Origin of the sequence: Bacteroides sp. M10, from assembly GCF_014334015.1 — a bacterium.
Classification (GTDB): domain Bacteria; phylum Bacteroidota; class Bacteroidia; order Bacteroidales; family Bacteroidaceae; genus Bacteroides; species Bacteroides intestinigallinarum.
Map to the genome: position 1 here is coordinate 1,106,200 of NZ_CP060488.1, position 115,343 is coordinate 1,221,542.

At 42.9% G+C, this 115,343-nt stretch carries 73 protein-coding genes and 4 pseudogenes (2 of these 77 only partly in view); 40 read left to right on the top strand and 37 right to left on the bottom strand.

Features of this window, described 5'->3' with window-relative positions:
• From H8796_RS04255 to H8796_RS04290, 8 genes and pseudogenes are all read left to right on the top strand, one after another.
• Positions 1-736, top strand: partial view of a DUF6043 family protein gene (locus H8796_RS04255; RefSeq protein ID WP_117932945.1) — the 3' portion only. The gene continues 509 nt to the left of window position 1, outside the view; the window shows 736 of its 1,245 coding nt (coding positions 510-1,245); its start codon lies beyond the left edge, outside the window; its stop codon occupies positions 734-736.
• A gap of 179 nt (positions 737-915) precedes the next feature.
• The gene (locus tag H8796_RS04260) at positions 916-1,236 is read left to right on the top strand and encodes a DUF3853 family protein (RefSeq protein ID WP_004323931.1); all 321 of its coding nucleotides are present in this window, start codon (positions 916-918) and stop codon (positions 1,234-1,236) included.
• 1 nt (position 1,237) lies between these two features.
• A pseudogene (locus tag H8796_RS04265) lies at positions 1,238-2,623 on the top strand (VapE domain-containing protein).
• A gap of 136 nt (positions 2,624-2,759) precedes the next feature.
• Positions 2,760-3,107 (top strand): hypothetical protein, encoded by a 348-nt coding sequence (locus tag H8796_RS04270; protein ID WP_004323933.1) that lies wholly within the window; start codon positions 2,760-2,762, stop codon positions 3,105-3,107.
• Positions 3,108-3,157: 50 nt separating this feature from the next.
• Positions 3,158-3,685: pseudogene (locus H8796_RS04275) on the top strand (hypothetical protein).
• Positions 3,686-3,857: 172 nt separating this feature from the next.
• A complete protein-coding gene (locus H8796_RS04280; protein ID WP_004323935.1) occupies positions 3,858-4,232 on the top strand; it encodes a hypothetical protein in 375 nt (124 codons plus the stop codon).
• A gap of 15 nt (positions 4,233-4,247) precedes the next feature.
• A pseudogene (locus H8796_RS04285) lies at positions 4,248-5,438 on the top strand (relaxase/mobilization nuclease domain-containing protein).
• A gap of 24 nt (positions 5,439-5,462) precedes the next feature.
• Entirely contained in the window at positions 5,463-6,005 is a 543-nt protein-coding gene (locus H8796_RS04290; RefSeq protein ID WP_007219214.1) for a hypothetical protein, read from the top strand.
• Between the two features lie 183 nt (positions 6,006-6,188).
• Here the strand turns inward: H8796_RS04290 and H8796_RS04295 are convergent, their stop codons facing one another.
• From H8796_RS04295 to H8796_RS04355, 14 genes are all read right to left on the bottom strand, one after another.
• Entirely contained in the window at positions 6,189-6,773 is a 585-nt protein-coding gene (locus H8796_RS04295) for a hypothetical protein (RefSeq protein ID WP_004323938.1), read from the bottom strand.
• A gap of 3 nt (positions 6,774-6,776) precedes the next feature.
• Positions 6,777-8,945 (bottom strand): AAA family ATPase, encoded by a 2,169-nt coding sequence (locus H8796_RS04300; protein ID WP_004323939.1) that lies wholly within the window; start codon positions 8,943-8,945, stop codon positions 6,777-6,779.
• Positions 8,942-9,172 carry a hypothetical protein gene (locus H8796_RS04305; protein ID WP_225987840.1) on the bottom strand — a complete coding sequence of 77 codons (231 nt, stop codon included), beginning with the start codon at positions 9,170-9,172 and terminating at the stop codon, positions 8,942-8,944. Before H8796_RS04305 ends, H8796_RS04300 begins: the two co-directional genes overlap by 4 nt.
• Positions 9,173-9,176: 4 nt before the next feature.
• The gene (locus H8796_RS04310; protein ID WP_117932747.1) at positions 9,177-11,462 is read right to left on the bottom strand and encodes a DEAD/DEAH box helicase family protein; all 2,286 of its coding nucleotides are present in this window, start codon (positions 11,460-11,462) and stop codon (positions 9,177-9,179) included.
• Positions 11,456-12,427 carry a protein kinase family protein gene (locus tag H8796_RS04315; RefSeq protein WP_004323942.1) on the bottom strand — a complete coding sequence of 324 codons (972 nt, stop codon included), beginning with the start codon at positions 12,425-12,427 and terminating at the stop codon, positions 11,456-11,458. Before H8796_RS04315 ends, H8796_RS04310 begins: the two co-directional genes overlap by 7 nt.
• Before the next feature lie 8 nt (positions 12,428-12,435).
• Positions 12,436-13,521, bottom strand: a complete 1,086-nt coding sequence (locus H8796_RS04320) for a DUF262 domain-containing protein (protein ID WP_117932745.1) — start codon at positions 13,519-13,521, stop codon at positions 12,436-12,438.
• A gap of 13 nt (positions 13,522-13,534) precedes the next feature.
• Positions 13,535-14,641, bottom strand: a complete 1,107-nt coding sequence (locus H8796_RS04325) for a hypothetical protein (protein WP_025018537.1) — start codon at positions 14,639-14,641, stop codon at positions 13,535-13,537.
• Positions 14,638-17,451 (bottom strand): hypothetical protein, encoded by a 2,814-nt coding sequence (locus tag H8796_RS04330; protein ID WP_233530294.1) that lies wholly within the window; start codon positions 17,449-17,451, stop codon positions 14,638-14,640. Before H8796_RS04330 ends, H8796_RS04325 begins: the two co-directional genes overlap by 4 nt.
• 9 nt (positions 17,452-17,460) lie before the next feature.
• Positions 17,461-17,847: a hypothetical protein gene (locus tag H8796_RS25335; protein WP_233530295.1), complete on the bottom strand. Its 387-nt coding sequence runs from the start codon at positions 17,845-17,847 to the stop codon at positions 17,461-17,463.
• Positions 17,837-18,682 carry a DUF4007 family protein gene (locus tag H8796_RS04335; protein ID WP_007841917.1) on the bottom strand — a complete coding sequence of 282 codons (846 nt, stop codon included), beginning with the start codon at positions 18,680-18,682 and terminating at the stop codon, positions 17,837-17,839. The genes H8796_RS25335 and H8796_RS04335 overlap by 11 nt, the downstream gene beginning before the upstream one ends.
• A gap of 13 nt (positions 18,683-18,695) precedes the next feature.
• The gene (locus H8796_RS04340; RefSeq protein ID WP_007219209.1) at positions 18,696-19,703 is read right to left on the bottom strand and encodes a nucleotidyl transferase AbiEii/AbiGii toxin family protein; all 1,008 of its coding nucleotides are present in this window, start codon (positions 19,701-19,703) and stop codon (positions 18,696-18,698) included.
• The gene (locus H8796_RS04345) at positions 19,696-20,301 is read right to left on the bottom strand and encodes a DUF6088 family protein (RefSeq protein ID WP_004323950.1); all 606 of its coding nucleotides are present in this window, start codon (positions 20,299-20,301) and stop codon (positions 19,696-19,698) included. The genes H8796_RS04340 and H8796_RS04345 overlap by 8 nt, the downstream gene beginning before the upstream one ends.
• A 503-nt stretch (positions 20,302-20,804) precedes the next feature.
• Positions 20,805-21,581, bottom strand: coding sequence for a Cof-type HAD-IIB family hydrolase (locus H8796_RS04350; protein WP_117932943.1), 777 nt, complete (start codon positions 21,579-21,581; stop codon positions 20,805-20,807).
• 217 nt (positions 21,582-21,798) lie between these two features.
• Entirely contained in the window at positions 21,799-22,302 is a 504-nt protein-coding gene (locus H8796_RS04355; protein ID WP_117932743.1) for an RNA polymerase sigma factor, read from the bottom strand.
• 594 nt (positions 22,303-22,896) lie between these two features.
• Here H8796_RS04355 and H8796_RS04360 point away from each other — a divergent pair.
• The 8 genes from H8796_RS04360 (at position 22,897) to H8796_RS04395 (ending at position 34,588) form a co-directional block, all read left to right on the top strand.
• Positions 22,897-24,252: an SWIM zinc finger family protein gene (locus H8796_RS04360; protein WP_117932741.1), complete on the top strand. Its 1,356-nt coding sequence runs from the start codon at positions 22,897-22,899 to the stop codon at positions 24,250-24,252.
• Positions 24,240-27,098, top strand: a complete 2,859-nt coding sequence (locus H8796_RS04365) for a DUF6493 family protein (RefSeq protein WP_117932739.1) — start codon at positions 24,240-24,242, stop codon at positions 27,096-27,098. Before H8796_RS04360 ends, H8796_RS04365 begins: the two co-directional genes overlap by 13 nt.
• Positions 27,099-27,311: 213 nt before the next feature.
• Positions 27,312-28,085, top strand: a complete 774-nt coding sequence (locus tag H8796_RS04370; protein WP_117932737.1) for a M15 family metallopeptidase — start codon at positions 27,312-27,314, stop codon at positions 28,083-28,085.
• A gap of 69 nt (positions 28,086-28,154) precedes the next feature.
• Positions 28,155-29,345, top strand: a complete 1,191-nt coding sequence (locus H8796_RS04375; RefSeq protein ID WP_187343938.1) for an SAM-dependent methyltransferase — start codon at positions 28,155-28,157, stop codon at positions 29,343-29,345.
• Positions 29,346-29,393: 48 nt separating this feature from the next.
• Positions 29,394-30,047 carry a hypothetical protein gene (locus H8796_RS04380; RefSeq protein ID WP_117932735.1) on the top strand — a complete coding sequence of 218 codons (654 nt, stop codon included), beginning with the start codon at positions 29,394-29,396 and terminating at the stop codon, positions 30,045-30,047.
• Between the two features lie 20 nt (positions 30,048-30,067).
• Entirely contained in the window at positions 30,068-30,529 is a 462-nt protein-coding gene (locus H8796_RS04385; protein WP_117932734.1) for a hypothetical protein, read from the top strand.
• A 168-nt stretch (positions 30,530-30,697) separates the two neighbouring features.
• A complete protein-coding gene (locus tag H8796_RS04390; protein WP_117932733.1) occupies positions 30,698-33,508 on the top strand; it encodes a TonB-dependent receptor in 2,811 nt (936 codons plus the stop codon).
• 147 nt (positions 33,509-33,655) lie between these two features.
• Positions 33,656-34,588 (top strand): metallophosphoesterase, encoded by a 933-nt coding sequence (locus H8796_RS04395; protein ID WP_117932939.1) that lies wholly within the window; start codon positions 33,656-33,658, stop codon positions 34,586-34,588.
• Positions 34,589-34,762: 174 nt separating this feature from the next.
• Here the strand turns inward: H8796_RS04395 and H8796_RS04400 are convergent, their stop codons facing one another.
• Positions 34,763-36,613 carry a mechanosensitive ion channel family protein gene (locus H8796_RS04400; protein WP_117932731.1) on the bottom strand — a complete coding sequence of 617 codons (1,851 nt, stop codon included), beginning with the start codon at positions 36,611-36,613 and terminating at the stop codon, positions 34,763-34,765.
• Between the two features lie 127 nt (positions 36,614-36,740).
• Between H8796_RS04400 and H8796_RS04405 the strand changes: the two genes are divergently transcribed.
• Complete coding sequence (locus H8796_RS04405; protein WP_117932729.1) at positions 36,741-37,724, top strand: calcium/sodium antiporter; 984 nt, start codon at positions 36,741-36,743, stop codon at positions 37,722-37,724.
• Here H8796_RS04405 and H8796_RS04410 read toward each other — a convergent pair.
• Positions 37,721-39,718, bottom strand: a complete 1,998-nt coding sequence (locus H8796_RS04410; RefSeq protein ID WP_117932728.1) for a DUF2961 domain-containing protein — start codon at positions 39,716-39,718, stop codon at positions 37,721-37,723. The two genes, H8796_RS04405 and H8796_RS04410, sit on opposite strands and share 4 nt — an antisense overlap.
• Before the next feature lie 310 nt (positions 39,719-40,028).
• Between H8796_RS04410 and H8796_RS04415 the strand changes: the two genes are divergently transcribed.
• From H8796_RS04415 to H8796_RS04495, 17 genes are all read left to right on the top strand, one after another.
• The gene (locus H8796_RS04415; protein WP_187343939.1) at positions 40,029-41,006 is read left to right on the top strand and encodes a glycoside hydrolase family 5 protein; all 978 of its coding nucleotides are present in this window, start codon (positions 40,029-40,031) and stop codon (positions 41,004-41,006) included.
• Positions 41,007-41,126: 120 nt separating this feature from the next.
• Positions 41,127-44,378, top strand: a complete 3,252-nt coding sequence (locus H8796_RS04420) for a TonB-dependent receptor (RefSeq protein WP_117932724.1) — start codon at positions 41,127-41,129, stop codon at positions 44,376-44,378.
• A 12-nt stretch (positions 44,379-44,390) separates the two neighbouring features.
• On the top strand, positions 44,391-46,154 hold the full coding sequence (locus H8796_RS04425) for a RagB/SusD family nutrient uptake outer membrane protein (RefSeq protein WP_009001133.1): 1,764 nt from the start codon (positions 44,391-44,393) through the stop codon (positions 46,152-46,154).
• 29 nt (positions 46,155-46,183) lie between these two features.
• Positions 46,184-47,356 (top strand): glycan-binding surface protein, encoded by a 1,173-nt coding sequence (locus tag H8796_RS04430; protein WP_032854124.1) that lies wholly within the window; start codon positions 46,184-46,186, stop codon positions 47,354-47,356.
• Between the two features lie 59 nt (positions 47,357-47,415).
• Positions 47,416-48,501 carry a glycoside hydrolase family 5 protein gene (locus tag H8796_RS04435; protein WP_009001135.1) on the top strand — a complete coding sequence of 362 codons (1,086 nt, stop codon included), beginning with the start codon at positions 47,416-47,418 and terminating at the stop codon, positions 48,499-48,501.
• A 19-nt stretch (positions 48,502-48,520) separates the two neighbouring features.
• A complete protein-coding gene (locus H8796_RS04440; protein WP_117932722.1) occupies positions 48,521-51,082 on the top strand; it encodes a glycoside hydrolase family 2 TIM barrel-domain containing protein in 2,562 nt (853 codons plus the stop codon).
• A 19-nt stretch (positions 51,083-51,101) separates the two neighbouring features.
• Complete coding sequence (locus H8796_RS04445) at positions 51,102-52,142, top strand: glycoside hydrolase family 5 protein (protein ID WP_117932719.1); 1,041 nt, start codon at positions 51,102-51,104, stop codon at positions 52,140-52,142.
• 4 nt (positions 52,143-52,146) lie between these two features.
• Positions 52,147-53,508: a DUF4038 domain-containing protein gene (locus H8796_RS04450; protein ID WP_117932717.1), complete on the top strand. Its 1,362-nt coding sequence runs from the start codon at positions 52,147-52,149 to the stop codon at positions 53,506-53,508.
• Positions 53,509-53,535: 27 nt separating this feature from the next.
• Positions 53,536-54,705, top strand: a complete 1,170-nt coding sequence (locus tag H8796_RS04455) for a glycosidase (protein WP_117932715.1) — start codon at positions 53,536-53,538, stop codon at positions 54,703-54,705.
• A 10-nt stretch (positions 54,706-54,715) separates the two neighbouring features.
• Complete coding sequence (locus H8796_RS04460) at positions 54,716-56,110, top strand: MFS transporter (protein ID WP_117932713.1); 1,395 nt, start codon at positions 54,716-54,718, stop codon at positions 56,108-56,110.
• Positions 56,070-58,802 (top strand): alpha-L-rhamnosidase, encoded by a 2,733-nt coding sequence (locus H8796_RS04465; RefSeq protein ID WP_117932711.1) that lies wholly within the window; start codon positions 56,070-56,072, stop codon positions 58,800-58,802. Before H8796_RS04460 ends, H8796_RS04465 begins: the two co-directional genes overlap by 41 nt.
• A 2-nt stretch (positions 58,803-58,804) precedes the next feature.
• Complete coding sequence (locus H8796_RS04470; protein ID WP_009001142.1) at positions 58,805-59,584, top strand: DUF5040 domain-containing protein; 780 nt, start codon at positions 58,805-58,807, stop codon at positions 59,582-59,584.
• Positions 59,585-59,602: 18 nt separating this feature from the next.
• On the top strand, positions 59,603-61,522 hold the full coding sequence (locus H8796_RS04475; protein ID WP_117932937.1) for a sialate O-acetylesterase: 1,920 nt from the start codon (positions 59,603-59,605) through the stop codon (positions 61,520-61,522).
• Between the two features lie 178 nt (positions 61,523-61,700).
• A complete protein-coding gene (locus tag H8796_RS04480) occupies positions 61,701-62,837 on the top strand; it encodes a GNAT family N-acetyltransferase (protein ID WP_008646659.1) in 1,137 nt (378 codons plus the stop codon).
• A gap of 9 nt (positions 62,838-62,846) precedes the next feature.
• Entirely contained in the window at positions 62,847-64,724 is a 1,878-nt protein-coding gene (locus H8796_RS04485) for a DNA topoisomerase IV subunit B (protein WP_009001144.1), read from the top strand.
• On the top strand, positions 64,721-65,179 hold the full coding sequence (coaD, locus tag H8796_RS04490; RefSeq protein WP_032844330.1) for a pantetheine-phosphate adenylyltransferase: 459 nt from the start codon (positions 64,721-64,723) through the stop codon (positions 65,177-65,179). Before H8796_RS04485 ends, coaD begins: the two co-directional genes overlap by 4 nt.
• Positions 65,180-65,216: 37 nt before the next feature.
• Positions 65,217-66,794, top strand: a complete 1,578-nt coding sequence (locus H8796_RS04495) for a S41 family peptidase (RefSeq protein WP_117932935.1) — start codon at positions 65,217-65,219, stop codon at positions 66,792-66,794.
• Between the two features lie 155 nt (positions 66,795-66,949).
• Here H8796_RS04495 and H8796_RS04500 read toward each other — a convergent pair whose 3' ends face one another.
• From H8796_RS04500 to H8796_RS04520, 5 genes are all read right to left on the bottom strand, one after another.
• Positions 66,950-69,178 carry a glycoside hydrolase family 3 C-terminal domain-containing protein gene (locus tag H8796_RS04500; protein WP_117932933.1) on the bottom strand — a complete coding sequence of 743 codons (2,229 nt, stop codon included), beginning with the start codon at positions 69,176-69,178 and terminating at the stop codon, positions 66,950-66,952.
• Positions 69,179-69,193: 15 nt separating this feature from the next.
• Entirely contained in the window at positions 69,194-71,719 is a 2,526-nt protein-coding gene (locus H8796_RS04505; protein ID WP_117932709.1) for a glycoside hydrolase family 2 TIM barrel-domain containing protein, read from the bottom strand.
• 18 nt (positions 71,720-71,737) lie between these two features.
• Positions 71,738-74,602: an alpha-xylosidase BoGH31A gene (locus H8796_RS04510; RefSeq protein WP_187343940.1), complete on the bottom strand. Its 2,865-nt coding sequence runs from the start codon at positions 74,600-74,602 to the stop codon at positions 71,738-71,740.
• A gap of 143 nt (positions 74,603-74,745) precedes the next feature.
• The gene (locus tag H8796_RS04515; RefSeq protein WP_117932707.1) at positions 74,746-78,804 is read right to left on the bottom strand and encodes a hybrid sensor histidine kinase/response regulator transcription factor; all 4,059 of its coding nucleotides are present in this window, start codon (positions 78,802-78,804) and stop codon (positions 74,746-74,748) included.
• A gap of 253 nt (positions 78,805-79,057) precedes the next feature.
• Complete coding sequence (locus H8796_RS04520) at positions 79,058-80,539, bottom strand: cellulase family glycosylhydrolase (protein WP_117932705.1); 1,482 nt, start codon at positions 80,537-80,539, stop codon at positions 79,058-79,060.
• A 244-nt stretch (positions 80,540-80,783) separates the two neighbouring features.
• Here H8796_RS04520 and H8796_RS04525 point away from each other — a divergent pair, with 244 nt between their 5' ends.
• A complete protein-coding gene (locus H8796_RS04525) occupies positions 80,784-82,352 on the top strand; it encodes a glycoside hydrolase family 43 protein (protein WP_117932703.1) in 1,569 nt (522 codons plus the stop codon).
• 109 nt (positions 82,353-82,461) lie between these two features.
• Here the strand turns inward: H8796_RS04525 and H8796_RS04530 are convergent, their stop codons facing one another.
• Genes H8796_RS04530 through H8796_RS04545 form a run of 4 tightly spaced genes read right to left on the bottom strand, consistent with a single transcriptional unit; the run spans position 82,462 to position 92,050 of the window.
• On the bottom strand, positions 82,462-85,062 hold the full coding sequence (locus H8796_RS04530; protein WP_117932701.1) for a hypothetical protein: 2,601 nt from the start codon (positions 85,060-85,062) through the stop codon (positions 82,462-82,464).
• 21 nt (positions 85,063-85,083) lie between these two features.
• Positions 85,084-87,126, bottom strand: a complete 2,043-nt coding sequence (locus H8796_RS04535; protein ID WP_117932699.1) for a hypothetical protein — start codon at positions 87,124-87,126, stop codon at positions 85,084-85,086.
• A gap of 49 nt (positions 87,127-87,175) precedes the next feature.
• A complete protein-coding gene (locus H8796_RS04540) occupies positions 87,176-88,873 on the bottom strand; it encodes a RagB/SusD family nutrient uptake outer membrane protein (protein WP_255502156.1) in 1,698 nt (565 codons plus the stop codon).
• A 3-nt stretch (positions 88,874-88,876) separates the two neighbouring features.
• On the bottom strand, positions 88,877-92,050 hold the full coding sequence (locus H8796_RS04545; protein WP_117971356.1) for a TonB-dependent receptor: 3,174 nt from the start codon (positions 92,048-92,050) through the stop codon (positions 88,877-88,879).
• 434 nt (positions 92,051-92,484) lie between these two features.
• Here H8796_RS04545 and H8796_RS04550 point away from each other — a divergent pair, with 434 nt between their 5' ends.
• A complete protein-coding gene (locus H8796_RS04550; protein ID WP_255502157.1) occupies positions 92,485-94,518 on the top strand; it encodes a glycoside hydrolase family 3 N-terminal domain-containing protein in 2,034 nt (677 codons plus the stop codon).
• Here the strand turns inward: H8796_RS04550 and H8796_RS04555 are convergent.
• Both H8796_RS04555 and H8796_RS04560 read right to left on the bottom strand, forming a co-directional pair.
• Positions 94,507-95,124 carry an IS630 family transposase gene (locus H8796_RS04555; RefSeq protein WP_117938167.1) on the bottom strand — a complete coding sequence of 206 codons (618 nt, stop codon included), beginning with the start codon at positions 95,122-95,124 and terminating at the stop codon, positions 94,507-94,509. The two genes, H8796_RS04550 and H8796_RS04555, sit on opposite strands and share 12 nt — an antisense overlap.
• Positions 95,100-95,516: a helix-turn-helix domain-containing protein gene (locus tag H8796_RS04560; protein WP_117938168.1), complete on the bottom strand. Its 417-nt coding sequence runs from the start codon at positions 95,514-95,516 to the stop codon at positions 95,100-95,102. Before H8796_RS04560 ends, H8796_RS04555 begins: the two co-directional genes overlap by 25 nt.
• Before the next feature lie 74 nt (positions 95,517-95,590).
• Between H8796_RS04560 and H8796_RS04565 the strand changes: the two are divergent.
• Positions 95,591-95,950, top strand: a pseudogene (locus H8796_RS04565) (fibronectin type III-like domain-contianing protein); the annotation flags it as partial.
• A 184-nt stretch (positions 95,951-96,134) separates the two neighbouring features.
• Here H8796_RS04565 and H8796_RS04570 read toward each other — a convergent pair.
• Complete coding sequence (locus tag H8796_RS04570; RefSeq protein ID WP_074556556.1) at positions 96,135-96,479, bottom strand: hypothetical protein; 345 nt, start codon at positions 96,477-96,479, stop codon at positions 96,135-96,137.
• A gap of 762 nt (positions 96,480-97,241) precedes the next feature.
• On the opposite strand from H8796_RS04570, the gene H8796_RS04575 reads away from it, so the two are divergent.
• Positions 97,242-97,895, top strand: coding sequence for an HU family DNA-binding protein (locus H8796_RS04575; protein ID WP_117932691.1), 654 nt, complete (start codon positions 97,242-97,244; stop codon positions 97,893-97,895).
• 185 nt (positions 97,896-98,080) lie between these two features.
• Here the strand turns inward: H8796_RS04575 and rhuM are convergent, their stop codons facing one another.
• The 6 genes from rhuM to H8796_RS04605 all read right to left on the bottom strand — a co-directional run bounded on the left by rhuM (position 98,081) and on the right by H8796_RS04605 (position 107,615).
• On the bottom strand, positions 98,081-99,067 hold the full coding sequence (gene rhuM, locus H8796_RS04580; protein WP_117932690.1) for a RhuM family protein: 987 nt from the start codon (positions 99,065-99,067) through the stop codon (positions 98,081-98,083).
• A gap of 110 nt (positions 99,068-99,177) precedes the next feature.
• Positions 99,178-100,770, bottom strand: a complete 1,593-nt coding sequence (locus tag H8796_RS04585; RefSeq protein WP_187343941.1) for a glycoside hydrolase family 30 protein — start codon at positions 100,768-100,770, stop codon at positions 99,178-99,180.
• A gap of 84 nt (positions 100,771-100,854) precedes the next feature.
• Positions 100,855-101,853, bottom strand: coding sequence for a family 43 glycosylhydrolase (locus H8796_RS04590; RefSeq protein WP_117932688.1), 999 nt, complete (start codon positions 101,851-101,853; stop codon positions 100,855-100,857).
• A gap of 77 nt (positions 101,854-101,930) precedes the next feature.
• Positions 101,931-102,605, bottom strand: coding sequence for a DUF3823 domain-containing protein (locus H8796_RS04595; protein ID WP_117932686.1), 675 nt, complete (start codon positions 102,603-102,605; stop codon positions 101,931-101,933).
• 12 nt (positions 102,606-102,617) lie between these two features.
• The gene (locus H8796_RS04600; RefSeq protein WP_117932927.1) at positions 102,618-104,468 is read right to left on the bottom strand and encodes a RagB/SusD family nutrient uptake outer membrane protein; all 1,851 of its coding nucleotides are present in this window, start codon (positions 104,466-104,468) and stop codon (positions 102,618-102,620) included.
• 15 nt (positions 104,469-104,483) lie between these two features.
• Positions 104,484-107,615: a TonB-dependent receptor gene (locus tag H8796_RS04605; protein WP_117932684.1), complete on the bottom strand. Its 3,132-nt coding sequence runs from the start codon at positions 107,613-107,615 to the stop codon at positions 104,484-104,486.
• Between the two features lie 190 nt (positions 107,616-107,805).
• On the opposite strand from H8796_RS04605, the gene H8796_RS04610 reads away from it, so the two are divergent.
• Positions 107,806-111,924 carry a two-component regulator propeller domain-containing protein gene (locus H8796_RS04610; protein WP_117932682.1) on the top strand — a complete coding sequence of 1,373 codons (4,119 nt, stop codon included), beginning with the start codon at positions 107,806-107,808 and terminating at the stop codon, positions 111,922-111,924.
• Positions 111,925-112,041: 117 nt separating this feature from the next.
• Here the strand turns inward: H8796_RS04610 and H8796_RS04615 are convergent, their stop codons facing one another.
• The 3 genes from H8796_RS04615 to H8796_RS04625 all read right to left on the bottom strand — a co-directional run bounded on the left by H8796_RS04615 (position 112,042) and on the right by H8796_RS04625 (position 114,401).
• Complete coding sequence (locus H8796_RS04615) at positions 112,042-113,004, bottom strand: glycoside hydrolase family 18 protein (RefSeq protein WP_117932680.1); 963 nt, start codon at positions 113,002-113,004, stop codon at positions 112,042-112,044.
• Between the two features lie 201 nt (positions 113,005-113,205).
• Positions 113,206-113,694 carry a hypothetical protein gene (locus tag H8796_RS04620; protein ID WP_147340091.1) on the bottom strand — a complete coding sequence of 163 codons (489 nt, stop codon included), beginning with the start codon at positions 113,692-113,694 and terminating at the stop codon, positions 113,206-113,208.
• Positions 113,682-114,401, bottom strand: coding sequence for a hypothetical protein (locus tag H8796_RS04625; protein WP_117932676.1), 720 nt, complete (start codon positions 114,399-114,401; stop codon positions 113,682-113,684). Before H8796_RS04625 ends, H8796_RS04620 begins: the two co-directional genes overlap by 13 nt.
• Positions 114,402-114,853: 452 nt before the next feature.
• Here H8796_RS04625 and H8796_RS04630 point away from each other — a divergent pair, with 452 nt between their 5' ends.
• Positions 114,854-115,343 carry the 5' portion of an AraC family transcriptional regulator gene (locus H8796_RS04630; protein WP_004324016.1) on the top strand. It continues 380 nt past the right edge of the window, so only the first 490 of its 870 coding nucleotides appear in the window; the start codon lies at positions 114,854-114,856; the stop codon falls past the right edge of the window.

Sequence of the window (115,343 nt, forward strand, 5' to 3'; positions counted from 1 at the left end):
ACTGGAAAGAAAGATGGTGTACCAATCCCTGACGTACATCTTACGAATCATTATCCTTTCTCATGCTGTTTTTGTTGGTGGGCTAATGGCTAATCTGTATGATTATGTGATGGAAAAGAAAGAAACATTGGCTTATTGTATGTATTATTTCGTGGTATTTGACCATGGTCTTTCACGTATGGCCAAGTTACTTGACTGCCTGTTGAACAATGGTGAGGTTGATAATGGCGACATGATTTTGATTAAATCATGCGTTGCTGCTCTTGTAACTCAAAGCATCGAAATGGGGACTGAAAGCAAAGCCGGATGGGAAGATGCTGTGGAAACCTGTAATCCAGAAATATGGAAAGAAGTGATGTTTGCCTTGCGAAAAGTAAAAGGCAGACGGGGAAATCGAAAGGTAGTACAATCACTGGATGATATTCTTACAGGAGATAAGGTGCATATCAAGCAGGGAATCCGTCTTTTTCTTGAAGAGAACACTGAGGACATAAGCCTTGCCTACCTGTTGAAAGCATTGGTAAAAGCAGGAATGGTGAAAGCCTCTATAAGATACATGACATTCCATCGTGCCATAGAGCAGTTCTCCCAACGACATTACGGACACGATATACCACAGAAACGATATGGTGAAATCAAGGATATGACTTTGAACTCGCCTCAGAGAGGAAGCAGTTATACCAAGGCAAAACGAATAATAGACCGATGGTCGGAGTATTTTATCAATAACGGGTAGTTGGAAAATCCAGCTATCCGTATTTTGTCCGCAAACATCTGTTGAAATACGGTCGGTAAAATTAAAGTGTAAATAAACCGACCGATACGCAGAGTTTCATACACCACCTTTGCTTGTGAAATCGGTTTCACAGAGTTGAACCGAGGCTTAAATTATTCAATAATCAAACAAGTAAAGACATGGAAGAAAACTTCAATCTCAACCAGCTACTTCAGAAGCCCATCGCCATGATGACGGGCGAAGAACTTTGTTTTCTTATCACCAAGAGTGTGGAAGCCAGCGAAAAGCCCACTATCCAAACAGCATCCAAAGGCAATTACTATGGGATAGAGGGGATTGCCCGTATTTTCGGATGTAGTGTCCCCACTGCCAACCGCATCAAAAAGAGCGGCATCATAGACAAGGCTATCACACAGATAGGACGAAAGATTGTGGTGGACGCAGACCTTGCGCTGTCTTTGGCAAAGGAATCAGGTGGAATCCGTATTAAAGAGCAGTAGTATGGATGGAATTTGGAAACAGCAGCTGACAACAGACAGCTACGGGAATCCTGTCCGTTCCATCAGTAACCTTAGACTCATTTTTACATCGGACGAAAATTTGAGGTTGATAAAGTACGATACCTTTTGTCAAGACGATGTATGTTTCAGCCCTTTGTTCCGAAATGTTAATGGGAATAAGGTTGATGAGGAATCAGCAGGAAAGATACAAGACTATTTGGAAAGGACATATAGACTGCGTCTGACACAGAGTAAAGTCTTTGAGATACTGAAGACCACTTCTTCAGAACGAAGTTTTAATCCTGTACAGGAATTCATCACGCAAGAGACATGGGACAGACAGCCTCGTATAGCTACAACCATCATAGATTATCTCGGAGCTGAGAACAATCCGCTTGTCAGGGAACAGACAAAACTGTGGTTTGTGGCGGCTGTGGCACGTGTATTCTGTCCCGGTTGCAAGTTTGACAACGTACTGACCTTGCCCGGTCCGCAGGGTATCGGGAAAAGCACCTTTTTCAAGACCATCAGTGGAAAGTGGTTTAACGACTCGTTCTCTTTCGCCAGTGGCGATAAGGAGAAAGTAGAAACCATAACCAATGGCTGGATTATTGAAATCAGTGAGTTGAATGGTTTGAAACGGGCGAATGATGCAGAGGCAGCCAAGGCTTTTCTGAGCCGTTGCAGCGACTATATGCGTCCTGCCTACGGACATAAAGTGGTGGAGTTTATGCGACATAATGTCTTTGAGGCTACTACCAATGAGACAAACTTCCTGCAAGGAGACAATGGAAACCGCCGCTAGTGGATAATTCCAGTCAAAGGCAATGGTCATGTATCCGAATGGCTGGATACTCTACAATGCGCTGTTCCCCAACTTTGGGCAGAAGCATACGCCTATTATCGGCAAGGGATGAAACTTTACTTGACAACAGACATGGAATTTAAAGCCAACGAGATACAGGTGCAACATTCCAGCATCCTTGTTGACCCCATCATGGAAGATTTGGAGATGTTCTTGGAGCGTGAGGTACCCATGCAGTATGCAAGTTGGACCATTCCTACCCGACTGGCTTATCAAAAAGGGGCATACTCAGAGCCAAACTCAACAATGACTTCACTCAACATGGTTTGCGCCCGGCAGATTATCGAGGAAATGCCTAATGATTTGGTCAGACGCAATCCGTCCAAATACACTTCGCTATATATCAACCGCCTGATGTCAATGATTCCAAACTGGAAACGGAGCACTCAGGAGAAGGTCAAGGGCTTGCATCCTGCCTATTGCGACAAGACGGGGCGGACAAAACACCCGTGGGTGAGAGTGGGTACACCTAGTGAAAAAGCCTGTACCACATTACCAAGTGAACCGGATTTACCATTCTAAATTTCAAAATAAGGGAAAAGAAAAATATCATGTCCCTTTGTCCCTCTTTCCTTTGAAAAAGAATAAAAACAAAAAAACAGAGAAAAGAGAAAGTTACAGGATATGCTTTGGGACATGGGACAAAATAATTGAAAACATGAGAAAGGAAGAACTTATCAAACAACTGCAAGAATGTGCTCCGCTACTTGCAAATGCGGTCAGCCACATGGTAGAGTATATTCAAGACCGTTGCCCTGCGGCATATCCGAGCAAAGAACAGACCGAAGCTGTGAACGACTACCTGCACAGTGTACATGCTGATGGAGACGGTAGTATGTCAGAAAAGAATTGCGAACACCGCCGTATCGCCTCACAGAATATCACCATTGCCGCTATCCGCATATTGGACAGCCGACAACTTGACAGGCTGCAAAACGTGCTTGACCATATCGCATACGATAGGGAGTATTATATGCCGGAGAGAGGTTGCGGAATGCACCGTTGATTTTCTCTTTTGGCTGCACCATTTATAAAACACCTTCAAACAGACAGACGATGAAAACAAACTTGAATTATTGTATCGTGCTTTCGTCAGAGCAACTTTCGTATTTGGCAGGAAGCAAGTACGGCATTGACCGCATGAAGATTTTGCACCGACTTATTGAAGCGGCTGTATTGAAAGAAACAAAGTATGCCATCAAAGGTTTTTCCACGACCTTGCAAGTGGGGCAAGCCATCCTTTCTGAGGTGGATTTGTCCAGCAAGTTGGGCTATGACAAAAAGACCATATCCCGTGTGCTTGACAAGATGAACCAGTTGGGAATTGTCGCAACCACGCAGAGTAACCGAACAAGCGTCCACACGCTGAAATGTATATCAGCATGGATGCAAGAGGGCAACCGCATAGACAATCCTTTCTATGTCCGGCTGAAAGACTGACAAGATGAAAGAGAGAATGTGCCTGTTATACCAGAAGAAGGCGAACTGCTTTCCCTTTCTTCTTTCCCTTCTGTTTCAGTTCCTCCACAGCCTGCGGCAGAGGAAGAATCTGATGAGGGTATTCCGACAGATAATATGGCATAACCATATCGGGGAAGCTATGTGTCCGAAGTTGTTGTATATAGTATTGCAAGAAGTTCCTATGTCGCACAAATTCGCTCCGCTTATTCGTACCACATAGGCATATGCCGGCAGTCGCAAGCTCCCACCGTGCTGTCCCTTTTTAATTGATGTTTTACTCATAGCATAACAGAGTATGAAGAAAAAAAAGAATACAGACAAGAAAATCACAAGGCGCACCCTGCGGCTTGAAGCCAGAGTAACGGAACAAGAATACACCCAAGTGGCGGAACTTGCTAAGACCTGTGGTTTGTCTATGAGCGGTTATATACGGCGTACTGCTTTGGGGCAACACCCACGGCAACGGTTGACTAACCGTGAAGTGGAAGCTCTGTGCAGCCTGACGGATGCAAGGGGTGACCTTATCCGTATTGCGGCAGCTGTGAAATCCATTCAAGCGGATAAACGGGCAATCTATTTCAGCGATACCCGGTTTGTGGAGCAATGGATGAGAGCTGCTACTCAGCTTATCAATCGCTGGAGCCAGATAGAAAATTACCTTACTGAATAAATTCCCTCACCTATTATGATAGCAAAAGCCTCCACCATATCGCATGGCGCAAATGCCATAAGATATTCCGTCAACAAGGAGAAAGCAGATATAGTCAAAGCCAATCTCTTGCCCGATAATATCTCACCGGAAGCAATGTACGGACGGATGATGCTCGTACAGAGAAAGTTTGCCGAGAATATCAACAAGGGCAGACCGCTTGGCAGGAATGTAATAAGAATTGAGATTTCCCCATCCGAAGAAGAAAGCCGAGGATGGACAATGAATGATTGGGCAAGTTTGTCAAATGAGTTCATCCGTGTGTTTGATTCCATTGACCTCTCCGGCAAGACCAAACGGGCTTCCTCAAAGCAGACTAACCTCAAAGGTTCGCAATACATAGCCGCCCTGCATCGTGATTCCAAAAGTGGCATTCTCCATCTGCACATTGATGCCAACCGTGTGGACATGGAAGGCAGAATAAACGACAGCCATAAGATTGGTGAGAGGGCTGTCATGGCTGCGAATATCATCAACGAAAGACGCGGCTGGATGCAATCTGAAGAAATAGGCATACGGCATAGGCAAGAAATCTCAGTCTGTTGTATGGAGATACTTCGCAAGATGGACAAATTCAGTTGGAAACAGTATGAAGCAGAACTGACAAAACGGGGCTACAAAGTACATTTGCAAGAGAAAGAAAGTGGCGGTGTTTACGGTTATTCCATCAAACGCGGCAACTCCATTTATAAATCATCGGTGCTAGGTATAGGACGAAGCCTTACCCCATCAAAGATAGAGGCTACTTAGGCGAAACTCCATCCGCAGGAGAGGAAGTCCGAACCGACAAAACCTATTTCCCAACAAACACGGACAGCAGATATTACTCCTATTTCACAGCCTGTGATAAAGCACTACAATATAGCGACAGACGAATATCACAGTTACCATGTGGAGATACCCGAAGCGGCAGACAATATCATCCGACAGAATTGTTCTTTGGAGGAAGCACATCCATTAGCTAAACTGGAAGAAATACAGCACACGGCTCTTTTGCTCTTTGCAGGATATTTGGATGCTGCTACAAGTATGGCGACATCAAGTGGTGGTGGCTCTGATACAGGAGGTTGGGGAAGAGATAAGGACGAGGATGAACTTGAATGGGCGCGTCGTTGTGCAAGAATGGCAAACAGCATGTGTAAACGCAGAAAAGGACTTCACAGATAAATGAACCATTAAAAAGCAAGAATCATGGGAATTAGAAAATCAAACATCACTCCATCAATAAACGTTGATGATATGCTTAAGTCGGCTGAAATAAGCCATGAAATAGAGGCAGAGAAACAAGATGTCGACAAGCTACTTGTAGAAATACGTGAGGCGAAAGAGACTTTATTGAAAATCCAGCAAGACCTTCAGAATGTTATCAAAGCAGAGGATGATGTCACAGTGGCATTAAAGGCTGCTATTGATAGTTCCGACAATATCATCAACGGCATTTGCAATGCGATTGTAAAAGCAGAACGAAACACACAGTTCAAGGCTACTATAAAATCTGAGCATCTTGCTCAGCTTCAACAACTTTTAGATAAAGCTATCGAGACATGGAAGACCATGTTGGAAAATCATTGTTCCAAACAGGCAAAGATGCTAACTGAGCATGAGTTCAATATGCGCAAAATCCTCAGACGGAACGAGGGTATTTGGTTCTCTGACTTTTGGATGAAAGTCTTGGGGATATTTTTGTTCGTTTACACAGTGACATTAGTGCTGGTTGCATATTGTGTTACATGAAACATCATGTGCAATGTAACAGACTGCTACCTGAATGTGTCATGGATTATTTAGAGGATAGTTGACAGGTAATCCTGAGCCTTATCCTATGTGTACAGGCTGGGTATTGAACCCAGCCTGATATTATTTCATCAACACGGCATCATGATATAGTTCTGTTTTCGTTCTCTTTATTAGACTTTATTAATCAAGAGATTCTGGCAGTTCATCATCAAGGTCATTATCACTTTCTGTTGTTTTGGAAGCCACCAGCATATTGGTTATTTCCGTTAAGAACGCAACGTCACTAAAATAATAGTTTGGATCGTTGGCCAACTTGTCTTCAATGTAATCAAAGCCATAGTTGGCATACTCTTCCATTTTCTCCATCATCTTATCAACTACAGTTCTCAATGTAATTTCACCTTTGTCTAATGCAATGAAGTCAATATCAGTTCTTGCAATTAATGCAGCAAAAATATAGCGACGTATATTCCCATATGAGGTTCTGCCGATACGATTCTCAATATTTCCCCAATATTGGATAGCTTGACCGAATACTTTCTTCTTGTCTCTGTCTTCAATCAATGGCTTTGTCCTATTGTGATATAATCCGATAAAGAACGCGATAATGAAAATCTCATAACCTGCTCCAAAAATTTTACCACGAGCTTCCAAGAAGCTACTCACACCTTTTCCATAATCGCAGAATACATCTACGACAGTCGATTGGTAACGTCGTTCCCAAGAGGGATTACGTTTAGCCCATGATTCATATAATGATTCCATTGTCTATTTGATTTTATTGATTATCGTACGTATAGTCGCCATATTAGTCTGATCGAAGCCATCCACCTTTTTTATACGGTAAACTGAACAAGTCAGCTTGTTTATATCTTCTTCACGAACTTTACCACGAGTGATAAAATCCTTGGTCACAATTATGCACTGTTTGTCAATCTTATCAATGACGTTATAGAAATCACTTTCCTTTGAATCGCCAAATGACGATGTCGCTGCATCAAAAAACAAAGGATAATCCTCATCCCTCTTTTCTTGAGTAAAATCAGAAATAGCAAAGAGAACAGAGATATACATCACTGTTTTCTGAGAGCCAGAAGGATTGGTGATTTCTGTGCCATTGGAGCTATAGAGATGAATCTCTGTTGAATCGTTAGCAGTCTGCACTAAGCGCACTGTTCCATGGAAGTCATTTGCACTAAGTTTATCTAAATATTCATTAGCTCTTTTCTCCAACTCTGTGAGGAATCTTCGCAAATTATCCTTTTGTGCACGGAAAAAGGCCTTGTTTATTTCCTCTAGAACCTTGTGAACTTTCTTTAGAATTTTAACCTGAGAATTTGCAGGATTAAGATTATTCATCTGTTCCTTCAACTCGTCCATTTTTGATATATTGTTCTCCAATTCATCTTCCAACTGACTCAGTCTGACGGATGCTCGTTCTTTCTGTTCATACCAGCCCTTAATATCATTGAACTGACTCTCAAGGAGGCTCTCAGAAACATTACCAGCTTGAATAAGGATACGAGCCTTTTCGTCTTGCAAATCCTGAATATCCTCTTCAACGTCTTTCAACTCATTTTTTCGCAATGCGACAAGATTTAGCCAGTCGTCAATTTCTCCTGATATGCCGAAAATTTTAGATTCTTCGGGACCGCTGAGTGAAATACTGAGTGAATGTAATTCGGTAATATAGTCATTTTTAAATAAAGATTCTTCATCAATGGATTTTATTGCAGCGTCACGCTTACACTTGGCTTCAACATGCGCACGGTATTCTTCGAGACGATGAACCATAAAGTTATATGCATCAGATCCCTCAGAAGCTTCACGACCACATACTTTACAGATGTGGTCATTTATCATATCTTCCATAGTTTCTTGGTTAGGCAAATACCATGGGAGTTCTGTTGCACCATTTACCAATGCACCTTGAATTTCCTTGATAGTCTCAAGTTTTGCTTTGGCAGCGGCTTGTTGCTTGTCGAAATTCTTCTCTTGAACACGTCTTTCTTTACTAAGAGCAGCACACTTTTGTTTAAATTCCGTTAGGACATCTCCAAATGGTGCTAATATCCAATATTCGTCAAGAAGACAATGATTGTAGTCTTTCTTCTTGATTGTTGCCATGAGCTGAGTTTTCTTTGAAGTCTTAGTTTTAAGGCGTTCTTGGATATCACGATATTTTTCTGAAGTCTCTTGGTTTTGTTCAAGTTTGTTGAGATTAGATGAGAAAGTGGCGATTGCATCTTTCTTGTCCTTGATATCCTCTTTATTTTGTTGGATTTCGCCACTTAGACGCGTCATTTGCAATTCAAGAGATTTTGTCTCTTTTGAAATCTTGTCATCAGATTTCATCTCTTGTAACAAAGCCTTATTTGCCTTTTGCTCAAATGAGTCTGTATTAGCAACAAGCCCATCAAACTTATGAATATCAGAGAATTTGTCGACCAATGTCTTCAAGGAGGCTGCGTTATCGAATACGCTTAGATCAGATTCACCTTTGAACATACTAAATCTACGAATGAAAGAATCATAGCATCGTGTTATCAACTGCTTGCCATCCACAGACTCACGTTCAATTCCATTAGTCTCGTACCCATGATAAGAAGCATTACTTACACTATAGGTATCATGACCTGTCTTTACGATTGAAAAAGATTTTTCAACCATCTTCTCTCCATCATGGTCAAAAGTCATTGCCACATAAACCTCGTCATGTTCGCCAATTTCCAGCTTAGACTTTCTCATTTCCGAAACGTTGGAAAGGTTGGCACGCTCTGATGTTGTGTCAAATAGCCATTCCAAGGCCTCAAAAAAGGTGGTTTTACCATCTCCGTTGTCACCAAGAATTAGCGTGAGGCCATCAGAAAACTCAAAATGGTTATTCTCACCATAATAGCTTCTGAAGTTTTTGATATCGATTGATTTGATTCTCATACGTTACGTTTTAGATAATCGTTAATCTCTTTCCAAAGTTCTCTTTCTGTAGCTCCTTCATTTGTACGACTAATAATTTGTGCAACTGCACTGATAACACAATTGTCGGAGTCTATTGCTTGGTATATATTGCCAATGTCTTCCGCAGTGTAACCACCAAACTCCATCAGCTTATCATCAAGTAGTACAGCCTGAAGTATCTTTTCGTTGTTTGTCATTGATGCCATTTTGTTAGAATATTGACAGGTTATAATAATTTGTTATTTCTTCTAATTCAGTGTATGCAAAGGCTGGATTTTCGGATAATCTAGCAAAGTCTTTGACCCTTTGCAATTCTCCTTTTAGCAAGTTACGTTCCATGTTGTAATTTTCCTCTGTTGAATCAAATTCTGGTGCTACTACAAGGTCATGGATGATTGCGATATGCTTATCGGGATGTTTTCTCAATATACGACCACGACGCTGGATAAATTGTCTTGGATTTCCTGTACTTGCACAGAAAATTGCAAGTTCGCTTCTTGGAACATCAACACCTTCATCCAAACATTTCATGGACGTAAGCACTTCGATATCACCAGTAGAAAATTTACTCAGCACTTCGTCTCTGTTCTGAATACCAGATATGAACTTCTTTACCGTAGTTGTTGGACTAACTTCTTGAACAATTTGAGTGTATTTGTCAATCAACTTATCTACATCCATATCATCAGTTGGATTGTCGGTTGTAGCATATTGAGTGGAACTGTCAAGTTGCATACCCTCAGGAACATAAACAAGTGTATATTTGAGACTTCCGCGTTCTTCAAAGCGTTGCCTTACGATTTGTCGGAATACTTCTTCCTTATTCTGGGCTTTATGAATGATTCTCTTACGTTTGAGTAATAGGCGCATTAGAATATCATCCACACCAGAGAAAGAACCTTCATCTATATTATAGAACTTGGCAAGCTGCAAAGAAATCTTCTTGTATTCAGCCATTTCATCCTCATTCAAGCGTACAACATGTGGAAAGTATCTATATCGACAAAGAAATCCATTGTCGATAGCTTCCTTCATAGAATACTCAAATGTATATTGGGCATCGCACCCAAAGAATTGCATAACAGCCTTGTTTCCTTTATCGTCAAATTGACGTTCGGGGGTGGCAGATAAACCAATACGGCGTAGAATCTTCACCCTATCTAACTTTGACATGATATTTGGTGCACCAATATTGTGAGCTTCATCTGCAATTAATAACATCTGTCGCTGTATTTTCTTACTCAATGACATGAGCTGCTTAAATGTAGATTCTCTTGAGAAAGATGCATACGTGGTAATGATAATAAACGACAAAGATGATTCATCGCTCTCGGCAAGACTCTCTTTTAGTTTTATGTCATCAATCTCTGATCTCCATCCTTGGTTTTTAGAACTCACTTTGATAATGTGGCTAAAATTGAATCGTTTACATTCATCCTCCCACTGTTCAACAAGGGTAATCGTAGGCACAAGTATCAAAGCTTGATAGAACTTAAATTTATTGTAAATCTGCAATAAGCAGTTCAGTGAGGTCAAAGTCTTTCCTGTACCAGTAGCCATTGCAAATAATCCCTTTTGTGATGCCTTCCAGTTATTGAAAGCCTCTTTTTGATATGGCCTTGGTTCAGGAAATGGAAATTGAGGAGATAGTGGTACAGACCGCTCTTCTTTAATATTCTCTTTCCCTTTATTCAAGGTATCAACTATTACTGTGACTTTGGCTTTTGCACGTTCTAAAATCCTGCGGATTGAATCCGACGTGCTATTCTCTGTCCTACTATAAAGAATACGTTGTTCATCTTCTAGAAGCTCCTTTATATCCTTATGTTTATAGGTCTTTGTGATATGCGTGATAATTTGGTCAGCTTTAAGATACTTGACCGTATCATCTTCACCAGAGAATGTACGATTGAAATCGTTGACAATATCGTTAATACGGTTCTTGTCTCGCTCTCCATCCCAATCACAAAATGCATTGATGCTCTCAATGTTTTCTACAAGAGCCATTCTTGAGAAGTTACATGAACCATCAAATGCCACTTTACTAATACCGTCAGAGAACATAGCACATTTAGAGTGTGCTATACCATTACCAACCTTGGGTGTAATAATCTTTATTTCAATACGCTCATTTTTGATAAGCCAAGACAAGCACTCAAAAAAATGTTTATCACGCTTAGAAAGAGTATATGATATACAGTCTATTGCATTAAGGTCAAAGTACGGTGTGTTTACTTCCGATTCACCAACCACAATAGCATTGCGATCTTCTTCGGACAAAACATCGTTGATAATCAACCTCATTCTACCACCGTTATAAAGAAATGCGGCAAAACCATCAGCTAACACATTGATCGCTGATGATGAGAAGAATCCCAGTTTAATATCGAATGTTGTAGCGTTACACAATGCCTCAGAGAAGAAGCCTAGTGGCTCCCACTCTGTTCGCGACATGAAACGCCTACTGTCCGGCCATATTACATCAGTTTTCAACATACAAATTTATATTTCTGCATGATGCGACTTAACTCATTAATCACATAATCAATAGATATAGGTCGTTTCTTTTTAGAATGATTGAGCATATATTTCAATACACTATATATGTCATCATGCCCATCAAAGAAATCAGATCGGCGAATGTTTCCAATAGGTGCATTTCCTTGAAGTATATACCAAAAGACCTTTCCTAATTGAAAGACATCTGACTGGTGATCTATATTACAGTCAAATTTGTATTTATTATTATCTGACTGAAGATACTTATTCATAGCTTCTGGTGAAAGCCATCCTTTAGGACCAATAAAATCATTTTTCTTATCATATATGTTGTCTTTATCACGAAATGCTATAAGCCCAAGATCACCAATCTTCCATGTATCATCAAACATGAGTATATTATCAGGTTTTAGATCTCTATGATAATATCCTATATCTTTCAATTCTTTCAGACCATTAGCTATTTGTAGGCATAAATCTATTCTATTCCCAAATGGAATATCATTATTCTCTAAATAGTTTTTTAAATCTCCAGAAGCATAATCCATTGTGTAGAAAGGGAACAGATATGTAGGACCCTTGCCGCCTTCTTTTTTTACTTTGCAAGACAATTGACCAAAAGAAGCAATTGTAACTACATTATGAATATGGCGTTTTTTACATTCAATTAAAGCTTCAATCTCTCTATAGAAACGTTTATTGCCTTCAGATACTGAATTATTATTATCTCTTTTATTAGAGATCTTAATAACTCTATCAGGAACAGAACTACCATCGTCTATATAATTTTGTGCTTGATATAAAGCGAATACATAAGAATTGGCACCTTTGCTATTCTTGTATCCTGGGCTGATAGAATCAACAAAATAGTCAATACCATCAATCGTAATTGCATTATTAGTGATTTCTTCGTATATACGAATACAATTGCGATCATAGATAAATGGTGTATTTACTATCATAGTCATAATTACTTTATACAATTTACAAGTAAATACTTGTCGTATTTTTTAGTAGAAAGATTTTCCTCAAGTTCATTTTGGGCAAAATCCATTAACTGTATTTGTTCCTCGCTCGGTGTATTTGACTCATTTGCGAGCATACTCTCAAAGAATAGCAGCCTTTTCTCCCTAGCTCGCTTTGAATTAGATTGACTTACACAATTAATAGCATATTCTTTGAACAACTCGTAGTCGTCATTTGATGGATAAATAATACCATTATCACTTATATACAATAGAATTTTATATTGCTCTTTCAATACGATAATAGAATCATCGATATGTTTATCTATAAAACAAAATAGTGTATAAAAATCATTACGCTGTTTGTATCTTGTTTCGTTGATTGGCTTTATGTCTTGAATAGCATTTACCCTATCAATAATATTGCAAAAACGTGTGAATTTCAATTCTGATACATCTGATTTTATTTTGCTCTCAAACAATTCTTCTACAGCATTTCTTTTATCTGTAATACCTTTTATCAGATATGCTGCTAATTCTTCTACGAGACTTCGATCATTCATTCTCATTACAGTCTTATCAGTAAAAATATCCAAGTCTATTAAGGGTTGATATTCGGACATTCTATTGACAAGATGCATGAAATCTGTATCATGATAATACGCATGATTTACTTCAGAAGGATTTAACTGCACTCCTCTTTTATTAACTAAATAAAAGAACTCTTCCTTCGTTTCTGTACTACCATTGAACTCCTCCAACAGAACAACATTTATCCTATAGTTCATAAATGTGTTCTCATTGTAATCTTTATAGTAACGTTTCGAAGAATCACGAAATTCATTCTTTATAAACTTATATATTGTAATAGCACGTTGCTGACCATCAACCATTTCAAATGTATTATCCTTATTTTTCAGAATAAAGAAGTTGGGTAAAGGATAACCTTTGCGAATAGAGTCAATTAACAATTTCTGATCCTTTGAGGACCAAATAAAGTTTCGTTGGTAAGGAGGACGGAGGTTGATTTTTTGAGATTCTATTAAATTTATCAGTTCACCAATAGTCCACTCTAAATTAGAATACTTCATATTATTACATTTTTTATATAAAACAATTCGCACAAAAGTTATCTTCATCAACATCACCAATATTGTCTGCTAATCGGCATGAGCCTGCTTGACGCTTAGCCTCTTGTTTCTTGATAGCATCCAATTTAATTTGACGGATACGCTCTGGCTTGATAAGGTCTGCCAAACTCTCATTTTGATTCCAAGTATAACCACCTTTCTCAAAATCCATTGCTTTTTGATAGAGATCAGGATGTTGCTCGTAAAGCCATATCCATTCTATTTTTTGTTGGAAAAAGCAGAAATAGCAACCAGAACGACTACGATTGTACGTACCAATCTTTCCGTCAACTTCAAACTTAATGGGTTTGTAGTAATCAGGTATACCGACACCACTTTCTTCAAGGATTCGGAATATGTCATCCCTCACGAGAATATCGTCATTATCAACTAATGGGAAATCGTCAAGTTTACCTACAGGATAATCCGTAGTTTTGAGGAACTTAAATACAGCTTTATTAAATAGTTTTGTATCCAAATCTAGTAGCGAATTGGTCTTTTTACTATAATAGAAATCTTTTGTGAGAGGCTTCTCAATAATCTTCTTCGCTTCGCTCAAAGTTTCTTCATCACACAATGAAGTATATATTTCTAAGAGTTGAGCAATGTTATTGTTGCTAAGTACCTTGTTTACAACATCCACACTCCAAATATTCTTGCGAAAAGGGAATATAGCTTGAATGTTAGGTTTAGTGGAAACATACCCTTCCCGGTCTTCATCTCCACGAATACCAACATAGGAAATTGTAGGTGCATCTCCCACAAACTTCTCCATTTCGGCTAATTTCATTTTCTGAGTGCACCAACGAGCTTGAGGCGAAGGTAAGTAGTTACCAGACGCTTTTAAAAAATGTTCAAATGGTGTTGGCTCTGGACTACCAGCAGCGGCTCTCAACATCGTTATACCACCAAGGTATGTTTCAAGACGACTTATCAATAGTTCTGTCTCTGCCAGTTCACAGCCTGTATCAGTATTATAATACTCCAATTTCATTTGTGGATATTTGTTCTTGAGGTAAATGGCTAATGCTGCACTGTCTTTGCCTCCTGATATACCCAATATGTGTCGTACCATATTTATCGCAATTTTTCGTTCAACATTTTGAGCAATATACAAACATCTAGCTCATCGTTACCAGATAATAGTGTTTGTATCCTATTTTCAATTTCTGCAACTTCTGCAAGTTTTACTTTAGGAAGACGATAAGTCCTACTTGATTTGAAATCACCTTTGCTAGTCGCCAATTCAAAGTTAAATGCCACTTCGTCAGTTTCATTATTAACTTCATTGAACGCTGTATATCGTTCTAGTTCTCCAAACAAGTGTGTAAGATTCGATAAAAACAAAGCTTCTTCTTTATCTTCTATAGATTCTATTTTACGGTCGAATACCACCAAACCTATTTTCTCATAAAACTCACGCTTATTATCAGATGGAGCAAGGACTCTATCCAAAAATGATTTAGACTTAGTTGTTAACAATCCTTTGTTTATACTTGAATAACGCTGAACCAAAATCTCTTTATATTTTATATAGTCGTGAGGCAGTCCTAAATATCCTACCACAGCATCTTCAATACGATCTATAAACAAATCATAACAGATAACCAATTCGTGAACAGCGGTTTTGATAAGCTGCAAATACTGAGCAGCAAATTCTTCATTATGAAAATCATTGTAGCCCAAAGCTGCTGGTATATCTTCAAGAAATGCTTTGCATGGGTCTTTTGCTGTTGCTAAAACATCTCTAAATTTTGCGGTCACATCGTAATCAAATTTACGAGTAGTCTTGGCATATTTGTTCAAGCCGTTATAAAAGTTGAAGAATGGGCGGATTGTATCCATAAGAGAATTGGATGTTATGGTTTCTCCACGCTCTTTATTCAGGAATTCTCTGTATTTATTGAATAACTCCAATTTGATACCGTTAACATCAAAAGCTTTTATCGTAAAGTCATTCAAGCGTTTCTGCAATAGCTCAAACAATTCTTTATTAATATTCAGAACAAATGTTTCGCCATTATAAAGCGCAAACTCCTGTTGCCTTACAAATAAAAAGATGGGCAACCAGAAGTCTATGACACCTTGTTTCAATTTGTATGGACGCATTTTTAATGTCTTTACTAAATCTGACAGTTTAAAGGCTTTCTCTGTACTTTTTGCTAAAAAATCAGAGCAAACAGTCCATAGCGATTGAAGATTTGGAGTAATTGGCTCTCCTAAGATCCACAATCCATCTTCGTTTTGGCGATGGATTCCGGAACTCTTAAACAATGTATTGTATATAGTACGCTCAGGCGGATATTGGGTTGGAGAAAATCCAAAATCTTCTTCTTGCCAATGCTCAATCATTGCATCTAACAGGTTCACTCTTGCCAAAGAAATTGCCGAGCTTATTTTCTGCTTGTTAAATAATTCATTTCTGATGATAGGTGTTTCATTATATACTACATCGCAAACAGTAGACAGAAGTTTATTGAAATCTTTTCGACTCTTTATTATCTGTTGTTCTCCATTGAAAAACCATTCAACCTGACCATTGGGCATTTCAACGCAACTATTAATAGCTTCATTAAGTAATTGCGCCTCAAAGGACTGTTGCTTAAGTATCTCTCCTTTTGCGATTCGGTCTTCCAACACCACATTATCAAGGAGATATTGCAGCTTCTTTATTTCATATAGGTGTCTGACAATTTTTTCTGTATCATTAAAGTAGGCATAGACTATGGCTTTGCCTGAACTCGCAGACAACTTCAATATGCAATCTTTAATATCCTCTAAAGGGAAAATCAGGTTTATAAAGCCATCATCGTCACCTGTTGGTTCTACATCATATGGTTCATTAGAAACTACATACTGGAAATAACGAGGAGTTCCAGTCCTATAGTATGAGGCAGATGCTACGACAACGGTTTTCTTTACATAAGGAGCAATTTCTGCTGCGACCAACTTTGGTACAGGTACAATTGTAGCTGCCTTATATAGTTCATCTTCAATATTTATATCTGTACCCTCAAATAAAATGAATTGAGATTTATATGCAGCAAAACGAATAATCTTGTTCGCGGTCAATTTCTCAATAATACCTCTTGGATTCTTTATGCCCAATGCCTTTAAAGCGTAAGTCTCCAAGAATGCTAAATCAACGACCACACCATTATAGAACAAGTTAAGCAAACCGATAGACTTAACAATTTTAAGTGCATCATCGATGTTGTTCTTATTAATGATTCCGCTTTCTACTCGTTCTATGGCAACACGAATAGCACGCCAGTTGGTAGAGTCAAGATTTGTTTCCGCCAAAGCTGTGTAGAAGTTATATATGACATAATCATAGACAACAGCCAAGTTATAAGTCGTTGTGTCATTTGGGAGAAAACTGTTTATTGAGTTGGATGCAGTGTCATGCAAGAAAGAAAATAGTGTTCTCTCATTCTGCCCATACCGTTGAATAGCCAGTGTCAAGCATGAAGCAGCTACCGCATCCAATGGATATAGCATCTTAGACGTTCTGACTGTCAGCGACTCTGATATGATTTTATTTTTCTTTGCCAACGAAAATATTTCAAGGAAATTCTCTTTGGCATTATCTGTCATTGTCTTTGATTTGGTTAGACTTTCGGCTGCCAAAAACAATAGTTGTTCTACTGGCTCTGCGAAAACCAATTCTTTAAAACGCCCCTTTACCTTTAACCACTCATTTCTTTGAGTTTCTGTAAGTTTGTGAGCATAGGATCCAAAATTTTGGTGAAGTGTGGTAATAAGTATTACATTTCGAGATGAAACATTAACAAACTCTGCTAATGTCTGTAAAAAATATAGTTCTTTTTCTGGATTATTGTTGGCTGCATGTTCAAGTATCTTGCCAAATTCATCAATGAAAATAAACAAGAATTTATTCTAATCCTTTAATTTTATCAAATACCTTGTCAGTGTACTAAAAACGTTTTTGCTATCATCGGAAGGAGCAATTGACAGCTCCTTTGATAACAACGTCGAAAGAGATGAATAGTCTCCTACGATATTCATAAACTCAAAACTCTTGGCATCTGCAAAAACGCTTCTTTCCGATACCAATTTTGATTTATTGTTGAGTAGGTCTTGTTCTAAAGCCATTAGGAAACTAGATTTTCCTGTTCCGTATGTTCCAATTATCAAGAATGAGTGAATTCCTGATTGGAAGCTATCGACTATATTGCCATACACCTTTTGTGCATTGGGCGTAACGATGTAATTGAAATTATCGCTCACGCCTTGGCTTATGTTTATAGATAAATTAAATTTCATCGTTGTTATAATATCTATTCAGCACTTCAAGTATATTTAATTTCTGGAGAAATTGTACATTTCTAATTCCGCTATTATCTGTGTAGCTAATTTCTTTGGGGTATTGTTCACTTAGCGAGCGTACTACCATCAAGAAAGAAGAAGTGGGAATGCAGAATATCAATGATAGTTCTTGTAACTTATCAAAAGAAACTGTTTTGTCCTCTCCGGCTATATGAACCAATGCAAATAGAATAATCAAAGGATTAACTTGCTCTATAGAAATTTCATTGAATGAATACTTTCCTTCGTTCTCACGGAGAAGACCTAATTCTAACAAAATACTCGCATATTCTTCGTATCCTTTCGGACTTGTCGGTGCAAGATAGTTCTGCAAAAGCACTCTTATGTCCTTCTTTACAGTATTTTCATTAAACACGTTTTTTTGTTCAGGTACATTGCACTTTCTTTTGATAAATGAAAGAACTTGTTCTTTATCAAACTCTTTCTTCTCACGTTGCAAGTCAACAAAAAACAGACGATAAATACTTGAAACCGCTGTCACTACTAACATATAGTGAAGAATCCATAGGGTGGCGTTATCTTCGGCATAAGGATCTCTTCCATCTCTATCATCAAAGAGATAATGAGCAATCTCCGTTGCCTCGTCATCATTCAAAAGACCAAATGCCCTCAGCCAAAATCTAATTGATTGAACCATGTTTTTGCCGACACCGAGTTTTACGACAGCATCAGGGTCTGTAAATCTATTACGGTCAACCAAATAATCATATCCCTTCTTTAGCCACATAGACTTACAAGGAAATGATTCGTGACCAGAAAAACAATATCTCATTTTATCAATATTTTTAGTGTTTAGTATTATGAAATAGATTTTCTAATTCTCTCATTTTTTCTATCAATTCTTCGAACGATGGTTTCTCTCCATATATCATAGACGATTGCATGTCCTTGTAATCGTTGTACCAATCGTCCATAACATCATCGGGAGGTAGCAACCTTATGCGTTTGCGAATGTCGGGAGTATAATCCACCCCACTCATGCTTGTGAATAATTCACGATGATGGTGGATTGTATTCCAAAGTTCATCGTTGGCAATCGCCCGTGTCGCAATGTCAGTGCTCATCATTTGTGCCAAGTCATACAGATGGCGGGATTTGCGATTGGCTTCTCTTGAAGTTTGAGATGAAAAAAGTTCATGCAACAAAAATGCCTTTTCTAAGAATGTTTTCTCTGCCAAGGCTGTGGGTATCACAACCTGCTTAACTATCGTGCTAATAGGTAATGCGTCTTCTACAATGCTTGTTACCGTTGCTTCTGCTGTGGGTTCGAGCAAGGAACGAGCACCAACCTCCAGTTTTACCTCTGAATGCAAATAAGGTAAATCTTCATCGAAAAGAGACCTGTAACGAATGTGTATCACTCTTGGCTCCGGGTATGTCCCATCACCTTCACCGTCAGGGTCAGCTTCCACTAACAGCCATTTCTCCATACCTGTTTCAGTAACCGCCCTTTGTAATGACTGGCAAAGTTCGTCACGCACAAAGATGGAAGAAGCCTTACGTAGCCGTTTGATTTGCTTTTTCGTCAAATCTCCCTCAAATCCCCAAATGGACGGGTCAATGGCCAAGTCTATGTCTTCGGAAAAACGTCGTATCACTTTCCATACCTTACTAAGAGATGTTCCGCCCTTGAATACAAGATGGTCTGCTATAGGTAATGAGAATACCATTTGTAATACTGCCGTTACCCATAAGTCCTTTTCTACAGCTTGTACAGGCAAGCCTGTTTTATTGGCTGTTTGGGTAAACACCATTTGCTGTTGTTCCTTGGATAGTTGGAAATAATTATTCATACGCTTGTCTTGTAAAGGTTCTTATCCATGCTGGCATAAGTGCCTCATCTGCCAGCACGTTCTCTTTTTGCTCTTTCTGAAGCACATTCTTAATTTGCTTGGCTATATCGTCGGTTATATTATCTTTCCCTACTTCTTTTAGGGCAAACGTAACCAGCATTGCAAGTGAATTTGTGAATGAAAGATTCTTGGGAGTCGTGTATTTGAACTGTATCGAACGACCATTTCCAAGGCTTACCTTGCGTGGTGCACCGTCTGTCAGATAAACAATATTCATAGGCACTTGAGTAGATATACCCAATTTGTTCAGCGCATAAATACCAGTCGGCACAATACGTGCCTTATCCCTGCGGGCTATCATCTCAGCAATCTGTTCTATGGATGGCATCAATATGCCAAGTCCCAAGACCGTATCAATCTCAGGATATAAATATATACCTCTTGCCAAACGGATGATATCACCTTTTGCAGTCAGTCGTTCAAGACTTTTGCCAATAGCCTTTACTTCACCGTATGACGTAAAATCAGAAGGAAAGAAGATGCTTCCTCTTCCTTTGGCTTTAATAGCTGTCAAAATATTCTCTTCTATGCTTGCCATCACGTTCTGTTTGTCGCAAAATTATAAATTATTTGCGACAACTCCAAGGCTTGGGTAAAATATGAGGTATTAATTAACATTACATGCTGAGATGCTATAGTCAAATGGATTTGATGGCAACATTCACTCCCTAATTCTGCGTAAACAATGCGTAAACAAACGGTTTCAGTTAGGGGGATTTAGTGAGTTCCATAGGAAATAGAGAAATACGTAACTGGTTGAATTTCAATAAAAATTGCGATAACAAGCTATCGCAGAATATCATCTTATCGTTCTCATAATCTGGAGGTCCCTGGTTCAAGCCCAGGCTGGTCCACTGAAAAATTCCTGTAAGTGAAACACTTGCAGGAATTTTTCCTTTTTATAACCATCCTCCAACTAGAGTAAAAGATAACTAATTGTTCCCAAACAGGTAAAAACAACAGCAACGGACAAAGCAGGAATAGCGAAGAATAAGGAATAGGGAAACAAGCCTATAATATTAAGCTTCAGAGCACCTAATATTAAATAATTCCAAAGTGTTTCAACGCCTTACAAAGCCCGTCATTCTCCACCGTACCAGTAACAAAATTGGCTGAAGCTTTGACTATCTCCGATGCATTTCCCATCGCCACTCCGATTCCGGCAGCTTTCAACATAGGAATATCATTACCACCATCACCGCAAGCCATTATTTCCGTCATTCCGATCCCATAATAATCGGCAAATACCGAAAGGCCGGTTGCCTTACTTATTCCTGCCACATTCACGTCAGCAAATAAAGGATGCCAGCGCGACAAGGAAAGATTAGGCAGAAACGGCATCACCTTTTGTTCCTTCTCATCATCGATATAAAAACAAAGCTGACAGCACTCTTTCTTTTCAAACAGGTCTTCAATGTCCACAACGGCCGGGATAGGGTGTTCCACGATTTTAGCAATCTGTTCGACAGTCGGAGTCAGACGATTGACAAACACACCTTCATCCAATTCAATAGCGACTGCAAAATCAAAGGCCTTTGCTATTTCCATGGCCTTCTTAAAATCATCTTTCGGAATAAGGTGCTTTCTTATCACAGTGCCATCCCGCAAAACACAGTCGGCTCCATTCAATGCTATAATTCCGTCATACGGAACATCAGCTATTTCATGAAGGTCGCCTGCCGCTCTACCGGTAGCAATGGCTATTCGAATTCCACCGTCATGAATCTTCCTAAGGGCATCAACAGAGGATGGCAACACTTTATGAGTTTCAAAACTTACCAATGTTCCATCCACATCGAGCATGATTGCTTTTATCATAACATTTATATCTTTATTCATTCTTCGATAATTTAGAGAAGCAAATCGACTATTCTCGACTGATAAGTCAGAGCAGTCAATTAAACAGTGACAAAGTTACTGAAAAAATTCCCATAACAAATACAGACCTCCAACACCTAAAATAAAAAAGGCAAAAGGAAACGAGATCCTTTTGCCCTATACCTATTGATACCAACTGAAAATTGATAGTGAACACTTAGCGGAAGTCCTTCAATTCTTCCTGCAATTTCTGACGGGTAAAGAATATGCGGCTCTTTACAGTACCTAACGGAAGATTCAGCTTTTCTGCAATCTCACGGTACTTGAATCCTGAAACGTGCATCGCAAACGGAACTCTGTATTCTTTTGGCAAAGCATTGACTACACGGTGCATTTCTTTTAAATCGTAGGCTCTTTCCGTACTTTCAAAACCTGAATCTTGCGGCAGGTTTAAGTGATAGAGGTTTTCAGTCTGATCGACAAATGTCTGATCGCGCACTACTTTGCGGTAATTATTAATAAAGATGTTTCGCATTATAGTATACATCCATCCTTTGAAATTTGTGTCGGGGGTATATTTATCTTCGTTATCCAATGCTTTTAATGAGGTTTCCTGCAACAAATCGTTCGCTTCTTCACGGTCGGTTGTCAGTTTATATGCAAAACGGAGTAATTCATCCTGTACTCCTACCAGATCTTTTCTGAAGCTTAAACTTTTCATATTCGTTATTTTTAAATTGTGAGTATTCGTTATCATCATTTCGATGTTGCAAGTTTACGGGTTTTCAGCAAATGTGACAGGTGAAGAACAGACATTGTTTAGGGGAAAATCTATCCACTGATAGAATTTAGGTCATTTTTGATAGTATTCAGGTGGTTTTGAGACCGTCTTTATAGCGAAAATCCCATTTTGAAGTCACACCTGACTCAAAATGGGATAACACAAACAAAACAAACAATATTAGCGATTTTCACAAACAGCTGTCTTTTTCATCTTTAAAAATTCATAAGACTTAATTTAGATTATGTTGCTAAAACATTCTAATTATGGGAACAAAAGTATTGTTTTCCGGCAAAAAGGAACGTAGGATTTAAGAATAGTTATAAAGAATAATTGTTTTATATATAAAAAATTGTGTCTGACTATAAAGAATTATATTTAATATTTGCTGTCAGAAGAGGCATAAATGCTTTATTTGACGATATTTTATAATATCAGCATTGCAAAGCGATGTAAATTCTCCTACTTCTTTTTTTCACTAAGAATTAATTTCTATATTTGGAGAATATACAACCAAATTTAGATTTACTATCTATGACTGATACCATCTCTTACCAATATGCAGCTCCTTCCGCACTGCAACGGTCAGCCGATCAGGACGAACTGTTTCTTGCCAAATACAGCGAAATAGAAAAGAAAGAAGCACCCTGTTTCTTTTGGGGAAAGTTGACACAACCCTACATGACAGCACGCTGCCTCATCGCATTATCCAATGTTGTGCAGTCCAGTTTTAATCTGACACCGGCACAGCTTTCCATGCTGAAAGATCCGATTGTAACCGCAGGAAATGACCGCCTGCGCTTTGAAGGATTTTCTAATTGTGCAGGTGTATATGCCAGGGTCGACGTACTTCCTGACGGACACGACGGAGAATTTCTGGAAAACGGGACAACAAACGTAGATTTTAACCCCGGAATGATTTCCGCTTTAGGAGGAATAGGCAGACAGGAGAATGTGGTGATGTCGGTCGGCCCCAAAGAGGTGGGACTTTATCATAAAGGTGAGAAAGTGATAGAACGGAAAGTACCTCTTCCCGTAAAATGGATAAAAGGGTTGACTACGGTACAGATTTATCAATCCGTTGCGGAACAGCTCTACTCCTTCAATCGCATACAAACCTTACAACTCTTCCAGACTCTTCCGAAAAGTAGCGTGAAATGCGACTATTATTTAGTGATGCGCGGTCAAAAACCCGCCTTTTCACCGGTGAAAAGTATGAATGCCGTCTGCATTGGAGGAGTTCATCGCTTACGTCTGCTCGAGCCCTTGCTTCCATTTGCCGATGAGCTGAAAGTCTTTGCGCATCCCACCATGCAATCTACCATTTGGCAACTTTATTTCGGTCCGGTACGCTTCAGCCTTTCTCTTTCCCGCGAATGTTGGAGAGGATTTTCCGGAGAAGGCGCCGCACTGGAATCTCTGCTCGAAGATGTTCCCGAAAGATGGATAGAGGCAATGGACAAATACAGTTATGCCAACCAACAGTTCAACCCCACGCTTTTTGCCATAGAGGAACATATTGATCTGGATAAGGTAGATTCTCTCACGGCACGGCTCGCAGCCATGGGATTATTGGGATTCGATTTGGATGAAAACAGCTTCTTCTACCGTCGCCTGCCTTTCAAAACCGAACGTATTTTAAGTCTCAATCCTCGAATGATAGCTGCAGAAAAACTACTGGAAGAAGAAAAAGTAGAAATCATATCGAATGACGAGAAACGGACAGAAGCACGCGTGGCAGGAAGCGGAGGTGTCAGGCATACGGTCATTCTCGACAGAGAGAGTGAGAAGGAGCGTTGCACTTGCACCTGGCTCAGCAGCAATCAGGGAGAACGGGGAGCTTGCAAACATATTCTGGCAGTAAAGAAACTAGTACAATGGAAGAATTAAAAAAAGAACTGGAGAAATTATCCAAGGCTTATGTGGATACTCCGGAGAATGAAGAGAAGATATTAATCCCTTTTGTCAAAAGATTACTGGAGTTACCAATGAAAGAAAGGCGGAAACTGTTGCCGGTTATCCGGGATTTACAATGGATAAAAAGTAAGTTTGCCGGTTTCAGTAGTGAGACAACCTGCAGTGCGGCACGGGCACATTTTCTATCTGCTGTCCAGTTTGTCTGCGCCAACAAACGGGAGATGGATATGGCATATCATGTGAAGTTTGATATGCTTTGCAAACTACTCCCGCTCTACTACCCCACCTGGTTGACTGATTTTATCAATGATGACAAAACTTGGTTTAATTTCGATCTCAATTACGAACAGCTGATGCAGCTCATGGATATGGGATACCTCAAAGAAATCGCTCCAAGCCGCATTGCACATGTACTCCCCTGGATTACCCGTATCAGAAATAAAGAACCCAAAGGAAACGATACTTTCAACAGTGAGTTATTACTCAAGCGTGACATCACCCTGAAAGAACATATCTGGACGATTTTCGAATACGAATCGTCCACCGGCTATCAAGATGATTGCGCCAAAGAGGCTTATAAAAAAGGAGTTACCGCACGGGATGAAAGTATCAGTGCCGCTCTCTACCGCTTTTCGCTGGACGGCCATCTGGATAGAGAACGCCTATTAAAAGCCACACTCGCCACTTTCCACCGGAGTTTCAAGAAAGACATGGCAGGATGGTTTGCCGGATTCTTCGAAACCCTGCAACCAACTACCGGAGAACTGTTATCCTTGCAAGAAGAGATGATGCAAATATTCACCTCTTCCTATACCAAACCGGTGAACGTGATGTTGCAACAGTTGAAAAATATTGCATCCGAAGAAGGATTCCGTTATCAGGAATTTATCGAACGGGCAACCACCCTTTTCTTCTCCAGCCCCAAAAACTCGCTGCTTACCATTTACGCCCTCTTTGAAAAGATCGTCGCACAACATCCCGAGATGAAAGAGCCCTGCTGCATCATTCTCTGCCAACTCTTCTTGAAGAAAGACGAAAGCCTGCAAAAGAAAGCCGCTAATTTTATATCAAAGTATGGAGACGCCTCTTCATCCAATCTCCAGGAAACACTGCAATCTTATCAACCGGAGATGTTTCAAAGCGTGCATGCGATACTCTCGTCTTTTAAACCGCAGCCTGCAGAAGAAGCCCATGAACCCGATGTAAGTGTGGGAGAAACAGTACGCATTTGCAGGGAAGACAACCCTATTCCCTTCCCCGCCAACAAAGAAGATTTCCTGTTCCAGCTTAGTCGTTTGTTCGACATGGAGGAAAGTTGGGAGATAGAAACAACCATTGCCGCCATCATTGCTTTCCATCCCCAATTGGACAAAGAAGATCTCAACCGGATGGAACCGGTTTTCCAACGGGCTGCCACTATCGTTGCCAATGGTTGGGAGCCATACGAAGATCTTCTCGCTACCTTCCTACTGGAATATCAACGTTTATGGGCACAGAAAGATACCTCCAACACTGGATTTTTGAGAAATATGTTCACCCGATTGGAAGAAAGACTGAAAGGAGTAGATGAAAACAGAGGAGCTTATGACGAGCGCTCTTTCAAACGACTTGCCGACTGGAAACCCGGCTACAGCAACGCAACCTGTTTCACCCCCATCAAACAATTATGGCTGAATGTGATCCGTAAAATAAAAGGAGGCAATGCTTTCCCCCTACTTTCTACTCCCACCCATACCCCGGCATACGTACAAGCTACCGAACTGATACGCCGGCTTGCCGTATATCAGAAAGCAGGAGCGAAACTCTGTCCATGGGATTTCCAGCTAGCTATTGCCCGCTGCGCCATGGAAGACAAAGAAGAAGCCATCGCCACCGCCCGACAACTGTTGCAAGATGAATACCTGCATCTCTGCCTGTTCCTGTTGGATGAAAACACGCTACCCGAACCGCCCTACAATCATCCGACCGCCTGGGTGGCCGCCGGACTGGTAAAAGCACCGGAGACGGAATTCGAAGCATTCAAATCTTTCGCCTGTAACACATTACCGCACAACTATCTGACAGGAGACTACGAGTGGAAAGAGGTAAAACCCAAAGAGAAATCATACGAAACAGACAGGCGTCTGCTCCAACTCGAGTTCTACAAATGGCATACATATGCCGAATGCAACAGCCATCAGTTATGGCAGGAACATCTGATCATCAACAGTAAATATAACATGGATGATTCCCGTTATATGGAACCTCTGCTATGCTGTTTCCCCAACCGCCCGGAACCATTGATAGCCCAGATTATCACATGCTACATGGCTTTCGGCACTCCGCAGGAAGACAGCAAACGCACCCTCGCCTGTGCCTTGCGCATGCTGTTGTCTTTCCACTGCCCGCTCAAAGAGATGAGTTTGCTCCTACTAAGTGGTTCGCTGCTTTTTGTAGACAAAACAGTCCGTTCCTATGCAGCCGAATTATGGGTAGAAGGAGTATCCACAGGAAGAATAAACAATCACCGGGTAGGAGAAATCCTGGCCCGCCTCATCCAGATGGAACTTGCTCCGCTAAAACGCTTCACCACCCAAGTGTACGAAAGCATGTACAAACGAAGTACTTTCCACAACCACCAACTGGAAGCACTGCTCACAGTATTTATCGGCGGATTGCCCGACAAACCCGTCACCGGACTCAAACAACTGCTCGAACTTTATCTGGAGCTATTGACCATCAACCACAGCAAGGTTACAGACGAACACGTTTCACACTTGCTTGACGTATGGAAAGGAATACCCAATCTGAAGAAAGTGGTGGCTAATATCCAACGATAAGGAGAAGCGGTTAACACTACTTAATCTCTTACTTCGTGCCACTATATTGGCACAGTTGTGCCATCGAAGTGGCATCGTTGTGCCAATGTGCTGGCACGACTGTGCCAACGAGGTGGCACAACCTTGGCATTCGAATATCGGGATTTAGAGTATAGCCTATTGGAGCTAAAGCCTAAAAAAAGTATCTTTGGCACACTAAATACAAAAGGTTGAATGATTATTCTAAAATATAGTTTAGCTATTTTCTGTTTGTTGCTGACAGGATGCTCCTTCTTTTCCAGTCATAAGGAAAAGGAGAACACTCCCCTCATGGAATACGAACATACGACGGAGGATATACAACCACACGAAGAATGTTCCACCATCTCACCACCGGAGCGAAGCGAAATGGCTCTCTACATGGACTCATTAGGACTCGTCAATATAGCTGACCTGGATAGCAGTCTCGTTGTAAAACTGATGTATACGCAGGCTGATAATTTCACGGGCGAAGTGCTTTACAACAACTTAACGGAAGCCTACCTTCATCCGGATGCGGCATACGCTCTGATAGAAGCACAAAAAGCCTTAAAGAGACTACACCCGTCTTATAGTCTTATCATTTACGATGCGGCACGTCCCATGTCGGTACAGAAAAAGATGTGGAACGTAGTGAAAGGAACGTCCAAATATAAATATGTCTCCAACCCCAACCGTGGAGGCGGGTTACACAACTACGGACTGGCAGTAGACATCAGTATCCAAGACTCTCTGGGACAGCCCCTACCGATGGGAACCAAAGTAGACCACTTAGGCATGGAAGCACACATCACAGACGAGATCGGATTGGTACATAATGGAAAAATGAGTGAAACAGAGCGTCAGAACCGGTTACTGCTACGAAAAGTGATGAAAGAGGCCGGATTCCGTGCATTACCTAGCGAATGGTGGCATTTCAATTTTTGCAGCCGGGACGTAGCCAAACAGAAGTATAAGTTAATACCATAACCGACACTCGGCAACCCCCATAATCAGAGCTCGACGATTCATTGTAATATCCTATAACACAATAACACCATGATGCAAATTTCTCCTGAAACCCAACTTTTTATTCGTGAACATTCATCGGACGATGTACGTGCGCTGGCTTTACAAGCTAAAAAGTTCCCGGATATAGATATGCCAACTGCCATCACCCAAATTGCAGGAAGGAAGGTAGCGGCCGAAAAGATTCCCTCATGGTGGGAGATCGAAAAGATATGGTATCCGAAACATCTGTCGCTGGAACAATGCTCTTCAGAAATCACCGCCCGCTACAAGGCACGTCTTTTGCAAGGAGATTCTCTGACCGACCTCACCGGCGGATTCGGCATTGACTGTTCTTTTCTTGCCACCGGATTCAAGTCCGCCACTTACGTAGAACGTCAGGAGGAACTCTGCGAAATAGCAGCACATAACTTTCCCGTACTGAATCTAAACCATATAAACATAAGAAACGAAGACGGAGTAACCTACCTGCAAGCAATGTCCCCCGTAGACTGCCTCTTCCTCGACCCTGCGCGCCGCAATGAGCACGGCGGAAAAACGGTTGCCATCTCCGACTGCGAACCAAACGTAGCCGAACTGGAAGAGCTTTTACTTCAAAAGGCCAACCGGGTAATGATAAAACTCTCTCCCATGCTCGATCTTTCATTGGCACTGAAAGAACTGAAACAGACACAGGAAGTTCACATTCTGTCCGTCAACAACGAATGTAAGGAACTACTCATCCTACTCGGACAAACATCACCGACAGAAATCTCCATTCATTGCGTGAACCTCTCCACGAAAGGGACTCAAGAAGAACAACACTTTGTATTCACCCGCGAACAGGAGCAATGCAGCGAATGCACATATACGGATTCTTTAGAAACCTATCTTTACGAACCGAATGCCTCCCTTCTGAAAGCCGGTGCTTTCCGTAGCATTGCAGCAGCTTACCCTGTCCGTAAACTGCATCCCAATAGCCATCTTTATACTTCCGATACTTTCATTGAAAACTTCCCCGGAAGAATATTCCGTATTGTCAACCAGTGCAGTTTCAATAAAAAAGAAGTAAAGGAGAATCTGGCAGGCCTGAAAAAAGCAAATGTAACTGTCCGCAACTTCCCCGCCACAGTAGCCGAACTCCGCAAACGAATCCATTTGGCTGAAGGAGGAGATACCTACTTATTTGCCAGTACATTAAATAATGGGCAAAAAGTGCTGATTCGCTGTGAGAAAGTCTGAACTATTTTCTATTTTTGCAAAAAAGAAACACAATCTAAACTAATCCGGATGAATCAAACACTCATCAAAGCGATTCTATTACTAATCGCATTCACCTTGTCCTGTCACACTCCACTTTTCTCACAGAGAGATTTTGAGCGACACGAGTTCTCTTTTCACGCGGGCTACGGTGTTATGTTCCATCACCCTCCCACACTCACGTTAAGCACCCATAGTTACCAACGTACACTCGCACAAGGCGTAAGCTGGGATGGACAATATAATCTCCGCCCTCTCAAACGTTTTGTCTTTGGAGGAATCTACTCCGGATTTTCTTCCAAAGGAAGTCATCCGGAAGGGAAGGACCATTTATGGGTTCATTTCATTGGCACCCAAATCGGAATGTGTAATGCCAACACCAAACATTGGCAAATCCGCGTAACAACCGGTCCCGGTGGAGTCATTCTACGGAACAACAGTGAGGTGTTCGGCAAAACACGGAAAGTAAAAGCCTTCACTATTGGTCTTTTGACCAATGCCAATCTCACCTATAAGCTGAATCCCAATCTGGGAGTCAGTCTAGGAGTACAATATATGTATAGCGAACTGCTTAGAATGAGAACCCACTATCACGGAGAAAGGGTTATTGTAAAACTCGATGGCAATGATGATACCAACCTCACACGAATAAATTTCACTACGGGATTATCCTATTATTTCTAACATTCACTAAAAAAAGCACTATGAAGAAATATATACTCATTCTTTTTTCCATCATCAGCTTTTGGAGCTGTACGGAAGATGAATCGATTGACGTCACAGTTTTACCTTCTGCCACCACTACAGGTGCCAACACCTTTGGCTGCCTGATGGACGGATGGATTTATGTGGGAGGACGGTACCTGAATTGGGGACACTCGTATGTCTGGACGTATGATTCATTCCACTACTATCCGGAGGAGGACAAACTATCCGTCAATGTTTCCGTCACACCTGACATCAACATACACTTCACCATTTTATCTCCCCGGGAAGGCAAAGAAGCAACTCTCACCGATATACGGTTCAGAGGAGAAGAACTGGAAGACGGAACAGCTTTTATTAGCTATTTCGACCCAAAATTGAATATTATCAGTGCAACCTTCGGCAACGGTAAACGTCTGACTAACGGACGTTTTGATATTCATTATACAACACAACAATAATAACGGCGGCGACAGTAATAACAGCAGCAACCCATCCTCTCATCCGGAGCTTCCGGATGCTGTAATATAAACGTAGCATAATTGTTACGCGTTCTTCAACCGGCTGTAAAAAGTAAGAAACGTCAACCCTCTACTTTTGCAGCAAATAATTAACGCACGCTAACATTTATGAAACGATTTTTGAAATTTGTCTCATTCGTTCTTTTAGTCATGAGCACAAGCGGTAACACTTTCGCAGAAGAAAAAGTGAACATAGTCAGACAAGGCACTATCCGCGGACGCATTGTAGATACTTCCAAACAAACTCTCCCGGGAGCATCCATCTACATCGAAAAATTACATACCGGAGTGACGAGCGATGTCAACGGTTATTATACTTTCGCCAATCTTACTCCAGGCACATACACTATCAAAGTCAGCTACGTAGGCTACTCACCCGTTGAAATGAAAATCACCATTCCTGCCGGAAAGACACTCGAGAAAGACGTAGTCTTGAATGAAGGACTCGAGTTGCAAGAGGTAGTAGTAGGCGGAGCTTTCCAGGGACAACGACGCGCCATCAATTCGCAGAAGAACAAGCTGGGGATCACTAATGTCGTTTCAGCCGATGAGGTAGGTAAATTTCCTGATTCCAATATTGGGGATGCGTTGAAACGTATCAATGGCATCAACGTACAATACGATCAGGGGGAAGCCCGCTTCGGACAAGTACGCGGCACTTCAGCCGATCTTAGTTCCGTTACAATCAACGGCAACCGCCTCCCTTCTGCGGAAGGTGACACACGCAACGTCCAGCTCGACCTGATCCCCGCTGATATGATACAGACCATCGAAGTAAACAAAGTGGTTACTTCGGACATGGATGGAGACGCCATCGGCGGTTCTATCAATCTGGTCACTAAAAGTACGCCTTACAAGAGAGTTATCAGTGCTACAGCAGGGACTGGATACAACTGGATCAGCGAGAAAGCCCAACTGAACCTGGGTTTCACTTACGGCGACCGTTTCTTTAACGACAAACTGGGAATGATGGCAGCCGTCTCTTATCAAAATGCTCCGGTAGGTTCGGATGATGTAGAATTTGAATACGATGTCAACAAGAAAGGGGAAGTCGTAATGATGGAAGCACAAAAACGCCAGTACTACGTGACACGTGAACGCCAAAGCTACTCACTTGCTTTCGACTACGAAATAAACCCGAACCACCGACTGACGCTGCAAGGCATCTACAACCGTCGTCACGACTGGGAAAACCGCTATCGCGTCACCTACAAGGACCTGGACAAAACAGGACTGGACGATGAAGGCGAAATGCAACAATCTGCCCAGATAGAGACTAAGGGAGGTACCCCCAACAACAGAAATGCCCGTCTGGAACTACAACAGACAATGGATTTCAGTCTGGGCGGAGAACACCAGTTCGGTAAACTGTCCATGAACTGGGGAGCTTCTTACGCACGTGCCAGCGAAGACCGCCCGAACGAAAGATATTTTAATCTGAAACAAGACTTTCTCGGATTTAACATCGTAGATGCAGGCGGCCGTTTCCCGTATGTGACAACAGACGTAAGTCTGCACAACGGCGAAGTGGATGGTGAAAGAGGTAAATGGAAAGTGAAAGAACTGACTGAAAGCAATCAGGAAATCTACGAAAAAGACTTGAAATTCAAAGTTGACTTCGAACTGCCGCTGGTTAACGGAATCTATGGAAACAGCCTGAAATTCGGAGCCAAATACGCATCTAAGACTAAAAATCGTGACGTGACCTGCTACGACTACGCAGATGCATACAAAGATACCTACCAGACAGAATACATGAACAATCTCACAAGCCAGATTCGCGACGGTTTCATGCCCGGTAATCAGTATAAAGCCACCGATTTCGTATCGAAAGAATATCTGGGTTCGCTCGACCTGAAAAATATGGAAGGCGAACAAGTGCTCGAAGAATCTTCCGGCAACTATCACGCTAAAGAAAATGTCACTTCCGCTTTCTTCCGCTTCGACCAGAACTTGGGAAAGCAACTAAAAATGATGCTGGGGCTCCGCATGGAAGCCACTCATATCAAATACGACGGCTGGAACTGGATGGTGGATGAAGACGAAAATGAAACGCTTCAACCGACCGGGAATCATAAGAACAATTATACCAACTGGCTCCCCAGCGTATTATTGAAATATGATGTAACCGATGACTTCAAAGTACGCGCATCTTTCACAGAGACATTGAGCCGTCCTAAATATTCCGCATTAATCCCATGCGTCAATATCAACCGCAGCGATAACGAACTGGTGATGGGTAACTCCGACCTGACTCCCACCATTTCCTACAACTTCGATTTAAGTGCCGATTACTATTTCAAGAGTGTCGGTCTGGTCAGCGCAGGTATCTTCTATAAAAAGATCAATGACTTTATTGTCGATCAGGTAATTGGTAATTATACCTACCAGAATAACGAATACAAGAAGTTCACCCAACCCAAAAACGCAGGTGATGCCGACTTGCTTGGCGTAGAACTTGCCTATCAACGCGATTTCAGCTTCATTGCTCCCGTATTGAAATGCGTAGGATTCTACGGTACATACACCTATACTCACACCAAAGTGAACAACTTCAACTTTGAGGGACGCGAAAATGAGAAAGACCTTTCCCTGCCCGGTTCTCCCGAACACACGGCAAATGCATCGCTCTACTTTGAGAAAAAAGGATTCAACGTGCGTCTATCCTACAACTTTGCATCCAGCTTTATCGATGAAATGGGAGAAGTTGCCGCACTTGACCGCTACTACGATGCCGTAAATTACATAGACCTGAATGCAAGCTATACATTCGGCAAGAAGTTCAAAACAACGTTCTATGCAGACGCTACCAACCTATTGAACCAACCTTTACGTTATTATCAGGGCACTAAAAACCGCACCATGCAGTCAGAACACTACGGTGTAAAGATAAATGCCGGCGTAAAAATAAACCTCTGATACGAACTAAATCACACCATTTATTCCTTTAAAAGGAAGCCCCCGTTGGTTTAAAAGGAACGACCTCTTCCTTTTAAACCAACAAACCCGAAAAATCGAAGTAATTACGTACATTTATAAATCACTAATATACAATAGAATATGAATATTAAGATTAAAAGTTTATTGATTCTCTCCCTGATTTTCATCTGCACATTTGTTCAGGCACAGTTGACGGATTACTCTATATTTGACAAGAAGTTTAACTTCTATGTAGCAAACGATTTAGGGCGTAACGGCTATTACGACCAGAAGCCAATTGCCGAATTAATGGGTACGATGGGCGAAGAGATAGGCCCCGAATTTGTTCTGGCTACCGGAGACGTCCATCACTTTGAAGGAGTCCGCAGCGTAAACGACCCCTTGTGGATGACCAACTACGAATTAATTTATTCGCATCCGGAACTGATGATTGACTGGTTCCCTATCCTGGGAAACCATGAATATCGTGGAAACACGCAAGCCGTATTGGATTACACCAACATCAGCCGCCGCTGGACAATGCCCAACCGTTATTACACCCGGACATTCGAAGAGAAAGGTGCCACCATCCGCATTATCTGGATCGACACTACTCCTCTGATCGAGAAATACCGCAAGGAAAGTGACAAATATCCCGACGCCTGCAAACAGGATGTCAGCAAACAACTGTCATGGTTGGAATCTGTGCTTGCCAATGCCAAAGAGGACTGGATTATCGTAGCCGGACACCATCCCATCTACGCTTATACCCCCAAAGAAGAAAGTGAACGACTGGACATGCAGAAACGGGTTGACTCCATCTTACGCAAACATAAGGTAGATATGTATATCTGCGGACACATTCATAACTTCCAGCATATCCGTGTTCCGGGAAGCGACATCGACTATATCGTCAACTCCGCCGGCTCACTGGCACGCAAAGTGGAGCCTATCGAAGGAACGAAATTCTGTAGCCCCGAACCGGGCTTCTCCGTTTGTTCTATCGACAAAAAAGAGCTCAACCTTCGTATGATAGATAAAAAAGGGAATATACTTTATACGGTTACTCGAAAGAAATAAATTCTCTTGATGATATAAATTCTACTCTCAATGAAAAAACACACAACCCGGAAGGTGTGTCATAATGAATAATAAAACGCAGATTATTTCAATTATATTGATATATTAATCAACGACTTATAAAATTATTTCTGCGATAATTTGCGTTAATCTGCGTTTTGGCATGCTCTCTTTTTAGTCAGGTTTATTTTCTTCCCCCGCCTTATAGGAAGGATTATTACTTTTCTGATACTCTTTGGGAGTGGTTGTCTCGTTTCCATCCCGTACAGCCATATAGTGCGGCGACATAATTTCAATACCGGCTTCATTAAATTTATCCTGAATATTCTGATGCAAATCCGAATAAATCTGTGCCATTTTATCTGCCTCCCTGATGTATGCATTGATTTGATAGACCGGATACCAGTCGCTTAAAGAGGTCTCTAACACAAACGGACGCGGATCATCTACCACTCCGGGAGTGTTCAATGCAGCATCAATCAGTATCTGGTTAACCTGTCGCCAGGGAATATCATAACCGATGGATACTTCCGAGTGAATAATCAACCCATATTCACGTGCCGAGGTACTATAATTTACCGTATGAGACGACATGATAAACGAATTAGGTACGGTCACCACCTCATTCTTGGGTGTCCGGATACGGGTAACAAGAGGAGTCTTTTCGATAATATCTCCCGTGGTATCATTCAATTTGATCCGGTCGCCCATTTTGAACGGGCGCATATAAGTAATCACCAGTCCGGCAATAATATTACCGATAACCGTACTTGATCCGAGCGAAACAATCAACCCGACGAATACTGAAATACCTTGGAACACACCGGAATCAGAACCCGGCAGATAAGGGTAAATCATCGCAATCATAAATGCATAGAGCAGGAAACGGGCAATATGGAAAGTCGGCATTGCCCAGTCCGGATAGAAGCCGTTGATTTTGAGCCGTCCTGCTTCCACCTCACGCGCCAGATACAGAACGAGACGCACCAGATACTTTACGGCATACCAGATAACGATAATAGTAAACAATTTGGGTATGTAATCGATAATACCGACAAAGATAGTGCGAACCGGGTTCCAGATATAGCCTAACAGGCGGTATGCCAGTCCTTCCGTCTGCGGGAAGATAATAAAAATCAGCGGTACGGTAAACAGTAGCTGCAAGGCCATCAGTATATAGCGCCCGATACTGGACAGGAACACTAACAGATTCGCCTGTTTCTGCGCATCCAGCAATTCATATCCCTGTATCGATACCGGTTTAATCTTCGTATCTTTCAGACGCAGGATACGCACTTTCAGTTTTCGGAACAGCCAGTTGGTCAGGCGGAACAGGAAATACTGCCCTACAATCACCAATACAAAATAAAGCACACGTTTGGCCATTCGCCAAAGTCCGTGTTCCGCTTTCATCTCGTGCAGTTTGGTGATGACATTCTGCTGCCTTTCTTTGGCCAGCGAGTCACGGGAAATGCCTTCCCATAAAGCATCCTGATCGGTAAGAGAAAGCAATACCTTACTGCCATACATCAAATCGGATACAATATCCGAATGATCGATAGCCACAGAGTCGGGTTGCAAATTAAAGCGTTTTCCTATTTCTTCAATCGCCGCACCGGTCATTTGAGCGCGTTGCTGGGGAGTATATCCGCCTCGTTTAGTGAAAAGGTAAAATAAAGTATCGCCGTCCGCCACTACCGGTACTCCTTTAGTGAACTGGCGTAAAGAGTCGATACGCTGTCTCTGCTGTGCATATTTTACGGAGTCGGCGGAAGCCATCTGGAGCTTCATCTGTTCCATTTCCATCCGCATATTCGCCTCATTGAGCCGGGCTTCTTCCAACGATTTCCGCATATTCGCCAGATGAATAGAGTCCGAATCCCGTTTCAAAGGAACATGTCCGTTCGTTATTGTATCTCCGGCAAATATCTTCTTGACAGCCTGTTCCAGCTGTGCTTGCGCACCGATTGCCAGGAAAGAAAGGAATAACACCAGTAATGACCGCTTCATTTTATTTATTTCCATACCTTATACTCCTTGATTATAATTAAGGTAAATCTAACTTTTCATTAAAAAACAGGGCAAACATACGGATTGTTTTTGACATTACCATTTCCAATTTGATTATCTTTGCCACTAAAAGAGAAAAACTATGAATATATTATTACTCATCGGAGGATTAATCCTCATTCTTTTAGGAGCTAACGGGTTGACAAATGGTGCTGCTTCAGTAGCCAAACGTTTTCACATCCCTCCCATCGTGATCGGTCTTACCATCGTTGCATTCGGCACTTCCGCCCCTGAACTGACGGTCAGTGTATCTTCCGCCCTCAAAGGCAGTGCGGATATTGCCATAGGTAACGTAGTGGGAAGTAATATTTTCAACACATTGATGATTGTAGGCTGCACGGCATTATTCGCCCCGATTGTCATCACCCGCAATACACTTAGAAAAGAGATTCCGCTCTGCATACTTTCTTCCATTGTCCTGCTGATTTGTGCCAATGACGTCTTTCTGGATAAAGCTTCAGAAAATATCCTGAACAGAGTAGACGGCTTGTTGTTGCTTTGCTTCTTTGTCATTTTCATGGGCTACACTTTTGCCATCGCTTCCAAGCCGGCTACAATCGAACAACAAGCAGAACATCCGGTCATAGAAGAGGAAACAGAAATCAAATCACTGCCCTGGTGGAAATCCATTCTTTATATCATCGGAGGTTTGGCTGCACTTATTTATGGAGGTCAGTTATTTGTCGACGGCGCTACGGGCATCGCCCGCAACCTGGGTGTCAGCGAATCGATTATCGGGCTGACTCTGGTGGCAGGAGGTACTTCTCTTCCTGAACTGGCTACGTCTATCGTTGCCGCATTAAAGAAAAATCCGGAAATTGCCATCGGAAATGTGATTGGTAGTAACCTCTTCAATATATTCTTTGTACTGGGATGCAGCGCGAGCATCACGCCTCTCCACCTTAGCGGAATCACCAATTTCGACTTGTTTACATTAGTAGGTTCCGGTATTCTGCTTTGGTTATTCGGGTTGTTCTTTGCCAAAAGAACGATTACAAGAATTGAAGGAGGGGTTATGATACTTTGTTATGTGGCATACACGGTGGTATTGATTTATAACACTTAAATAATATAACAAAAGACCTGATATTCTGCCTCATTCCAAGCAATCCTCCCCTCCTTAGACATAGAAACAGGAACAATACGAATATTTAAAGATTTCTTTCCCTTAGTATATCTGGCTGGAATTTCAAAATCATCTTCCAGCCAGCGTTTATAAGGATTGCTATCAGCTACATACCATAAACGTTCTATAACCTCTTCACCATCAACAAAAACACGTGCAGCTTGCCGGGCATCGTTTTGATCACTCAACCTACGCAAGCGCACTCCTTCATTTTGAGAAAGGATATTCACTCTGAAGCTACTATAGTTCTTGAACCGGACAACTTCTCCCATGCATAAAACACTGTCCTCTTTCCCTTCAAAGAAACTTTCCAGTTTTGTTTTCCGCACATTGCCCATAGCCTTATAAGAATGCTGTTTAATAGCATGCGGAGAACTCAAATTCAAACTATCGGTTTTCACCAACACACTTTTATCCTGACCATAATAAAAGATAGTACCCGAATGTTCCAAATACTGATTGTTATATTCTCCCGACTCTATTCCAAACTTTAACTCCGAATAGAAAGGATAACTATCACCAATACAAAAACGAGTCATAGACCAAGGATTATCCGGAAGACCGTCATATCCACCCATCGGATGTACTTCAGGTGGAGTCGGGAATCCCCAGCCATAACAAACATAACTTTCAGAACCGTCACTCTCAACTTGTGGTGTCCGTTTGCCGTCAACATATACACGAACATCCCCTTCGCAAGAAATGATATGTGAACGTTCGGCATGACATGTGATATGAGCGGCAACCATTTTTCCTCTTCCTTGAATAGCAGCTATCGGACTATCTGTTCCTGCCACATATTTTCGTGTATAATATGGTGTATTACGAAAGTATCCGGTATTAGATGTAGGATAAACCGAGCGAGAAACTGCTATTTCTGAAAATCCCAAAGAAACAGGAACGCCACTACGATTTTCAATCATTATCTTCACATGCTTCCAATATGGCATTGGAAAATAATTATAGAACCAACCGTCCGTGTTATATCCGGACAGTAAATAGTTAGTATCGTGAAAACCCAAAGAGTTACCTCCCAGACAAGCCAAAGGACAAGAAATGTCGGGTTGTTGATGAGCATCCCAAAACATATGAATCCACACATCCTGCAAGTGCTGCTCATTAATCTCCGGAAGATAAAATTTTAAAGAACCGATAGCTCCCTCTCCTTTTTCATCCAATAAAGTAATGCATTCACCAGCATCGACCTTTTGTTCCGACTTTCGATGATATGCCAATTGATCATCACACAAAAAACTGCTTCCCTGTTTCTTCCACAATTGTATCAAAGTATCATAATTCTCCTTCCCGGTAAATGTCTTGATTCCATTGTCCGTATAAGTGTGGTATACAACATGTCCCCAACCTCCTTCACCTTTTGTTCTGTCATAGCCTTCCAATTTTACATCTGTAGTCACACGACACCCCTTATTAAATGCCATCGGTACAAAGCTTCGTGCCACACGTATGGGACCTCTTCCATTATCAAACGGACCAATATAGCTTTCAGCCAAAGGTTTTATAAAAGGAGCCTTCTCCCCAAATTCAGATAAACGCAGACTAAAACGAGGTGCTTCTTCTCCATCAAAATAAAAACGGAACAGAGGATCGCTTGAACTCATATAACGATGTTGCACAAGATTATAAATACATCCCGGACCCTCAACATCAAAGATGACCCATTCTCCACGCTGATCCTGATAAAGACTCCAATCCCAATCGGCATTCTTTCCTTTTTTATCAATACTGCCTTCATAATGTACCGAAACTCCACGATCTAACAAAGGCAAAGAAGCAATATCCACCATCCGGGATATACCATAAGAAATACTATCCGGCTGCTTATCCGACCAGACCTCTGTCACTAACGGACTGATTGCAGACAATGATACAGTCCCAAATACAGCCCAACAAACTAAAAAAATACTTTTTTTCATAAGGTGATAATTATAAAATAAAACATCAATCTCTCTATAAAATTTAATTCATAAAAGTACGGCAACTTATAGAAGGATACAACCACTTTATTATCAAATTAATATACTATTCTGACCTATAAACATCTGTTATCATATTTATTTTCCTACTTAACCTTTTTGTATATATATAATTAAGGCAATATACTCTCTATTCAAATAATTAGTAAGAAAAGTATCATTATATGATAATAAAGCACTTTTTTACATATGTTTTTTGTGCTTACTTTGCAACGTCCATCTTATATGTTATATCTAATTTATTATGAAAATGAAAAAAGTCTTTTTATTCATCACTCTATTCTCCATGATATCATTATTCAGTTACAGCAAAGATCCTGTAAAACAATGGGGACAACTACAAGTAAAAGGTAATCAATTATGTAACCAGGCCGGAGAACCTATCGTATTAAGAGGGGTCAGTTATGGTTGGCATAATCTATGGCCCAGGTTTTACAATAAGCAATCTGTAAAATGGTTGAAAAAAGATTGGAAATGCACCGTTTTACGCGCAGCAATGGGAACAGTTATTGAAGATAATTACATTGAAAATCCGGAATTTGCTCTAAAATGCATGAATAAAGTAATTAAAGCAGCCATCAAAAATGATATTTATGTAATAATTGACTGGCACACTTATTACCCGCAGCAAAAAGAAGCGAAGGCATTTTTCTCAATGATGGCACAAAAGTATGGGAAGTACCCTCATATTATTTATGAGATATACAATGAACCCATGGAAGACAGTTGGGAAAGTGTGAAAGAATATGCGACTGACATCATATCTGAAATACGTAAATATGATCCTGACAATATCATTCTCGTAGGCAACCCTCATTGGGATCAGGACTTACATCTGGTAGCAGAAAGCCCTTTAAAAGGATTTAATAATATAATGTATACTCTTCATTTTTATGCCGCCACCCACAAACAAGAGCTACGGGATAGAGCTGAAGCAGCATGGGAAAAAGGCATTCCTATCTTTGTTTCAGAATGTGCCGGTATGGAATGTACTGGCGATGGACCATTAGACATACCGGAATGGACTCGCTGGGTAGAATGGTTGGAAAGCAAAAAAATCAGCTGGGTCAACTGGTCCATTTCAGACAAGAACGAAACCTGCTCCATGATCCTCCCACGAGCTAATAAAAACGGAGGATGGGACGAGTCACTAATAAAACCTGCAGGCCTCCAAAGCCGTAAATTTATCCGACAATACAACTCACATATTTATAAAAACAAAGAATGATAAAATAATATCAGCTTTAGGCAAAAAACGTCAATTATTTACATTCCCGATTCGTTAACTTTGCACCAATAAATAACAATACGAGATTTTATACTAAAGTTAATTTTAAATTTGATAAAAATGAAAAAGAATCTCTTTTCTTTTCCCCGCTCAAAAGTGCGGATGCTTAAAGAGTCAAAAAGAGTCTGGCTCTTCTTGATTATGTTCTGGATAGTAAATACAGCTGCCGTAGCAGCAGGTATTGAGATTAAGGGTACTGTAACAGACAGCAAAGGCGAACCTCTTCCCGGGGTTAATATTGTTGAACTAGGAGTCAAAAAAAACAATGGTACTATCACCGACTTGAGTGGTAAATATACTATAACAGTTGAAAGCCAGAAATCTGTTCTTCAGTACACTTTTATCGGCTATAAAACAACGGAAGTTACTGTAGGAAATCGCAAAACAATCAACGTTTCATTAAAAGATGATACTCAGTCTCTGGATGAAGTGGTAGTCATCGGTTATGGTACAATGAGGAAAAAAGATTTATCCGGAGCCGTTGCTTCTATCAAAAGTGATGATCTGATGATCGGTAATCCTACCAATATTTCCCAAGCTTTACAAGGTAAGTTAGCCGGTGTGCAGGTAAACCAGAGTGACGGCGCTCCCGGTTCAGGTGTAAGTATCACTATCCGTGGCGCAAACTCGTTCTCTACAAATTCACAGCCACTTTACATCGTTGACGGCATTCCGTTCGAAGTGGGAGATACTCCAAGCAGTAAAGCAAATGAAGGCAATAATTCCACCACCAATCCGCTTTCATTAATCAACCCTAACGACATCGAATCAATCGATATATTGAAGGATGCTTCTGCAACAGCTATTTATGGTTCCCGCGGAGCCAATGGTGTTGTATTGATCACCACTAAAAGAGGTCGTGCCGGAGACGCTAAGGTTGAGTTCTCTGCCAACTTCGGCCTTTCTAAAATAGCCAAAATGGTAAAAATGCTGGATGCTTACACCTACGCTAATTATGTAAATGAAGGTGTAATCAACGGAGCTGCTTATGACAATCTTCCCTATTCATACCTTCCTTATCGTGGAAAATGGAACTACCGTCGCGATGAGAACGACAAAATCGTTCCTAACTCCGGTAAATACTATGCTTCACCGGAAGATTATCTCAACCCTGGCTATCGTGAAGATGAATATGGCAATAAAGAGTGGGTGGAGGGTACAAACTGGATGGATGAAATCTTACAGGATGCATTAACACAGGAATACAACCTTAGTGTATCGGGAGGAAATGAGAAAAGCAATTATGCATTCTCCGGTAATTACACAGATCAATCGGGTATCATCAAGAATTCCGGTTATGAACGTTTTGCTGTTCGTGCCAACATCGGGAGCCACATCAAACCTTGGCTGAACACAGGATTGAATATCAACTTCACCCGTTCGTTGACTAAGTTTGCCAAATCAAACTCTTATGATTATAGTATTATCCGTTCTGCCATGCTCTATTTACCAACACTATATGTAGGAGACAAGACAGAGGATGATTCTTACGCATGGTTATCAGCAAATCCTCGCACATACGTTAATACGGCTAAGGACGAACTGAAATCAATCAATGTATTTACTTCCGCTTTTGCTGAAATCTCCATTCTCGATTGTCTGAAGTTCCGCCAGAATTTAGGTATCAGCTATTCGGTAAACGACCGTGCAAGTTACTATAATCGCGAAACGGGAGAAGGCAAAGCATCCAATGGGCGAGCCGGTAAGAGCGATAACTTCTGGCAGAATCTAACTGCAGAATCATTGATCACCTTTGATAAGACATTCAATAAGCTACACCATCTTAATGTAGTAGCAGGTTTTACTTACGAAAAATCAGACTGGGGTGGCAAAACAATGAATGCATCTAATTTTCCGACTGATATCACACAAGACTTCGATATGAGCCAGGCATTAAATATTGAAACTCCGGCCAGTTACCGAGGACAGGCAGTTCTTGTCTCTTTATTAGGACGTGCCAACTACACATTCAAAGACCGTTATATCTTCACAGCGTCATTCCGTCGCGATGGTTCAAGTCGTTTCGCTCCCGGAAACAAATTTGCCAACTTCGCTTCAGGAGCAGTAGCATGGACTCTATCCGAAGAAGAATTCATCAAGAATCTGAATATATTCAGCAATTTAAAGTTGCGCCTCAGCTACGGTCAAACAGGTAACCAGGCCATCAGCAGTTATCAAACTATGGCATCACTTGCACCTTCCAATTATCCTCTGGACGGAACATTGAGCAGTGGATTTGCCGGACAAACTTATAAAGGTCCCCTGAATGACAAACTCAAATGGGAAACAACCGACCAATACAATGTCGGACTCGACATGGGATTCTGGAACAACAGAATCAGCTTATCCGCCAACTATTACTACAAGAAAACCAAAGACCTGTTACAAAATGTATCTATACCTAATAGTACAGGATATACTACCATGTGGACGAATTTCGGCCATGTCAAAAACAAAGGACTTGAGCTAACCGGTAAAATCGTTGCACTGGATAAAAAAGACTGGACTTTAGAATTCGACGGTAACATCTCCTTTAATAAAAACGAAATTGGAGGTTTAACAGCAGATCAATATGCCAACCAATTATGGTATAGCGCCAAAGAAGTATTTTTGCAAAGAAACGGATTGCCTATCGGAACAATTTTCGGCTATATAGAAGACGGCTTCTACGATAATATAGCAGAAGTCCGTGCAGATCCGATATATGCCAAAGCTTCTGATGACGAAGCCCGCAGAATGATCGGTGAGATCAAATATCTGGATAAAAACAACGACGGAAAGATAACATCAGAAGACCGTGCTATCATCGGTGATACCAATCCGGACTTTATTTACGGTTTGAATGCCAACCTACGATGGAAAAACTTGTCTCTGGGACTATTCTTCCAAGGAACTCACGGTAATGATATTTTCAACGGTAACCTGACAAATATCGGAATGAGCAGTATTGCCAATATCACCCAAGATGCTTATGACTCCCGCTGGACACCGGAAAACGCAGCTGGCGCCAAATGGCCCCGCGTCACTACTGCCATGACTCGTGACATGAAACTCTCTGACCGTTATGTAGAAGACGGCTCTTACTTCAGACTAAAAACGATCAACTTAAGCTATAATTTCGGTTCAGTCATAAAAGGTATCAGCAACCTGTCTGTTTTCGGAACAGTAACAAACGTATTCACGATTACAGGTTATAGCTGGTTTGATCCGGATGTAAACGCCTTTGGTTCTGACGCTTCCAGAAGAGGAGTCGATATCTTCTCATACCCGAGCAGCAGAACATATTCAATAGGTTTTAAATTAACGTTATAATCTCAAGAAATGATGAAAAAGAAAAATATATTCATATATCTGATGGCATCCACTCTCCTATTATCCGGAGCAGTAATGACATCATGCGAAAGTATGATCGAAGAAAAGCCTTTCGACTTCATTGTACCTGAAGATGTTGAGGATTCCGATAATGGTGCCGACATGTGGGTAACCGGAGTCTATAATACATTGCACGAAGCCATGTTCAGATATGGTAGTTTTCCACGTCCTCTGGATTATGACTGTGACTATATCTCCGGCGCTGTATGGCAGTTCAGCCAGTTCGGAAGCGGAAACTTCCAGGGAGGTGACGGACAGGCCGATGTACTTTGGACCGGAATGTACTCTTTGATTAACCGGGCCAATATAGCGGTCTCTGAAATCAATAAGATGCAAAATGTATCAGAAGCATTTAAAAAGAATGCATTAGGAGAATGCTATTTTCTTAAAGCATGGGCATATTTCTATCTGGTACGCGCTTATGGAGCTATCCCTATTTATTCTGTCAGTGTAAACGAATCCGGACAATACACCAACAATCCGCGTATTCCGATTGCACAAGTATACACGGAAACAATCATACCTTTGCTTAAAGACGCTAAAGATATGATTTATAAAAACACAGATAATGGTTTTAAACCCGGAAGGGTCTGTGCTGCAACTGCAGCAGGTTTGTTAGCCAAAGTATATGCAACTATCGGCTCTGCTTCTATGGCTACCGGAGAACAAATAACAGTAAAAACCGGTGCACCGTTTGTCATGCAGAATGTAAATGGTACTATGACTAAAGTGTACACAGAACCTGTCCCAACCACATTCTCTAAAGATCAGGTTGCCGGATATGAAAGTTTCTCTTCCGGAGAATACTATAGACTGGCTTATGAAATTGCTGAAGATGTAATAGGAGGAGAATACGGAACACACCAACTTGAAAACTATGATTTGATCTGGTCTCCTTCCGGTAAGACTTGCAGCGAGCATTTATTCAGCTTGCAAACTAAATCCGGAGACGAACTATATGGTACATTATTCAGCTCTCACTACTGTGGCAGACTCAATGCAGCAGGCAACATAGACAACAGCTTGACAGTAGGATGCAGAAAACACTGGTATCTATTATTTGAAGAAAAAGACTACCGTGTAGACAAAGGAGTGTTACATTGCTGGATACGCCAGAACTCCGATACCAGCTGGGGAGGCGGCTCATATTATCCGAATTTCGGAAAATGGCAACGTATGGTTGAAGCTAAAGAACCTCCATTCGATAATCCTAAAGTAACTTCCGGATGGAGATGTGACGAGGGAGGATCAGAACAGTTCTTTGCTTTCACGACTAAATACTCGCAACAGATAGCTGATCAGACACAGCCCCGTACGGATGCTAATTACCCATTCCTCCGCTATGCCGATGTTGTTTTAATCTTTGCAGAAGCAGCCAATGAATTAAACGGTCCGACAAAAGAATCGGTAGATGCTTTAAACGATGTCCGCACACGCAGTAACGCAACAGGCAAAGAATTAGCAAATTTCACCGACAAAGCCAGCCTGCGTTCCGCTATCCTTGAAGAACGTGCAATGGAATTAGCCTTAGAAGGTGATCGTCGTTGGGATTTAATACGCTGGGGAATTTATTTGCAAGCCATGAATGCTTTAGGCGGAATGGATGAGGCAAACAACGTAAAACAACGTTCCAGCAAGCATTTACTGTTCCCGATTCCGACTCTCGAAATCCTGACCAACCAAGGAATTAATGAAAATAATCCAGGATGGGATTAATCACTTATAACCATGTAAAAAAACAGATTATGAAGAAAATAAAATATTTTGCAATAATCGCAGCATCCATATTCGCTTTAACATCCTGTACGGATATTGTTGAAGTGGACGATCTGAAGGCCAAAGAAAACAAACCGTCAACAGGTGCTCCGACCGTAGACAAAGTCGTTTTGGCAACAGATGCCGAATTTCCTATTGACGGGGCAAATTTCGAACAAGTAGTACGAATTGAAGGAACAAATCTCGGAGACATCACTTCACTGAAATTCAATGACATTGAAGTGGATAGCAAGGAGATCTATTCTACCTACGATATGCTTCTTGCACCTATTCCCCGTGCACTTCCTAAAGAAGTGTCAAACACGATTTATATCACAACCAAACATGGAGAACTTAGTATTCCTTTTGTTGTTTCCATCCCTGATTTAACCATCAACGGACTCAAGAATGAATTCACCCAACCGGGAGATACGACAGTTATTACAGGCGACAATTTCGACCTTTACGGCATTACCATCGAAGAAGCGATTGTCAATCTGGGTAACCTACCGGTTAATGTAATCGATGCAACCCGTACAGAACTGACAATAGAAATCCCGGCAAATGCCACTCCCAAATCAACCCTTACCATAAAAGGAGCAAACATGGATGAAGCATACAAACTCACATACATGGATCCGGGAGTATCTCAGCTTTTCGACTTCAACAATTGGCCGGGAGCTGGTGCTTTTACGCATTCCAGTCAATTCCCTGATGCCCCGAAAAATTTCCTATGTGATGGCACATTAGAAGGACAACCGGAACCATTAGTAGAAGGAGGAAAATATATCCGCTTCAATAATTCCGTGAAAGCTTGGGGATGGATGGTTATGTGGGCCGGATATATCACCGTACCGACAGAAGTAGCCGCAGATCCTTCCTCTTACGATTTAAGATTTGAGATTTGTACTGGAGCTAAATTCCCGATTTCAACCCAAGCACGTATCATTTTAGGAGATTATGGATGGTATCCTTCCAAAGGCGGACTTCCAGTCAACACCTATGGCGGATGGCAAACAGTACGAATCAGTGCCGATACGGAAGCATTATTACCTAACCCTATCGATCCTAGTACCAATACTGCTTTCAAAATCATATTTTCACCCGAATCTGCTCAAGATTTCGACTTGAGTATGTGTAATTTCAGATTTGTTCATAAGTAAAAATAAAAAGGGAACGCCAAAACAAAGGCGTTCCCTCACCAACAAAAATGATTCGATTTATGCTAAAAGATTTATTTTCATTAGTTACAATTGTAGCACTTCTATTCTCATCCTGTTCTAAATCAGAAGAAGAAGAAAATGGTGATGACCCCCAACCCACCAAACAGACGGTTTATTTCGGAGTGAATCTGTCAGGAGCTGAATTTGGAAATGTATATCCGGGGGTAGATGGTACACACTATGGTTATCCAACAGAAAAAGACCTGGACTATTTCAAAGCCAAAGGCCTCTATCTGGTACGTTTTCCATTCCGTTGGGAACGCATACAACCCACAATGAATGGAGAACTAAATGCAACAGAGTTGGCAAAAATGAAAAAATTCGTCAAAGCTGCTGAAGATAGAAACATGCAGATACTCTTGGATATGCATAACTTTGGAAGATATTGCGTATATTGCGACGGACAAAGTTCGCAAAACAATCAGTATGCAATCATCGGTAATGCACGGTGCACTGTTGATAATTTCTGCGACGTATGGAAAAAACTGGCAAAAGAGTTTAAGGATTACAAGAATATCTGGGGATATGATATAATGAATGAACCTTATGAGATGCTCGCATCAACTCCATGGGTGAACATAGCCCAAGCCTGCATTAACGCTATCCGTACAGTAGATACTAAAACAACCATCATTGTCAGTGGAGATGAATTCAGCTCCGCCAGACGATGGAAGGAATGTAGCGACAACCTAAAAACTCTGACAGACCCAAGTAACAACCTGATATTCCAGGCTCATATCTATTTCGATTCGGATTCTTCCGGAAACTATGATAAAGGATATGATGAAGATGGAGCAACCATTCAAACAGGAGTAGCACGTTTGAAACCTTTCGTTGACTGGTTGAAAGAAAACAACAAACGCGGATTTGTCGGAGAATATGGAGTACCTGATACCGATGGCCGATGGTTAGATATTCTTGACTCAGCCCTCAAATATCTACAAGAAAATGGAGTGAACGGAACTTATTGGTCCGCCGGTCCGCGATGGGGCGATTATCCCTTATCTGTCCAACCGACCAACAATTACACTCAGGATCGTCCGCAACTGAATACGCTCCTGAAATATAAAAGTACGCAACAATAACCAGATTTAAATACTGTCCATGAGAACCCGATTCATCACTATCATCACTTTACTTCTATCTACACCAATGGTTATCGCACAGAAATCCATGGATGAGATAGACAGGAAAAGCTTTGCAGCAAAGCCTTCTCCCATAGAGGTAAAAGGTACACAGATGACCGAAACAGGTAATATTCCTCCAATTGGAAATATACCTTCGGAGTTCTCTTTGGACGGAATCTGGCAACTGGCGGAAGGAGGAACAGAAAAAGAACGCCTGCATACCTCCTGGACAGATCAAATACCTGCCCGTGTACCGGGAAGTATTCATACCGCACTAGTAGAAAATAAAATCATACCCGATCCATACATCGGTCAAAATGATTCTATAGCGGAAAAACAATCTTATAAAACATGGTGGATGAAACGGGAGTTCGAACTAAACTCCCCTTTATCTCACAGCATACTATCTTTTGGCGGAATTGCCAATAAATGTACTGTATGGCTCAACGGAAAGCTCCTAGGAACACACGAAGGAATGTTCGGAGGGCCTGATTTCTCAATAGGTAAATATTTAAAGAACAAAAATACGCTCATAGTAAAACTTGAAGCCATTCCTCAAATGTTTTTAGGGAACTGGCCGCCCAACGCAAATGAAAGTTGGAAATATACAGTCGTGTTCAATTGTGTTTACGGATGGCATTATGCACAAATTCCGTCATTGGGAATCTGGCGAAGTGTCCAACTAAAAGAACAAGCCGCCGTAGATATAGACTCACCTTTCGTCGCCACTCGTTCACTCGATGGTCAAATGCGTCTGACGTTTGATTTACACGAACAATCATCTCCATTAAAAGGAGTATTATATGCTGAAGTATCTCCCAAAAACTTCAAAGGAATAAAACAATATTATCGTTTTGACATTAACAGCCGACGTAAACAAGAAACCTTGTCTTTGGACTTTCAAATCAAGGATCCACACCTTTGGTGGCCTAATGACAGAGGAGAACAAGCTCTATATGATCTCAATCTCCGTTTCATTCCACAAAAAGGAAAAACAGCTCATGTAAAAACATCATTCGGCATCCGGACGATTGAGATGAGGCCATTAACCGATGGTGCTAAAGAAGATTATTATAACTGGACATTTGTCATCAACGGGAAACCGATGTTTATAAAAGGAACAGGTTGGTGTACCATGGATGCATTAATGGACTTTTCAAGAAATAAATATGAACATTTACTTCAGATAGCCAAAAGCCAGCACATACAAATGCTAAGAGCTTGGGGAGGAGGAATGCCCGAGACGGATGATTTCTACGAATTATGCGACAGATACGGAATACTGGTTATGCAAGAATGGCCAACAGCCTGGAATAGCCATAACACGCAGCCGTACTCTCTTTTAAAAGAGACGGTAGAAAGAAATACCAAACGACTCAGAAACCACCCTTCTCTTGTGATGTGGGGAGCAGGAAATGAATCGGACAAGCCATTCGGCCCTGCCATTGACATGATGGGACGACTAAGCATCGAACTCGACGGAACTCGTCCTTTCCATCGCGGGGAAGCTTGGGGAGGCAGCCAACACAATTATAACTGCTGGTGGGATAATGCCCACCTCAATCATAATTTGAATATGACCGCTCCTTTTTGGGGAGAATTTGGGATAGCATCATTGCCTCACATTGAGACAGTACACAAATATTTAGATGGGGAGAAAGAGGTGTGGCCTCCCCGAAGGAGCGGTAACTTCACACACCACACTCCTATCTTCGGAACAATGGGAGAAATGGGAAAGCTGGTTCAATACTCCGGTTATTTTATGCCGAAAGATTCGCTGGCTTCTTTCATTCTCGGATCACAATTAGCACAAGTAGTGGGAGTGAGACATACACTAGAACGGGCACGTACATTATGGCCTCATACTACGGGAGCACTTTATTATAAGATGAACGACAATTATCCCGGCGTCTCGTGGTCGTGCGTAGATTATTACGGCATCATTAAACCCATTCATTATTTTGTGCAAAAATCTTTTGCTCCGCTAGCGGCAGTTATGTTATTTGACCGTAGCAATCTCTCCAGCCAGGAAGTCAGCCTTCCTGTTTATCTGCTCGATGATTGCCAAGAACTGGACAAAAAACCTTATCAAGTGAAGGTATCTATATACAATGATCAACTAGACACTGTCGCCAACCATACGTTTAATGGCACCGGAGATGAGAATGTTGTAAAAAAACTAGGAGAAATCTATTTAAACAGAGAGCAAACCAAATCTACCATGTTGTTCTTTGTATTGGATATAGTGAAAAATAACCGGAGTATCTACCGGAATTACTACTTCACCAATTATGAAGTGCGCCCGGGCTCCATCTTATCAATGCCCCAGACAACCATAAAGACGGAACGTAGGGGCAATGCAGTGATTCTGACAAATACAGGAAAATATCCTGCCATCGGAGTACACATAGAAGTACCGGAGAAGATGGATCAACTCATCGTTTCGGAGAACTATATATGGCTTAATCCACAGGAATCAAAAAAATTAAAAATAAACTTGGAATCTCCAGTGATTGTAAAAGGCTGGAACCTCCAATAACCCTATTAAACAGAACATTATGAAAAAAGTTTTTATTTCGGCTTTTCTACTACTAAGCTTACTTACTCTAAATGGATGTAAAAGCAATCAACCTCCAGTAAAAGAGACTGGTGAACCTTATGGTGTCAACCTCGCATGTGCCGACTTCGGTTCATCTTTTCCCGGAGAATATAATAAAGACTATACTTATCCGACAGATCAGGACCTCGAATATTGGCACAAAAAAGGTCTGAAACTTATCAGGTTACCATTTAAATGGGAACGGTTGCAACTGGATCTGGAAGGCCCGCTGAACCAACATGACCTCAATAAAATGAAAGAACTGGTCAGAGCTGCAGAAAAGCGGGATATGGTCGTACTTCTTGATTTGCATAATTATTGTCGCCGTTACATGAATAACGAACACACCCTTATCGGAAGTAACGGATTAACAATAAAAGATCTGGCCTCTTTCTGGCAAGCTATCGCTAAAGAATTCTCGACTTTCAAAAATATATACGGCTACGGGCTGATGAATGAACCACACGATCTGGCTCCCGGAACTAATTGGTTCGACATGGCGCAAGCATCCATCAATGCCATTCGACAGGTCGATACCAACACCCTTATCATGGTAGGCGGCAATGACTGGTCATCGGCAGAACGCTGGATTGAGCAAAGCGATACACTCAAATTCTTAAAAGACCCTGCTAATAATCTCGCTTTTGAAGCGCATGTATATTTTGACAAAGATGCATCCGGTACTTATAAATATTCCTATGAAGAAGAGGGATGTTATCCGGAAAAAGGTATCGACCGGGTAAAACCTTTTGTCGAATGGATCAAACAAAATAATTTCCATGGCTTTATCGGAGAATATGGAATTCCCGACAATGATCCCCGTTGGAATGAAACTCTTGATTTGTTCCTGCACTATTTACAAGAGAACGGAATCAACGGCACCTATTGGGCAGCAGGTCCGTGGTGGGATACCTATTTCATGGCAATCACCCCTAAAGAGGGAAAAGACAGGCCGCAAATGCCCATAGTTGAGAAATATACGCATACTTTAAAGAAATAGAATCATGCTCAAACGACTCTCCATCTGCTACGTTTTATTCATTCTTTGTACGACCTGTGTTTCTGCTCAAGAAGACCGGTGGACAGGAAGTGCCACGAATCTATCAAAAGGCAACTTACGGGTAAATTCGTCCGGTCGCTACCTGGAATACACGGATGGAACTCCTTTTCTTTATCTGGGAGATACAGCTTGGGAACTCATCAGCCGTTTAAACGACAAAGAGACAGAACGATATTTGGAGAATCGCAGAGAAAAGGGATTTACCGTCATACAAACTGTAATTCTGGATGAATTAGACGGCATTAACACCTCCTCCAACGGAGTCCCCCAATTAATCGACGGTAATATCGACCAACCTTCCCCCGAGTATTTCGCCCGTGTAGACAAAGTAATTTCTCTGGCTGCGACCAAAGGTTTATATATAGCATTGCTACCAACCTGGGGCGATAAAGTAGACAAACAATGGGGAAAAGGACCGGAAATCTTCACCCCGGAGAATGCGTATAGATACGGCAAGTGGTTAGGAGAACGCTATATGAATATGCCCAACCTGATATGGGTAATAGGAGGTGACCGGAGTGGAGGCGGAAAAAACCTATCCATCTGGAACGCATTGGCAACCGGCATTAAAAGTATAGACCAAAATCATTTGATGACCTATCATCCGCAGGGTGAACACTCATCCTCATACTGGTTTCACGACGCTCCATGGTTGGACTTCAATATGTGTCAGTCCGGACATGCTCAACAGGATTTCGCCATCTATCAACGCATACTTCTACCCGACTTAAATAGGAAGCCACACAAACCATGTATGGATGGAGAACCCCGATATGAGAATATTCCGATCAATTTTAAAAAAGAGAACGGAAGATTCGGAGAGGATGACGTCCGCCATACACTCTACCAAAGCATGTTCAGTGGAGCCTGTGGCTATACATATGGTTGTAATGATATATGGCAAATGTTCGACACCGGACGCGAATCTAAATGTGATGCCGATACTCCATGGCATCAGGCTATGGACAAACAAGGAGCATGGGATTTAATTCACTTTCGCAGATTATGGGAGAAATTTGATTTTACTCAAGGGAAGAGCCAACAAAGCATTTTTGGCAATGCCTCTTTAGAAAAGACAAACTACCCCGTAGCCTTCGGCAACAAAGACTATATACTGGTATATCTTCCGCAAGGTGGGAAAAGAACCATCTATCTGCCTCCCATGAGTAGTCCCAAACAGACTTTAAAATGGATGAATCCCCGTAACGGACAAACCACATTCTACCAGTATACGACAACAGATACGATTTCCATATCCTCGCCTACAGAAGGAAAAGGAAATGACTGGGTTCTAATAATCGAATAACCAACTGATAAAAAATAACTATAGAATATGAAAAGTAACAGATTAGAAGAGCTGACACAGCACTATGAAGCTCTTATCACCCGGAAAAATGAGATATGCAATAACAATAACGGTATATACAGACGTTATCACTACCCTGTGTTAACAGCAGAACATGCACCATTAATCTGGAAGTATGATTTTGATGAGAAACAGAATCCATTCATGGAAGAGCGGATTGGCATCAACGCGGTAATGAATACAGGAGCAATCAAAATCAATCATAAATATTACCTTGTGGCACGTGTCGAGGGAGCAGACCGAAAGTCATTCTTCGCAGTAGCGGAAAGCGACAGCCCGGTAGACGGGTTCCGCTTTTGGGATTATCCGATAGAAATGCCGGAAACAGATGTTCCCGACACCAATATGTACGACATGCGCCTGACCGCACATGAAGACGGATGGATCTACGGCATTTTCTGTGCGGAACGTAAAGATACGAACGCTCCGGCAGGTGATTTATCGTCAGCAGTGGCCGTAGCAGGTATTGCACGAACAAAAGACCTGAAAATATGGCAACGTTTACCGGACCTGAAATCTCCAAGCCAGCAACGAAACGTTGTGCTTCATCCGGAATTCGTTAACGGGAAATACGCTTTATATACCCGCCCCCAAGATGGCTTTATCGACGCTGGTAATGGAGGAGGCATTGGCTGGGCACTCATAGACGACATCTGTCATGCCGAAATAAAAGAAGAAAAGATCATCAATAAACGGTTTTATCATACGATCAAGGAGGTAAAAAACGGAGAAGGGCCACACCCCATAAAAACCCCACAAGGATGGTTACATTTGGCACATGGAGTAAGAGGATGCGCAGCCGGACTACGCTATGTATTATACCTATATATGACTTCCTTAGAAGATCCGACACAGATTATAGCCGAACCTGCAGGTTATTTCATGGCTCCCATAGGAGAAGAAAGAATCGGTGATGTATCGAATGTATTATTCTCAAATGGATGGATTGAAGATGACAACGGAAAAGTTTATATCTATTATGCGTCTTCCGACACCCGTCTTCATGTAGCCGAATCAACAGTAAGCCAGCTTGTAGATTATTGTCTGCACACGCCAGCAGACGGTTTTCGTTCCATAGAATCCGTGAAACAGATCATTACTATGGTAAATCATAATAAGCAATACCTGAAACAATAAACGCACCACCATGGAAAACATAAAACTAAAAGAAAAAATCGGGTATGGATTAGGAGATGCAGCTTCTTCCATGTTCTGGAAGTTATTCACCATGTATCTATTATTCTTCTATACAGACGTGGTAGGTATCTCCTCGGCCGTTGTAGGAACAATGTTTCTCATCACACGTATCTGGGATACTTTCCTTGACCCGTTTGTCGGAATATTAGGTGACCGGACCAGTTCCCGATGGGGAAAATTCCGTCCTTACCTATTATGGGTGGCAATACCATTCGGTATCTGTGGCATACTAACCTTCTCTTCTTTCGGAGATAACATGACCACCAAAATAATATTTGCCTACGCCACATACACTCTTATGATGATGGTATATTCCTTAATCAATGTGCCATATGCATCTCTATTAGGAGTAATGTCTGCCAATCCTCAAGTACGCACAGAGTTTTCCTCCTACCGTATGACATTTGCGTTTGGGGGAAGTATTCTGGTATTATTCCTCATTGAGCCGCTGGTCGATATATTCAGTAAGATGAAAATAACAGAGAGCCTACCCGACATTGCTTTCGGCTGGCAGATGGCCGCAGTCGTATTCGCCATTATGGCCAGCGGTATGTTCCTGTTAACGTTTCTATGGACCAAAGAAAGAGTGCAGCCTATAAAGGAAGAAAAAGGATCACTCAAAGAAGACCTGAAAGATTTAGGTAAAAACAAACCTTGGTGGATACTTTTATGCGCAGGAATCATGGCATTAGTTTTCAATTCTCTCCGTGACGGTTCCGCTGTATTCTATTTTAAATATTATGTAGATGGTTCCGACACATTCTCCTTCTCATTCATGAACAGTGCCATCACACTTATTACTATTTACCTGGTATTAGGACAAGCAGCCAATATTCTCGGAATCATGTTCGTACCATCCCTCACCAAGAGAATCGGTAAAAAGAAAACGTACTTCATGGCTATGGTTTGCGCCACCATTTTAAGTGTGTTATTCTACTTTCTTCCCAAAGATTTTATTTGGGGAATTTTATGCTTACAGATCTTAATAAGTATCTGTGCCGGTATTATCTCCCCCTTGTTATGGTCTATGTATGCAGATATATCGGACTACTCCGAATGGAAAACCGGAAGACGGGCAACCGGTCTGATATTTTCTTCTTCATCCATGTCTCAAAAGTTCGGATGGACTATCGGAGGTGCTTTGACCGGATGGTTACTGGCTTATTTCGGTTTCAAAGCAAACGTGATTCAATCTGATTTTGCCCAAACCGGTATTTGTATGATGATGAGTATTTTCCCGGCCATTGCTACCATGTTATCTGCAATCTTCATTTCACGTTATCCGCTAAATGAAAAAAGATTATATGAGATATCAATGGAACTCGAAGAAAGAAGAAAAAAATAAATTCATCACTAATCAACGAATCAATATGGCTCATATTCCAATTCGATCCTATTTGTATTTACTACTTGGTACAGCCCTATTCTCATGTACGCCTCAAGAGCTAAAAACGCCATTTGAATTAAAATGTGAGAATATACCCGTTCCTATAGGAGTGGATACTCAAACTCCCAGACTCTCCTGGAAACTTCCGCTGCTAGAGGAAGATAGTATTAACAAAATTGAAATATGGCTATCAACAGACAGTGCCCAATTATCAGACTGTCAGTCCGTTTATTGGAACAAATCCATCATAGGAGCTCCTATAAGAGCCTCCTATGATGGACAACCATTAGATTCATATACGACTTATTATTGGAAAATAGGTTATCAAACCTCCTCCAAACAGAAAACTACATTTTCCCCCATATCCTCCTTCACAACAGGCTGTTTATCAACCAATGACTGGAAAGGGAAATGGATTACTGACGGACATGACATCACATACCGCCCGGCACCCTATTATAGAAAGAGTTTCCAATTAAACAAAACAGTCGAACAGGCCTTACTTACTATTGCATCGGCAGGCCTACATGAACTTTTTATCAACGGAAAACGGACAGGAAATCATTTCCTAGACCCTATGTATACACATTTCGACAAACGTATATTATCAGTCACTCATGATGTTACATCATCACTGTCTATGGGTGAGAATGTTATGGGAGTACAGCTAGGGAACGGATGGTATAATCATCAATCCACAGCAGTATGGTTTTTCGACAAGGCTTCATGGAGAAACCGTCCTAGATTCACTGCCCAACTGCATCTGCGTTACACAGACGGCACAACAGAATATCTGGGTACTGACTCAACCTGGCAAACAACTGACAGCCCAATTATTTTCAACAGTATCTATACAGCCGAACATTATGATGCACAAAAAGAATTAACAGGTTGGGACTCACCCGGATTCAACGCTACCGAATGGCATCATGCACAAGAAACCGAATCACCTACGGAAACAATCAAATCACAAGTTATGCATCCGATTCGTGAAACAGCCCGCTATACAGCAACTCAATGTAAAAAAATAAATGACAGCTGCTACGTCTACCATTTCCCCAAAAACATTGCAGGTGTCACCGAACTAAATGTGAAAGGGAAAAAAGGAACAATATTGCGCCTGAAACATGGAGAACTTTTAGACAAAAACGGTAAGGTAAACATGGCAAATATAGATTATCACTACCGGCCGACAGACGACAGCGATCCTTTTCAAACAGACATCGTCATCCTTAGCGGAAAAGAAGACAGCTTCATGCCCAAGTTCAACTACAAAGGTTTTCAGTTTGTAGAAATTTCGTCATCCGCTCCCATCGAACTATCCGGTGAGAATCTCATTGCTGTCGAAATGCACAGTGATGTTCCGGCAACCGGCTACTGGTCTTCTTCATCCGACCTGCTAAATAAAATATGGGAAGCTACCAACAGTTCCTACTTAGCCAACCTGTTCGGTTATCCGACCGACTGCCCTCAACGGGAAAAGAATGGTTGGACAGGAGATGCGCATATCACCATTGAAACAGGATTATACAATTTCGACGGCATCTCCGTATATGAAAAATGGATGAACGATTTCTGCGATGAGCAAAAAGACAACGGAGTGCTCCCGTGTATCATTCCAACTTCTATATGGGGATATGACTGGGCCAACGGGGTTGACTGGACAAGTGCCGTCGCCATTATCCCTTGGGAGATTTATCGCTTTTACGGAGACACCACACTACTCCGCCGTATGTATGAACCAATCAAGAAATATGTTTCGTATATAGAATCCATATCACCGGAATATCTTACAGATTGGGGATTGGGAGATTGGGTGCCTGTACGCTCAAAAAGCAATATCACCCTGACCTCTTCGATCTATTACTATACGGATGTCCATATTTTGGCAAAAGCAGCACTACTTTTCGGATATCCAAAAGATGCATCCTATTATAACACATTAGCCCAGAACATAAAGAATGCCATCAACACTCGTTTTCTCAACCCGGAAACTGGAATATACGCAGAAGGAACACAAACCGAACTGGCCATGCCGCTATATTGGGGGATCGTTCCGGAAAAAGATAAAAAGAAGGTAGCTGCCAGACTTCATCAGCTAGTGGAAAAAGACAATTATCATCTGGATGTCGGTTTATTGGGCAGTAAGGCACTACTCTCCGCCCTGTCAGATAACGGATATGCAGAAACTGCCTACAAAGTCGCATCACAAGACACCTATCCTTCGTGGGGATATTGGATTAAACAAGGAGCTACCACCCTACATGAGAATTGGCGGACAGATGTCATCGTTGACAACTCATATAACCATATTATGTTCGGAGAAATAGGAGCATGGCTATACAAAGGACTGGGAGGGATTCAAATCGATGAAAAGCATCCCGGATTCAGACATATCCTGCTAAAACCTTTCTTTCCGGCAGATATGAATGAACTTACCATACGCTATAATACTCCTTATGGGTGGTTAAATATCAACTGGATTCGTCAAACTAATGACTGCATCCGTTATACAATCGATATCCCGGCAGGAACTTCTGCAACATTTGTTCCTTTTACAATGCAGGAATCCCAAAAATCGATAACTTTACAAGCCGGAAAACATTCACTTGAACTTGATTTCACACAACTATTAATCAATCAGCAATAATTATGTACAAAAGAATCATCTTATTTACATTCATTTGCCTGCTTGCTTTAGCAGGAGTAGCTCAAAATAAAGATACTTATACCATTTTATTATCCGGAGCATCTTTTGCCGAACCTAACAATAAGTGGTTTGAAATGGGATGTCGTGCCCTTCACGCCATTCCTATCAATCGTGCCATAAGTGCAGAATCCATAGCCCACACAGCCAATAAAATGCTGGACGGCACCCTCTATACTCCGGAAGAGTTTGACGACATTGATGTCTTCGTCCTAATGCAAGTACATGAAAAAGACGTATATAATGAAGCAAACCTAAAAGAGAACTATAAGGACTACGCAACTCCTTTTGATGCTTCCGATTATGCCGTTTGCTACGATTATGTCATCAAGCGTTACATATCAGACTGTTATAACCAAAAATTCAACCCCAAATCCAAATATTACAATACTCCCTACGGAAAACCTGCTTCTATCGTTTTATGTACTCACTGGCATGACAGTCGTCCAGTATTCAACACTTCAGTCCGGAAACTGGCAGAGAAATGGGGATTTCCGGTAGTGGAATTCGACAGATACATCGGATTTTCCAAAAACCGGAAACATCCGGTTACAGGCAAACAATATAGCCTAATCTACACAGGAGACTCACAAACAACTCACGGAGAAGTATTCGGATGGCATCCACCTCACGGAGAGCACTCATTCATCCAGCAACGCATGGCTGCCATTTTTGCAGATACACTCCGCAAAATACTGCTCCCAAAAGAATACATTAATGAATAATCATTAAATACCCGCATGATGAAAAGATTTTTATTATTTACATATTGTTTGCTATTTGCTGCATCACAGATGATTGCACAGCTTTCCATGCCTTCTTTCTTTTCAGATCACATGGTACTGCAACGTGAGAAACCAATTCGTATATGGGGAACGGCCCATTCCGGCGAGAAAATCAGTGTAACATTAGGAGATATCAAGAAGAGTATCCGGGCAGATAAAAACGGAAAATGGTTGGTCAGCCTACCTCCCATGCAAGCAGGCGGACCATATACGCTGACTGTAAAGAGCCCAGAACAATCCTTATCCTTTTCTGATATCCTAATCGGTGAAGTATGGATTTGCAGCGGACAGTCGAATATGGAGTTTCGCTTACGTAGCGCTAACCATGCCGTCGAAGAAATTGCAGCAGCCAATTATCCTCAAATCCGTTCTTTCAATGTCATACAAGAAATGAGACATACTCCCAAAAACAACTTGAAAGGCAAATGGGAAGTATGTTCCCCCACATCCGCTTCTGACTTTTCGGCTGTCGGTTATTTCTTTGCACGTGAATTATACCAGAAACTCAATATTCCTATCGGATTCATTAACTCGTCGTGGGGTGGCACGGATATTGAGACTTGGATTAGCATGGAAGTTATGGATCATTTCCCAAAATATGAGAAGTCATTGTCCCGTATGCGTTCTCCAGAATTTGAAGAATATATCAAACGCAGTGACAAAGTTAAAACAGAGTTTGAACAAGCCATCCTTAATGAGCCGGGAGAAACTGAAAAATGGTATTCAGAAGATACTTCTACAGAAAACTGGAAGAAGCATGCCGTCCCATCTTTATGGTCTAATGAAGAATTATCTGCCATAGACGGTGTTGTATGGTTTACTTATCAGTTCTCCATACCGGCCAACTGCCTGAACCAGGATGCGGAATTAAGTCTTGGCACCATTGACGATGATGACATTACATGGGTTAACGGACATGAAGTTGGACGTACAGTAGGTTATGATTTGAAACGTCTATACAAAATACCTGCAAAGATATTAAAAGAGCAAAATACCATCACTATCAAAATATCCGACTATCGCGGAGGAGGCGGGCTGTATGGTACTAAAGATGAAGTATACTTGAAAATCAACAACCGGATTTTCCCTTTATGTGATGACTGGAAATACAAAGTAGCCGTATCAAACGCCCAATATGATTACGTAGAATATGGTCCCAACTCTTTTCCCTCTTTACTCTTCAACGCAATGATCAATCCGCTGATCGGCTTGGGTATGAGAGGAGTGATCTGGTATCAGGGAGAAAACAATGCCGGTCGTGCCAATGAATATATCGATCTATTCCCTGCTTTAATCAAAGACTGGAGAAACAGATGGGATTGCGAATTCCCATTCTATTGGGTTCAGCTGGCAAACTTTATGGCTCCTGCCAGACAGCCTTCCGAAAGCCATTGGGCAAATCTAAGAGATGCACAGTCAAAGACACTGGCCTTGCCATATACAGGACAAGCTGTCATTATAGATATCGGTGAGGAAAAGGATATACATCCCCGCAATAAGCAGGATGTAGGTAAACGGCTTGCTTTACATGCACTTCGCAATGACTATGGATATGACTCCATCGTCTGTACAGGTCCGGTATTCAAGTCAGTAAAAAGAATTGGGAATACGCTGGAAGTTACTTTTGACTCTTGTGCCGGAGAACTAATAGCCCGTAATAAATACGGTTACTTATCAGGATTCGCCATTGCCGGCACAGATGGTAAATACCAATGGGCACAAGCTAAAATAGAAAATAATAAAGTAATAGTATGGAATACGGAAATACAACAACCGGTTTCCGTACGATATGCCTGGGGGGATAACCCGGATGATGCAAACTTATACAATTCAGTGAATCTGCCGGCTTCCCCGTTCGAAGGACACATCAGCCAATAAACAATATACCAAAAAACAAAAAGAAAATACCGGTAATGAATGTATGACCATCATTTCCGGTATTTTCCTATTTACAACCCACTGCTTAATCCTCCTGACACGATATTTTCTCTTTCAGGCGCGTTGTAATTTAAAGATTATCACGTATCTTTGCCTCCTCAAATCATAAATACGAGATATGGCTATTACAATCAAGAAAGTCTCCACAAAGAGAGAGCTTAAGAAATTTATCCGTTTCAATTACAGAATGTACAAGGGCAACCCTTACTCTGTGCCCGACCTCTATGACGACATGCTCAACACCTTCAACAAGAAGAAAAACGCAGCATTCGAATTCTGTGAAGCAGATTATTTCCTCGCATACCGGGACGATAAAATAGTAGGACGTGTAGCTGCAATTATCAATAATCAAGCGAACGAAAAGTGGGAAAGTAAGAACGTTCGTTTCGGATGGATAGACTTTATCGACGATCCCGAAGTATCGTCCGCACTCATCAAAGCAGTGGAAGACTGGGGAAAAGAACGGGGCATGACTCATATTGCCGGCCCTCTCGGATTTACCGATTTCGATGCGGAAGGAATGCTGATCGAAGGATTCGACCAACTTAGCACCATGGCCACTATCTACAACTACCCGTACTATCCGGTACACATGGAAAAGTTGGGCTTCGAGAAAGACGCCGACTGGGTGGAATACAAAATCTACATACCGGATGCCATTCCCGACAAACATAAGCGTATCTCCGAACTAATCCAACGAAAATACAACCTCAAGATAAAAAAATACTCCTCCGGAAGAAAGATAGCCAAAGACTACGGACAGAAGATTTTCGAACTGATGAATGAAGCATACAGCCCACTCTACGGCTATTCTCCATTGACACAGCGACAGATCGACCAGTACGTAAAAATGTATCTGCCGATCCTCGACTTACGGATGGTTACCCTTATCACTGACGCCAACGATGAACTGGTCTGCGTAGGCATCTCCATGCCCTCACTGGCCGAGGCTTTACAGAAATCAAACGGACGCTTGTTGCCGCTCGGATGGTTCTATCTATTAAAGGCACTATTCATGAAACGCCGTGCCAAAATGCTTGATCTACTACTCGTTGCAGTGAAGCCGGAATATCAGAATAAAGGTGTTAACGCTTTGTTATTTTCCGATTTAATTCCAGTTTATCAAAAATTAGGTTTTATATTTGCAGAAAGCAATCCCGAACTGGAATTGAACGGTAAAGTTCAGGCACAATGGGATTACTTTGAGACTCAACAACATAAGCGCCGCCGTGCGTTCATCAAAGAGATAAAATAAAAAACAGCTATGGAAGAGAACGAATTGATACCTGTAGACAACAACAATGCAGTAGAGTACACTGACGACAACATCCGCCACTTGAGTGACATGGAACATGTACGCACACGCCCCGGTATGTATATCGGAAGGCTGGGCGACGGTGCACATGCCGAAGATGGAATCTATGTCCTCCTGAAAGAAGTAATTGACAACAGTATTGACGAGTTCAAAATGCAAGCCGGTAAGAAAATCGAGATTACCGTTGAAGAAAACCTTCGTGTCAGTGTACGCGACTACGGACGAGGCATCCCGCAAGGAAAACTCATCGAGGCCGTCAGTATGCTGAATACCGGTGGTAAATACGACAGCAAGGCATTTAAGAAAAGTGTCGGACTGAATGGTGTCGGTGTGAAAGCCGTCAACGCTTTAAGCTCCCGTTTCGAAGTACGCAGTTACCGCGACGGCAAAGTGCGTATCGCCACTTTCTCAAAAGGTAACCTGCTGACCGATGAGACTCAAAGCACCGAAGAAGAAAACGGAACTTACATCTTCTTCGAACCGGATAATACACTATTCCTGAATTACTGTTTCAAGCCCGAATTTATTGAGACAATGCTACGCAACTACACGTATCTCAATACGGGGCTTGCTATCATCTACAACGGACACCGTATCTTGTCGCGCAACGGTCTGGTAGACCTTTTGAACGACAACATGACGGCAACCGGACTTTACCCGATCATCCATCTAAAAGGGGAAGATATCGAAATCGCCTTCACACATACAGGGCAGTACGGAGAAGAATATTATTCTTTCGTCAACGGTCAGCATACTACCCAGGGTGGTACGCATCAAAGTGCTTTCAAAGAACACATTGCCCGCACCATCAAAGAGTTCTTCAACAAGAACATGGACTACACCGATATCCGTAACGGATTGGTTGCTGCCATTGCCGTCAATGTGGAAGAACCGATCTTCGAAAGTCAGACGAAGACTAAACTGGGTTCTACCAATATGGTTCCCGGTGGCGTAACGGTCAACAAGTATGTAGGCGACTTTATCAAACAGGAAGTGGACAACTTCCTGCACAAGAATGCGGACGTAGCCGAAGCAATACAACAAAAGATACAAGAATCCGAGAAGGAGCGTAAAGCCATTGCAGGGGTAACGAAACTTGCCCGTGAACGTGCCAAGAAAGCCAACCTGCACAACCGCAAACTGCGTGACTGCCGCGTCCACCTCAACGACCCGAAAGGCAAAGGACTGGAAGAAGACTCCTGTATCTTTATCACCGAGGGAGACTCTGCAAGCGGTTCCATCACCAAAAGTCGTGATGTCAACACCCAAGCAGTATTCAGTCTCCGTGGTAAACCGTTGAACTCTTTCGGACTGACCAAAAAGGTGGTTTACGAGAACGAGGAATTCAACCTGCTTCAAGCAGCCCTGAATATAGAAGATGGTATTGAAGGATTACGCTACAACAAAGTAATCGTAGCAACCGATGCCGATGTGGACGGTATGCACATCCGCCTGTTGCTGATTACTTTCTTCCTGCAATTCTTCCCTGATCTCATCAAGAAAGGGCACGTATATATCCTGCAAACGCCTTTGTTCCGTGTACGCAACAAGAAAAAGACAAATTACTGCTACAGCGAGGAAGAACGTATCAATGCCATTAATGAACTAGGACCGAATCCGGAGATTACCCGATTTAAAGGTTTGGGAGAAATCTCACCGGATGAGTTCAAACATTTCATCGGTAAAGATATGCGTCTGGAGCAGGTGACACTGCGCAAAACGGACGCGGTAAAAGAACTACTCGAATTCTACATGGGCAAAAATACCATGGAACGACAGAACTTTATTATAGACAATCTGGTTATAGAAGAAGACTTGGCATCATGAGAAAAGCAATATTCCCGGGTACTTTCGACCCTTTCACCATCGGACATTACTCGGTAGTGGAACGTGCACTTACCTTTATGGACGAAATCGTGATAGGAATCGGTATCAATGAGAACAAGAATACCTACTTCCCCATTGAGAAAAGAGAAGAAATGATTCGGGAACTTTATAAAGACGAACCTCGTATCCAGGTGATGTCCTACGACTGTCTGACAATTGATTTTGCGCAGGAAGTAGAGGCCAGGTTCATTGTCCGCGGTATCCGTACGGTGAAGGATTTCGAGTATGAAGAGACCATTGCAGACATTAACCGCAAACTGGCAGGGATTGAAACCATCCTGCTCTTCACAGAACCGGAACTGACTTGCGTCAGCTCTACAATTGTACGCGAGTTATTAACCTATAATAAAGATATCAGCCTGTTTATTCCCAAAGGAATGAAAATGAGTGAATAACACTCGTTAGGGAATAGGCAGTGAGTCAGAAAAGATGATGAAGAAACTAACGATTATACTATCCGTTTGCTTGTGGGCAGTTGCCGCACAAGCCCAGAACTTCGGTTCCGAAGCCATGCGAAAGCTACAAATGGCAGAGTTTGCAATCTCCAATTTCTATGTGGACAAAGTAGATGAAGACAAGTTGGTAGAAGAAGCCATCATCAAGATGCTGGCACAACTTGATCCGCACTCTACTTACTCGGATGCAGAGGAAGTGAAGAAGATGAACGAACCGCTCCAAGGTAACTTCGAGGGTATCGGAGTGCAATTCCAGATGATAGAAGACACCCTGTTGGTGGTACAGCCTGTCAGCAACGGACCTTCCGAAAAAGTCGGTATCCTTGCCGGTGACCGTATCATTGCCGTGAACGACAGCGCTATTGCCGGAGTGAAAATGAGTACGGAAGATATAATGAAGCGTCTTCGTGGCCCGAAAGGTTCGAAAGTTAATCTGACAATCGTTCGTCGCGGCGTAAAGGACCCTTTACTGTTTACAGTAAAGAGAGATAAGATACCTATCCTTAGCCTCGACGCCTCTTATATGATTCAACCTAAAACGGGTTATATTCGCATCAACCGCTTCGGAGCAACAACTGCTGAAGAGTTCAAGAAAGCAATGAAGGATCTCCAGAAGCAAGGTATGAAAGATATGATTCTTGACCTGCAAGGAAACGGAGGTGGTTATCTCAATGCAGCCATTGACCTTGCTAACGAATTCCTGGGACAAAAGGAGCTAATCGTATATACCGAAGGCCGGACTGCCAAGCGTAGTGATTTCTATGCCAAAGGTAACGGAGACTTCCGTAATGGCCGCCTCATCATATTGGTAGACGAGTATACAGCTTCCGCCAGCGAAATTGTCAGCGGTGCGGTACAGGATTGGGACAGAGGAATTATTGTAGGCCGCCGTTCTTTCGGCAAAGGCTTGGTGCAACGTCCTATCGATTTGCCGGATGGTTCCATGATTCGTTTAACCATCGCCCGTTATTATACTCCATCAGGACGCTCGATCCAGAAACCATACGACAGCACTGTCGATTACAATAAAGACCTGATAGAGCGTTTCAACCACGGTGAACTGATGAATGCCGACAGCATCCATTTCCCGGATTCACTGAAAGTACAAACCAAGAAACTCGGACGTACCGTTTATGGTGGAGGTGGTATCATGCCGGATTATTTCGTACCTATCGACACGACTCTTTATACGGATTATCACCGTAATCTGGTAGCTAAAGGAGCCGTGATTAAATTCACCATGCAGTTTATTGAAGGACACCGGAAAGAGTTGGCAAACAAATACAAGAAGTTCGAATCATTTGATGAGAAGTTCGTAGTCAATGATGATATGCTCGCCACTTTAAAGGAAATCGGAGAGAAAGAAGGGGTGAAGTTCAATGAAGAACAATATCAGAAATCACTTCCTCTTATCAAAACCCAGCTCAAAGCACTGATAGCCCGTGACCTTTGGGATATGAACGAATATTTCCGGGTAATGAATACCACGAATGAAAGTATACAAAAAGCTTTGGAAATACTGAATTCGGACGAGTATCAGAAGAAACTGAAATAGGGTATTCAATAAACAATCATAAGACATCGTCCTTCAGTTCGGTGGACATATATACTTATCGTGGTGGACATATAGATACACAATGGTGAGTATATATATCCACCGCGCTGTATCTATATGTCCACTAAACACTGTATATTAACCTGTTAACTTCATCATTGGGTATACTCGAATGTCACCGTACCGCGAATATCAGAAGAAGAAGCGGCAATGTATGCCTTAAATTTACCAGGTTCTGCCACCCAAGTATGCTGTTTATCATCAAAGAATTGCAATGCTTCCGGTTTGATCGTAAACTTCACTTCTTTTTCTTCATTCGGAAGAAGCTGTACTTTCCGAAAGTCCTTCAACTCTTTTACCGGGCGAAGAACACTACACTCTTCGTCACCAATATATAACTGAACGATCTCTTTCCCTACCATTTCTCCTGTATTCTTAATTTTTACAGTAAGATCAATACTGCCATCAGCATTCATTGTTTTAGCCGATACTGCAGGCTTACTATATTCGAAAGCGGTATAACTCATACCATAGCCAAAAGGAAAGAGCGGTCGAATCTTCTTCGTATCATACCAACGATAACCAACCAAAATATCTTCTTTATATTCCTGACGGATACTATCACCCGGGTAACTAATCTCACCGAAGAAGTGTGCCGGACAATCTTCCAGTTTCACCGGATAAGAAAAAGGTAACTTACCGCTGGGATTCACATCTCCGCTCAACACATCAGCCAGTGCCTCTCCGCCGACAGAGCCTAAATACCACGACTGAATAATAGAGGGTACCTCCCTCACCCAAGGCATTTCCACTGCATTTCCACTAACAATCACTGCTACCAGATTCTTATTTACTTTCAACAGAGCTTCTATCAATTCATTCTGTCCAAAAGGAAGTCCATACGACAGACGGTCACCACCCTCACAATCCTGAAAATGATTCTTATTCAGTCCTCCGACAAAGATCACCAAGTCCGCATTCATTGCTTTTTTCACCGCGTCATTACGTAAAGAATCTACAGTTGTCTGTGGAATAACATCCGCCCGGCCATACATCGGGCGACCGCTTGTATAGCCTTGTGCATAAACCACATTCTCACCAAACTTCGCTTTTATACCCTCTAATGGTGAAACCACCCTCTGAACTTTCAACTCCGAAGAGCCGCCGCCTAACATCAAATTACGGGTAGCATTATCTCCCACAACCAAAATACGTTTATATTTTCCTTGGGGAACGGGTAATAATGCAGGCTGTTTCTTACCTGTCCCATTTTTCAACAAGACAATGCTCTCTGTTGCAACCTCATAAGCTGTACGATAGTGCTCTTCGCTGGTCAGTGCACCGAACGGTTTCCGGCGATTCATCGCTGTACGGAAAATCAGACGTAACACACGTGCCGCCTTATCATTCACTACCTCCATCGGAATCTTACCTTCGCGAACCATTTTCAGATAAGACTTACCCAAATAATAATCATCAAAACCAAATTCCGATTCCGAAGTCAAACCATTTGTGTAAGATCCCATTTCAATGTCCAATCCGTACATGGCAGCTTCATAAGTATCATGTGCAGCTCCCCAGTCCGTGATGACGCATCCGTCGAAGTTCCATTCCCCCTTCAAGATATCATTATTCAGCAATTTGTGATGGGTAGCATGGGTTCCACGCACTTTATTATAAGCTCCCATAACAGACCACGTTTTACCTCTTTCTACAGCAGCCTTGAAAGCAGGCAGATATATTTCATACAATGCACGGTCGCTTAGTTGCACATCGATATGTCCCCGCCATAATTCCTGATTGTTCAGTGCATAATGTTTCACACAGGCGGCTACTCCATTCTTCTGCACTCCCTGAATATAAGGCACACAAAGCTCCGAAGCTAAATAAGGGTCTTCCCCCATATATTCAAAGTTACGTCCGTTGAGCGGGGTACGATAGATATTCACACCCGGTCCCAACAAAACATCCTTTTCACGATAACGGGCTTCTTCACCGATAGCATATCCATATTTCTCTGCCAATAGCGGATTCCAACTAGCTGCCAGACAGGTCAGTGCAGGAAAAGCAGTGCAACTATCATTCGTCCATCCGGCATATCCCCAATCATTCCAGTTAATTTCGGCACGCACGCCATGAGGACCGTCACTCATCCAGAGTTCAGGAATACCCAAACGGGGACAACCAGGGGAACTAAACTTCCCTTGTGCATAACTAAGACGAGTTTTCTCCTCCACAGTCATACGGTTCAGCGCATCCTGTACCCTGACCTCTATCGGTTGTGTATCATCCAAATACACCGGTTTTTGTTTCTTGTCTTGAGCAATCACCACCATACCTGTCTGAACAGACAGGAAACATATAGTCAATAAAAATATCTTCATTATTCCCATAATCATTTACAGTTTACAATCTTTTGCCGAGATCTTCACCACGGCTTGCCGAAGCCCTTCCGAAGTAGCTGTCAGCTCCGTTTTTCCCGGTTTCCCGTCATTCTGAATGACAACAAGGCATTTTCCATAAAATGCTTTCCTCTTTTTATCCTTAAAGCGTTCCAACGATACCGGGTTTCCATTGTCCACTCCTGCGATAAAACCATTACCTTTCACTGTGAAATTCACCAAATTATCTGCATTCGGACAAAGATTCCCTTCTTCATCCAGCACCTCTACAGTGACGAAACACAAATCTTTTCCATCAGCAGCCAGAACTGAACGATCAGGAGTCAGGCGAATTTCTGCAGGCTTTCCGGCTGTACGAATTTCCTTTTCCGCTATCACTTCATCCTTTCTGCGTGCAACGACCTTCACCGTTCCCGGTTCAAACTTTACACGCCAAACAACATGCAGGTTATCAGCATCTTTACATTTCACTCCCTGCGACTTTCCATTCACAAACAATTCCACTTCATCAGCCTGATTATAGTAGCACCACATATCGATCTCCTGCCCCGGAGTCCAGTTCCAATGCGGGAAAAGATGCAACACTTGTTTATCTGTCCATTCCGACTGATATAGATAGTAGACATCTTTGGGGAAACCTGCCAGATCGACAATACCAAAGAATGAACTACGTGCAGGCCATCCGTAAGGAGTCGGTTCTCCGATATAATCAAATCCTGTCCATACATATTGCCCGCTGATAAAGTCGTTGTCTCTGACTAACTTCAGACTTTCTTCATGAGTGTTTCCCCAAGGCACATGACAGTTCTCATAAGATGAACAGGCAAAAGTAGAATCAGCAAAGGGTTTATCCCAACGCTCGGGCCAGATAAACATCCGGTCACTGGGCATACGGTAGTATCCACGTGTCATCAATGCCGAATTACTTTCAGTAATGATAAAGGGCTTGTCCGGAAAATTAGCCGGAACATGAGGAATATCTTTATTATGATAATTATAGCCAATCATATCCAGTGCACCGGAACGGAATAAATGATTGCCGGAATTCGGTTCATTGCATCCGGCAGTGACAGGACGGGTAGAATCAAGCCCTTTCACAAAGCTTACCAATTTCTTCGTCAGCAAAGAGTTGACACTCTCCTCTCCTTCTTTTGCCAGCATTTCAGAAGAATGTCCGAAATTCAGGATCAAATTGGCCTCTTCCAGACTCAATGTATCCGCTTTAGCATCACTCCACTGTTCGAGGACTTCATTACCGATACTCCACATAAAGACAGAAGGGTGATTACGGTCACGCAAAATAAAGTCATTCAAATCGCGCTCGTGCCATTCATTGAAGTAACGGGCATAATCATGTGCTGTTTTTTTCTTCCGCCACATATCAAAAGCCTCATCCATCACGATAAATCCCATACGATCACAGAGATCAAGCAGTTCGGGTGCGGGAGGATTATGGGAACAACGTATGCCATTGCATCCCATTTTTTTCAGAATCTGCAATTGCCGTTCAATGGCACGTGTGTTGACAGCTGCCCCCAGACAGCCCAGATCATGGTGCATACATACCCCGTTAATCTTGGTTTGCCTACCGTTCAATGTAAATCCTTTCCGGGCATCAAAACTAAATGTACGGATACCGACAGGAGTCGTATACCTATCCATACATTCCTCATTTCGCATCACTTCGGTAACCAATGTATACAAGTAAGGAGTATCAATATCCCACAGCTCCGGTTGTTTTACAGTCAATTGCTGGGCGAAAACAGCTTCTCTGCCAGTTTCCGTTTTTCCGGCCGACCGCGTTCCGGCAACTTCTCTGCCTTCAGCATCCTGCAAGGATGAGCAGACCGTGATATTTTCATTTGTATCACTTTCATTCACAATGGTAGTAACAAGATTCAGTACAGCCTCTCCCTTGTCAACCGATGATGTCGTGACATACGTTCCCCAATCGGCTACGTGTATCGGACCAGTCTTGCTTAGCCATACATTCCGGTAAATGCCACAACCCGAATACCAACGTGAATTGGGTTGTTCGGCATTATCCACACGCACAGCCAGCACATTCGGTTCATCCCATTTCAGATAAGGGGTCAGATTATAGCTGAAACTAATATATCCATAAGGACGCACTCCTAACGAAACACCGTTGATGAATACTTCCGAATTCATATATACTCCGTCAAATTCCATGCGGAAGATCTTTCCTATATCAGCTTTGTCTACACTAAAAGTTTTGCGATACCATCCAACTCCACCCGGAAGCGCCCCTCCCCCTGTGCCGGAAGGATTTTCACGGCTAAAGTCTCCCTCAATCGCCCAATCATGAGGCAGATTCAATACCCGCCAGTCATTGTCGGCAAAACCGGGTTGTGCAGCTTGTAGTCCGTCTCCTAAGTGGAAACGCCAATCCGCATTAAAGTCAGACCGCTCGCGTGGAGAAATGGGGGAAGAACTGTTACATGCTCCCAATAGTATCAGACAGCTCCCCAATATCAAATATTTCAGTTTCCCAATCATCATCGAATCCTATCATTCAGCTTACAGTTTCAATGTCTGCTCGCTGCCATTATACTTCACAGTCACTCCTTTCGCATTCAAATCAAACGGTTGTGCTTTCTCCTTATTAACCGTAACTACAGTGAAAGTACGTTCCTTCAACATACCCGGAAATTCTCCCTTGCGTTCACCGATCACTAATGTCTTAGTAGCCTCATCATACTTCATCGGTATCATGGCGTACATACCCTGTTCATAGTTATAATTCACCCCCTCATCTTCGTATAGCGTAAACTCTCCATCAGCCCCCTGATAAATATATAAACGGATATGATCCGCCGGTCTTTCATCCGTATACTGAATATCATCTCCGAACGGTACGATAGCGCCTGCACGCACATACAGCGGGATACGCTCATAAGGAGCCTCTATTACTTTTCTCTCTCCTCCGGGCTGGAATTTACCGGAATAAAAATCATACCAGCCTTCTGCCTGGGGGAAATAAATCTCACGACTACGGTCACCATAGCGATAAACCGGAGATACCATAAATGAAGGACCGAACATATACTGGTCACCAATATTATTCACTTGGGTATCCGCTGTAAAATCCATGACTAATGGACGCATGATTGTATAATCATTAAACCAGGTCATACCTGCCAACGAATAAATATACGGCATCATATTGTAGCGTAGCTTGGTATAATAAACAACCGATTGATAGGCCGGATGCCCTTCCGGAGCAATCTCCCATATTTCACGGAACGGGTATTGTCCATGTGCACGATACAGAGGAACGAATGCACCGAATTGATACCAACGGGCATTTAATTCACGCCATTCTTTATAATCGGCATTTTCTGTCTTTGTCACATTCCATTGCTTCTGTCCCGCTACATAACGGTTCTCTACACAAAAGCCGCCAATATCCATTGTCCAGTAAGGTATTCCACTCATCGCAAAATTCAGTCCGGCAGAAATCTGTGCCTTCATATCCTCCCAACGTGTACCGATATCTCCGCTCCATGTAGCTGTAGAATAACGCTGTAACCCGGCAAATCCCGAACGGGTCAATAAGAACACACGTTTATTATTATCCACTCCGCGCTGACCGTCATAAATGGCTTCTGCATTCATCAGTGCATAAGCATTGAAAAATTCCGTAGAGGAACCCAACGCCGTAGGTCCGCACAAAGCCTTCCGATATTCCAAGTCGGTACAGTCACGTACATTCGGTTCGCTGGCATCCATCCACCAGGCATCGATACCCAACGGATAATAGTGCTCATACATCTGCTTCCAAAACAGTTTACGTGCATCCGGATCATAAGCGTCATAAAAACCATAATGGTAACCGGGACCTACCCAATCTTTCAAGCTATCCCTGACAGACTGCTGATACATCCACCCATTCTTGTCGAACTCCTTGAAATGTTCGGTAGTAACATAGAACTTAGGCCACACCGAAATCATCATACGCCCATGCATAGCATGAATGGAATCGACCATTGCTTTGGGATCCGGAAAGCGCGCCTTATCAAACTCATGACTTCCCCAAGCATTTTCCGGCCAGTGATTCCAATCCAGTACGACATTATCCACCGGGATTTTACGATCACGGAAACCTTTCAGTGCACCCAACATTTCATCTTGTGTATTATACTTCTCCCGACTTTGCCAGAAACCCATTGCCCATTTCGGCATAACAGGTGACTTTCCGGTCAGAGTCCGATAGCCACTGATTACTTCATCCATATCCTCACCAACCACAAAATAATAATCAAGCTGCTTTGCCATCTCGCTCCACCATGACTGTTTCCCCTGTTCTGCCGGATCTACAGGAGTCAATGCCCGCAGCCCGCAATAAGACTGCCCGCCATCAGGCTGCCATTCGATTTTCAACGGTACACGTTTCCCTGCTTCCAGATGAACAGCAAACTTATAGCTATTAGGATTCCATGCAGTCCGCCAACGTTCCGGCACCACCGGTTCATTATTCAAATAGACCTTGACATATCCGGCGTAATAAAGAATAAACTTAAATTCTCCTGTTTGAGCAGGTTCTATCTCGCCTTCATAAGTGACCTTAGCCCCCATTAACGGCAATTTCTCCGGAAGATTCTGAATCGTTTTCAGATTCTCAAAATAAATGGAGTCTTCCCGGCGAACCAACGTCTCTCCTTTTTTAGGCACGTAAGTACCGGTAAGCGCACCTTCCCGGCCTGTCTTATCATAAAGCTTAAAGACCCGGTTCAATTGGGAGTAGTCATTCGGATTACCGAAACGGCACAATGAATAGCTATCCAGCAGTACACCATAATTCTTATTTGAAACAACGAATGGAACAGAGACTTTCGTATTGTATTGGAACAGTTCTTCGTTCTTACCCTTATAATTAAATTCATCCGCCTGATGCTGCCCCAATCCGTAGAACGCTTCATCTTCAGGAGATTCAAAAACCTGACAGATCGTATATCCCTTTGTTCCTTCTACTTCGATTGGAGTAAACTTCTTTCCTCCTCCCCTGTTTTCCTGCAGGATTAACTTTCCGTCTTTATCCGCAAACCACACCTCTCCGGTACTGGCCAGTACGGACGCTTTCACTTCTTCTGTAGACACTGTAATCGTATCGCCATTCTGCATGACGGCAAATGGGATTTGTTTTTCCTGCGGAACAACAATCAAACTTTGCGGATCGGCAAACTTGCTGTCGGCAGTAGCAGAAACATGGATCAATTTATCTCCCATCACTTGCAGACGAACCAGTCGGGGACCTCCCGTTACTTCCTGTTGTACTTTAACTATCACGCTATCGCCTGTCTCCTCATAGACCTTATTGGCACATGCTCCGAAAAGAAGTCCCGGCAACAGGCAACAGAAAATGTTTTTCATATTCATAATCATACCTACCTTTAGGGTTCAACAATATATTTTCTCATATCGCAAAAGTAAGTACTATAAATGAAAAGTTCCCCTTCTAATGTTTTATAGAAGGGGAACTTTTAAACAGTGACCGGACGATATGTTTTTTTCAGAGGTATCATTTGTTATTTCCCTTCTTTTTCCTGGTAAACAGAGGGCAAAACACCAAATTCATCCTTGAAATATTTACTGAAATACTTCGGGTTGTTAAAACCACACTGATAGGCTATCTCCGACACATTCCGCTGGCTTTCACGCAATAATTGCGCCGCCCTCTTCAAGCGGATTACACGAATAAATTCAATAGGGGTCTTACCTGTTATCTGTAATAGTTTTTTATAAAGATGCACCCTGCTCATACCCAGCTCATGGCTCAATTCCTTCACCGACAAATCGCAACGGGCAATGTTTTCCTCCACATATTTGATAGCATTCTCTACCAACTTCTCGTCCATTGAGGTGATGGCAATCTCGCTCGGTTCAGGATCAATGCGCGTCTTTATCTTGTCAGTCCGGTTTCTACCACTCAGTTCTATCAGTTTACGCATACGCAGTATCAGTATCTCCACCATGAAAGGTTTTGTCATGTAGTCGTCCGCACCGATAGTCAGTCCCTCCACCTTGTCTTCCACCGCCTGCTTAGCTGTGAGCAATATCACCGGGATGACACTGGTACGCTTGTCCGTCTTCACCAAATGGCACAACTCGTTACCGTCCATCTCGGGCATCATCACGTCACTGACGATGATATCCGGCATCAGTTCGGGTATCATCGACCAAGCCTCGCGGCCGTTGGAAGCCGACTGCACCCGGAAATACAAGTTCAGACTTTCTTTCATGAACTCAATCAAGTCTGCGTTGTCATCTACAATCACCGCCAGCGGCTTTTCCCTTTCGCTTCCGTCTTCTTCCTCACCCTCTTCCTCATCCGGAAGTTCTTCCAAGGGGATTTCTTCTTCCCTACCGGACAACAATTCCTCCCGCTTGCAGCGCTTGACAGGCAGTTCAATCAAAAACACGCTTCCCGAACCGACATTATCCACCACCCGTACCGATCCTCCGTGCAACATCACAAAATCACGCACCAAGCTCAAGCCGATACCGCTTCCCGTAGACTGATGATGATCCGACGCCTCCTGTTCCACCTGATAAAACCGTTCAAAAATCCGTTCCTTGTCTTCGTCCTTGATACCGATACCGGTATCCGAAACCTTTATCGACAGCCTGTCCGGCTTTTCCTGCTGCATCTCCAACGCCACATCCACCCGCCCTCCTTCCGGAGTAAACTTGAAAGCGTTCGACAACAAGTTCATCACAGTCTTACCTATCTTGTCTTCATCAAACAACATATTCAGTGACTCCATGCCGGCATAGAAGGTCAGATGCACATGTTTTTTCTCGGAAAGCATCAGGAAAGAAGTACAGATATTGCGTATAAATGCCACAATATCCCCTTCGGATAAAGACAGGTGCATCCCCGACATCTCGTTCTTGCGGAAATCGAGCAGCTGGTTGACCAAATTCAGCAATCGCACGGCATTACGGTGCATCAGCTGTAACTTGTTCTGCAGTTTCTCATCTGTCATCTCCTTCATCATACCCTCCAAAGGAGATATAATCAGCGTGAGCGGCGTGCGCAGCTCATGGCTGACATTCGTGAAGAAGCGGAATTTCATCTGATTCAGTTCCTCTTTCTTCTTTGCATCCTCTTCCATCTGGCGTATCTTGAACTTATTTCGTTCCCTGCGCTGCACGGAATAGAATACAAATAAAAGGATTCCAGCAAGCAAAAGTACGTAAAGAACGTAAGCCCACGGAGTCATCCAGAAAGGGGGAAGAATCACTATCTTCAAGCGGGCTTCATCGGTCCCTTTATATCCATCGCTATTGACTGCCTTCACCCTAAGGGTATACGTGCCAGGAGCCAGATTGGTATACGTCACACGGTGCATATCGGCGGTACTCGCCAGCCAGTCGTCATTAAATCCTTCCAGTTTGTAAAAGTAGCCGGTCTTTTCGGGTAACACATAATTGTCCGAAGCGAAGAATACCGTAAAAACATTCTGCTTATAATCCAAAACGATTTCTTCCGTCTCATTCAAGGCTTTCTTCAACAGCACGCGCCCCGCATATTCGCCGCCCACCTTTACATCCTCATTGAAGAGCTGGAATCCGGTGAACATTACTTTGGGAAGAGTGCGGTTGTACTTTATGTTGTCGGGATAGAAACGGTTCAACCCATACAGGCCGCCCAACACGATTTCTCCCGTATGCAGGCGCTTGAGCGAACGCTGGTTGAAATCACAGCTCTGCAACCCGTCCTTGTCGTTATAGGCATAGCAGCGAAAGACAGGATGCTCCGTCTTGCTGTCCACCTGTAAGACCACATTTATCAGTTCACCTCCCGTACTTACCCACATGTCTTTATTGTCACCTTCCGTAATGCCCAATATCGGCAGTTTTGAGAAATCCCGCTTGATAGGAACCTCGTAGAGTTCGTCCCGCTTCAGGTCGTAAACATTGAGTCCCTCGCGCGTGGCCAGCCAAAGCAATCCGCGGCTGTCTTCATACACCTGGTTGATAATCAAATGAGAAAAAAACGCCTTACCGGACTTCGTACCGGTGACGTTTGTAATCGTCCGCATATTCAAGTCTATGACAGCCAGACCCGCTGTCGTACCCACATACAGCATGTGATCGCGCCCGATGCAAAGAGAGAATACATAGTCGGATACCAGATCAGAGTTTCCGGTGGTATAGGTCGTAAAAGTTCCCGTTTCAGGGTTCAGGCATTGCAGCCCTTTGCCTAAAGTACCGATCCAGATATTGCCTTCGGCGTCTTCGGCCAATGCCCACACATTGTCGCAAGCCAGCGAATGGGTGCCTGCCTCGCCGGCACGGTAATGCACAAAACGGTTTCCATCGTAGCAGTTCAGACCTCCCCAAAAAGTTCCTGCCCACAAACGCTCCTTGCTGTCGCGCAGAAGACATACGATTACGTTACTCGAGATGGAACGGGAATCCGCCGTATGCAGAAATACTTTCCGCTCGTCCGTCAGCATATTCCAACGAATCAATCCGCCATCGTTCGTCCCCAACCAAACAATATTTCCCGGACCGTCTTCCACGCAATTGATATCGCCTACATTAGCAAAGCCGAACTTGAAGCTGCTTTCATTATAATACGACACGCCTTTCTTGTATGTTCCCGCCCATACCGTACCGGCCGCATCGGTATAGAGCGCGGTCACCGTATTGTTCGAGAGCGTGCGGTCATCATTAGGGTCGTTCATCAGCCGGAGGATCTTCCCGTTCTTTCTCACCACCTCAATGCCATCCTGATCCCGCCCTATCCAGATATTGCCATAGTTATCCTGCGAGACGGCACGCACGATACTGCTATAATTTCCGTTTCCGCCGGAACAGGTCTCCCAAGCTTTGCGGGAAAGATGGTAAACCCACATGCCTTCCACGCCATACATCCATATACGTTCATCGTGGTCTACAAATAAAGTAAACACTTCCTCCTTTTCCCTTTCCCAATGGCGAGCAATATCTTCAGTAACCCATTTCACTCCCAGCTTTTCCTTATCCAGACAAGCCAAAGTTCCGTCATAGAAAGCCAACAAGAGGCCTTCGCCGCATTCCGCCATATCGGAGACATCGGCATTTGCCAGCAAGGCACCGGTTCCCTTAACCAACACGGCACTCTTCTTTCCTTCCTCCAAACAATAGATTCCTTTTCCCGGCACTTTCACCCAGAAAGACTTTTCCTGATCGATATAGACTGCCGAAAGCTCTCCGTCTATGCCGATATTCTCCATCCAATTTTTCATATTACGGTCGAAAGTGTCGGAATCCGAGCGATAAATGGCATAGCCCGCTCCCGTGCGCAGCCACAGATTTCCGGATGCATCTTCCTGAATGTCTTCAATGTAATTGTCCGGCAGAGAAGTCTCGTCATCTTTCTGGCTACGGTAGACACGGATATCGTAACCGTCATACCGGTTCAATCCGGACGCCGTGCCAAACCACATGAATCCGTGTGAATCCTTATAGATGGCATTGACCTGATTATTGGAAAGGCCGTCCTTTACTTCCAGATGCTTGAACATATAATCGTGTGGAGAAACCTTCAAGCATACCGACCAGACGCACAAAATAAACAGTAATAATTTTTTCATATTATTTAGAGATAAGCAAAGTCTCATTTATTGCAAAAAAAAGAAAAAGCTCACAGAAAAACAAGAAAATCCGAAGCTTTTATCAGGTGCCTCTTGATTTATTTATTCCCTAAACATCAAGAAACACGGAGAAGCATATACCTTGCAGATAAGCTTCTCCGAAACCAATCAAAAATATTCAATAAGCTTATATCTCTAAAGACTTACATCCAAAAACTTATCAAAATATTTTATGCTGTTGTCAATTCCACCATCAGAAAGGATAATTGCCGGCTGCAGCTCCCTTCATGATACCTTCAATGGCATAATCTTCTTTTGCTGCCCCGGTAGTACGGTTGATGTCACCGCCCGTCTCCCAGTAGAAGGGCAGGCAACCATGGGCTTTTGCTTCCCGGGTAACCACTTCGTTCCAGTAAGCACGGCTCTTGTTGTGCATTTCCTGATTCTCGCTCACGGTACGCTTCATGGCACTGTACTCGCCCAAAACGGCAGGATAGCCCTGGTCTACAAAGTGCGCCTTTATCTTGGCAAGCTGTTCTTTCACATACTCCTCTTCGCCCCATGTAGCGTTGTGTTCCGACCCGGTCACCGTGTTGTCCTTGCCCCAGTACCAGAATGTCTTACCCCAGTCGGCGTCCTCTTCCATCAAGCAGAAGTTATACGGCTCGTAGAAGTGAAACTCCACCATCAAGCGATTCTCCACCACATCCGTCGGCATGGCATAGACTCCTGCCACGGCATCGCTTATTCTGGTAGCCGGAGCCTGTACTATCAGGCAGCGGGTGGCGTTATTTCCACCGGTGGCACGAACGGCATCCACAAATGCCTGTTCATATTTCATAATGGTGCGAATGTCTTCCACATTCTTAAATTCGTTATTCGTACTGCTGGTTTCATTCATGCCCAACTCGTTGCTTCCGGCAAAGAGCAGGTGCTCGTCGTAATCGTTCAACTTGGTGGCAATCTGCGTCCACAGGGTTTTCTGCTTGGTATTCAGCGCCTCGCTGTAACCGCCCAAGATATGGTCTTCCAGCCAACCGCCGTCCCAGTGGATGTTAAGAATGGCATACATATCGTTTGCCACGCAATAGCCTACCACTTCGCTGACACGGTTCAGCCATGCGACATCTATCTGATTTGTCGTTTCATTAGAGAGATGGGAATTCCAAGCACAAGGAATGCGCACGGCGTTGAAGCCCAACGCTTTCAGCCCCTTGATGTAAGCCTCACTTATCTGCGGATTTCCCCAGCTGGTCTCGCCTCCGGTAGCCTCCAACGTATTGCCAATATTGACGCCTGCAAAAATCTTTGCCGCCAAGGTTTTGGCATCGCTTTCCATGGAACCCGCCGGAATCTCCGGTTCTACTGCAATTTTGGGACTCTGTTTAATCAATACCCGCGCCAACGCAATGTTGTCGCTTTTGACAGTAACTTTCGCTTCGCGCGGTGAGGTTTCGGCATTAGCAGCCATCGTAGCATAATAGCTTATACCGTTTTCCGCCTTTTCCGAGATTACACACCAAGAAACGTCACTACTAACGGTAACGGCGGCATCGGCAGTAAGCAACAGGATTTCTTCCCGGCCTTCCACCGGAACATCGACTGTACCGGCAACAATATGTACGGCAGGAGTGATCGGACTGCTTTCGTCATCGGAACACGCGATGAGCATACAAAAGAAAAGGAATGCTGGAAATACAGCAACAAAACTGAAATGTTTAATAGTATTCATCATTTTACTTAAACTTATGGTTAATCTTTGATGTCAAAAGTAATGAAAAGCAACGAGAATCAGGTTATCAGATGTTGCTCGAAGGGGTATCATTTGTTTCTTACCGGGATCAAAAAGTAATCTATGGCGGACATACGCCCGTTCCAGGGTCCTTTTAGCTTGCAAAAAAGGGAAATATGCATTATTTTTGTATAGATGCCTGCGGGCACAAAACAAGCTAATAACCATTTAAAACATTTATGTACCGATGAAAAAATGTATACTACTCTTCGGACTGGTTTTCCATCTCTCCTGTTTCGCCCAAAACGGACAAGGCTATCAAAACCCCATCATCCCCGGCTTTCATCCCGATCCCAGCATTTGCCGGGTGGCGGACGATTACTATCTGGTAAACAGTAGTTTCCAGTACTTCCCCGGCGTACCGCTGTTCCACAGCCGCGACCTTGTGAACTGGGAGCAGATAGGCCACTGCCTGACACGTCCCTCACAACTGCCGCTTCATTCCTCCAGTGCCTGGGGCGGCATCTATGCACCCACCATTCGCTACAACGACGGCACGTTCTACATGATTACCACGAACGTGTCCGATAAAGGAAACTTCATTGTCCACACCACCGACCCACGCGGCGAGTGGTCCGAACCTGTCTGGCTGAAGCAAGGCGGCATCGATCCCTCCCTCTACTTCGAGGACGGTAAATGCTACTTGGTGAGCAATCCCGATGTCGGCATCTGGCTTTGCGAGATAAATCCCCTGACCGGAGAGCAACTGACGGAATCCAAACGCATCTGGAACGGTACAGGCGGACGGCATCCCGAAGGGCCGCACATCTACAAGAAAGACGGCTGGTATTACCTACTGATTTCGGAAGGCGGCACGGAATACGGGCACAAAGTGACCATTGCCCGCAGCCAAAGCATCGATGGCCCGTATGAAAGCAACCCCGCCAACCCTATCCTAACCCACATCAACAAGAATGCCCAGAACAGTCCGATTCAAGGTACCGGCCATGCCGACCTCGTGCAAGCCTCCGACGGAAACTGGTGGATGGTCTGTCTTGCTTTCCGTCCGCAAACCGGCTCCCATCACCTGTTGGGACGGGAAACTTTCCTCGCTCCCGTCCGCTGGGATCAAAATGCCTGGCCGGTGGTGAACGGAGACGGCACCATAGCCCTGCAAATGAACGTACCCACCCTGCCCCTGCAACCTTTTGACGAGAAGCCCACCCGCACGGAGTTTAAAGACGGAAAACTGGGAAATGAATGGGTACACATTCGCAATCCACACCCGGAGAACTATACTTTCGCTTCCGGTAAACTACGCCTGAAAGCTACTTCCGTCAATCTGGACAACAACACGGAAAGCCCCACTTTCATAGGTCGCCGGCAAGAGCACATCGGCTTCTGCGCCACCACTTCCATGCAGTTGCAGAAAGCCACGGCAGGTGATGAAGCCGGACTGACGGTCTATATGTTCGAACCTGCCCACTACGACCTCTTCGTGAAGCAACTTGCCGACGGGAAGCAGGCCGTGACGCTCCGCTACCGCTTGGGAATGTTGTCACACACAGAGAAAGAAGTCATTCTGCCACGGAACAAGAAAGTACAACTACGGGTGAAAGGCAGCAGCGAGTTATACACCTTCGAATATGCCACCGACGGAAAACATTTCCAAGAATTGGGCAAGATGAACACCCATTACATCAGCACAGAGACAGCAGGCGGATTCACAGGAATCATGTTGGGCCTGTATACCACAACCAAAGACGACGCGTCTGGAGCATATGCTGATTTTGAATACTTCGACTATGCGAAATAAGGCATCAAAAGCCACGTCTTGAAACTGTGACAAAAAACAAAATCCGGGATGCTTGGAGGCATCCCGGATTTTTTCTATTATCCGTAGATCCGACAGCCGGTATGTACGGCTACCATTGGGGAACGGCAAACAAGCTGTGAAGGGTGAACTTCACTTTGATAGAGCTATTGAAACCAAGTTCCTTGATGACATCACCCTCTGGCGTACCGAAAGCACAACCAATATCCTTCGTCTTACCATAGCAGTTCCAGAGTTCCAGACGATAGTTGTTGCCGTCATTAGAATCGACCACTTTCGTTGCGTCATAGCCCGTCACTTCAGCGTCGTCTAAATAGAGATTATCCAACTCGGCATGCATTTTCGGAAAATACCGGAAGATATCGTCCACTTGCACGAACGTCATGATAGCGCCTGCGGCATGGTTGGCGGACTCATACTTGATGTCGAAAATAGGATTCTCAATGGAGTATTGAAAGTTTTCATACTTCACGTTGAACGTAGCACCCTGGTTATAAGCCCAATCACCACCCCAATCCGGATTAATAGTGACGAAATTCGGGGTATAAGCCCTTGCCACTTCGACACCGGTAATGATTGTACAGGTAATCTCCAGATTGCCTTCGAAGTTGAAAGCCGGATCGGAACCTATATTCTGCGAATCACTGAAAGCGCTGTTCAGCACCTTGTCGCCAGCGGCGCCCTTCCCCCAAATATTGAACAATTCAATACGGTAATTACCATTATTCTCAATATCTCCATAGAAAAAATTGTTGGCATTGAACTGAATGGCATTGCCGTCGCATTTCATCTCATCGATACGGACAAACACGTTGGGGTATTTTGAAGCCAATCCTTGAAAGTCGAGCGCAAATACCATAGCGCCGCTGCAGGCCCCTTCGTATGTAAAGGTATGCTGACCGTCCAACTTGGTAGGGTCAATCTGCCTGACAACGGTTCCCCATGTTCCCTTCCAATCACTTCCCACACAGAGTAGCGATACAGGAATCATCGCGTCCGCCTCAGCCTTGCGCTGGCTGTAATAGTTTACAGAGTATGCATAATCGTCACCATTGGGCAGGGCTATCTGCAAGCCGTCACTTGTCAAAGTCAATATATTCAACTTACCACTCTTTCCGGCTACCCAAGTGTTGGCACAAAGCACATCGATGTCAATGTCAATCACCTTGTTGGCCTCATCAATGGTATATTTGCCGGTTTCGTCAGTGGGAACACCTTCCTCAGTCACACGGTGAATGTTCACTGTTCCGTCTTCAAAGAACTCCATGTAACCATAATCCTTGCCGTAAGTATAACCTATCCATTCATTATTCGTACCCATTTCCCAGTGAATCTGCTGCTCGATATTGGGTTGTCCGTTGGATACGGTAGCCCAGCTATCCGTATCGCCCCATTGAGTGAACGGGCCTTCAAACACATGTTGCTTGCCGTCCTGCCCGTTATCAATATACCATTTGCCATAAAGCAACGTTTTGTCGAATCTCACATTCTTAGCCGTAGATACCGGACGGACAGCAAGTGCCTGATAAACCGGAGTCGTGGTACGCCTGCCGGCACCCGCATTGAAGTGGTAGCTCATGGCAAACCGAGAATCGGAACTATTGATGGAACCGGACAGGTAATAGCCTTCCGTACCTACTCCCTCCGCAACCGCCTGCGTGCGCGAACCTGCCGCCGGCAAGAAGATGGAGTTTCCATTGGGACCGGTTAGTTTATAGCCGGACACACCGTCTACTTCCGTCCATTCTTTGGAACAGAGAGTGAAGAGTTCTTCAAATTCCGCAATGGTAGGCATCGTTACTTTTCCTTCAAACGCCTTGTATGCCACGTCGAGAGCAGTCTTGTAAACGTCAGCGGAAGCATATTGTGCCGGGTCAAGACTAGTATTGAATCCGGTCATATCACCGAAGCCGAACAAACCTCCAATTTCAGATTCGGAAGAGGCGCCCACATTGTATTTTGCCCATTTGGTGGAAAGGCCGAGATCGACCAAATCGTTATCGAGGTCAAACGTCTGGGTATCTGTCGTGAAGGACTTCACATTGCCATAGACTAATCCGGCACCGAGATCCAGATAAGCCACATAATAATAGGTAGTGCCGGGCATCAAACCTTCCACCTCTACCGTATAGCTGTCTTTGGGAACAGTGGCGACACGCACGCCGGCACGGACATTTTCTGTACCTGCCACACCCGACACCATAATACCGCTTTCCGCATCTGCGGGGAAATCGGCAAGCGAACCGGCAAGCGTAATCCCGTTAGCACCCGCATGGGTGGCATCACCCGTAGTGGCGCGAGCATTGGTCAGCACCAAGCTTCTCACCTCACCGGTGTAGGTAACCTTACCCTGCAGGGTGACATAAGCCTGATAATAGATGGTCTGGTTGACACTGCCCGCTACGGTGGCGGAGAAATTTTCCCCACCCGTAGCCGTCACTTTTTCCGTCAACGCATCGGCATCCTCACCATAGTTAAAACCAGTGGTGTATGCGCTCGAAGCCTGTCCTCCAAGCCCTGATACCGTTCCATGCAGAGTGGCCGAAGTGGCTGTCACGTCTGCCGATCCCGTCACTACCGAGTTGTCGGTGAGCAACGGCTGTGTACTTATGGCATAATCGTCATCACTGCATCCCGCCATAAAAACGCCCGTGACGAGAGCCATTATTCCGAATAATATCTTGTTTTTCATTCTACTCATTCATTTATGTAATTACTCAATAAACATGGAAACAATTTCTACCTGAACGTTGGGGCTTCCGTCCTCCAAAGTTTCCACCGTGGCATTACCCTTGTTCTGGATGCCGATGATGAGGCAGCTTGTCCCGTCATAAGTCACCGTCGCACCGGTAGTATTGGTCACAGTCACTGTCTGGGTCGCACCCGGAGCCATATCAAAGTTGACGGCATGTTCCAGCTCATAGCAAGCGTCTTCCCACGTGTTTCCGATATTATTGTCCAAAATGACCGTCTTGGGAGCCGCTCCTACATTCCAGGTGATACCGCCAAGCACCTTATACTGGATGGTGAGCTTCTGATTCTTCTTGAGTTTCATCTTGGTAATGTCGACAGGCCACTCCACGTCTGAAACCCACGGGTTGTAGAACTGGATGCGCAGGCGTTCGGGATTGCCGTCACCGAAGATGACCTGTAACTTACTGTTGTCCACTTTCACCTCCGTAGGTCCGGCTGTTCCCGAAGATACCTTCTTGTAAAGCAGGTTAGCTACGAGGTAAGTGTTCACCACTCCGTTCTCGTCCACCGATTCGGGAATGCCGAGAGTCAGTGTTTCGCCAGCCTCTACGCCCAATACATGGAAAGAAGTGCCCTTCACCAGGACAGTACGCTGGTCGCTTGAAGCGGTAAGGAAGGTGATTTCCCTGTCAAAGGTCATCATGTTGCCGGCTATGGTCACATTGCCGCTCACGTCTCCGCATTCGTACTTGTACGTGCCGTCAGAGGCTTTGCTCAAAATCAGTTCGAAGTCTTCCGTCCCGTCGCCCGGGGCAGGTGCCCACGTGGAGTTGTAAGATCCGCCTGTCACGCTTTCCCATTTGGCAACATCGGGCGAGCCGTTCCACCACAACCAGTCGTAGGGAGCTTCCGTATCAAGATTGAAGGTCATCTGCTGGCCTACGTAAGACACACCATCGATTTCAGTCGTGAAAAGGTCTGTCAGCAAATTGTCGAATACCGGCAATACGGGTTCCACCTTATTTATCTGCCCGCTTTCTTCCTTCGGAATGCACTCACCTGCAGTTTCAATCACTTCTTTGGAAACGAAGTTCCATACGATGTACCAGTTACCTTCATCATTGGTACGCTTGGTCACCAATTGCAGGATGTAAGGAGTAAGTTCGACAATCTGAATATCCTGCGTATAGTTGGAGCAAACGGCATCGAAGCCTGCGTTGTGCATGGAATAGCAGTCGGTGAACGAGATGAGGGGCTTGGTCTTGTCGGTAAGATTCATGTTGAATTTCCCCGTCATGTTCGAACCGGTGCTGGCCCCTTTCGTGCCGTTCTCACCACGGTACATGGTAGCCACACAACCACCGGAAGCATCCATGCTAAAGATCATATACGAATCCATGTAAGGATCGGTAGCTGAAATCAGCCAGTCCTGAAAACCGGGGTCCCAGTTGGGTTTCCAGTTGCCCGTACCGAAGACGATATCCTTATAAACGGCATCAGCCTCTTCCTGTTCGGTATAACCGGCACCGTCACCGTCCGGGTCGAAAGGCGACAGGTACATCACCGGACCGGAGCACTGCCCGATACCGTAGTTACCATCACAAGGATACCACTTCTTGCTGATACCGGCAGCCAATGTTTCAGCATCGGGAAGAGCATCGCCCGTCTTGAAATTCTCGTCTGCCAGCAGGAACCACTTCTCATCACCCAACAGCGAGAAGTCGTTCTGCTCCAACGTGAAAGAATAAGGCTCGCCATAAACAATGCCACCGGGAGTTTCAGCTCCGAAAGTCACCTCATAAGTACCCGAGAAAGGCAATTCGATAGTGAGGTCGCTCTCCTGAGATCGTCCTTGTGGAGTAACCCACAACGGGGTGCAACCGGAGATGTTCGATTTGAGATGTACCTGATTTCCCGAAATGGTGACCGTATAGGCCGTGCCCTGCACCAAATCGCCGGATACGTAGGTCTTTCCACCCATATCGTATTTATCAGGCGTACATGCCGACAGCATCAGTATCAAGCCGGCAATGAGCGAATATATATAACGATTCAATTTCATATCTTACTAATTTTAATGTTTTTCATCAATAGCCCGGACCTTCCCGGATTTACCAACCCGGATTCTGCGTAAGCTTGTTGCCCGAAAGCGTGATTTGCGTACTCGGAATCTGCATCAGTCCTTTCTTGGCGGTGAAGTTGCTCTCGGAGAAAGAAGTAGTAGTCTCGTTGCCACCGGTCATTACCTTAGCGCCGTTCTGTGCGGCGGCAATGGCTCGTGCAGCATAGGCGCCCTCTTTCTCATAGCGCATCAGGTCCCAATAGTGCACGCCCTCGAAGGCCAACTCAATGGCACGTTCGTTGCGAATATTCTCGATGCTGTAAGGCAAGGATTCACCGGGATATACACGCTGGTGCACCAGATTCAGCCCCCTGTTGTTCCCGTTAAGTTCGGAGTGCATCAGCAACACGTCGGCATAACGCATGATGGTGTAGTCCTGATAGTAAGTGATGTTCATGTGTTTCTCGCCCAATTCGAATCCTACCTCTTGACGTGTTCCGTCGGCAAAGCACATCGGCGCATACTTGCGGGTGTAATAGCCGGTGTATTCATAAGAGTCGGCAATGTCGGCATTGAAACCGGCTTCGCTGCAACTCCATACGCAGGCGCTGAAACGCGGGTCTTTGGAATATTGCTCCACAAAGGCGGGAGTTACCGGGCAGCCTCCCCAGCCGCTGGCAATGCATACACCCGTTGCGCTTCGGTTACGCGGACCTAAATAAACGGAGAAGGTATTGCCGTCTCCATTGCCGTTATAGTCAGAAGTGCTGTTCATCTTCAGATTGAGCACAATTTCCTTGGAGAGATTGCCCTGACCGGCCTGCCAGGTAGAACCGTCGTACCATTTGCCTGCATACGTGGTTTTCCAAGCATACGTGTCGCCGCTTGAAGCATCGGCAGTGCAAGCCGGCATCCAAAAGTCGGCATAGCTGCTTTCCAGTTCGTAACCGCCGTTATCTACCACATCGTTGATGGCCGCCACCGCTTCCGCTTTCGTGCAGGCGGGATGTTCTTCGCCATAGTAACCGGTATAATAAAGATAGGCGCGAGCCATCAGCGCTTCAGCGGCATACTTGGTGATGCGGCCGTCGTTGGTGTTACGGTTCGCCAACGGATAGGCATCGGCAGGAATATGCCCGGCGCCATACTTGAAGTCGTCGAAGATAAGCTGATAGACATCTTTTGCCGGAGAACGGGGAATGTTCTCCTCGGACGGAACGGTAAGCAAAGGCACGTCACCGAACAGACGGGCGAGATCGAAATAAAGGATGCCGCGAAGAGTGCGGGCCTCACCGATGACACGTCCTTGCGCACCGGTGTCGCCACCCCAGTCGATGTTGTCCTCCTGCGTGATAAGTTGGTTGCAGCGGAATATCGCCTTGTAATAGTTTATCCAGTCCGTATTGAAAAGGTCGTTGTAAGAAGGAGCAATTCCCAAGTCGAACTGGTCTATCACATTGTTGTTCTTGGCATCGGAAAGGCCGAGACCGGCAAAAGCCTGTTCGGAAGCGAATTCCGCCACCAGATACATGCCCACCCCTTCATCGGAGACAGTGCGCTGCCAGCCATCGTAGCAACCCACCAATGCCATTTCGGCCGATTCGAGGTTGCTGTAAGCGGTTTCCGTATTCAAGGTCACCTTTGAGGAAGTCTCAAAGAAATCGTCGCACGAGGTGAAGACCGCAGCCGACAGTGCGAGTACCCCCATGACTAATATCTGTTTGTTCATATTACTTTTCTTTTTCATGGTTTAAAACGCAAGATTAATACCTACAATAAAAGTGCGCGGATGCGGATAGTAACCCATATCTACGCCCGACACCCAGGTCTCGTTGTTATTGCCGTCCGTACCGTTGAACGAACCTATTTCAGGGTCCATACCGTCATACTTGGTCAGCGTGAAAAGGTTCTGAGCCTGTACATAGAGCCGCAGTTTGGAAATGCCTTTCCAAGAGATAAGGCGTTTGAAGTCGTAACCCAACGTGATGTTCTGCAGGCGGATGTAGTCGCCGTCCTGCAAGTAAAGGTCGGAGAATTGCCAGTTGCCCGCATCGTTGTAAGTCACACGGGGAATATAGTTGCTGGTTCCTTCACCCGTCCAGCGGTTCAGAATCCGGCGGCTGTAGTTGGCTTGCGCGGAATTCGGGTCGCGATACGACTGGGCGATTTGGAAGCCTGCGGCGCCCGTTGCATTCAAACTGAGGTCGAAGCCCTTATAACCCAGGTTGAGATTAAGGCCGAATACATATTTGGGAAGCCCGTTGCCCAAATCCACCTTGTCTTTGGCATCAATGGAGCCGTCGTGGTTCACGTCCACATACTTCACGTCACCCGGCTGCACACTGCTCTGATAAACTCCGTTCCCCGCTGCAATCCAATCGTTGATTTCTTTCGTGTTCTGGAAAATGCCCGCCGTCTTGAATCCCCAGAAGTAACCGATGGCATGACCGTTCTCGGCACGATAGAATTCTTCGGCATTGCTGTATATCTGATTGATGGCGCCATGGATAATGCCGTCTTCGGTAGGAATACTGCCCACTTCATTATGATTGTATGAAAAGTTAGCACCTACGTTATAAGTGAAGTCCCTGCCAATCCGGTCGTTCCAGGAAAGCCCCAGTTCGATACCCTTGTTTTTCACGTCGCCGCCATTGACGATAGGTCCGTCGGCACCTGCCGTAGCCAATACGGGAGCCTGCACCAGCCAGTCTTTGGTGTTCTTGATGTAACCGTCCGCCGTAAACGAGAGACGTCCGTTGAGGAAGCGGGCATCAATACCCACGTTATACTGTTCGGAAGTCTCCCACTTCACGTTTTCATTGGCAAGGCGGCTGGTATAGGAACCGGTGACCCAGCCTTCCTGTCCTCCGGAAGCACCGAAGTTATAATTGGTATTTGTGGTAGACACCGGAGCCAGATACTGGTAACAGTTGATATTGGCATTACCCACCTGCCCCCAGCTGGCACGCAGCTTCAGGTATTCGAGCCAGGATTTCACCGGTTTCATGAAACGCTCTTCGGAAAGCGTCCACCCGGCGGATACGGAGGGGAAGTAACCCCACCGGTTCCCTTTGGTAAATTTGGAAGAGCCATCGGCACGCACGGTGGCGTTCACCATATAACGGTCTTTCCACGTCCAGCCTGCACGGGCAAAGAAAGACAAGCCGCGGGTAGAATCGTAAGGCTTCCCTTCCACGGTCTTATTTTCCGTACCGTTGGTGTTGGCAAGATAGGCATGCTCCCAGTCATCGAAGCCGGGAATAAGGCCGGTATTGGAACCACCGGAACTGCTACCGTCATAAGAAGACAATTCACTACCTATCAAAGCATTCAGATGATGCTCGTCGCCCATGTTGAAATCATAGGCCAGTGTATTGGTCCATACCATAGACAACCCGTTGCCATTACTTTGGCTCACTTTGCTGGTAGCGACCGCACTCTGCGGGGTAAACTGGTATTCCGGCGTATAAGAGCGATAATCGGAAGCACCGTAGCTAATGCCGTAAACCGTGCGGAACCTCAAGTTTTTGACAGGTTCCACCTGCACATAGACATTGGCGTCCAACGAAGCGTTCTTACTCTGGTTGTAACGGTTCATCATCATCACTCCGTAGGGGTTGCCGTCGTTCACGTTCCAGTCGGAACTGACCGTAGAGTTGTAATTACCGTCGGCATCGTAAACAGGAGTAATAGGAGAAGCCGAGAATGCGCTGCGCAAGTTGTTATTCCAGATATTTCCCGTGTTCATGCCGCGCGTGTCTTTATAGACAAAGCCCACATGCTCACCGATTGTCACCAGTCCGTTCCACATCTTATGCTCCGAATTGACACGGAAGTTATACCGCTTATAATAAGAGACATCCGAACCTCCGATCAGACCGTCCTGACCGGTGTAACCGCCTGAAATGGCGTAAGTGGATGTCTTGGAGCCACCCGTGAAGGAGAGACTGTGGCTGGTAGTCAAAGCACCATTATCAATGGCCTGGTCAATCCAGTCGGTATCATGTACATTGCCGTTGGCATCGTAAATAGAGTTGAGTGAAGACCAATCCACCCGGGACATACCCGAATTAAGGCGGGCCTCATCCATGATGCTCATATACTCGGCGGCATTCAGCACATGGAACTTACGCCCTATCGTCTGCCAGCCGGCAAAGCCGTCATAAGAGATTTTGCAGGAACCTTCCTTACCGCTCTTGGTGGTGACTAGAACTACACCATTGGCAGCCTGCGCTCCGTAGATAGCAGCCGAAGCCGCATCTTTCAGCACGTCGATACTTTCGATGTCGGCAGGATTCAGCGTGGTAATGTCACCGCCCACGCCATCTATCAGGTAAAGAGGCTGCGAATTGCCCACCGTGCCCAGACCGCGGATAGTGACACTCATGCTGGCGCCGGGTTGTCCGGAAGTGGAAACGATGTTCACGCCCGGCGTCTGTCCTTGCAGGGCCGACAGCGGGTTGGTGGTATTCAGCTTGGCAATATCGTCACCTTTCACCTGAACCGTGGCGCCGGTCACAAGTTTCTTCTTCTGCACGCCGTACCCGATAACGACTACTTCGTCCAAAACCTCATTGTCTTCTTTCAACACCACATTGATAACGGAAGACGTACCCACCTTCACTTCTTGAGACTGATAGCCGACATAAGAGAATACCAACGTCTGCCCCTGCCCGGCACTTACCGAATAGTGACCGTCGATATCTGTGATGCTACCCGTTCCGATAACTTCTTTCACCCGCACGCTGACACCAATCAACGGCTCGTTATCCGTACCTGCCGTCACCGTTCCCGTGACGGTCTTGTTTTGAGAAGGATTAGCCTGAAGGCTATTGGTTGCAGGCACGAGCAATAGCAGCACCAATGCAACATGGCATAACCATACATACCGGTTATGCACTTTTTCCAAGAATGTTTTTCTCATTGTACATTTTTAAGTGGTTAATATCAAAGATTTATTGCGTTCCTTATTGATTGCAAAACACACCTGCAAATATAGAGACGAAACAAGAAAATAGGCTCGGGAATTGTTACTTATAACATACAAATTAGTTAATCCTCATCATGAAAATGTTATAAAAAAAGGTACAATTTGTTTCCAATCTCATTGAGATATCTTTCTAAAAGCACATTCCATCTTTTTCGGATACATCTGTTTCGTCACATTTTCCTGATTTCTGTGAGGATTCGATCAACCTCCCCAGTCTGCGGGAGCCGTCACTCCCTGATGCTCATAGAGAATAGAATGTATCTTATTGGGGCATCATATGTATTCAATTGCATTTCGCCCTTTCGAGTGACTGCAAATCTTTCTACATTTGTGGTAGATTTTAAGTCTCACTCTAAAAATATCAACTCATGAAAAGCATTAAGAAAATGGTATTAGTATCAGCCTTTGCCGGTACCTGCCTTACAACTCACGCGCAGGCTACCCCTCCCGCCATCCCAGCCGATCCGGCTATTGAAGCTAACATCCGGCAATGGCTTCAGAGAATGACCCTCGAACAGAAGATCGGTCAGATGTGTGAAATCACCATTGATGTGGTGTCTGACCTTGAAACCAGCCGTGAGAAAGGATTCTGTCTAAGCGAGGCGATGCTCGACACGGTTATCGGTAAATATAAGGTAGGCTCACTACTGAATGTCCCTCTGGGAGTAGCACAGAAGAAGGAGAAGTGGGCGGAAGCCATCAAGCAGATACAGGAGAAATCAATGAAAGAAATCGGTATCCCGTGCATCTATGGAGTAGACCAGATTCATGGAACGACCTACACGCTGGACGGAACGATGTTTCCGCAAGGCATCAACATGGGAGCCACTTTCAACCGGGAACTGACAAGGAAAAGTGCCGAAATATCTGCCTATGAAACCAAAGCAGGATGCATCCCCTGGACGTTTGCCCCCGTTGTCGATTTAGGTCGCGACCCGCGCTGGGCACGTATGTGGGAGAACTATGGAGAAGATTGTTATGTAAATACAGAAATGGGCGTGTCGGCCGTAAAGGGATTTCAGGGAGAAGACCCGAACCGCATCGGAGCATACCATGTAGCTGCCTGTATGAAGCACTATATGGGTTACGGTGTACCCGTTTCCGGGAAAGACCGTACTCCTTCTTCCATCTCACGCAGCGATATGCGTGAAAAACACTTCGCTCCTTTCCTGGCTGCCGTGCGTCATGGTGCATTGAGCGTGATGGTGAATTCTGGCGTTGACAACGGCCTGCCTTTTCATGCCAACCGTGAATTACTGACCGAATGGCTGAAAGAAGACTTGAACTGGGACGGTCTGATTGTAACAGACTGGGCGGACATAAACAATCTCTGCACACGGGATCATATTGCTGCCACCAAGAAAGAAGCCATCAAGATTGCCATCAATGCCGGAATCGACATGTCAATGGTTCCTTATGAAGTGAGTTTCTGCGATTATCTGAAAGAGTTGGTTGAAGAAGGAGAGGTATCTATGGAACGCATCGACGATGCAGTAGCCCGTGTGTTGCGTTTGAAATATCGTCTGGGATTATTCGACAATCCGTATTGGGACATTAAGAAGTATGACAAGTTCGGTTCTAAGGAATTTGCGGCCGTTGCCCTCCAGGCTGCCGAGGAATCGGAAGTGTTATTGAAGAATGACGCACATACCCTGCCGATAGCGAAAGGCAAAAAGATTCTGCTGACCGGGCCGAACGCAAACTCCATGCGTTGCCTGAACGGCGGATGGTCGTATAGCTGGCAGGGACACGTTGCCGATGATTACACGCAGGCATATCATACAATCTACGAGGCTTTGTGTGAGAAATACGGAAAAGAGAATATTATCTACGAACCGGGAGTCACCTATGCTCCTTACAAAAACGATAACTGGTGGGAAGAAAACAAACCGGAAATTGAAAAATCGGTAGCAGCGGCAGCACAGGCAGATATTATCATCGCCTGCATTGGCGAAAACTCTTATTGCGAAACTCCCGGCAACCTGACGGATCTTACCTTATCGGAAAATCAGCGCAATCTGGTAAAGGCTCTGGCCGCTACGGGTAAACCTATCGTTTTGGTTCTGAACCAGGGACGTCCGCGTATTATCAATGACATAGAGCCTTTGGCAAAAGCTGTCGTCAACATCATGCTGCCAAGCAATTACGGTGGCGATGCACTTGCTAACTTATTGGCCGGTGATGCCAACTTCAGTGGAAAAATGCCGTTTACTTATCCCCGCCTAATCAACGCTTTGGCGACTTATGACTACAAGCCTTGTGAAAATATGGGGCAAATGGGAGGTAACTACAATTATGATTCGGTGATGGATATTCAATGGCCGTTCGGCTTCGGATTAAGCTATACCAATTATAAATATAATAACCTAAGTAACTGTTCAAAATTAATTTTACAAATATGAATAATTCACGAATAAGTTCGTACCCACAGACGCCAAGGCCCTGTTCGTACAATAGAAAAGCGAGTCCGTAGTCTCGTAATCTATCGGTCTTATCCATTTACCCTTAAGTATACGCCAAAGAATCTCGGCAGGATTAAGTTCTGGAGAATAAGGTGGAAGATAGAAGAGGAACAATCCTCTTTTCTCCCAAATTTTCCTCAGTTCTTTAACTTTCCGATTTCTATGAACAGAAGCATTGTCCAAGACAATTACAGTCTTCTTCGTTACATTGAAAGAGAATCTGTCAAGATAGTCCACAATCTTGTCTGCGTTGATGGACTCTTTTGTGGTAAAGCCTTTATATTGGTTCCTTTTGGTAATCATGCCAAAAATATTAAGCCGGGCAGCTTTCTCGGATGGGATGTAAATATCCTCATTCTTGAATTGCCAGCCATATGGAACATAACCATTTGTACAGACATGACTTTCGTCGGCATAATATAGCACAAGTTCTCCTTTGGAATCAAGTTCTTCAAGTTCTTGCAACTTCTCTTTCTTGTATGCGTAGAGCTGCGGTGAGGGTTTGCCCCTTGGGCGTTTTCTTATACGCTTATATCTTGCACCAATGTTTCTAAAAAACGTTTGAAAGTAATATCACTGGCTTCTTTACCAGTCGCATTCTGCCATGCTTCACGTGCTTTGGACACACTCTGACGGTCTTCCTCAATTGCCTTGCGGACTGCTTCTTCATCAGAACAATCCATAATAGGCTTTCGCCCCTGACCAGGACGTGTCTCCAAGCCTTTGATGCCATTTTCTTCATAACGTTTTACCCATGTGTAGACAGTAGGTACTGTTACCTCAAGCATTTCTGCTATTTGGGGAGCTGATTTACCTTCTGACTTCAGCAATATGGATTTGCATCTGATACGAAAACTATGAGTAGGGCCATTATGATAGCCTTTCTCTAATTTGAGGCGATCAACCTCTGATAATTCAAGTACTTTTATTGGTTTCATAATTCTATTTTTTCTATAAAACGGAAAATGAACCATATTAGTACTGATATATATAAATAATTTAGATCACCTACTTAAAAGTAAACAAAGCGACTTTCAATGCCGATGATGAGCTGATATTCACGATTGATGTAACCAATACGGGCAAAGTTGCCGGAAAAGAAAGTGTGTTGTTATTCTCTAAAGACTTGGTGGCAAGCAGTACACCGGACAATATCCGTCTGCGGAACTTTGAAAAGATCTCTTTGAAACCGGGAGAAACAAAGACTGTTACGTTGAAACTAAAAGGAAGCGATTTGGCATTTGTCGGGTATGACGGTAAGTGGAGACTGGAAAAAGGAGATTTCAAAATCAAATGCGGTGACCAATGGATTGATATTGTATGCGATCAGACGAAAGTATGGAATACTCCGAATAAAAATACTCTTCATTAACAAGCTTCTTCTCATATATAAAAAATCACTTTTCTCTATCACCTATCACCGACGGCAATCAAATACCTTATTCATCGAAGTTCCCGGCGGTGATAGGTTGTTTTTCAACCTATCACCACATCTGTCACCTATCACCGCAAAAAACACTACTTTCATCAAATTTTTGCAAAGACAACCTGAATAGCTATGACTTAGAGAGCCATTTCTTTCTTTTCTTCACAGGAGCCATCACCAATTTAGTATGCAGTTCTTTGATTTCACATAAATCGAACCTTTCCTGTATATACACATACATGATGACCAAATGGATAAGTTCTTTATTCGGACATGAGAATTCATCTTTAGACAGCCCGTCTATCACTATATTCAATAAACAGAGAGAACACTGCAATTCAGCTTTTGACAATTGGTCTACACTTTCAATATTTGCAAAGCTAGGCCAGTTTTCTTTCATAAAACTAAGCTTGTCGACGGAGCGTTCTAAATCGTGCTTCATCAGGCAGGAACAGGAACAAGTAAGGTCACTCATAACTATCATTTTTTAATTATGTGTTCCCGTTTGCCAATAAAAAAGGCGCAGAAACTATTACTGTACTATCCTCCGACGGCTCTGGTAAGCCTACACCTGAATAATAAGCAATAGCTCCACGCCCGTTGAGATATATAACAAATATATATACAACATGGACGTGGAGACCGGTCACTTATTATCTGCAGGTGTTAAATTTACCAGATTTACGGAGCAGATAATAAAAACACTTTCTCCAATTCAAAAGTAAACGTATCTTCTCTCTGAAGACACGCTACAAATATAACTATATTTTTCAGACAATGCCACTGTTATCACAGTAAAATAGTTTAATTCTCCCTTGCCCTATATCTATCAAATAGAACAAGGCATATAAATACCTACAACAAGTAGGAATACTTTGCTTTTCTCCCTGATATAGTTTATCTTTGCTACCGATATAGTTCATTCTTCATGGCCGTGGCGAATTCCTACCACGGCCGTGAAAAGATACTACCACAGCCATGACGAGATCTCTCCACGGCCGTGGGAAACTAATGATAAAGGCACCGGAAGATAACTATCCCTATGCCTTAGTCCAAGAATAAAGGCAGGATAACTTATAAAAGCCGCTTGATAGCAAACAAACAACAGCTATATAACACCCTCCCCCTAAGTCCGAAGATGATCGATTAGCTTCGCAACAAAAAAACAATGTCCTTATAGGCTTACAACGATAAATTTAAAATACGTAGTAATGTATAAGGCGAAAACAAATTAATAATGGCAATACAATTTGAATTGTACAAGACTCCCCATCCCAAGGATGAGGAAGGTAAGGAAGTGTATCACGCACGTGTAGTCAACTTCCAACACATTGACACAGACTATCTGGCAAAAGAAATCCAGATAGCCACTTCTCTAACTGAAGGGGATGTAAAGTCTGTTCTCGAATCTCTAAGTCATTTTATGGGGGATCGTCTTCGAGAAGGACAAAGCGTCCATCTGGATGGCATCGGTTATTTCCAGATAAAGCTGAATAGTCAAGAGCCTATCACTTCGCCCAAACTAAAAGCGAATCAGATAAAACTCAAAGCCAACATCAGCTTTAAAGCGGATGCCAAACTGAAAAGGTCAGTCAGTGTTGTTCATGTGGAGCGAAGTAAACTGAAACCCCATTCGGCTGTCCTTTCAAATGACGAGATAGACAAATTGCTGACAAACTACTTCAAGAGCAACCCTGTATTAACCCGTCGCGACTTTCAAGGATTGTGCGGCTTTACCCCTACCACTGCCGCACGGCAAATCAAACGGCTGAAAGAGGAGGAGAAGAAGTTGAAGAATATCAATACTTATTATAATCCGATTTACATGCCGATGCCGGGATATTATGGCAAGGCGGAGATAAAAGAGGATGAAGCAAATACTATACAATAATAAAGTAAAGAGTATGAAAAAAGTGCCCAAGAAGGCACTACCGATCATTTTGCTGACGTCAGCAAAATGGTATTCCTGATAATAAATTCCCCCCCAAAAAATAACCTATTTTTATGGTAGAATGAGAGACACCTTGAAGCGAGGTATCTCTCATTATCTATATCACTCATTAATAAGACCTAAATTCAATTATTCTTATTAATCAAATTGATTACTACCTTCACCATCACGTCCTTTTCTTCCGTCCGGCTTTCGGCAATCATCAACGTAAGTGCCACAAGCGTATTGTTTCCAATCAACTTCGAACCATCGGATTTATATAATATACCGTTCTTCTCCAGAAACCAAAGAAACAAGAAAGCGGCAATACGCTTGTTACCGTCACTAAACGAGTGATTCTTTACGACAAGGTAGAAAAGCATCGCTGCTTTCTCTTCAACGCTCGGATAAAGTTCTTCTCCGCCAAACGTCTGATAAATGGTGTTGATAGAGCTTTTGAACGACTGATCCTTTTCATTTCCAAACAAATCACTGCTTCCGAACTTTTCCTGCAAAAGGTGAATGGCTTCCATTGCTTCTTCATAGGTGGCACGAAATTCTTCAGTAGGAGTCGTGGAGTCTACTTCCAATTGCTGGTAATCGTATTTATCCAGTGTATCCAGACCGTAAGTGTAATCGGTAATCACACGCAAGAGTCCATTGGCCTCATCCAGCGTCAATTGTTTGTGTTCGATGACGTTAGAAAGAAGGCGTACGGTGCTCTTCAAGTCTTCCAGTTGAACAGCTTTGGCTTGCTGATTAATGGCATAACCTTTAATCAAGTAGTCTTTCAGGACTTTATTGGCCCAAATACGGAATTGGGTGCCACGCATGGAATTGACCCTATAACCGACAGAAATAATCATATCAAGATTATAATAAATAATGTGACGCTTGATAGTCCGATTCCCCTCCATCTGAACTTGTGCAATTTTTGCACAAGTTGAGTCTTTCTCCAACTCTTCCGACTTATAGATGTTATTAACATGCTTCACTACGGAAGTTCTATCCGTTTGAAACAACTCCGCCATTTGAGCTTGATTGAGCCACACCGTCTCATTCTCCAACTTTACATCAATGGAAGTTTTCCCATCCTTCGTCTGATAAATGACAATTTTTCCTCTATTGTCCATAAAATGCCTCCTTATTTACGCATTGTGTCCGTCCATTACCTTCGTAGCAATGGACGGACACACAAATGTACAGCTTTCAAAAAGAAATAAAGAATATAAAGCTGCTTTTATTAGTTACTCTGAAGCGTTATAATAGAACGTGCCGGAATCTGAATGTTCTTTCCACTTTTCACTTTTCCTACCGGCAGCAAATTCTCCCCTTCTTTATCCGAAGTACGATAAACCTGCCATTGTGCATTCCCGACTTTTTCTTTATGAATAGAAAACTCTTTTTCTTCATTGGCATAGTTTATAACGACTATCACATACGTTCCATCTACGTTTTTGTAAGCAGAACACATCAATCCTTGCTGGTCGGTATCGCCATCAGGGATGAAAGCGTTTGTTTGATCGAAAGCCGAAACGGATAGCCGGACTGCTCCCGGACGGGTAAAACGGCTATAATTTCCTAAAGCCCACATCAGTTTAGAATCTTCTACTCTACCATCCAAAAGGTTATCGTCTGTTGTATACTCACGAATCAGTCCGTCTTTGTAGTCACCGCCAATGGCACGCCACCATTGCCAGCTTTCAGCTCTGGCATATACAATATCATGATGAATGATACGTGCTACATAGAGCGCTGTCTTCATTGTACGGTCGAAACCATTTCCACCACCAATTTCTTCATCATTACCCATGATGCAAGTCTCCGTTTGCCAGAAGCCAACTTGATGTTTATCTAAGGTATCCCGCAACTGGCAGCGGATATTACGCAATTCGCTTAACGGAGTCGTTGTCCAATAGCTATGACCAAGCATCAGGCGGGGAACATTCGGAGTATCTCCTAAATATGTATCTACACTATCCGGACAGAAAAAAGCTTGAATCTGATAACCCCGTTGCCAATCTGTTTCGTGAGTGCGGAACATACAGCGATAATCAGAAGATTCATTCACCAAAATCTGCGTATCCATATTCCGGCTTACAAATTCTTTGCTTAACAAACGGACAGTATGAGCTACTTCTTTGTTGGTTGCCGGACAACCTTCTTGTTTCGGTCCTACCCAATTCCAATGTCCGTCCGGTTCGTTGAAAGGACAGATGTAGTTGAACTTGATGCCATCATGTTCTTCTACTCCCTGTACTACATCTGCCAGAAAACGGACGTATTTTCCATAACAATCCGGCTTCAAATTTGCCGTACCTCCACGACCGGTATTGGTTGCCAATCCGTTCTGTGTATAATGTACGGGAGGCGAGTTCAGGAAAGCCAGGAATTTATTGACTCCCCGTTCCTTTGCCAGTTTCAGAAAATTGCGTTGTCCTTGTTGCTTGTTCCAGTCGTACGTTCCATCCGCGTTCAGAAAACACTCGGCTCGCATCCAGGGAGAAGCGATCTGACTAGCCTCCCCTTGTTCCGCACTGCCTGCACCGACATTGAAACGCCAGAGGGACAGGCCGATACCTTTCGGCTGTCCATTCGCATCATTCTCCGTACTGAACAGCCAATCGGCTACCAGGTTTTGTTTCTCTTCCGGCCAAAGTCCGATAAACTGCATACTCCAGGCATCTGAAGCACTGAAATATGCCATCGTTTGACAAGGCTTATCCGTTTCTATCTGATAACTTACATCAGGAACAGATTGAGAACATCCACCCGCCACACATACAAACAGAAAACCTAAAATCGCTACTCTCTTTTTACCTATAATCCTATTCATCTATAATCTTTCATTATTCAAATCATACAATACAATTCCGTCCTGAAACAACCTGACCATCTACCGAAATCAGGAAAGATATTATTAAGGAGTGGGTATTACTTGCTTAATGCTCCCATCTTCATTAAATTCCATACGATCTATACATACTTCACGATGAACACCGGGATCACTTTTGAGATAATTCTTATTAATGCGATGATAAATAATATACCACTTATCAGTGCCGGGAACTTGCAAAACAGCATTATGAGCAGGACCGTATATTTCCTTTTCCGGGTTTTGAATCAGTATAACAGGATTCTTAGCTACTTTAATTGGTCCCAAAGGTGAGGCTGAAGTGCCATAAGCTACATGATAATTGGGAGACCCTGTATCATCTACCGACCACATGAAATAGTAAAGTCCGTTACGGTAGAACACATAAGCAGCTTCACGATAAGCATAATCCTGCAAAGTCCCTCCTTCGGGAGTCATCACTGTAATCGTTTCCTTCTTAATGGAAACCATATCCTCATTCAGTTCCGCACCTGCCATATAGCCATTTCCCCAATACAGATAAGACTTCCCCGAAACCGGATCGGTAAACACATCCACATCTATTTGCTGACCGTTTCCGGTGGGTGAATCCGTTACAATGGGATGCCCTAAATCAACAAACGGCCCCGTAGGAGAATCGCTCGTGGCTACTCCAATCTGTTTTCCTCCACCTGCTTTCGGATTACCGCTGTAGTAAAAGAAGTATTTATATTTTCCTCCTATCAACTTCTCCTCCATACAAGGTGCCCATGCATTGCCATCCGCCCAAGGTACCTGATCTGATTTCAAATCCAGCATTGTCCCTTCATCCTTCCAATTCTTTAAGTCAACAGACGAAAAAACGGTAAAATACCAACCACCCCATCCAGGCTGTCCGTCTGTGGTGGAATAGATATAGTATTTCTTAGTCTTGTTGGAATATAAAATTTCAGGATCAGCATGGAAACCTGGTAACACAGGATTACCAGATAACGCGAAAGCAGGCAGCGTCACTGCCAACATCAAGCCGATTATAATCAAAGTTTGTTTAATAGGTACTATCATATTTTCATGAGTTGGATAAAAAGGGGAAATATCAGGTTGTGATACTCCCCCTCCGGTATTTACATTCTTGATGCTATTTATTTCAATGCTACTTTAATAGATTGACTGTAACAATATTCCGATGACTTGTCTGATTTAGCTCCGACACGGGCGTAAAGATAGGATTCATTGAGCAAGCCACTTGGAATCTCAATTTCAGCAGTGTTTTCCTGATTGAGTGAAACTGTATTACCCAACTTCAATTCTGCTTCCTTTTGTTTCTCATCCGTCAGGATACCTGTTCCCAAATAAATACCTACATTCTCCAGATTGGCATCGGCAACTACCTTATTAATAGTAAACCGTGCGGTAACCTTGTTGCCGTTTCTGGCAAAAGATACGTTTCTGACAGAGAAATACGGTGTCACTGGAATATCCTGCACAGTGTTTCCTTTCACTGTAATATAAATTGTGTCATTAGAAGGTCTTTCCCAAGGAGCATTGCCCATACGCACCAATTTATAATCACCATTGAAAAGGGACACGGAATAGCTTCCGTCCTGCGCAACATACACCGGAATAGAGCCATGCAAAGCATAACCATCCTGGAATAAAGCAAACTCTGAACTTCCACTTCTAACCCCTACTGCTTCACCGTCATAAATTGCTCTTCCGGTCAATGTAGCCTTAGGTTCCTCAAAGTTGTCGTAGCTGCAGCTGCTTACTGCCAACAAACAACATATCATAATAAAGAAAGGTATAATCTTTTTCATAATCTCTTATTTTTATTGGAATGGATTCTTCACAATCGTCGGATTGTTATTAATTACATCATCAGCAATGAATGAATAATAGTTAGACTGCTGGAAGGTTCTTGCCACCTTGAAACGTTCGGATTTTGTCTTTACAAAAATGTACTTGTCCTGATCCGATGTTCCCGGTTTTGGTTTAGCAATACGATAAGGATATAAACCGTAAACGATCGCTTTATCGTTATCTGTATTTCCGTTCCAGGTGATATCAGCTATTCTCCATCGTTTCATATCAAAATAACGGTGATCTTCGAAAGCCAGTTCCACACGACGTTCGTTCTGAATCTTTTCTATTGTCAGGCTTGTCAGGCTGTTGGCCGGGAAACCGGCACGCTGACGCAAGCGGTTGATGTAGGGTAAAGCTGTCGGCTCGTCATTCAATTCGAAAGCAGCTTCGGCAGCATTCAAATAGATTTCACCCAGACGGAACCAAGGCCACCAGTTTTCAGCGTAGTTACGGAGAGTATAACCGGATGCCTCACTGATAAACTTACGGGTATAAAATCCGGTATTGCTCACGTTAGGACTATTAGTCTGGGGACCATCCTGGCCGACAAAAGTTTTATTATCGTCATAAGCACTTCCCAATTTCGAATCTGTCAGTAAATCATAAGAACCCGTTTTATCATTCCATACCGCTACTCCTGCCTGAATATCTACATCCTGATTTCTGAACTTTGAACCCGGATAGACAATCGTACCATACAAACGTGCATCTTTATTAGCAAAGATATCGCTCGGAGTATCATATACTACATAATCATCACCATTCTTATAATGTAAAGTACCCGAAGTTCCATCCAAATAATCAAATGCTTCTACCAATCCTAACGACGGACCGATGCAAGAAGAATTATCATTATCTTCTCTCAAAGAATGGACTACATTATCATAACCGAAGCTATGCACTTTCAAAGGATTCTTATAATCTTTCACCCAAATAGCCTCCTTATTCAGTGTCTTGTCCATAAACATCTTATAGAAGTTCACTCCTCTATCCGACTCTTTCTCATAAAGCTCATATCCGCCTTTTGTGATAATTTCTTGCGAAGCAGCCAACGACTTCCGATAATAATCGTCTGCCATATCGGCCGGAATACCCACTTCTCCGCCAGACGTTACAATATTAGGAGTTTTCAGCGCATTGTATTTGGCAATAGAACCGGCATACAACATAGCACGGCTTTCCAATGCCAATGCAGTGTAATAGTTGGCACGGCTTTGACTGCCTTTATTTCCTAGTTGCGACTTGATATCTTCACACTCACTATATACAAAATCATAGATCTCATGCTCTTTGGCGCGTGGATTACGTAAGTAAGAAGGATCTCCGCTAAAATCGTACTCCAAAGTAGTTGTAATCAATGGTACACCACCCATACGTCTTACAAGCTCAAAATAAACGTAAGCGCGGATAAAGCGAAATTCAGCTTTGAACTGCAGCTTGGCATCTGCTGAAATATCTGTTCCATATTTGTCAATATTCTCAATAGACATATTGATGTCACGTATCAATCCATAATCCCACCAACGTCCGTAGTCGTTGCCATAACGTAATTCATTACGATAATTCTGGTCCAGCGTGCCACAGTACATAGCATCATCCGTTTCGCACATACCGCCGGTATTGAAGTCACCGTGCAACTGTGGAATACGATTATATAAATTGGCTAGCTGTGATTTAATCATGTTCGGATCGTTCCATACCAACTCATTGGTAAGAATATTTTTGGGATCTCTTTCGAACCAGCTGTCGCCACAACCCGATAACATGGAAGTAAGGACGGCTCCCAACAGAACTATTTTTATAGATTTGCTTTTCATGATAGCGTTCATTTTTTAGTATGTAATATTAAATCCAAGAAGGAATGTACGTTGTTGCGGATATACCACGGCAGCTGCGGCAGTAATTTCAGGATCTACTCCAAACTTACCCACATTGTCGAACGAACACAAGTTAGAAACATTAGCATAAATACGTACCTTCTGTGCACGAATCGGTCTCAACAGTTGTGCCGGCAAGCTATAACCCACTTCCAGATTTTTGATACGGAGATAGCGTACATTGTGCAACCAGAAGTCACTATTCTTATTGTTATAGCTGAATTCACCTTTACGGATGGCCGGATAACGTCCCGGTATCCATTCACTTTCCGGATCGTACAAGTCGGCACGGTGCCAACGGTCTTCCAATAAATAAACCGGTGAGTTTCCGTTACCATGATATGCATTAGCCAATTCATAGTTTTGTCTCCATCCTTGCATAGCACCACCGGAAAGGTCGATATTCAAGTCAATCCCCTTCCACGCCAAACCGATATTACCACCAAACGACATGATAGGCGCCCAGCCTTCCGGATAACCGATAGGACGCTCGTCCATACCATTGATAATACCGTCGCCATTCACATCTTTATAGATAAAGTCACCGGGAAGCAGTGTCCGGTTATTATTTCCATCCAGATTTACCGGATAATTACGAATTTCTTCTTCCGACTGGAACTGGCCAATTACCTGATATCCCCAATAGATACCTCCCCAACGGCCTTCCGCAGAATTGCGGTATTCATCCCAAGAGTTATTAAAACGCGGTTTATAAGTCTCAATGCTCTTGTAACGTGAGAAAGTAAAGTTACCGCTTACGGTATAGTTCAAATCACCGATATGATCGGTCCATGTAACCATACCTTCCGCACCGATATATGCTTGTTTGTTCAAGTTCTCATTAGGCAATGTATATCCCACTTCACTCGGAAGCAATACATCATAACGGGCAGCCGGTACACCGGTAATATCCTTGCGGAAAGCATCGGCTGTAATCTTCAAACGATTATTGAACATAGTCAGGTCAAAACCGATATTCGATGTCGTATTCTTAGTCCAGGATAAGTTAGTAATAGGTAGTCCTCTCTGGTTCAGTCCGGTCACCAGTTCACCATCCAATACTGCATTACCATTATTCCACGTATAACCACTCAAGTAATCGAACAGTTTTACATCCTTCTCTGTACCTGTCTGACCGATAGAAGCACGAATCTTCAAATCATCTACAACCGGTCGCAGCTTTTCAAAAAATTTCTCTTCCGAGATTCTCCAACCTACAGACACACCCGGGAAGAATCCCCAACGGTTATTAGCTGCATAGAGATAAGAACCGTCATAACGAGCCAATAATTCAATCAGATATTTGTGGGCAAAGTCGTAATTGATACGGCCAATCCATCCGGCACGTGCTTCGTAACTCCACTCATCACCGAAACTATTGAGTTCATCAAACTGCAATAACGGCAGATAGTCAGTAGAAGGTTCTGTACCATACGTTTTCTTAGTCCAGTCATAATCAGAAGCTTCATAACCCAAAACCGCCGAAATATTATGGTTTTTAATCTGCTTCGCATAATTCAATTGCAGCTGCATATAACGCGCAGGAACACTACGATCGATTTGACTTCTCCAACGGCCTGTAGCAGGTGTCCCGTTATAAGTATCTTTCTCCTTATCGTATGTATAGATTTGATAAGCATATTGATAACCGTCGAAACGGCTGTTGGTATAATTGTACGAGAACGTAGCTTTTGCAGTCAAACCGAAAGAGAAATCATACTGTGCATAAGCATTGATATTGGCATTACGAGTCAAATTATCCTTGTAACCGGCAATGTCACGACTGAAAGCAGCTGGATTGTAACCATTCTCATGTACATTATTGATATATTCCGGATTATCATTGGCATAAGGGCTTTCGATAGGCTGCATTTTGAACATAGCCAATATAGCCGAATAATAACCGTCACCACCCGGCAAACCTACGTCTTCACTCTTTTCATACTTACCGCTAATCTGTGCACCTATTGTAAAACGGTCTGTTATCTTAGTATCAATATTCAACTGAAGATTGGTACGCTCATATTTAAAGTCAGGCATCATCGCATCTTGTCCGGTATGAGCTACAGAAAGATAATAGTTGGTCTTTTCAGAGCCACCTGTCACATTCGCATTGATGTGGTATTGAGGTACATTTTTTCTCATTACCATATCATAATAGTCATAGCTCTTATATCCCGGTTCGGTACCAGCTTCCCATTTAGCAAGTTCCTCGGGACTATATAATTTGCTTGGATCTTCACCTCTATTCTGTGCTGCTTCAGCCAAACCTCTTACATATTGTCCTGCATTTGCCAATTCAGGGAAACGGGTCAGATTCTGCCAACCATAGTATCCATTTACATTGATGCTTACTTTATCATTCTTTTTACCTTTCTTGGTGGTTACTAAAACTACACCATTTGATGCACGCAAACCGTAAATAGCAGCAGAAGCATCCTTCAAGACTGTGATACTCTCGATATCCTCGATATTCAGAGCATTAAACACATCGCTACCGGAAACATCCGATGCCTGCAACCAGTCACGGCTATTCATTCCACCATAAGGAATACCGTCAATTACAAACAGGGGGCTACCCATATTACGGATTTCAAGATTGATACCTCTACCCGGACGGGCATCCACAGCACGTGTAGACACACCTGCTATCTTACCGGATAAGGCTCCCGCAGTAGTCGTAGAAACAGAACGCGTCAACGCAGCAGACTTAACATCACTGATGGCTCCGGTTAAACTTTTCTTGGTTTGTGTACCATAGCCCACCACCACAACTTCATCCAAAGTTTCCGTATCTTCTTCAAGAACGATTTGAAGATGTGTCTTTCCATCTATCTTCACCTCTTTAGTCTTATAACCGATAAATGAAATTGCCAATGTGGCATTTTTATCATCTACATTAATTGTGAAGTTACCATCGATATCAGTAATGGTTCCATTAGAAGTTCCTTTGACAGTAACATTGGCACCAATGATATCCTCCCCTCTCACATCAGCCACATGTCCTGTAACTTGTGTTTGTGCAAATGCTGCAGCTGACAGAAGCAACTGTACGACACACATGCATAAGATTCTTACATACCTCATAAATTAGAATTTAAAGATTAAACATTTATTGTTGTTTTTTCCGATGCAAATATAGAGTATTGATATAAATGAAATAAGCAAAAATCATGCAGAAGAGCTATGCAAATCGTGCAATGAACGATTTACATACTCTAAATAAAATATTTATTCTTATTTTTGAGCTGATAATTGAAACAAATAAGCACGAGTTATGAAAAAACACATTGCTTCTACTGTATTTTTATCCTTGTTGTCCATTCTTCAATTGACAGCCCAGTCTCATTCTGTAAAACGACTGGGGATAGAACAAGGATTATCCAATAATTATGTAGTCAGTATTACACAAGATAAACAAGGCTTTTTATGGTTTGCTACAGAAGAAGGACTTAATAAATTTGACGGCACCCGCTTCATTACTTATTATAAAAATGATTTGCCACATAACAATCAGGGAATCACCGGCAACGAACTCAACCGGGTGTATGCTGATTCCAAACGTCCCATCATTTGGATAGCCACTCAACGAGACGGACTAAATGCATACAATTATGACGAACAAACATTTACCGCCTACCAACATAACCCGGAAAATCCACACAGCCTGATTACCAATGATGTAACGGATATCTCTCCTTCCACCCAAAACGATGATGGTTTATGGGTCAGCACCTATTATAGAGGTATAGAATATCTAAATATTAATAATGGGCAATTCACACATTATAATAAGAGTACGGTGCCTAGTCTGCCCTCCAATCAGACATGGACAGTATTGGACGGAGGAGACAACAATTTGTATATCGGCCATGTTGGAAGCGGATTCAGTATTTTTTCTCTCAAAGACAAAAGCGTAAAGAATTTCCAGAATGAAACGGGAAATCCGGCAAGTTTGCCCGGTAATGATGTGTTTTGTATCATAAAAGATACAAACGGTAACATCTGGTTAGGAACAAATAATGGATTGGCTCTATATAATGCTGCTAATGAAAACTTTATCACATTCAGAAATAATAAGAATGACAAGTATGCTACTTTATGCAGTCGCATATTATCTATCCGGCAATTAAAAGATAATAGGCTCTGGATTGCTTCAGAGCTCAATGGTATTGCCATATTAAACCTGAAACAGGGTATGTTTCTCTCGCCAGAGGAGCTTTCTATTGAATACATACAGGAGGGTGATGATAGTCGAAGCCTCTCTAATGCAAGCGCTCGATGTATATTCCAGGATTCTTTCGACAATGTCTGGATAGGAACATGGGGAGGAGGCATCAACTTTATCAGTAGTAAACCTCCTTTATTTACCACGTTAAGTTATTCCCCGATTCCAAACAATGAAAACAGCCTGAACAACAAAGTAGCCAGCAGTCTTTGTATAGACAGACAAGGCCGGGTTTGGATCGGAACAGATGGAGGAGGTATTAATGTTTTTGAAGGAGAAAAACGTATTGCCATTTATAAAAAAGAGAGTGGAGATATTCCTTCGAATTTTATATTAGCTTCTTTACAGGATTCAAAAGGGAATTTATGGTTCGGTTCCTACCAAGGGGGAATCAGCTATTATGATAGCCGGAACAAAAGATTCCGTTCCATCTCCCTCACGGGACAATCTAATCTAGACGTACGTACGATCTATGAAGATGGCCAACATAACATTTGGGTAGGATATAGTGGAGGAATTGTTGTATTGAACCCTCTAACCATGAAGATTATCCAGCATTACAATACAGATAACAGCGAACTGCACAGTGATTTTATACGTTCTATAGCTCAAGATGAGAAAGGACGTTTTTGGATTGGAACTTTCGGAGACGGACTTGGCATATATACCCCGGACTTACAGAAAATCAAGACGTTCACTCAAAGAGATGGCTTTTGTTCTAACACCATCAATCAGATCATACAGGATAAACAAAAAAGAATGTGGATAGGAACGGGGGAAGGATTAGTTTGTTTCCTGTCGACTAATGAACTGAATTACAAAACTTACCAACGAAAAGATGGCTTAATCAATACCAATATCTGTGCAATAACAGAAGATAAAAAAGGGAATATCTGGTTTAGCAATAATAAAGGTATCAGTTGCTATGTTACGGATAAAGACTGTTTTTATAACTATGGCCACTCTGACGATGTTCCGGCAGGAAGCTTCTCAAGTGGTTGTGTAACACAAGGCAAGAATGGACAGATTTATTTCGGTTCTATCAATGGAGTATGTTGTTTCAATCCTGACATTACCATGAATGAACAACCGGCCCCGGCAGCGGTTGTCACAGAGATGAAAATACTGGGACGGTTGAGTAATCCGGAAAACAATGATATGATTATCAATCTCTCCAAGGGACAAAACGTTGAATTGAGTCATGCACAAAATAGCTTCGGAGTGAGGTTCAACGTCCAAAACTATTCTCTCGTCAATCAAGTAGAGTATGTTTATATGCTGAAAGGACTCGAAAACTCGTGGTACACCGTCAATGAAAGTAACAATGTCACTTTCCGCAACATTCCCCCGGGAAAATATGAATTCTTCATCAAAGCGCGAGTACATAATCAGGAATGGCCGGAAGAAGCCACTTCCCTGACGATCCGTATCAATCCTCCTCTCTGGTTGACGTGGTGGGCAAAACTTATCTACATCCTGGCATCTATCAGCATCATTTATCTTATCTTGCATGCTTACAAAAAGAAGTTAGATCTGGAAAGTCTTTATACTTTGGAAAAGAAAAACCACGAGCAGGAACAGGAATTAAATCAGGAACGCTTGCGTTTCTATACCAATATCACCCATGAGCTACGTACCCCTCTGACCTTAATCCTCGGTCCTCTCGAAGATATGCAGAAAGAGGCATCGCTTCCTGCAAAACAAACCCAGAAACTATCAGTTATCCATCAGAGCGCGCTACGATTGCTCAATCTGATTAATCAGATTCTGGAATTCCGAAAAACAGAAACACAAAACAAGAAATTGTGTGTCAGCAAAGGGAACATTGCCCCTCTGATTTATGAAATAGGGCTTAAATACAAAGAATTAAATCAGAATACCAAAATTGATTTCCGGATTCAGATAGAAAAAGAAGAAATGTTTCTTTTCTTCGATAAAGAAATCATCACGATTGTTTTGGACAATCTGATTTCCAATGCTATCAAATATACGGAACAAGGGCGCGTAACGCTAAGTTTGCATCAGACCATGCGCAATGAGGTAGCTTATACGGAAATTAAAGTCAGTGATACAGGGTACGGAATTTCCGCCGAGGCCCTGCCACATATTTTCGACCGCTATTATCAGGAAAGCGGTAAACATCAGGCATCCGGTACAGGTATCGGGCTGGCTTTAGTGAAGAATCTCGTCACCTTACATGAAGGGGAAATCCTTGCAGAAAGTGTCCAAAATGAGGGAAGTACGTTCTATATCAGTTTACTGACGGATAACATCTACCCCAATGCCTTACATGCAGATTCTACAGAACCGGTTCAAGAGGAGATGAATCAGAATACGGAGCTGGAATATTCACAAGAAGCGACATTAGATACCGGTAAACCAATCCTATTGATTGTAGAAGACAATGAAGAAATACAGAAATACATAGTTGAATCTTTCACCGACTCGTTCGAGGTAATCACGGCCAACAACGGAGAAGAAGGAAAACAACAAGCCCTTAGCCGTATCCCCGATATTGTAGTCAGTGACATTATGATGCCTGTGATGAACGGCATCACTTTATGTAAGCAATTAAAAGATGATGTGCGCACCAGCCATATTCCTATTATCCTGCTGACAGCCAAAGATTCTCTGCAAGATAAAGAAGAAGGATATGAAGTAGGAGCCGATTCTTACCTGACGAAACCTTTCAGTGCTTCTCTGTTACGTAGCCGAATCAATAATCTGCTCGATTCAAGGAAAAAGTTAGTTGCCCAATTCCAGGCGCAATCTACCCCGGGAAATCAAATAGATTTAAGTGAAAAGCGTATAGTAATTGCCGAAGCTTTAAGCAAATTAGATAATGAGTTTATCGAAAAAATTACCCTTTTAATCGAGGAAAACCTTTCTTCAGAGAAGATTGATATTAACTATCTATCCGATAAAATGTGCATGAGCGGTTCCACTCTTTACCGGAAAATGAAAGCCCTTACAGGACTCTCGACCAACGAATATATCCGGAAAGTGAAAATGGAGAATGCAGAACGTTTGCTGCTTGAAGGGAAGTTCAATATCTCTGAAATAGCCTATAAAGTAGGAATGAACAGTACGGGATATTTCCGCCAATGCTTTAAGGAAGAATTTGGTGTCTCTCCTTCAGATTATCTGAAACAAATTAAGCAATCTTGAGAAAGGAAGATGTATCAGAAGTAGAATTTACTTTCATGTTGCTCTGTCATTCAGAACAATAATGAAAAATCTCTTCTGATACCTCCCAATAGGAAATTTAGCGACCTGTGGGGGAGGTCATTTCCTTAATTCTTCAACCATCGCTTTGAGCAATGATTTAGAATCATCCAGTGGCAAATCCATGGCTAAATCCCAACTCATCATGCCTTTCAGTCCTTGCTCCATCGCATAACGGGTCTTAGTGCGGATATTGTCCTGTCCGTCAAACACATATTTCTCTCCCTTATATATTACTTCATTTTGTGCAGGCTCCGTAATCAGTCCCTCTTGTACAAAACTGAAATAAGCCTCTGTCTTCTTCGAATTATCCTTTGTCACACCATAGAAAGGAACCCCCGCCACCAGTTTCTCTTTGGGAATACCATACTTCAGTACCATCTGAATATCCGAATCATATTTCTCTACCGGAAAACGAACCGGTGAAGGACCGTAACATTGGAGTGAAATAAAATCAACGGCTTCAATGGCTTCTTTACTAATCTTATAACAAACAGGATGCAGAGATACACTAAATAGATATTGATCTCCCAGCACCTCCCTCATCTTCACGATAGCCAGGCTATAATCTTTGTATTCTTTCTCATTCTCCGCCCACTCAAAATCAAGATCAATGCCATCCAGCTTATTCTTTTCCAGTACAGTCTTTATGTTCTTTGCAAATGCCGTACGAGCAGCCTCATCAGCCACCATCGCTTTCCATTCGCCACTGGAAGCTCCCAGACGTATTTTCGCTTTTGTACCTTTTACTTTTGCACGAACCGATTTAATCAATCCTTCCCAAGTTGTCACCCCTTTTCCTTGAAATGCACGCGGATTTTCAAATGAAAGTGTTCCATCTTTATTAGGATGAACATTCAAGAAAATAAGGTCGTCACTTGCCCGCAGACTTTCAGTTGCGACACGTCCCCGATTGTAAAAATTTCCACGCACATAAGAACTCACTAAATAATCTTGTTGTGCAAATAACGATAATCCTACAAATAAAAAAAGGAAGAATACAATTTTCCTTAGCATTAACATAATGATTGATAATTAATGAATTTAGACCACAAAAATACACATAACAAACAGGAATGGATGTTCAATAATTACTATAATACTTCCAAAAATCAACATAAAGTTTTCTCAATAACAGAAAAGCAGGCTCATAGGCTGACAAGATTCTTTTTTAGTTTTTACACTTCTGATGCTAAGCATATTTGTTCCACCATAAAGATAATATTATTCAATACCTATTAATTGTGGCTTTTGAGTAAATCCCATTTCGTTAATTCTCAATATCCGTTCAAAAAAGAATTTGCTGATAAGTGATTGAGGACACTCTTTTACTCTATTATAGTTATTTAAATTCCAATGATCATTTTGAGCTCTTTCTCCTAAACTTTGCATATACCCAATAATTGAATTAGCTGCATGATTGTTTGCTACACAGTGTTCTTCTTTAAATCTTAGTGCTTTATTTGTGGCAGTGTAAATGAGGTGATAAATTTGCCCGACAGAAAATTCATTCAATAGGTCGTTTAGTACCCCATTCGTTTTATCACCTACTTTGTAGGTAATATTGAACATCGTTTCTATGTTATGCAGGAGATATTCTAGGCATTCATTTAAGGCTATTTTTCGCCATAGACAGTATGTTTCATAGCCATTCGTTTTGGGAGTAGGATTAATAAGTGAATCTATAAGCATCACCTTTTCTAATAAGCGCACTCAAGATTAAGTTGCCAATATACTTTATTTGAATAGAATGAATAGTTTCTATTTTCAAAATCTATATCAGTAAAACACTCAAAATCTGTCTCTGGGTATATTTTTATAATATTGTTTTGATAAAGCATATTTGTTATATCTTTCGACAGCACTGGAGTGGGGGCTATGGGGGTGCGAAATTGGCTGAATGGCTTAATAAAATTATATCCTTCATCAATTCCTTCTCGCAAAATAGCTCCGATATAGACTCTTTCTTCAAAAGATAATGTGTCTATATCTCTTTCTTGTTTTTGTTTGAAATAAAGTACTTCCCGGATAAACTGCTCTTTTTCTTGTTTTATTTTTCGTGCTTGTTCATCTTTCTTTTGTTGCTCTTTACGTTTTTCTTCCCTCGCTCTTTCCCTACAGGTATTGCAGGGACAATATTCATTTTCGGGTTCATGTCCACATTCCGGACAAATTAATTCTGTGTTGAAAGAAGAATAATTGCGGGACAAGTATTGAATTTGTAGCTTATGATTGCAATATAGACACACTTGTTCCGTTTCTATAGCAGGTAATATTTTTCTAAACGATGACGGTTGACAATCTATTTTATATATTTCTATTATATCCTTTATCTTAACGCCGTCATAGTAGTCTTTTATTAGTTTTTCTATTTCATCATCGGACAGATGACTTATCTGGTTGGGTTTTACATATTTCATGATAATTTTATATTTGTCGCCTTATTTTTTATTTACGGCAAAGATAATGCTTTCTTTAAGATTACGGGTGCAAAAATAAAAGAGAATGGACGAAAAATATCCGGAGATGCAGGAATTACCCGAAAAGTGCTATAATAGCTACCATACTCTTTTTAAAAGCCTTTCAAATTACTTTTCAACTCCTTATTTTCTCAAAGTATTCTCACCGTGATGAGAATTATTCCCCGCTGTACTTCCCTGATAATGTGAAAATAATCTTACCGATCATGATCAATAAGACCTTTTTGTTTTTCACAATAAAGTTGCAATATTTAGTTATAAATTCATTCCACTATATTTAAAGACGACCATACAAAGGCTTCTACCAAAACATAAATAGAAGAAAGAGTTCCATTTTCCGCAAAAAAAGCCTATCTTTGTTCCGTTAAGATAATAAATCACGCATAAGACTCATGCCAGGAGATTCATTTTGCATACAATATACTAACTGTACAGGATGTCCAAAAAATGTTGAGAATATCCTTGTATATAGAAACTTACCTAAAGGAGAGCATATCCCCAAGGATAAGTGTACGCAGAATTGCATGCTTTTTATGATAAAGGGCGAATTACTTATCAATAGCGAAGAGCATCCCGGAATAACGTTACGCGAGAGACAAATTGTTTTGCAAGCTATTGGCTCCAAAGTCGAAATACTGGCACTGACAGATGTTGAATACGTTGTCTACTGGTTCAACGAACTGCCTTTGCTCTGCGAAGAACGGTATAAGGAAATGATGGAACAGGCGGAAGCTCCTTTGACCTACACTCCACTGATTATGAGTGAAAGGCTTTACCACCTTGTCACTAGTATGCCCGAATTCCTCGCTGAAGAAAACCCTTGCAGCAAGTATATCGATTTAAAATGCAAAGAACTGGTTTTCTTGATTACCAACTTCTATC

Coding starts and splice junctions, on each gene's coding strand:
- H8796_RS04260 (WP_004323931.1), top strand. CDS start 916: ATGGAAGAAAACTTCAATCTCAACCAGCTACTTCAGAAGCCCATCGCC.
- H8796_RS04270 (WP_004323933.1), top strand. CDS start 2,760: ATGAGAAAGGAAGAACTTATCAAACAACTGCAAGAATGTGCTCCGCTA.
- H8796_RS04280 (WP_004323935.1), top strand. CDS start 3,858: ATGAAGAAAAAAAAGAATACAGACAAGAAAATCACAAGGCGCACCCTG.
- H8796_RS04290 (WP_007219214.1), top strand. CDS start 5,463: ATGGGAATTAGAAAATCAAACATCACTCCATCAATAAACGTTGATGAT.
- H8796_RS04295 (WP_004323938.1), bottom strand. CDS start 6,773: ATGGAATCATTATATGAATCATGGGCTAAACGTAATCCCTCTTGGGAA.
- H8796_RS04300 (WP_004323939.1), bottom strand. CDS start 8,945: ATGAGAATCAAATCAATCGATATCAAAAACTTCAGAAGCTATTATGGT.
- H8796_RS04305 (WP_225987840.1), bottom strand. CDS start 9,172: ATGGCATCAATGACAAACAACGAAAAGATACTTCAGGCTGTACTACTT.
- H8796_RS04310 (WP_117932747.1), bottom strand. CDS start 11,462: ATGTTGAAAACTGATGTAATATGGCCGGACAGTAGGCGTTTCATGTCG.
- H8796_RS04315 (WP_004323942.1), bottom strand. CDS start 12,427: ATGATAGTAAATACACCATTTATCTATGATCGCAATTGTATTCGTATA.
- H8796_RS04320 (WP_117932745.1), bottom strand. CDS start 13,521: ATGAAGTATTCTAATTTAGAGTGGACTATTGGTGAACTGATAAATTTA.
- H8796_RS25335 (WP_233530295.1), bottom strand. CDS start 17,847: ATGAAATTTAATTTATCTATAAACATAAGCCAAGGCGTGAGCGATAAT.
- H8796_RS04335 (WP_007841917.1), bottom strand. CDS start 18,682: ATGAGATATTGTTTTTCTGGTCACGAATCATTTCCTTGTAAGTCTATG.
- H8796_RS04340 (WP_007219209.1), bottom strand. CDS start 19,703: ATGAATAATTATTTCCAACTATCCAAGGAACAACAGCAAATGGTGTTT.
- H8796_RS04345 (WP_004323950.1), bottom strand. CDS start 20,301: ATGGCAAGCATAGAAGAGAATATTTTGACAGCTATTAAAGCCAAAGGA.
- H8796_RS04350 (WP_117932943.1), bottom strand. CDS start 21,581: ATGATAAAAGCAATCATGCTCGATGTGGATGGAACATTGGTAAGTTTT.
- H8796_RS04355 (WP_117932743.1), bottom strand. CDS start 22,302: ATGAAAAGTTTAAGCTTCAGAAAAGATCTGGTAGGAGTACAGGATGAA.
- H8796_RS04360 (WP_117932741.1), top strand. CDS start 22,897: ATGACTGATACCATCTCTTACCAATATGCAGCTCCTTCCGCACTGCAA.
- H8796_RS04365 (WP_117932739.1), top strand. CDS start 24,240: ATGGAAGAATTAAAAAAAGAACTGGAGAAATTATCCAAGGCTTATGTG.
- H8796_RS04370 (WP_117932737.1), top strand. CDS start 27,312: ATGATTATTCTAAAATATAGTTTAGCTATTTTCTGTTTGTTGCTGACA.
- H8796_RS04375 (WP_187343938.1), top strand. CDS start 28,155: ATGATGCAAATTTCTCCTGAAACCCAACTTTTTATTCGTGAACATTCA.
- H8796_RS04380 (WP_117932735.1), top strand. CDS start 29,394: ATGAATCAAACACTCATCAAAGCGATTCTATTACTAATCGCATTCACC.
- H8796_RS04385 (WP_117932734.1), top strand. CDS start 30,068: ATGAAGAAATATATACTCATTCTTTTTTCCATCATCAGCTTTTGGAGC.
- H8796_RS04390 (WP_117932733.1), top strand. CDS start 30,698: ATGAAACGATTTTTGAAATTTGTCTCATTCGTTCTTTTAGTCATGAGC.
- H8796_RS04400 (WP_117932731.1), bottom strand. CDS start 36,613: ATGGAAATAAATAAAATGAAGCGGTCATTACTGGTGTTATTCCTTTCT.
- H8796_RS04405 (WP_117932729.1), top strand. CDS start 36,741: ATGAATATATTATTACTCATCGGAGGATTAATCCTCATTCTTTTAGGA.
- H8796_RS04410 (WP_117932728.1), bottom strand. CDS start 39,718: ATGAAAAAAAGTATTTTTTTAGTTTGTTGGGCTGTATTTGGGACTGTA.
- H8796_RS04415 (WP_187343939.1), top strand. CDS start 40,029: ATGAAAAAAGTCTTTTTATTCATCACTCTATTCTCCATGATATCATTA.
- H8796_RS04420 (WP_117932724.1), top strand. CDS start 41,127: ATGAAAAAGAATCTCTTTTCTTTTCCCCGCTCAAAAGTGCGGATGCTT.
- H8796_RS04425 (WP_009001133.1), top strand. CDS start 44,391: ATGAAAAAGAAAAATATATTCATATATCTGATGGCATCCACTCTCCTA.
- H8796_RS04430 (WP_032854124.1), top strand. CDS start 46,184: ATGAAGAAAATAAAATATTTTGCAATAATCGCAGCATCCATATTCGCT.
- H8796_RS04435 (WP_009001135.1), top strand. CDS start 47,416: ATGCTAAAAGATTTATTTTCATTAGTTACAATTGTAGCACTTCTATTC.
- H8796_RS04440 (WP_117932722.1), top strand. CDS start 48,521: ATGAGAACCCGATTCATCACTATCATCACTTTACTTCTATCTACACCA.
- H8796_RS04445 (WP_117932719.1), top strand. CDS start 51,102: ATGAAAAAAGTTTTTATTTCGGCTTTTCTACTACTAAGCTTACTTACT.
- H8796_RS04450 (WP_117932717.1), top strand. CDS start 52,147: ATGCTCAAACGACTCTCCATCTGCTACGTTTTATTCATTCTTTGTACG.
- H8796_RS04455 (WP_117932715.1), top strand. CDS start 53,536: ATGAAAAGTAACAGATTAGAAGAGCTGACACAGCACTATGAAGCTCTT.
- H8796_RS04460 (WP_117932713.1), top strand. CDS start 54,716: ATGGAAAACATAAAACTAAAAGAAAAAATCGGGTATGGATTAGGAGAT.
- H8796_RS04465 (WP_117932711.1), top strand. CDS start 56,070: ATGAGATATCAATGGAACTCGAAGAAAGAAGAAAAAAATAAATTCATC.
- H8796_RS04470 (WP_009001142.1), top strand. CDS start 58,805: ATGTACAAAAGAATCATCTTATTTACATTCATTTGCCTGCTTGCTTTA.
- H8796_RS04475 (WP_117932937.1), top strand. CDS start 59,603: ATGAAAAGATTTTTATTATTTACATATTGTTTGCTATTTGCTGCATCA.
- H8796_RS04480 (WP_008646659.1), top strand. CDS start 61,701: ATGGCTATTACAATCAAGAAAGTCTCCACAAAGAGAGAGCTTAAGAAA.
- H8796_RS04485 (WP_009001144.1), top strand. CDS start 62,847: ATGGAAGAGAACGAATTGATACCTGTAGACAACAACAATGCAGTAGAG.
- coaD (WP_032844330.1), top strand. CDS start 64,721: ATGAGAAAAGCAATATTCCCGGGTACTTTCGACCCTTTCACCATCGGA.
- H8796_RS04495 (WP_117932935.1), top strand. CDS start 65,217: ATGAAGAAACTAACGATTATACTATCCGTTTGCTTGTGGGCAGTTGCC.
- H8796_RS04500 (WP_117932933.1), bottom strand. CDS start 69,178: ATGAAGATATTTTTATTGACTATATGTTTCCTGTCTGTTCAGACAGGT.
- H8796_RS04505 (WP_117932709.1), bottom strand. CDS start 71,719: ATGATGATTGGGAAACTGAAATATTTGATATTGGGGAGCTGTCTGATA.
- H8796_RS04510 (WP_187343940.1), bottom strand. CDS start 74,602: ATGATTATGAATATGAAAAACATTTTCTGTTGCCTGTTGCCGGGACTT.
- H8796_RS04515 (WP_117932707.1), bottom strand. CDS start 78,804: ATGAAAAAATTATTACTGTTTATTTTGTGCGTCTGGTCGGTATGCTTG.
- H8796_RS04520 (WP_117932705.1), bottom strand. CDS start 80,539: ATGATGAATACTATTAAACATTTCAGTTTTGTTGCTGTATTTCCAGCA.
- H8796_RS04525 (WP_117932703.1), top strand. CDS start 80,784: ATGAAAAAATGTATACTACTCTTCGGACTGGTTTTCCATCTCTCCTGT.
- H8796_RS04530 (WP_117932701.1), bottom strand. CDS start 85,062: ATGAAAAACAAGATATTATTCGGAATAATGGCTCTCGTCACGGGCGTT.
- H8796_RS04535 (WP_117932699.1), bottom strand. CDS start 87,126: ATGAAATTGAATCGTTATATATATTCGCTCATTGCCGGCTTGATACTG.
- H8796_RS04540 (WP_255502156.1), bottom strand. CDS start 88,873: ATGAAAAAGAAAAGTAATATGAACAAACAGATATTAGTCATGGGGGTA.
- H8796_RS04545 (WP_117971356.1), bottom strand. CDS start 92,050: ATGAGAAAAACATTCTTGGAAAAAGTGCATAACCGGTATGTATGGTTA.
- H8796_RS04550 (WP_255502157.1), top strand. CDS start 92,485: ATGAAAAGCATTAAGAAAATGGTATTAGTATCAGCCTTTGCCGGTACC.
- H8796_RS04560 (WP_117938168.1), bottom strand. CDS start 95,516: ATGAAACCAATAAAAGTACTTGAATTATCAGAGGTTGATCGCCTCAAA.
- H8796_RS04570 (WP_074556556.1), bottom strand. CDS start 96,479: ATGAGTGACCTTACTTGTTCCTGTTCCTGCCTGATGAAGCACGATTTA.
- H8796_RS04575 (WP_117932691.1), top strand. CDS start 97,242: ATGGCAATACAATTTGAATTGTACAAGACTCCCCATCCCAAGGATGAG.
- rhuM (WP_117932690.1), bottom strand. CDS start 99,067: ATGGACAATAGAGGAAAAATTGTCATTTATCAGACGAAGGATGGGAAA.
- H8796_RS04585 (WP_187343941.1), bottom strand. CDS start 100,770: ATGAATAGGATTATAGGTAAAAAGAGAGTAGCGATTTTAGGTTTTCTG.
- H8796_RS04590 (WP_117932688.1), bottom strand. CDS start 101,853: ATGATAGTACCTATTAAACAAACTTTGATTATAATCGGCTTGATGTTG.
- H8796_RS04595 (WP_117932686.1), bottom strand. CDS start 102,605: ATGAAAAAGATTATACCTTTCTTTATTATGATATGTTGTTTGTTGGCA.
- H8796_RS04600 (WP_117932927.1), bottom strand. CDS start 104,468: ATGAAAAGCAAATCTATAAAAATAGTTCTGTTGGGAGCCGTCCTTACT.
- H8796_RS04605 (WP_117932684.1), bottom strand. CDS start 107,615: ATGAGGTATGTAAGAATCTTATGCATGTGTGTCGTACAGTTGCTTCTG.
- H8796_RS04610 (WP_117932682.1), top strand. CDS start 107,806: ATGAAAAAACACATTGCTTCTACTGTATTTTTATCCTTGTTGTCCATT.
- H8796_RS04615 (WP_117932680.1), bottom strand. CDS start 113,004: ATGTTAATGCTAAGGAAAATTGTATTCTTCCTTTTTTTATTTGTAGGA.
- H8796_RS04625 (WP_117932676.1), bottom strand. CDS start 114,401: ATGAAATATGTAAAACCCAACCAGATAAGTCATCTGTCCGATGATGAA.